Origin of the sequence: Roseivirga sp. BDSF3-8, from assembly GCF_041449215.1 — a bacterium.
Classification (GTDB): Bacteria; Bacteroidota; Bacteroidia; order Cytophagales; family Cyclobacteriaceae; genus JBGNFV01.
In genome coordinates this window covers 115,343-230,685 of the sequence record NZ_JBGNFV010000001.1, presented here as the reverse complement: position 1 = coordinate 230,685, position 115,343 = coordinate 115,343, and the positions used below count along the sequence as shown (strand labels likewise).

The following is a 115,343-nucleotide window of genomic DNA, read 5'->3' as shown; positions in this document are numbered from 1 at the left end:
CCCGGGGTGTTCCCCTGCTTCGATAGCTTTTACGAATTCCTGGAGATCGAATATGCCGACATCCTTAAAAGCGAAGGCGTAAAGGAAAAAGACTTCGACATGGCCAACTTCCTTTATGTGTTGCGGCCATACTATCAGGGAGGGGAATTCGACTTTCTGCTTAATGCCCGCGAAAACCTGGACCTCTTACAGCAACGCTTCATCGTCTTCGAGCTCGATAACATCAAAGACCACCCCATCCTGTTCCCCGTTGTCACCATCATCATCATGGAGATCTTCATCGCTAAGATGCGCCGGCTTAAGGGTGTCCGTAAGATGATCCTCATCGAAGAAGCCTGGAAAGCCATTGCCCGCGAAGGCATGGCCGAATACATCCGCTACCTCTTCAAGACCGTGCGGAAGTTCTACGGCGAGGCAGTCGTAGTCACCCAGGAGGTAGAGGACATCATCAGCAGCCCCGTCGTCAAACAGGCCATCATCAATAACAGCGATACCAAAATCCTATTAGACCAGAGCAAGTACCGCAATAAGTTCGATGACATACAGGCACTACTCGGCCTCACTGACAAGGAAAAGGCCCAGGTGCTGTCCATCAACCGCGCCAATGAGGCCGGGCGCCTCTATAAAGAAGTCTTCATCAGCCTCGGCGGGCAGGAAAGCAAGGTCTACCGCACCGAGGTCTCCTACGAGGAATACCTTACCTACACCACCGAGGAAAGCGAAAAGATGGCCTTACAGCAGCTCACCGACCGCCTCGGGGGAGACCTGCAAAGAGCCATTAGCGCCCTGGCCTCCGAGAGAACCTGATCACCCTTACCACCTGATATCATGAAAAATATCCCCCTAAAGATTGCCCTCTGTTTACTATTGACCCTAAGCGGCCCCTGCCTCACCGTCAATAAGAGTAATGCGGTGGCCCTCCCCACCATAGAAATCATTCGCCAGGGCGTAAAGAAAGCCATCAGGGCCCTTGACCTGAAGGTACAGCGCCTGCAAAACGAACAGATCTGGCTGCAGAATGCACAGAAAATCCTGGAGAATACCCTTTCCAAGCTCCGGCTGGAGGAAATAAGCGACTGGACCCAACGGCAGAAAGCGCTTTACGAAGCATACTTCCAGGAGCTATGGAAGGTAAAACAGGCAATCCGTACCTACCAGCGCGTGCGTGACATTGTGCAAATGCAAAAGGCCTTATATACCGAATACCAAAAGGCATGGCCCCTTATCAAAGCGTCTGAGCGATTCAGTGATCAGGAGATAGCGCAAATGGAAAAGGTCTATGCCGCCATGCTCGAAGACGGCCTCGCCACCCTCAATGACCTGCGCCTGGTGCTGGAAGCATTTACCACCCAAATGAGCGATAGTGAGCGCCTGAAAGTCATCCACCAAACAGAGGCCTCCATCACCCGGGTGCTTAACGACCTGCGCCGCTATAACAGCCGTAACCTCATGCTGGCCCGGCAGAGAGGCTGGGACAGTAATGAGGCTGGTCAGATAGGGAGGTGGTATGAGTAAGCGCTTCTTTGTCCTGATCACCTTGACCAGCCTGGTGCTGTCCACCGAGGCCCAGACCTGGGACGAATGGTTCAACCAGCGCCGCACCCAGGAACGCTACCTGGCCGAACAGATCGCTGCCCTGAAAGTCTATACCGGCTACCTGGAGCAGGGCTACCGCATCGCCCGCGAGGGCTGGCAGACCGTGGCCTCCATAAAAGACGGCACCTTCAGCCTGCATGATGAATTTATCGGCCGCCTGGCAAAGGTCAACCCTGAACTGGAAAAGAGCCACCGCCTGGCACTGGCACTGGAAGACCACTACCAGATGCTTTACACTCTTCAGAAAGCCAGGAAAGAAATAGCGGCCGCCAGCCGGTTTGATCCCGGAGAGAAAGCCTGGCTGCTGGAAGGTATCGGCCGCAGTATCCGTGAAGTAAGCAGGCTCACCGCTCAGTTTCAGGGCCTGCTCACCGATGACCACCTCGACCTGTCCGATAATGAGCGCATGGACCGGCTTATGAGCCTGGTCGACGAGACCGGCCGGCTTCAGGCCTTTGTGCTTTCCTTTCTCAACCGCACCAAAAGCCTCGATGCCCTTCGCCATCACCGGCAAAGGGATACCAGCCTGACCGAACGCTTTTTCTCTACCCAATAACCCGAATACCCATGAAAAAAATACTTTGTACAGGCCTGATGGCCCTCACCTTCAGCCTCACCCTGTTCCCTCAGGCCAAAGCCCAGGAAATAGAAGTAGCCCAGTTGCTCCTCAATGTGGAAAAGCTGGCCCAGCTAAAAGAAATGCTCCAACACATGTACCAGGGCTATCGCACCCTGGAAAACGGCTACCAGACCGTGAAAGGCATAGCCGAGGGAGACTTTAAGCTGCATGACCTTTTTCTTTCCGAATTGCTTAAGGTCAGTTCCACCGTGCGCGATTACCGCCGCGTGGCCGAACTGGTAGCCTATCAAAGAGACCTGGCCGGCGAGTACCGCCGTGCCTTCAAACGATTCACCTCCTCCGGCCACTACACCGAAGCCGAACTCCGCTACCTGGAAAAGGTCTATACCCACCTGCTGCAGCGTAGCCTCAACCACCTGGAAGAGCTCGCCATGATTCTTACCGCCGGGGAGCTGCGCATGAATGACAGTGAACGCCTGGAAGCCATCGACCACCTCCACGCCGATATGGGAAGCATGCTCAGCTTCCTGCGCCAGTTCAATGAGCAGGTAAGTGCGCTGGGACACCAGCGAAAAAAAATCACAGAAGGAGATGAGCGTCTAAACCAGTGGGTCCAATGAAAAAGAAAACCTTATCCCTTCTTATCGCATTGGTATGCCTTTCCCAGGCCTCTTTTGCCCAGGGGCATTATGGAGAACTCACCGGCCTGGACGCTATCCTGGACAGCCTGTATACCGACATGGTGCTGCTGTGCGAAGACCTCATTGGTATTGCCCGGATCATCGGCGGATTTGCCGCCCTTACCTACATCGCCGTCCGGGTATGGAAGCACATTGCCCAGGCCGAGGCCGTTGACATGTTTCCCTTGCTCCGTCCCTTTGGCATTGGCCTTGCCATTCTGCTATTTCCTTCTGTCCTCGCCCTGATGAACGGCATCCTGGAGCCCGTCTCCCGGGCGACCTCTCAGATGATGAAAGACACCGACGATGTAGTAGGCTACTACCTGGCTCAGAAAAAACGGAAAGCATGGGAAACCGACCAGTGGCGTATCTATATCGGTCCGGATGGCCGGGGCAGCCGTGAAGAATGGTACCGCTATACCCATCCCGATGCAGAAGGGGAGGAGGGCCTGTGGGAAGGGATTGGCAACGACCTCGCCTTTGCCATGGAACAAGCTTCTTACAACCTGAGGTTCAGCATCAAGCAATGGATCAGTGAGGTGCTGCAGGTCCTCTTTTTGGCCGCTTACCTATGTATCAATACCATACGCACCTTCTACCTGCTCGTGTTGTCCATACTGGGTCCCATCGTGCTGGCCCTGTCCATCTTCGATGGCTTCCAGCATACCCTTACCACCTGGATCGCCCGCTATGTCAATGTCTTTATGTGGCTGCCGGTGGCCAATATCTTCGGCACCATCATCGCCAAAATACAGGCCCAGATGCTCCTTATCGACATCGGCCAGATCGAAGAAGGTGGGGACACCTTCTTCAGTGCCCATGACACCGCCTACATGGTCTTCATGCTGATCGCCATTGTCGGCTACTTCACCGTGCCCTCCGTGGCAAACTACATTGTCCACCCCGGAGGCCGCTCGGCCCTTATGTCCACCATCAATAAAGCCGTCATGGCCGTTCCCGCCATGCTCACCAAAAAGTAAACGCCCATGTTTGAACAGCTCCGACAGATCGACACCGCCTTCAGGCATATCAAGCGCTTTACCCTGGTCATGGTATCCGCCTGTGTCCTGGTATCCGGCTTCGCCCTCTACCGGGGCTATGCCCTCAGTGAGCAGGCAGCCGACACCATTTACATCCTGCATAATGGCAAAGTACTGGAGGCCAGCCGTAGCAGCCGACGCGAAAATATTCCCGTCGAAGCCCGCGACCATGTGCGCACCTTTCATGACCTGTTCTTTGGCCTGGACCCGGATGAGGAAAGCATCCGTGAGCGCCTGAGCCGGGCCCTGTATCTGGCCGATGCATCAGCTAAACAACACTACGATAATCTAAGGGAAAGCGGCTATTACGCCCGCATGGTCAGCAGCAATATCAGCCAGACCATAGAGGCCGACAGCATCCGGATCGACACCGGCCACTACCCATACCGCTTTACCTATACCGGGACCCAGCACATCACCCGCCGCACCTCCGTAACCATACGCCGGCTGGTGACCCAAGGCACTCTGCGGCATACCGCACGCACCGACCAAAACCCGCACGGCCTGCTGATTGAAGAATGGGCCACCCTTGAAAACCATACCGTTAACACCCTTAAACGTAAATAAACATGACGAACACCATCTCACCCCAACTCATCCGCGAACGTAACGCGGTCTTATTGCTCCCACTCCTCATCGTCCCGCTGCTTACCTGGGCCTTTCATGCCCTGGGCGGAGGCCGTGAGCCCGAACCGCCACGACGCAACAGCCTGATGACCACCCTGCCCGGGCCCATACTGGAAGAGGACTTCAAAGACAAGCTCGCCCTGTATGAGGAGGCCGCAAAGGACTCCCTTGAAAAGGCAGAGGCCATTCGAAAAGACCCCTATGCCCGGCTCATGCAAAAAGAAGGCGTAGACCAGATCGACTTTACCAGTAGCAGCTACCACGTGGAAGATCCCCTTTTTCCGGAGGAAACCCCCAAAGAGCTCGAGGCCACAGAAGAGGCTATCGAAGGCCAGTTAAGTAAACTCCAGCAACTGATCCAAAGCCCGCAAACGGCAGAAATACCCGGGATAAGCGTCACCACAGACCTGGAGGAAGACCGAAAAGCCAGGCGCCCCGTCACCACAGGCCCCCGGAACCCCAAGGCCTCCCCGGAGGTGGAACGGCTGGAAAGCCTGATGGCGCAGATGCAGCGTCCCGCAGGGGAAGACCCCGAGTTAAAGCAGATAGAGGCCATGCTGGATAAAATACTCGACGTGCAACATCCTGAACGCGTAACGCAACGGTTAAAGGAAAGAAAAGAGGAGGGGGAAACGCCCTCTTCTTACTTCCGCCTCGCCGGGGAAAAGCAGGTCAACCAAAAGCTCTCCGCTTCACTACCTGAGACCATGTATGCGTATCCGCAGAATGGTTTTTACGGACTAGAAGAGCCTGGGGCCGAACCAAAGGAAACGAACCCGACAAACATTCAAAACGGTATTCGTGCCACGGTAAGCCACACCCAAAAAGTGAAGCCCGGCAGTACCCTCGAGCTGACCCTTGATGATCCGGCCTACCTGGCCGGCCAGGCCCTGGCAAAAGGCACTTCCCTATATGGTACCTGCACCTACCGGGGCGATCGCCTGGTCATCGATATCAGTAGTGTGCGAATAGTTGATGGGCTGTACCCTGTAAATCTGACCGTCTACGGCATGGATGGCCTTCCCGGAATACACATTCCCGGCAGCATGCTCAGCGAGGTGGCGGAAGAGGAGGCCGGTCGGTCCCTGCAAGGCCTCAGTCTGTCCGGGGGGAATGCCGAAATGGTGGCTGCAGAGGCAGGCATCAACATGGCCTCCAAACTCCTTCGCAAGCAGAAGAAACAGCCCAACGTGACCGTACGCGCCGGCCATCCCGTCCTTCTGGTAAGCCTGTAATCATTTTTATCATATCAAACCTGAATATCTCATGATCAGACAAGTCATCCTATTGCTGTTAGCCGGCCTTTTTCTTCCTCTCATAGCTAAGGCCCAGTTGCCTGACACACTCCACATCACCTGGCACAAAACCACCTGGCTGGTGTTCGATGCACCTATACGAGCCGTGGACCGGGGGGCACCCTACGTGATGGCCCAACGGGAGCCTGAAAACCCTGCCATGCTCAAGGTCAAGGCCGGGCAAAAAGGATTTCCCGAATCAAACCTTACCGTACTTACCAAAAAAGGGCTTCATGCCTTTATTGTTCGCTATAGTGAGGCACCCGCAGACATGCTTTATCAAGCCTCAGAGGCGTCTTTAAATCAGAAACCCACAAAGGACGATACCCTGCAAGCCTACAATAAGGCGGTGAGAACCAAAGCCCCATACCTGACCCGTGGTGACCGCTGCCTGGGGGCAGGCCTCTACCTGCAGGGTATGTATGTAGAGGACAGCCTCATGTTCCTGGACCTGCTGATGGTCAATCAGTCCGCTTTCGATTATACGATCGAGCGGCTTCGCTTTACTGAAGAAGACCGGAAAAGGAGCAAGCGCACCGCCCTTTATGAAAAACACCATACACCGGTCAACATCTATTATGAGCAGGAAGGCCACACATCAGCCGGAGAATGGCAGCGGATAGTCGTGGTATTACCGGCCTTTACACTACCGGAGAAACGTCGCCTGCAGATCCGCATGGCAGAGAAAGGTGGGGGCCGCTCCTTAGCGATCACCCTGCCCGCCCGCCTTTTTAAACGGGCTAAACCCCTTATTACCTCACCCTAACCCCTCATCTGATATGAATATTGAAAATTATAACCATCTCACCGATCAGTTAAAATACTCGGGCTTCGAGGACAAGCTGAATGAGCCGCTAAAGAAAGGTATGGAGGCCGATAAGAAAGCCCTGGTGTTGAACCTTGACCTTAGAATCAATGAAGACCGGGTTGATTTTAAAGTCCACTTCCGTAAGTCGGATAGCGAAGACAAATATTACTTCAATAAGTTCGATGCCACATTGACCAAAGGCAACTCAGACGTTAAAGGCCCCGAACATACCTTTTACCGCAACCAGGGCGTCTCTGCCAAGGAGGCCTATAATATGCTTGAAGGCCGGTCAGCCTTCAAGAACCTGTATAATAAAGAAGGACAGAGCTACCAGGCCTGGATACAGATCGACTTCAGCCAGAAAGACGACAAAGGGCGCCACCCGGTAAACCAGTATCACCAGAATTACGGATTCAACCTGTCTAAGGAACTGGACAAGCTACCGGTTAAGGAAGTAAGCGACCCCCAGCAACGCGAAAAGCTCGAGTACTCATTACGAAAAGGCAACCGCCATACCGTTGAGCATGCCCAGACCGGCGATATCTATCATATCGAGGCCAACCCCCGGTTTAAGTCCGTCAATGTATATGATAAGAATGACGCTAAAATAAAGAAGATCCCTGATATCAGGCTGGAGATCACCAATAAGGAAAAGCTGGCAAAAGAAGAAAAGAAGCCCGAGGATGAAACGCCCGGCCAGAAAGCGAAAGCCCCGTCTAAAGGAAAAGGGGTAGGGGTATAATAAGCCCCAAGAGTTCACATCTATTAACCTAAAACATATATAAACATGAAAAGACCATTGAGTAAACTAAGTCTTTACCGGCTGAGGGTAAGGAGCTTCACTACTGAATTATCCGGTAAGCAAGCCAACCTCAAAGGCGGGTTTTTATCCATTGGCCACAGGTGTAGCCATGAGAACACCTGTGACAGGGTGTGCGGCAATCCACATCCGAGCCACCGGACGCATTGTAAGGTGTGGTAGATATCAATTGAAAAAAAGGAGCCCTTGGGCTCCTTTTTTATTTAATTCATCTCTCAAACATTGTAAGGATCAGTCCAGCATTCATCATTAAATGTACACATGGGAGTTTGACATGGAAAACAGATACTAGGGTGTTGACTACAATCGTTGGAACCGCAACCAGCCTCCTCGCTCCCACAATACTCCGTTTCATTAGTTACTCCACCTTTCACCTTACTAAGGTCTGTTACAAAGCTTTGAACTTGAAGCTGTTTGATAGCAATTTTTTTCTTCATAGTTAGTTTAAATTTTGATGAATAAAGTACCCGAAGATAAGGATAATTATCATTAAGTAGAATTTCTGTATAATAGTATAGTTATATTATATAATAATCATCATTGCTAATTTATACAGCATTTTTTGTTTAATATAATTAAATATTAGGCTTTTCATATCAACAAAAATCTTCCCTCCCTTTTTCCGCTTCGCGAAGGTTTTACCGGGGAGGGCTTTGGGCAAGGCCGGAGCCCTTCGGGTTTTGCCAAAAAATTTCTCGTACCTCTAAATTTTTATGATCAAAAGCCTTGCCCGTATCGCCCTGCCCCGGTAATGATAGCGGGCTAAGAAAAAAGGGGCGAAGCCATGCATTTCAATTTTTTATTAACCCTTAATCCATTGAAATCATGGCACATAAAATCCACTTAAACACCCTTAGCGGACAGCACAGCTTTATGAGCGTAAAACAAATGGCCTGGCATGGCCTGGGGCAGGTCGTAGACCAGTACCCAACCAGCTCCGAAGCCATTAAATACGCCGGCCTTGATTATGAGGTAGCCAAGCGCCCCTTATTTACCCTGAACACAGCCTCAGCGGCTTGTGAGGAGGGTAGCTCCATTCCCGAAGTGCAGGTGCCCGGCTACCAGGCCACTGTTCGTACCGATACAGATCAGGTGCTGGGTATTGTAGGAAGCAAATACGAGGTCGTCCAAAACCGTGACGCCTTTGCGTTTTTCGATTCGATTGTAGAAGGGGAGGGCATACTGTATGAAACCGCCGGGGCACTGGGCAAGGGCGAGCGCATCTTTATTACGGCAAAGCTGCCCGACTATATCCGTATAGGCAACAGCGACGACGTGATTACTAAATACCTGCTATTTACCACCAGCCACGACGGGTCCGGTAGCATTATGGCTTGCTTTACGCCCGTTCGGGTGGTATGTAATAATACCTTAAATGCAGCTATGCGTAATAAGTCTAACTGTATAAGTATACGCCACACCGCCAGTGCAGCCGGGCGCCTCAGTGAGGCCCGCACCCTGCTGGGGCTCACCAACCGCTTTACCAGTGAACTTGATGGGCTTTTGAACCACTGGGCGAAGGTACGCATCACCGATGAGCAGGTAAAAAAGCTGGTCCGTATGGCCCTGGCCCCGGACAATACAGCCGTACGCCATATACAGCAGAATAACCTGGAGGAGCTGAGCACCGTGACCAAAAACCGCTGTGATAAAGCCATTGAGTACGCCTTTAGCCATCCTACCCAATTGCTAAACACCACCAAAGGCACCCTTTACGGGGCCTATAATGCCGTCAGCGGTTATTACCAGAATGTAGCCAATTACAAAGACGACGAAGCGCGGTTTACCTCCATAACCGAGGGTACCGGCCGTAACAAGCTGCAGCGTGCCTTCCAGCTTTGTCAAACTTTTGAACGGTTTGGTACGCTGGAACTTCTTAACAATTGAAAATTTTCCGGGGCTCAGGCCCCGGTTTTACTTTATATTCTAAAAAAGAATAAAAATATTCTCTAATCATGCTATATTTGTCCGTTGACAATTAAAGCAGCTTCAGCGCAATTACCGGCAGGGACACGGAGAAAACTCTTCCTGACGCAGCGCTGACCTGTACACCCTGAAATCAATTAACCCCCTAAAAGACCTATACCTATGTTTCGATTCCTTAACCTCAGCCTTTCCTGTCTCCTTATCTGCCTGCTGGCCGGTTGCCAGTCCGGTGCAGAAGAAAAGGCCACCGACTTTCATACCCTTATCAGTGAGGCCTATAATTATCCACGCCCTATCCTGCATTCGCTTTACCTTACCGATCCGCGCAACGCCAAAAAACTCATGGACGCCGGGCTGGAGGAGCAAGGCTATGTGACCATCAGAAAAAAGCTAACCATGGCCGAGGCAGGCAAGCCCCTGATCACTTTTACGCCGGAGGGAGAAAAATTCATTCACTCCACTGACCAGGCCAACCCCAACCGGGTGGAAGTCATCGCCGCCACCCTGACACTCAAAGAAATAAATGCGTTTGAAATGAATGACAAGCAGGACAGGCTCACCTTTTCCTATACCGTGGAAATTACTGATGAAACCCCTTTTGCCTTCCTTTCAAAGCCCCGGTGGAGTAAGGACATGAACCGTAAAGGCTACTTTGAGAAAGTGGAAGGGAAATGGGTAAAAGCCCCGAAGCCCCCGAAAGATTAAGCTTTCATAATGATATAGGGGCGAATAAAGAGGTGACAATAATTACCGCAAGTTAGCCCCTTTTTCTTCGTGGCGGCCATAAGACTACGGCATAAACACAAGGCCGGCCCGCATCCCATTCTTTTATTCCGTTTCCTTTTGGCCTTGGGCGCTAAAGGGGCTGGAATACCGCCATAATAATTGTTTCACTTAACTATCAATGTTATGGCAACTTCAAAAATATTCACGGTATCCAAATTCGATTTGTCCGGACTGGTCAATGATAAAGCCTGTCATAAGGAAGCCAGCGAGAGAATGATGGACCCCGCCCCTCATTGGATAGGTCATGAGCTCATCAAAAGGCTCAGACTTGATTACCTCACAATCGATGAAACCGGTAAGGTGCTGGAATCGCAAAAGGAAGAAGACCTTTTTAAACTCACCATGGCTTCTATCACCCTGAAGCTGGGAATGCAAATCGCCTTGTTCTCTTATTCTGACATGCTGTTGGAAATCCCCACACAGGCCGCCGGAATCACCATGCCCGGCCAGGACACGGCCTTACTTAGAAAACTTGTTGAATACATCAGCCAGGACATGGAGGTAATTTGGAATAATGCCTCCATCATCCTTCCCCAATACGCCTATGTGTATGGCAAAAACCTGAAACCTGAGTCCTTTTAAAGGCAGATGCACGATAGGTACAGGCCGGATGGGTCGTACCTATCATATTTTAAACAATATAGATTCCTAAAAAGTATATTTTTAAATCAATTTGGCTATATTGTCTCGTATTTCAACCCAAAAGGCTTTCAATATGTCAGACAAACCTACCGGATCGGAATTTTTTAATAAGGCCAAGCTCGCCCGAAAGTTAATAGGCCTTACCCAGAGACAACTGGCCGCTGACCTTAGCCGCGCACAGCGCGACATCAGCTTTATCGAAAACGGGCAGCGGGATAAGCTCGTGCCCCATGATTATATGGCTTACCTCCACCAGAAGGGCATAGACCTTAACTGGCTCTACGAACCGGATCCTGCCGAGGAGGTCAGCCGGGAGGCTTCTTTCCGGAAGGCATTTCGTACCGAACCTGCTACTATGCCATCGCCGCAGGGGGTGGCCACCTATTTTTTGGTACGCTATGATGAGGCCGGAAGGCTGGTGAAAACACCTGAACAGAAACTGGTGGCCGAGTTTGACCGCTTTCCCCTGCCCGGCCTGGCGGCGGGAAAAGAGCCGCTCATCGGTTTCGTGCTGGGCAAAGATACCCCGCCATGGCAGGCAGAGGATATCGTAATCTGCCGTAGCATTGCCTTATCCGCTCTCAGGCGAGGGATAGACTACCTGGTCATTGCTGAAGGGCGTCTGAGCACCAGGCGCATAGAGCAGGAAATAACCTCCGGTAGTGAGCGGTACGTACACTGGATAGATGATAAAATGCCCAAAAAGAATATTCAGCAGGTATGGGAGCCTCTCAGGAGCATTGTAGGCTCTATAGGCAACCCACGGGGCCTGGCCCCCTGGGAGCAGCAGGAAAGGCAAAGGTGGTAGCCACTGGCCACCTTGTTGTTCCTTTTTTCATTTACCTGTTTGCTTATTTATGTCAACCCTATATGTCGTGCTGTTCTGTGCAGCACTGGTCCTTTTCGTGGCTGCCACCATCTTTCTGGCCTACCGTCTTAAAGTCCTCACCGACGCTCACCGCTACACAGGCGGATACCGCAAGGCCGACCTGCTTAAACTGGCCGTCAGGTTTATGCAGCTTGAAGCACAGGCCTACCACCATACGCTACATGAGGCCATACAACTGGTGGATCAGCAGAACCTGCCCAACGTACGATTTGGGGAAATCACCCTGCAGGATATAAAAGACGCGGAAGCAGACCTGAAAACCCGCTTTCTGCCCCCCACGCTGGAAGAGGGGCTGATGGGGGCCCTGGACCGCCTGTGTAAGGATAAGGTAGCGGAACGCGCTAGCCTGGATATGACCGCTGACGCAGAAATGCAACTTTACCTGCCTCCGGAAAAGCTAACCTACCTCTACGGCTTGCTGGCTTTATTGTCAGATGACCTCATATGCCAGGGAAATGCTTCGTGGTGCCATATAACCCTGTATAAGAAAGATCGCCGGATACTGGTCGAGATAGCCACCGACTCATCGTTGGACCTGGACAGGCATCTGGACCATACCCGGGAGGGCTTTGACAGCTCAGAGGTCATGTGCCTCATCTATAAAAACCTCCTGGAGGCACAGTGGGAGTGGCATCGCCGGAAAGGCAACCTGCGATTCGTACTGCAATTTGCCCGACCGGCTTACTGACCCAGCACCCGCGGAGTCTGGTAGGGGATATGGAGGGTAAAGCGGAGGCCATCCGTATAGGTGGTATCCGCTTCGGCATAGCCATGGTATAGCTCCGCAAAGGCAGCCGCATGCCGAAGGGCCCCGGGCCAGTGGATTACGTTAGCCTGGCTTAACTCCAGGCCGTTAGGGGCATCGGGGTCATCATCCACCATGGTAAACGTCACGTGGCTCTCATCGTAGTGTAGTTCCATGCCAACCAGATGGGGTACCCTGTCAAACGTGTAATAGATAAACAGCAGCAGGTAGGTAATCATAAGCTCCTCCTCCAGTGCCTGGGGCAGGCGGTATCCCTCATCGTTGCACGTCAGCGTCAGCCCCTCAAAGTCACTTTCCATCATAGACACGCAATGTACCCGCAGGGCGCCATAGAGGCCAAAGTCTTTCAGGGTATTACTGGTCAGGCATACCTTCAGCAGGCGGCTTATCTTTCCCCCGCGGTCTATTTCACCGATAAGGTCTTCAAAGTACTGTAGCGTTGCCGGCTCGTGATCCTCCATCCGGGTAAACAGGTCGCCCATGAGCATCATCAGGTCACCGTAGCGACGGATCAGGCGCTGCTCCACCAGCTGGCCGAGCTCATTACGGTTGCGCATACGGCCCGTGCTTAGCTGCTGCTCCACATAGGCCTGCTCATATGCCAGGTGCACGGTCTCCATGGTGGCCAGGCTCTTGTTGATCCGGTGGTGGCAGAAAATCATCATGCGCCTGATGTGCACCATGTAGTAGATAAATACCCCACCGCCCAACAGCAGGACGGCTATCATGGAAAAAGTCAGGATGTTTTCACCCGCTATGCTCATGGTTATCTTTGTTCGTTAGTCTTTATCTGTGGTGGGGTCGTCACCCGTGCCCTCATCATCATTTCCCTTTTTGCCGCGGTCGGCACGGCGACCAAACTTCCAGAGGTTATGCAGGTCGCGCTCATCCGGCGGCACCGGACGCTTTATGCTGGGTGGGTTATGGGGGAAAACAGGCCCCTGACCAGCCAGGCGCTTTCTGAAGGATACCTGCAGGTCTTCCATGATATGAACCACGCGCGCGGCACTGCTCATGAAGAATTTGTAAGGCCTGTATATGGCTATCGCTATGATGATAATGAGGATAACCCCGCCCAGGCCCATCAGGTAAAACCTGCCTTGCCGCTCATCTGTGGCTATCTCTTTTTGGATGGACTGGATATAGGCCTCATGGTCGCGGGCATCGAGCTTGTCTTTATACGCAAGCTCGGCTTTGTGTACGTCAGCGTATTCGCTGTGCTTAAGTTCTTCTATCTCAATATCCTTCAACATATTTTGATATTCAAAATATGTGGTGAAATCCCCCGTCTCTTTACTATATAAGCTGTAATTGTTTAACAGGTTTTTTCTCGTTTCTGAGCTGTTTTCCGGACTGATATCAAGTCCCATATAGGCACTTTGGAGTGCTTTTTCGATTTGTCCAACTTCATAAAAGCAATGGGATAGAGCAAGGTAGGCCATTGCCTGGTATTCCTCATTATCTAAATCTATTGAAACAGATTTAGCCTTCTGATTCCATGTTATTGCATCACTAAAGTTTCCGGTTTTTTGATACCTGTATCCTTTTTTTAAATAGAAAAGGCAAAGTGAAGATTGGTCATCAAGACTTTTTGCTAGTGAAATCCCTTGTTCAATAAAGCCGTCAGCAAGGTCTGTTTTATCAAGCATTATACTTACCCGAGCCAGGTCATTCAAAACTTTTAGTTCCTTTGAAGGAAGGTCGAGGGAGGAGACGATTTCAAAAGACTTTTTATAGCTACCTAAAGATTCACTAAGCTCACCGGCTTCCAGATAAAGCTTTCCCTGCAGTTGATAGACAGTCCATAAAAAACGATCGTCTAATACATCAAAAGAAGATTTATTGAGATAGTATAGCCCATCTTCATACTTGCCCACTCTTTCAAATATTTTTGAAATGGCATATAGTGAATACGCTTCCTTCTGTAAATCTCCCTGTGCAAGGTATAAATCCCTTGCTTCAAAAAGGTAGGGGACTGCCTCAGCAAGATTTTGACTTTTGAATAGGGTATATCCTTTTTTATAATTGAGTAGGGCTAAGTCTTTAGTTTCTTTTAGTTCTTGAGTTACTCGCTGATATTCTTCATGATGGTTGCCTGCTTTATCGTAATTTTCAAATTTATTCAGGTAAAGCCAATGCAATACGTTGTGGCTTTTTTGCTCTCCCTTAAGATAAAAAGTGCCTTCTGCTTGCTCAAGAGCAGCATAAGTAAGCTCCAGAGCTTTATCAGGATCTTTGTCGAACTCCTTTTTTGCCTTAGCTAATAGTTGGTCTACTATTATGTATTCATTTTGAGGGGAAGAGCTGGGTAGCTCTTCCTCCAAATTGTCTTTCGTACAGCCTAATGTAATCAGACTGAATAAAATAACTGGTATTAGTTTTTTCATGTGTTTTATCCTGTAATAGGAGTGCTCATGCTAGCACTGGTATTATCGTCAATCCAAATTGGTGGTGGGTCTTCAGTTTCCGATGAACCACCACCTGTTCCACCTGATGAGCCACCTGACCCACCATATAGCATGTTCAAATACTCCTCTTTCAGACTAAATTGCCTGAAACTGTCAAAGGTTTCTTTTCTTGTTTTCATCATATCTATAGTTGATTTAAAGATGTTCAAAAGGGCCGATAAGGGCCATTTTGATGTTTAAACAGTAAGATATGACAAATAATGCGCTTTATCTTTCTATTGAAAGTCTCAATCCTAGGGCGTGGTATGGCTCAAGGAAATTTTTACAAATGTGGGAAAGGAGCCAAAATACTACCCGTCAGGCATTTGACAATTTGATCTGACTGCCTTTTGTACCCTTTGGATCGTACCAAATCGGCGGGGGTTCCGGCGATTCCGGTGGCTGGCCGCCGGTGTTACCACTGCTTTCCCCGGAGCCACCCATCAAACTGGAGGTAGCAGGGGTATCTAACCGATATTCACTCAGGTGATTTAATGTATTATTGGAGTCTTTCATCATCTACAAATTATCTTCTTTTTACCTTTTTTACAAGGCAATACAATGCCTGTGACCCGGTGCCCGGGCGGTTTTCATTTGTAAGACGATGATCGGGACAGGGGGGGCAGAGCCCTCTGCCAAATTAGCAGCTAGCAGTAGCTGGTACACATTTATTCCTGTCTGTGAGGGTGGGGCCGGCCCGCTACCGCTCCCCTGGTGTTTTACCCCACCTGGAATAAGAAGCAAAATATACATTTTTAGTAATGGAACAAAGCCCTACCTTACTTTTCCGCATAGTAGTACGAGCAAAAAAAAGAGGCCTCCGCAGGGAGCACCTCTTCTGTCATCGGCGAAAGTATATTTCCAGGTAAATATAATGGATTTAAGGCAAATCAAGCTATTCCTATCCTTCGGTAATGTACTATTGGGGGCGTTTCCCTACGGGCCGGGCCTTCGCCAGTCGCCGGCTTCCCGCCACCCGGTACGGGCTCCACAGTGGCTCTGTCCCTAACGCAGGGTATTCATTTTTATACATACCTCCCAGTCCACCCTTAGCAGGTGGGTGTGTCGTTAATCACTCGTTAAGTTCCGGTGCCGGGCGGCTGTAGCGGCCATAAGACTACGGCATAAACACCGCCCGGCCCGCATGGCCTTCATTTATTCCGTTTCCTTTTGGCCTTGATTGCCCCTCACCGGTAGAGGTACTCATAATTAACTTCTCAACCCTAAAATCGTACCTATTATGTATAAAACCACCCTGCCCCAGGTCAATCATGTTACTGAAATTCAGGTTACTTATACCCAAAAAGTGAAGGCCAAAGACCGGCCCCTCATAAAGTCACCCTATGCGGCTTATCAGGTGCTCCGGGCCACGTGGGATGATGGACTGATAAACCTGGTAGAACAGTTCAGAATCCTGATGCTCAACACGCGCAAAAGGGTAATAGGCTCACTTTTGATAGGGCAGGGGGACTCCGGTTCTACCCCCGCCGATGCTATCCAGATATTTGCAGGCGCCATTCAGTGTAAGGCCAGGTATATCGTATTAGCTCATAATCACCCTTCCGGATCATTAACGCCCAGCCGGCAGGATATAATCACCACTACCTCACTGGAAATGGGAGCAGCTTACCTGGGCCTGCGTATATATGATCATATCATACTGACTAATGACGCCTACTTTAGCTTCAGGGATAACGGGCATCTCATTAAAAAGTAAAACTCTCATCATAAGGACCCTGTTTACAGCCTGTTGACAGGGTCTTTTGGGCTAATTCATTCTTAATTTCTGCGCTAAGTTAGGCTGTATGGGCGGCTGTAGCGGCCAAAAGACTACGGCATAAACACTGCCCGGCGCGCCCTCCCCTCATTTATTCCGTTTCCTTCCGGCCTTAATTGCCCACAGCCTGGTAGGGCTTCATAATTAATTATTCACCAATAATCATAACATTATGGAAACTACTCAAGGCATACATAGAAACTCAGTATCAGAGGTAAAACTTAGCTACCGGCCAAACTTCCGGCCGCAGGAAAGACCAGCGCTTAGGACTTCGGCAGATTCGTATGAGCATTTTTTGAAAATGGACAACTGGAATTTCAATACGGACAGGCTCAACTGCCTGCTTATGAACCCTGCCATGAAACTCATAGCAAGGCTCTCGTATAGCACAAAGCCTTACTCTATTAAAGATATATATACCACGGCCCTGCTATCCGGAGCTACCCGCATGATTATAGGATTTTACCGTATCACAGCCATGCCTGGTGTGGAGGATAGAGATTTCTTCAGGAAAATGCACGTAGCCTCTAAGCACATAGGCGTACGGCTCGAAGATGGCCTCTACTATCGTACGGTAGGCTATTACTCCCTTCTGGATAATGATGAAAACCTGTATACCGTCTGACGATAAAAAGAAAAGGCCATGCCTTTCCGGTAGGAGAGAGGCATGGCCTTTTTGTAGTGGTAAGGCAAGCTCCTTACCAATTGGCTTTATACTTAATTGGCTCGCGCCCAATTAGCTTTAAGCTCAACTAGGTTGCGCCTAACTAGCTCACGAAGGACAGTAAAGAAGACGCGAAATACACACACGAAACGTTTCAATCCTTATTGTGGTGGAACCGGGCTTGCGCTAAACTGCTCACGAAGAAAGAATTACATCCTCTGGATACTCAGATCACTGAGTTTCAATCCTTATTGTAATGGATCCGGGGTCCATTCAGACCGAGTATGCACTCAACTGTCCACGAAGCTTTCTGCCTAACAACGTATTGTGTAGGACAGAGCTTCGTTTCAATCCTTGTTCTGATGGATCCGGGGTCCATTCAGACCGAGTATGCGCTCAACTGCTCACGAAGCGGCTTGAATTGTTCAAAATTTTCCTAGCAATTGAGTTTCAATCCTTATTGTAATGGATGGTGCTCACGAAGAATACGATGGTCATGACCTACGTAGAACCCGGGGAGTTTCAATCCTTATTGTGGTGGACCGGGGTCGCGTCCGACTAGCTCACGAAGGCTTTTCTTTTGAATTTTTGGGTCTCTGGTAGGTGTGTTTCAATCCTTATTGTAGTGGAACCGGGGTTGCGCTCAACTAGCTCACGAAGTACTCATTGTCGTCCTTCTGTTCAGATTCCTCATTCCGTTTCAATCCTTATTGTAGTGGATGTAGCTCACGAAGTGTGTAGCCTTGCCGCGTTGTCTGCGAAGGAGGGGGGTTTCAATCCTTATTGTAGTGGATGTAGCTCACGAAGAGCCCCACCTTTTGGGAATTCTATATATCCCTCGTAGTTTCAATCCTTATTGTAGTGGATGTAGCTCACGAAGAACTTGAGAAGCAACAAATTGAATGTCCTTTTCCTGTTTCAATCCTTATTGTAGTGGATGTAGCTCACGAAGGGCTGAATACGGTAACAGGCGAAGCCTACATCATGAGTTTCAATCCTTATTGTAGTGGATGTAGCTCACGAAGTTTTTTGATTTATTTGACCTGGTCACAATTAGTAATAGTTTCAATCCTTATTGTAGTGGATGTAGCTCACGAAGTGCGTCCAGCGAATCATACAGCGTATCACCCAGCACGTTTCAATCCTTATTGTAGTGGATGTAGCTCACGAAGCATGATGAAACCAACCATGATGTTAAGGACGATAGATGTTTCAATCCTTATTGTAGTGGATGTAGCTCACGAAGAATAGGCGTAGCCGGTGGTATTGGATTCTACGCTTAGTTTCAATCCTTATTGTAGTGGATGTAGCTCACGAAGTGTCCGTCTTTCAGGTTATGATAGCATACCCATAGAAGTTTCAATCCTTATTGTAGTGGATGTAGCTCACGAAGTCTGCTCACCCTGATTTGAGTGAAATCATTAAGACCGGTTTCAATCCTTATTGTAGTGGATGTAGCTCACGAAGATGTAATAGAACTGCTATAGAGAACCCAATTCCGCAGTTTCAATCCTTATTGTAGTGGATGTAGCTCACGAAGTTCTGACGCAAATTAATAACCTTCATGGGGTTATTATGTTTCAATCCTTATTGTAGTGGATGTAGCTCACGAAGAAAATTGTAACGGTGCTATGATTCTGGACCAATTGGTTTCAATCCTTATTGTAGTGGATGTAGCTCACGAAGACAACAGGGGGGTGAATCTCAAATAACTTATAACCAGTTTCAATCCTTATTGTAGTGGATGTAGCTCACGAAGTACTTCCTGGCGGAAAACATCAATGGTTCTGCTTTCGGTTTCAATCCTTATTGTAGTGGATGTAGCTCACGAAGTCGATTTCGGAGCTAAGTGGCTGTGAGCTAATGAGAAACGTGCTTTTTACTATCGGCCTTTTTCTCGATTTCATCATGTCAAAGAGCGGTATTTTACCTGTTTTTGGTAAATTTGCGTAAGCAAAAGTGGTTGATATTCAGGTTGTTGTACCCTGTTTTTGGCCAACTCCAAATAAATTGCCACCCGGAAGAGCATTTATACTCTCAGTCCTACCAAGATAAGGACTTATAATAAAAAGCCCTAAGTCAATTACTAATTAAAGGCTTATTCCCGGTTCTATTCTCTATCAATTTGACGCTAAGTTCCGGTTAGGTCTCCTGTCTGGCCACGAGACTTCGTTGCAAACACAGTACCCTCAATTATTCCTATACCCTTTGGGTTCTGAGTTCACCGTAACCAGGAAGGCACTAAAGATTTCACTCAGTAATTAGAGAAGAAGAACTGGTATACTGAGCATCCGGCTACTCTATTATCTCATTTTTGATCAGCAGATATGTCAACCTCCCCAATTAATACCCCCTGACCCCAGCCAGGTAAGTAATCCGCTCATATTGTCGTGCATTAGTGTACTAGTGTCGCCTATTTGCGTACTGGTTTTATTGTGCAAAATTATCCGGTGACAGTACCATGGGAGCTATGATGAAAGGGAGGCCGTTTCTACGGCTTTGGGTGAAGGTATGGGTGTGTATGGTGCTCTGCCTGTGGGGGGTATTTGGGCAGGCCGCTGCCCAGTCCGCCGTGCAGGCCAGCCTGCAAATCTTTCCGCCCCACAGCGTCTACCTGAGCCACTACAGCCAGCCCGGCAGCCTGCAGGTGCAGCTCCTGCTGCGTGACCTCACCGAGCCCAGTTACCCCGTGCAGCTCCGCTGGACCATCGAAGGCCCCGGCATACGGCTCAGCACCCGCCAGGGCTATCAAGGCAACGTCATCACCCTGCAGGGCGGCATGCCCCGCCTGCTCTCCGCCCCCGAGCTCGCTGGTGGCCTCTCACCCGACGCACTAGACTTCAGCGGCTACGACCGCGGGCAATTTGCCCAAAGCGGCGGCCAGCTCCCCGAAGGCTTCTACCGCTTCACCGTACAGGCCTACGACTTCAGAAGGCCCGACGTGCCCCTTTCTGCTCCTGCTACCGCCACCGCCTGGCTCGTTCTTGCCGATCCGCCCCTGCTCAACCTGCCTGCCTGCAACAGCCAGCTCACCTGCCCACCCGGCCAGCCTTTGCTCTTCCAGTGGACCCCCATGCACCGGGGCAGCGGCCTTAGCGGCATCGCCTACGAATTCACCCTGGTAGAAGTGCGCGGCGGCCTGCCGCCCGAAGAGGCCATGCGCACCCTGCCACCCCTCTACCAGACCGTCACCCGCCAGACCAGCCTCACCTACGGCCTCGAGCTACCGCCCCTGCAGGAAGGCCTCACCTACGCCTGGCGGGTTAGGGCGCAACTGGACGACCCGTCTCTATCTCGACTTGACGCTCGATCGGAAGAGACCTTCAAAAACCAGGGCTACAGCCGGGTCTGCGCCTTTGTGCCCGGTACCCCCGTGGCCGACCTGCCTCCCCTCAGCGACCTTACTGCCGAGGCCCTCAGCCACGTCCACGCCAAATTCTCCTTTGCCGGCTACCACAGAGACAACCGCCGTAGCCAGGCCACCACCTACCGGCTGCAGTATCGCCCCACCCACCAGCCCGACTGGCCCTGGCGCAGCGTTGATATCACCGACACCGTCTACATCGCCCGGGAGCTCGCCCCCGGCACCCCCTACGAAGTAAAGGCCGGCGTGGTGCGCAACGGCATCGCCAGCCAATGGAGCCAGGTCACCGCCTTTACCACCCAGGCCCCGCCTGAGCAAGCCTGCTATGACGATGAAGGCCCCCTGCCTGAGATCACCAACCGGGAACCCCTGCCCAATGCCCTGGTCGGTGACCAGATCGCCGTGGGCAAGTTCACCATGCGCCTGCAGGAAGTCCGCGGTGGCGACGGGGTGTTCAGCGGAAGAGGCACCATCTACGTCCCCTGGATGGGGCTTACCCTTCCCGTACAGTTCGACCGCATCATCATCAACACCGACTACCGGATGACCGACGGGCTCGTCCATGCCCTCAGCAAGCCCCTAGATGAGTGGCGGGAAGGCATAGAAGAGTTCTGGGAAGACCGCCAGCAACTGGCCGATACCACCATCACCGTCTCCGGCTACCTTGAAGCCGTCACCATCAAGAAACAGGAAGGCCAGGAGGACACAGAGGAAGAAATTACAGAAGGCCCCCGCACCTACGTTGTCACCCTCGCCAGCGGTGAGACCATTGAGATCCAACAGCCCGCCGACCAGAGTGTGGCCGTAACTGACAGCCAGGGCCGCACCATCGTCATCGATGAAGAAGGCCGCATAGGCCCCATAATCGAGCCGGAGGCAGACACACCTGTACTCGCCACTGGCGACCGCATCAGCCAGCCCGTCTACTTCACCGCCTACGAGCACCAACACTACGGCTTTGACACCCAATTGCATGACGCCTACGCTGAGCACTATGAAAGCCTGCCTGTAGAGGCAAGCGAAGCCGGAGAAAACAGCGAATACCCCATCGTCTGGAAAGCCTTAGCCACCGGCCAGACCGACAGAGTAAACCTTCAAGGTGATACAGCTAATCTTAAGCTCTACACAGAAACCGGCCAGCCCGTCCCCATCCTCGAAAAGACCGATGATGAGCACTATACCCTGCTACTCACCGGCCAGGGCGACAAGGAAGAAAGCTACCTGCAGGCCATACGCACCAATGCTGAAGACAGCACTGAGAGCCTCAGCGGCCAACTCAACACCGTTAGCTACGCCCCCGAGCACCTCACCCTGAAGGTAGTGCCCGTCAACGGCGCAGGCTACATGAAGGCCGGCCGTGGGAAAGACATCCTCAAGGCCCTGAAAGCCACCTACGGCCCCGCCGTAGTCAACTGGACCGTCATCTATGATGATGCCTTTACCGCTGACTACGACACCGACGGAGACGGTGCCCTGGACGACGGGGGTACCGGTATGCTCTCCAACTACACCCCTGAGATGAGGAAGCTCATCAGGCGCTATGAGCAGGCGCATAAGACAGCAGACGGCACCTACTACCTCTTCCTGGTCCACATCCCCAAAAGCGCCATAGACGAAGACGGAACGCACAACGCCAGGGCCGGTTTTATGCCCTACAAGCGGCAGTTCGGCTTTATCTTCACCTCCCGCATCGGCAACCCCGACCACTTCGACAAGACCATCGCCCACGAGCTCGGCCATGGCGCCTTCCGCCTCCAGCACACCTTCGTGGAGGCTCCCGCCCTGGAGGAGTGGGCCACCGACAACCTGATGGACTACACCTTTTTCGGCACCCAGCTGCACAAACACCAGTGGGACCTCATCCACAACCCCCGGCCCGTATGGGGCCTGCTGACCGGGGATGAGGAGGTTTCTGCCTTTGGTGAAGGACCGGGAGGCATCTGCCTGGGAGACGAAGAAGCCATCCGGACACTCAACAGCCGGTATACCCATTTCTACCTGCCCGACGGCCGCATCCTCGATACCCGGGGCAGCCTGCAGGTATCAGGCTTCTTCCCTTATAGTGCTGATGAACCTCAAGCCACCAGGGGCACCGTGTTTTCTCTAAGGCCGGAAGCATACGACTACACCCACGTCTACACCTCAGCCGAAGAAAAGAACACCACCTATGGTTTTGGCCTGAAAATCACCCCCACAGGCCTGAGTACCATAAAAGCCGAAAACCTCACCCTGCCGGAAAGCTCAGATAAAGCCGTCAGAGTAAGGATCAATAAAGAAGGCCGTGCCATAGAAGTGCTGGACCAGACAGGCAGCCTTGTAGAAACCATTCCCTTTACCCGGGACTGCGCCTGCAACGAAGTCACCCCCTCTGAAGCGCAAACCTTTGCCTTCGATGATCATACCAGCCACTACGTAGACAAAGCCCGCGATTTAGGGAAACCCGTGACCGGCGCTATCCACCACACTAGCGAAATCATCCATGCCCTTTTAGCCAGTGTCAATGCGCAAAAGCCCACCCATGCAAAAGATGAGGCCTTCCTGGGCCACATCCTTGCCGATAAGCTCCTCACCTACGAAGCATTTAATGAAGGCCGTAAGTTCTATGTCGTCCCGGTTGAGGTAAACACCCTGTCTTTGAGCCAGTCCTCATGGGACCAGGTAGCCCGGACCGTCTTTGAGGAAGCCTCCCTCACCGCCGATGACATACTGATCACCGTCCCCTATGTCCGGTGTAGTGGGATCGGCAATGACCTGGGTGAGTACTTCTTCATGCCAGGCCTCGCCTATGGCGACAATATCCGGATTGACCACAGCCAGCTGAAGAAAGGGCAATACAAAAACACCCAGCGGGTAGCCAGCTTCCAGGCCGGCATCATCAGCCCGGTGGAAGACTTTGTCGTCGATGTATTCCGCCACACCGCCAAGAAGATGCTCCTGTACAAGGCCATCTACAATGCCTCCAATACAGTGGAATGTATTGAGATACGTAAAGACGACGTCTCCGGGCAGGCCTTCAACAAAACCATCCGCCTCTACTACCAGAGCTCCGTAGACGACCTGGCGCAGTTATTAGAAGAACAGAAAGCCGAACTTAAGAAAGCCGAAGATGACCTGAATGAGTTTTTACGTAACCCCCATGCATCGGCCGGACAAAAGCAGGAAGCCCGGAGAGCCACTGCCAGGTTAACAGAAGTTTATAAAATCAGACATGCCGAACAGAAGCTCGTTTTCCTGAGGACCCAGTCACAGAACAAAGTCCTCACCAGCTATCAGTCAAAGTTTTTCGACCTGAAAATCCGAGAGCAGTACCTTGATGTACCCTTTGAGCATAAAAACATCAAGGACGTCGATCTGCCCCATACTTTTGGCCTGGCCTACATTTATACAGATGCTTTTAATGACCTGAGGAAAAGCATTTACTCGTCTCAGGAAGATCTGAGTATTAACTGGGAGAGTGAGTGGGCTTTCACCGACAAGACCGACTATATACTGAAGCAGTACGACCAAACCGTCTATAACTCCATAGACGGAGCTTCAGTAGCGCTGGGGTGCTTCGGACTTGACTTTATCGCTGATGGAGTAGGGCTGGGCTATTCCCTGTTCAGAGGTGATGTAGTCCAGGCAGGGGGCTACTCCGTCGGTGTCCTGGTCATTGGTCCCGAGGGCGTGGTCATTGCCAAAGCCTCGGTATCCGCCCTGGTGGTTCTCATCACCAAAAACGGACTCGAAGAAGGCGGGGAACAACTGGGCAGGAGAGCTCTGCTCAAGCTGGGCCAGAAGTATGCGGACGAAGGCGTGATCAGCCGTGAAGCCTTCGCAGAGCTGCAGAGTCTTGAAGAAAGAGAGCTGGCCGCCGCCCTCAAGGCAGCGCTCAATGGCAGAAGGTTACCCGGTGAGTTGCCCTTCCTGAGCCAACTCCATGAGGAGGCACTAAGCACCGTAAGCCGATGGGACGAAGCTGTCTACCTGAAGCTTGAAGACGACCTGGCCAGTAACCCGGCATTTGCTGAGAAATTTTTCGATCTTGCGAATACCGATCCGGGGGTGGTTGAGACGTGGATACGTTTCGGTGAAAGCCCATTACGAATTAATGTCAAATATTTGGAAGGTATTCGAGAGTTTCCAAGTACTTGGAAGATAAATTACTCTAATAGCACAACCAAAGTATACGACGGCAATGAAAACTTTTTAGCAGAGCTAAAAGAAGATCTAGTAATTGCTCCAGGAGGAAGTTCGGGAAGCTGGAATCAATTGCTTAATAAAATCCCTATACCAAACCATTCATATGAAGTTGATGGCTATATTTTTAAAACGGACAACCTAAGTCGAGTAGGTGAAGTACAAGGACTGTTAAGACCTATTGAAAGGGGGAGAAATACAAATCAACAAGGACTTTCAGTCAGTCTAAAAGATGGAATAGTAGGGCAAGACGATGGTGGACATCTCATAGCGAATATACTGTATGGTCCGGGGGAGCAGATTAATTATCTACCCATGACATCAGCACTTAATCGAGGGGACTGGAAATCTATGGAAAATTCATGGAAAGCAGCACTTAATGAAGGAAAAGATGTTAATATTGAAATAATACCAATATTTGAAGGAGATGTTAAAAGACCTGAAGCATTTCAAGTAGACTATTGGATTAATGGAGTTAGGGAAAGGAAGTTTTTTGAAAATTAATATTTATGAGTCAAGAAGAAATTTTCCAAATATTAGGTAAAGCTGCTTTAAAGTCAGTCGCCAACATTTCTGAATGGAAGGAAGTAATTTTATATATTGAGCGTCAAGAAAAATCCATAGGCTTTAAAAGCTCATATATATCTGTGGACGACCAAGAAATTAGAGTTGATACAGAAGCTGACTATTTTACCTCAAAAGCTGTCAAAAATCTATATGATTTAACTTCAAAGCATCCTATGAAACATAAGAATTGGAATAAAGCAAAATTTATTGTCGACTTGGAAAACCAATTTCACATTGAATACATATGGGATCAGGACTGGGAAAATGAAATAAATAGTTTTTCATGAGAGTCCACGACACTATGTTTTTAAAAAATAATTCGTACGAGGACAGGTACATTAAAACTATAGAAGAGAATAACCTAGAGATATAGTCATCTAATTATAATAGAAAAATTATTACTCAATCCTCACTTCAATGGGGCTTTTTAAAAAGCTTAGGCTTATTTTTCCGTAGTAGCGGATAATGAATCCTTATTCATCGAAAGATTGAGAACTACCCTTATCCCTTAAAAAAGCATCCACAGCAACTGTAATACTCCCCAAAATTTAGGACCATCTGTTAAGATGAAAATTTTTAGATAAGCCGCGAGGTGTTTGACAAGCTTCAAACCTAGAAATGAAACCTGTTTCAATCCTTATTGTAGTGGAAGTAGCTCACGAAGAAAGTTCGGGGCGTTTAAAGAAAAATTTGAAGTCCAGTTTCAATCCTTATTGTAGTGGAAGTAGCTCACGAAGGTTTTAACGCTTGTTGAAAATTCATTTAAGGGGTATTGTTTCAATCCTTATTGTAGTGGAAGTAGCTCACGAAGGGGAAAACAATTGGCATGCCTTCCCGGGCAAAAATAGTTTCAATCCTTATTGTAGTGGAAGTAGCTCACGAAGAACTGGCCATACAGCATAAGAATTTCCCGGCCCTGGGTTTCAATCCTTATTGTAGTGGAAGTAGCTCACGAAGTTTCACCTCCGCAAAGCAGTAGTCCATCCCTTTCCGTTTCAATCCTTATTGTAGTGGAAGTAGCTCACGAAGCCTGAAGATATCGACACAATTGTGTTTCGCATTAAGGTTTCAATCCTTATTGTAGTGGAAGTAGCTCACGAAGGAGCTTTCCAATGAGGACGGACTCGTTTTCTACGATGTTTCAATCCTTATTGTAGTGGAAGTAGCTCACGAAGTCGATTTCTGAGCTAAGTGGCTGTGAGCTAATGAGAAACGTGCTTTTTACTATTGGCCTTTTTCTCGATGTCATCATGTCAAAGAGCTGTATTTTACCTGTTTTTGGTAAATTTGCGTAAGCAAAAGCGGTTGATATTCAGGTTGTTGTAACCAGTTTTTAGCCAACTCCAAATAAATTGCCACCCTGAAGAGCTTTTATACTCTCAGTCCTACCAAGATAAGGACTTATGATAAAAAGCCCTAAGTCATTTACTAATTAAAAGCTTATTCCCGATTCTATTCTCTATCAATTTGGCGCTAAGTTCCGGTTAGGTCTCCTGTCTGGCCAAAAGACTTCGGCATAAACACAGTCCGGCCCGAATGCCCTCATTTATTCCGATTCCTTTCGGCCCTGAGTCCACCGTAACCGGGAGGTCGCACCATAATTAATTTTTCATTTTTCAAACGTATTTAATTATGGAAGTAAATGACCTTTATAATGTCGCTGAAATCAGGCTAACCTACCTTAATCATTTTAGCCCTGATGATCTCCCACAAGTAAGAAACTCCAAAGATGCATACGAAATTCTTTTACAATGCTGGGAGGTAGGAAAGATAGAATTGGTAATGCAATCTAAACTGCTTTTACTAAACCAGAAATGCAAAGTGCTGGGTATAGTAAACATCGCTTCAGGCTCGGTATGCAAAGTGCCTATCGACTTAAAACAGATATTTGCTGCCACACTTAAATCAGGAGCTACCGCTATTATCGCGGCCCATAACCACCCATCAGGAGATATTACGCCAGGTGTGCTCGCTAAAGATTTTGCTCAAAAACTAAAAAGGGGAGCGGATCTACTGGATATCCGGCTACTCGATTATCTCATTATTTCCCCTGAGGATTATTATTCCTTCTGCGATAGGGAGTTGCTTGAAGGTTATAATTCAACTTCCCCCCTTGATAATTGAGGCTGAATAATAATGTAATGGTTCTGCCAGCTTATAAGCTAATACACATGCGTATGGCTGGCAGAAAACACATCACAGCACGGCAGGTACAGAAAGCTTTACATGACCAGGGTATATACCATGATCTGGATACCTGCCGTAATCTTCTTAAATTAATGAAAGAGATAGCCGAAATGGCTGTCATAACTGCACTAAAAAATGAAAACAGCTGATCTATACATACGCGTAAGCACTGATGAACAGGCAGACAAAGGCTACAGCCAACGAAATCAGGAAGAAATGCTATTGAAATACTGTGAGATAAATAACCTTAAGCCCGGAAAGGTAATCTTTGAAGACCACTCAGCTAAAAGCTTTGAACGCCCGGAATGGACACAATACCTAAGCTACCTTAAGACACGAAAGCAACTTACAAGTACAATTTTACTTTTTACTAAGTGGGATAGGTTTAGTCGTAATGCGGGGGATGCCTATATGATGATCAATAAACTCAGAAGATTAGGAGTGGAGCCGCAGGCTATGGAACAGCCCTTGGATTTAAACATTCCGGAAAACAAAATGATGCTGGCATTTTATCTTGCTGCACCTGAGGTTGAAAATGACCGAAGGTCTATCAATATTTTGCAGGGTATGAGAAGGGCCATGAAAGAAGGTCGTTATATAAGATGTGCTCCACGAGGATACAAAAACACAGTAGATGAAAATAATAATAAAATTATAGTCCCAAAGGAGCCGGAGGCAACTACTATCAAATGGATATTTGAAACAATAGCTAAAGGGCTCTATAGCGGAGAGCAGGTTTATCACATGGCCCGAAGAACAAGAGGATTTAAGGTCAGTAGGAATTCTTTTTATCTTATGATCCGTAACCCGATGTACAGTGGTAGAATTTTTGTTCCTGCCTATAAAGACGAGGAGGCCAGGCTAGTAAGAGGTAAGCATGAAGGGATTATTACAGAGGCCTTATTTAATGAAGTGCAAAATGTTTTGGACGGAAGGATAAAACGCCGGAAGACAAAAAAACTCACACCTGACAGGCTTCCACTGGTAGGTTTTTTAGACTGCCCCAAATGTAAACGGAAACTGACAGGTAGCGCCTCGAAAGGAAGAAGTAAATATTACTACTACTATCACTGCCACTCAAAATGTGGTGTGAGATTTAAAGCTGAGAATGTCAATAAGGCTTTTGAAAGAGAGCTGGAAAGCTTCAAAGTTTATCCTGCATTTGCTGAGGTACTGAAAGCTGTGGTAATAGAAACTTATGCAGAAAATATAAAGGCAAGCACTGATGGCAGGAAGGAATTGATTAAAGAAATTGAAGAAGAAAACGAAAGACTGAGTAAAGCTCGCAGGCTGCTGCTTGAAGACGCGATAGATACAGAGGACTATAAGGCCATCAAGTTAGAGAACAATCAAAAAATTTCCGAATTGGAGAGTAGATTAGCCTGTTATAAGATAAAAGAAAAAAGAACGCTCAAGCCACAACTTGAAAAAGCACTTGAGATAGCTATAAGTGTGCAAAAGCAATACAGAGAAGCAGATTTAGAAAACAAACGAAAGTTAATTGGTTCGATCTACCATGAAAACCTGATTTACTCAAAAGAGGGTTTTCGAACCGGCAGAATAAATCAACTGTTTAGCCTTCTATTCTCTTTAAACCGTAATTTTGGGGCAAAAAAAAGCGGTACGAAGCAACAAATTGAAGCATCGTACCGCAAGGCAGAGGAGGAGGGATTCGAACCCCCGGAGCTGTTACACTCAACGGTTTTCAAGACCGCCGCATTCGACCACTCTGCCACTCCTCTGGGTCGTTTGCGTATGGCTGTTTGCCAAACGGATTGCAAACATAAGCATTCAGTCGAATTGCGCCAACATCTGGCCAAAATTTTTTTAAAAATGATCGAATAGACCTTTGAGGCAACCTTCTCTCAATAATTAGCAGGCTACCTTTTAGCGGAAGACTTCTGATAGTAAAGCCGCATTTGCGTAGCCTTGTCGATACTGGCATTGACCTCGAAGCCAAAGAGCAGAATCACCGAAACCATAAATATCCACACCATTACGGCTATCAGGGTACCGATGGACCCATACAGTTTGTTATACGCGCCGAAGTTAGATATGTAGTAGCTGAAGCCGAACGAAATAGCGACGCATAATAGGGTGCTGAGAATAGAGCCCCATGAAAAAAAGGACCACCGGTCGTGCACGGTGGGCGCGAGGTAGTATATGAATGAGATGGCGAACAGAAACAGCGTGAACACCACCAGGAAGCGCAGCATCACAATGAATAAGATCGTTACGTCCTGAATCACCTTCCAGTCATCCACGTAATTCAGCAGGATCTGCCCCACTATAAGCACCCCTACGGAAAAGAATAGCACAAAGGCCAGGATCACCGTCAGGATGGTCGCCACCAGCCTGGTACGCAGAAATGGCCTCGTTTCCCGGGTACGGTAGCAGCGGTTGAAGGCCTTCATAAGCGATAGCATGCCATTTGTAGCCAGGTATAGGGATAGCAGACCACCAAACGTAAGCAGGCCACCCCGCTCTTCGAAAATAATGTCATGAATGGTGGTGTCTGCCGCCTCATAGATACTCTGCGGCAGGAGATCCCTCAGCAGTTCAAATATTTCTGCCTCAAGGTTCGGTATTACCGGATCCAGGTAGGGGATAAGGGCAAACAGAAAGATCAGCCCCGGAAATACGCTCAGTGTAAGGTTGAAGGCCACCCCGTAGGCGCGCTCGATCAGTTCATCTTCCTGCAGTTTTTTCAGCAGCACCACGATCACCTCATACAGGTTGATGTTGCGGCGGCTCCACCGCACCTTCTTCAAAAAGGAGATCAGCTTATTAAATGCCGCAGACTGCCTGATATGGTTAAGTAACCTATCTTTCATCTGAAAAATGAGGCGCCAGGGCTGTTTCCATTTCTTCAGGAATACGGCAGGGCCTGCCCCCGGCATTGTTATTTACAAAGACCAGCTCCGTTTCTCCTTCATGTATGAGAGTCTCCTCATCGTACAGATCATAATGGAAGCGTATTCTCACGCCGGGCATTTCCTTAATAGATGTACGTATGCGTATAAGCCGGTCATAGCGGGCCGGCTTCAGGTAGCGTGATCGGGCCTCTAAAACGGGCATCATGATGCCTCGTTCCTCCAGTTCACGGTAGCTCAGCCCCAGGCTTCGGAAAGCTTCTACACGCCCTATTTCATAGTAGGTAAGGTAATTTCCATAATACACATACCCCATCTGGTCTGTCTCTGCGTAGCGTACCCTTACTTCTGTTTCGTGAACAAACATGCCCTAATTTAACCAAATATTGTTATCCCCTGACTTTCGGGGATCTTTCCTTGCTAGCGGTAAAGCTTCGCCTTATTTAGTGCCCGCTGGTAACGGCTCGCATTACGCAGGTGCTCCGACAAGGTAGAGGCAAATGCATGCTCGCCTGAGAGGTCCTCTTTAGCACAGAAGTATAAGTAATTATGGTCCTCATGATTAAGTACCGAGTTGATGGAGCTAATGCTGGGTAGTTGAATGGGGCCGGGAGGAAGCCCGGCGTATTTGTAGGTATTGTAGGGGCTGTCTATTTCCTTATGCTTGTTAAGTACCCGCCTGATGGTGAAATCGCCTGCAGCATATACCAGAGTAGGGTCTGCTTGCAGAGGGATGCCTCTGTCGAGCCTGTTCAGATACACCCCGGCTATCGTGGGCTTTTCAGAAGCCACGTTTGATTCCGCCTGTACGATACTGGCCAGCGTGGCCACCTCAGCAGGAGTCAGGTTCATTTCCGCAGCCTGTTGCTTACGCTCTGCCGTCCAGAACTTTTTATACTCCTCATGCATACGCTCGAGCACACCTTCTGCATCCGTTGTGTACCAGAACTCATAAGTATTTGGCAGGAACATGCTCATAAAGGTCTCTGGCGTAAACCCATAAGATGCCGCTACCGCAGAGTCCTGCAGTAAGGCAAGTACATCTTCCTTATCTGCTTCTATATTTTGCGTGATCTTTTCCGCCAGCTCCTCCTTGAGGCGCACCAGGTTAAATGTCACATTGACCGGAGTCTGCTCACCAGCTCTGAGCTTTCGTATGGCCTCCAGGTTCGTCATGTCCTTCTTTAACACATATAGTCCCGGCTTTACCTGCTCGTCATAGCCCAAGAGGCGCGCCAGAAAACTAAAAGAAACGGGATCATGTACGATCTTCTTTTTATAAATAAGCTTCTGCACATCTTCAAAATCAGACCCTGTAGGGATCACTAAAGCTGTGGATTCTTTTCCCACCTGTATATTAGGGGTGGTGAGTATCTGATATCCATAAAAAATGAATGAGATTACCAGGATCACCATCAGAAAAAGAACCAGCTTGATGATATTACTTCTTGAGAACATCTTCGTAAATTATCGTTTTTGCCAGGCCATGCAGCCTATAGGGGCCTTTATGCCCGCTCAAAAGCGGTATCCGGCGAGTATAACACCCGGAGGCTCCGTAAAATTCACGTGAAGAAAACAGACAGAGCCAAAAAAGAAAAATTTTATTTTTCATAACCAGCAGCGCCGCTCATCAATTTATATTATAACCAACAGTCAATGACCCCGTTTATCAACGGTACCAAATAAAATAACGCACACATGGCAGCAGAATTGATAAGACTTTACCCGGAAAACCCGGAATTAAAAAAGATCCGGAAAATAGCCGAAGTTCTTAGGGACGGTGGTGTCATCATTTATCCTACGGATACTATTTATGGTATGGGTTGCGATATATTCAACCTAAGGGCTGTAGAGCGCATCGGCCAAATCAAAGGCATCCGTACCGATAAGACCCGCTTCTCTTTTGTCTGTGAAGACCTCAGCCACATCTCTGAATATGCCCGGCAGCTAAGCACGCCTGTGTTCAAAGTGATGAAAAAGACCCTGCCTGGTCCCTACACATTTATATTAGAAGCCAGCAGCAAGGTGCCCAAGATCATGCATGCTAATAAGAAGACAGTGGGTATTCGTGTGCCGGATAACAATATTCCCAGGGAAATAGTCAGAGAGCTGGGGAACCCTATCGTCACCACCAGCATTCATGATGATGATGAAGTTATTGAATACACCACGGATCCTTCACTTATTTACGAGAAGTTTAAAAACCTTGTAGACATAGTGATAGATGGCGGCATGGGTGAAAATATTCCTTCCACAGTGGTGGATTGTACGGGGGATACATTCGAAATAATCAGAGAAGGTAAGGGTGATATTAGCGAGTTTGTTGTCTGATAAGTATATGACAATATGTCCCCGTCCTGCTGCCTGGCACGATCTTGTCTCCTGGCGGAGGACATACGTGATATGATATCAGGAGCCACCGTTTATTTAGACATACAGTACCTGCCCTGCCTCGAATACTTCGTTTGTATGAGGCAGGCTGGAAAAGTTATTCTGGAAAAACAGGAAAATTTTCAAAAGCAAAGCTACCGCAACCGCTGCTACATTCTGACGCCTGAGGGCAAGTTTCCGCTGTCTATACCGGTAAAGGAAGGAAATAGAAATAAGCCTGTCAGTGAAGTGCAGATGGATTTCAGGCAAAAGTGGGTTAAGGATCATTGGCGCGCTATCGTAAGTGCCTATGGCAAAGCACCTTTTTTTGAGCATTATGCCCATGCCTTTGAACCTGTGTATGAAAATCCGCCGGTAAGTCTGTGGGAAATGAACGAGCAACTGCTGACAATATGTCTTAAATTACTTCAATGGGACATCCCATGGCAGGTTTCTTCCGTATATGAAAAGAACATTGCTGAAAATAACGCTTTAGACCTGCGGGCCGCTATTCATCCAAAAAAGTCCTGGCAAACCAATGGGATTTATGAGAGATGTGAGTATACACAGGTTTTTGGCAGTAAGTTTGTAGAAAATTTGAGTATTATTGATCTGTTATTTAACGAAGGGCCAAATGCCGGGCCCCTGTTGCTTTCATCTTACGCTGGTTCGTAAGGGTGAACAATTGCTTAAAAATATGGGTTTGTTTTAAGATAATGTATCAATAAATTACCGGTAACTTTTTAATCTTCAACCGGAAAAAAATAATTGTCTTTTTATCTAATAATTTTCCTTCAGTATGGAAGCAAAGTTTTCGAATAGAGTCAAAGAAGTGATCTCTCTTAGCAGAGAGGAGGCTTTGCGACTTGGACATGACTATATAGGAACGGAACATCTGCTTCTCGGAATGATCAGAGAAGGTGAGGGTGTGGCTGTTAGTCTGCTGAAAAAGCTTGGTGTATCCCTGGAGGAACTTCGGGTTGCCGTAGAGCAGGCAACAAAAGGAACTGCAACGAATAACGTAAAGAATTTAGCTAATATACCTCTGACCCGTCAGTCAGAAAAAGTGCTAAAGATCACGTATCTGGAAGCCAAAATCTTTAAAAGTCAACTGATAGGTACTGAGCATCTTTTGCTTTCTATCCTGCGTGATGAGGATAACATTGCCTCACAGGTTTTGGAGAAATTCGACGTGAACTACGATGTGGTTAAGGAACTGCTCGAATATCAGACTGAGCACCCGATGTCCTCTTCAGATACTGACGATCCTGATGATGATGGCGGACGTATCTTCGGAGGCAGTTCCTCCAGGGGTGAGTCCTCTTCATCCAAATCAACCGAAAAATCGCGCACACCAGTGCTTGATAATTTCGGCCGTGATCTGACCAAGATGGCAGAAGATGATCGTCTTGATCCTATCGTAGGCAGAGAAAAAGAAATTGAGCGCGTAGCCCAGGTACTTAGCCGCCGTAAAAAGAATAACCCTATTCTGATCGGTGAGCCTGGTGTGGGTAAAACCGCTATTGCGGAAGGCCTAGCCCTGCGTATCGTGCAGAAGAAGGTAAGCCGTGTGCTCTTCAACAAACGTGTAGTCACGCTTGATCTTGCCTCACTAGTAGCCGGTACCAAGTACCGTGGTCAGTTTGAGGAGCGCATGAAAGCCGTGATGAATGAATTGGAAAAATCACCTGAAGTTATTCTATTTATAGATGAGCTTCACACCATAGTAGGTGCAGGTGGTGCCAGTGGTTCGCTCGATGCCAGTAACATGTTCAAGCCTGCCCTGGCACGTGGTGAGATACAATGTATCGGTGCCACTACACTGGATGAGTACCGTCAGTACATCGAGAAAGATGGTGCGCTGGCCCGTCGTTTCCAGGTGGTGATGGTGGATGCTACGTCACCTGAGGAGACTGAGCAGATCCTTAAGAATATTAAGGAGCGCTACGAGGACCACCATCATGTAAACTACACTCAGGAGGCCATTGAGGCGTGCGTGAAGCTTTCTGATCGCTATATCAGCGACCGCTTCCTGCCCGATAAGGCCATTGATGTACTGGATGAGGCTGGTGCCCGCGTCCACATTAATAATATTCACGTACCCGACGAGATCGTAAAGCTCGAAGAGGCTATTGAGGATATTAAAAAAGAGAAGAACAGAGTTGTCAAAAGCCAGAAATACGAGGAAGCAGCTCAACTCCGTGATAAGGAGAAGAAGCTTCTTGAGCAGCTTGAGACAGCCAAGAATAAATGGGAAGATGAGACCCGCACCAAGCGTTATACTGTTTCTGAAGACAACGTAGCAGAGGTTATTGGTATGATGACCGGTATACCTACCCAGCGAATTGCTCAGAACGAGAGTGCCAAACTGCTCGGTATGAATGAGAAGCTGCAGGGCCGCGTGATTGGTCAGGATGAAGCTATTAAAAAGCTCGTCAAAGCCATACAGCGTACCAGGGTTGGTCTTAAAGATCCCAAAAAACCTATCGGTTCATTTATTTTCCTCGGTCCTACCGGGGTAGGTAAGACCGAATTAGCCAAAGTACTTGCCACTTACCTGTTCGATAAGGAAGAGTCCCTTATCAGAATTGATATGAGTGAGTACATGGAGAAATTCAGCGTTAGCCGCCTGGTGGGAGCGCCTCCCGGTTACGTAGGATACGAAGAAGGTGGACAGCTTACTGAAAAAGTGCGCCGCAAGCCTTATAGCGTAGTCTTGCTTGATGAGATCGAAAAGGCTCACCCGGACGTATTTAATCTGCTTCTTCAGGTACTTGATGACGGTATTCTTACTGATGGCCTCGGCCGCCGGGTAGACTTCAGAAACACCATCATCATCATGACATCAAATATTGGTGTGCGTGACCTGAAGGACTTCGGTGCCGGTATAGGTTTCTCAACTGCCAGCCGTAATGCCAATGCGGACGAGGTGATGAAATCCACTATCCAGAATGCGCTTAAAAAGGCCTTTAGCCCAGAGTTTCTGAACAGGCTGGATGATGTGATCGTATTTAACTCGTTGGCCAGAGAGGATATTCATAAAATTATTGATATCACCCTGCGCAATCTCTTCTCAAGAATAGAAAGCCTGGGATACAATGTTGAGCTTACCGATAAAGCCAAGGATTTTCTGGCTGAAAAAGGATATGATCCACAGTATGGTGCCCGTCCGCTCAACAGAGCCATCCAGAAGTACTTGGAAGACCCTGTAGCGGAGGAAATCCTCAAGAGTGAGGTGGAACCCGGTGATGTAATCCTTGCGGATTATATAGGAGAGGGTGAAAGCCTTAGTCTGCAGGTCAAAAAAAAGGAAGCCAAGCAGGAAGAGGATAATAAATAATTGATTATTTGTTTAGATAAAGAAGCTGTCTGCTCTCAGTAGACAGCTTTTTTTTATGCCCTTTCACGTGATAGCTTAGGCTTCTTGTCTAAAGCCTAATCTAGCTGGAAGGAAAAATACAGTAGCAGCTTTTACTGATATCCTGCAAACGAAAAAGCCAGGCTGCGATAACCGGCCTGGCTTTTTACTTATTGAATGCTTGGGTTTAAAGCTTACTCGCCCCGGTCTATTTCGATCGGTTCAAACTCCCCGAACGGAGACAGGTTGGCCGCTTTTACGGCGTTCTGGTAATCTTTCCACTCGGTGCTGAAGAACTCATTTATTTTGCTGATCACCTCGGCTGCCTTTTCCTTAGATTGCTCCATAAGCAGTTTTTGGTTCTCATTAGGGCCTTCCAGGCTCGTCATAACGTAGTAGCTCAGAATAGAAAGCTGGGCACTCAGTATATCCGGCCTTCTTACGATGCCCTTCATGTCCTCGGCCGGATTGATAGTTTCCAGCATGGTAGTGAGCGTATCCTTCATCTCCTGGTTACGCTTCTTCAGTTCTTTGATCGCCTCGTCTTCTGTCTCGCCCTCTGGCATCAGGCTGCTTACCATATCGACAGTGTTACGGGCCTCACGGATACGGTCAGAAGCCTCCGTTGCTGCTGCCAGCATGTTGGCCATAGCTTCCAGCGATTGCTGGCGAGCCATCAATGCTTCCCGGTCTACATCCACACGAGGGTCAGACTTCACCGTTACCATCGTGCTGTCCATACTTCCCTGCCATGAAACCCTCACTTTATACTCTCCCGGCAGAACAGGTATGCCTGCTGGCTCGGGGGTATCGGGGTTTTTGGGTTTTGGCTGACTGGGGTAGCGGGTACCTGCCTTATCCATGCCCCATGCCACCTGGTTCATGCCTGTTTCAGGTGTTTGCTTCAGTGTACGGATAAGTTCACCTTCGCTATTAAATACCTCAATGGTCGCTTTGTCCGAGGCAGGAGCCTCTTTCTTGTCCTCGTCTTCTTTCTCTTCTTTACTCTCCTGTTTTTTGGCTTTGGCCATATCTTTCGCTCCCTGCTTGACAGAGTAGGTGATCATAAGTCCGTCGGCCCTGTTCTCACCACTATATATGGCGTCACCGGCAAAGCGCGTGCCTGTGGCTTCTCTTTTCACAGCCTGCACACCCTCTGCTGCAGGGTATACATGCACTGTTTGGGTAAGTAGGGAGCTGCCTTCACCAGCCATCTCTCTCAAAGGACGAATGTTATCCAGAACCCATGCGGCACGGCCAAAGGTACCTATCACCAGGTCATGCTCGGTGGGGTGTATTTTCATATCCATAGTGGATACGCTGGGGTAGTTCTCACTCCACTTGCTCCAGTTTTCGCCTCCGTCTATACTCAGATAGAGCCCGTATTCCGTTCCCAAAAACATCAGTTTTGGTTCCTCCGGATCCTGGATAAAGCTCAGTGTATAGCCGAACACCTGATCTGAGTTAATCATGCGTTCCCAGCTACGCCCATAGTTAGTCGTATGGTACAGGTAAGGAGCGTAGTCATTACGACGGTAGTTATTTACCACAGCCCAGGCTTCTCCCTTATTATACGTACTGGCGTGTATCTGCGGAATCCAGCTACCTGCCGGTACGCCCTTCATACCAGAGGCTGTATTGCTCCATGTGTTACCACCGTCGCGTGTCACCTGTAGGTTGCCGTCATCCGTACCTACGTAGATCACACCCTCCTCTACCGGACTGGGAGCTATAGACACAATGGTGGTGAAGTTCTCAGCATTCGTGGCATCTATAGTCAGACCACCACTTTCAAGTTGCTTTTGCTTTTCCGGGTCATTCGTGGTCAGGTCCGGAGAGATTATTTGCCATGACTCACCCCGGTCCGTACTCTTATGCAGAAATTGGCTGCCATAGAAGATCGTATTTTTGTCGAAGGGGTCCTGGGCGATGGCTGCGTTCCAGTTAAAGCGCAATTCAGTGCCTTCAGGGTGCACAGGGCGTATGAGCTTGGCATTTCCCGTAGCCAGGTTATACCGACCTACAAAACCTCCCTGTGACATGGCATACCCTTTATCCGGCTCGCCAGGTACAGGTACTACATCAAAGCCATCACCGAAAAAGAGCTCTTCCCAGTAACCGTTCCGTATACCTCCTTCACGCCACACATAGGCGGGGCCTCTCCAGGAGCCATTATCCTGCATGCCACCATATACATTGTATGGTGTGGCATCGTCTATATTAATGTGGTAGAACTGGGCCAGTGGCAGGTTCTCAACAAAACGCCAGGATTCTCCGCGATCCCGCGTGATATTAAGTCCTCCGTCGTTACCGTCCATCATGAAGTCCGGATTGTCCGGATGAATATACCACGCATGGTGGTCAGGGTGTATTTCCGAGTAGGGGAGTAGTACAGTAAAGCTTTTGCCAGCGTCTTCACTCATGGTTACCAGCGAGTGGATGCTGTACAGCCTGTTGTCATTCTTTGGGTCTACAAAAATGTCACTGTAGTAGAAGGGGCGGTTGCCTATGCCTTCACTGTCATTAATCATCTGCCAGTTCTTACCGCCGTCATCACTGCGATAAAGCGCATTCGTTTTAGCCTCTACCAGGGCATAAATACGGTCGGGATTGCTTGGTGCTATGGCAAGCCCTATCCGGCCAAGTTCACCTTCAGGAAGGCCGTCTTCGCTGGTTCGCTCTTCCCAGTTTTCGCCCCCGTCCTGTGTGATCCACAGGCCGCTGCCTTCACCACCGGATTCGAAATACCATGGCCACCGGCGGTATTCCCACATGGCTACCACAAGTTTATTAGGGTTAGTGGGGTCCATCACCATATCCGCCACACCCGTCCGGTTATTGGCGTAGAGTATTTTATTCCAGGTCTTACCGCCGTCTGTGGTTTTGTAGACACCTCTGTCTTCAGTATCTCCCCAGGCCGTGCCGATAGCACCTACATATACCACATCAGGATTATCCGGGTGAATGAGCACCCGATGAATATTGCGGGTGTTTTCCAGGCCCATCAATTGCCAGGTATTCCCCCCGTCGAGGCTTTTGTAAACCCCGTAACCATTCGTCTGGCTATTACGCGGGTTGCCTTCACCGGTACCGGCCCATACGATGGAGGGATTCTTTTGGTAAATGGTCACATCCCCAATGGACATCACCCTTTCCTTATCAAATACCGGCTTCCAGCTAATGCCACCGGACTCACTTTTCCAGAGGCCTCCGGAAGCTGTGCCGGCGAAAATGATGTCCGGATTTTCACGAACCACATCGATACTGGTGACACGGCCACTCATTCCTGCCGGTCCGATATTCCTGATATTCAGTCCTTTCAGTTTCTCCATGTCTACTTTTTGTCCTATAGCCTCCAAGGCTGTGCAAAAGGTAGAGAGCAGGACTCCCATGGTTAATAAATACTTGCTAAGGATATGTTTTCGCATATAAAAAAGTTTTCTACAAAGAGTTTACAGGTATGTGCGACACCGGAATAAGGGTACCGCGAAAGCTAAAATAAGCTTCAAAATACAAAATATAGAAAAGGCAGAAGGCGGGTAGGGGGATGAGTAGCCTGTCACGCTGAGCAATGGTTTTTGTTCAGGATAAAAGGCAAACCTTACAATGGAACAATTAGAGTATTCGCTTAAAATAATTCTAAATAGTCAATTTTGTATAAAAAAAATCAAATAATAGGGCCTCGTCCTAAGGTGTTGATACTCATATCATTAAAAAATTCAATTAATATTGCTTTGCCCTTGATTTCATGTATAAATCTATATTTTTGCTAAATGGATTATTCTGCCGGGTGAGAATTTAGCGGGATTTTCTCAAAAAACTAACTACAACCTCAATTTTGACAACCTTGAATCTTTTGCGTAAGCAAGGTGTTCACTGTCAGAGTAATTAAATAAACGGGCAAAAAACATGAATTTACTGGCCTCTCTGGTAATTTCTTTGAGTTCCTTCATTATTTCGTACAATTTCCCCTTTGTGCTGGCCATGACTGCCTTCGGGGAAGATGAAACGGAAGCAGGAAAATCTGAGTCCTTTTACGCAGAGTTTCATCCGGAACCCCTCAAGATAACCAATGACCATACTGCCTACGGCGAAATGGAAGGGTTTGATTATGAGGTGGAGCGGTTTATGAAAAGATGGGGCGTAAAAGGAGCATCCGTAGCTGTGGTGCGGGACAGTGAGTTGCTGTACACCAAAGGTTATGGCTTTGCCAACGAAGAAAACGGGGAAGTTACTCAGCCCAGTCATAAATTCCGCATTGCCAGTGTATCCAAGCTGGTAACGGCAGTAGCGATAATGAAGCTGGTAGAGGATCAAAAGCTACGCCTTGATCAGCAGGTGTTTGGGGCAGATGGGGTGCTGAATGACAGTATATACCTTAATTACCGCGACAATAAGGTAGAGAAAATAACAGTGAGTCACTTGCTCACTCATTCTGCGGGCTGGTCTTCACGTGCCGGTGATCCTATGTTTATGGATCAGGTAGTGGCCCAATGGGCGGATAAGCCCCTTCCCCTTGACGTATCTGACTACATAGAATATGCGTTGAACCGCCGCCTGAGCTTTTACCCGGGCACACGTAGCATTTATAGCAACCTGGGTTTTGTGGTACTTGGTGAAGTGATTGCAAAAGCCTCAGGCATGGACTATGAAACGTACGTACAGACTAACGTGCTCTACCCCCTGGGTATTTATGATATGACACTGGGACATAGCCTGATGGATGAAATACAGGAGGGAGAGGTAACTTACTATGATAAGCAGAATGCAGCCCACAGACTGTCATGCTTTGGCACGGGTGATATGGTGCCTCGTACCTATGGTGGCACGCATATAGAAGCCTTGGGTGCCGCCGGGGGCTGGGTGGCCAGTGTAACCGACCTTATGCGCCTGCTGACTGCCATCGATGGCTGGGACGAGCGGGAGGATATTCTGAGTCCTGAAAGTATTAAGACTATGACCGAGCCTGATCCTACTTACCTTAGCCCCATGGGCTGGAGGTCTGTAAACGGACTGGGTCGCTGGTGGAGAACCGGAACGCTGGCCGGTACATCAGCTATTATGGTGAGAAGAGCTGACGGAATCAGCTACGTGATGATCACCAATACCAGCACATGGAAAGGAAGCCGCTTCAGCCGTGAACTTGACCTTACAGTGACCCGCGCACTGAACAGGGTTAATGAGTGGCCTGAGACAGACCTGTTTGAGCATGAGACTATCCCTTCGCTGATACCTATGCCTATGCAGCCTGTGGCTTCTGCCAACTGATAAATCCTGCTATCAACCTATTCATTTTGCCTCCTGCCGGGGAGGCACCAGGATTTTTATGTGAATTGTTTATGATTGAAATCAAAAGAGCGTCTACTACGCTCAGACCAACGAAAAGGATAGTGGTCTCCTCTACTAATACGGAAGGATACCCTGAAAATCACCACCCGCTGGAAATAACCAATGCTACCTCCAGTGTGGAGTGGGTAGGGGAACAACCCTATTCCACGCTACCCCAGGAGCGCGAGGGCTTATCCTCCAGTGCATCTTCCGGATCGGTTAGGTTTTTGACAGCCGTCAGGTTTGACCTGTTCGAGGAGTTGAACAGAATGTATGATGGGTGGCAGTAAGGCCGGAAGTTAAACGGCCGATTTGCCTTCCTTTAGCCAGTCTCCGCTCTCAAGCGGGGTGTAAGAGTCAGTGTCTTCACTGTCCTTGAGGAGGTAAATCCATACCGGCTCTTTGATGCCGTCAAGTTCGATCTGCTTTCTGGTGAACTCATTGCCTTCATACACATCCAGTTTAGGTACCAGGTCTGTATGAATGCTGATCACATCACCTACCACGCTGTGGTGTGAGTCCGGATCGGAATCCGGCACCACTACCGGATACCAGCCTGCAGAGTACATGCAGTAGTGATCCAGAATGTGCTCCTTTCTGATAGTGGTGGATTCACCAAGCAGATGATGGTGGCTGCCGCCCACCCGCAAGGTGCCGTATACAAAAATCAATATTTCTTCTTTTTCCATACTCTCCCCCTCTGAACTAATCAAGCGGGCTGCTAGTTACTATTTTACCAGATATTATGCATCCTTTCGTAAGAAAATATCAGCTTCAGCCTGCGGATTCTTTAGTTGTTGCCAAAAAGTTTAACCCTCTTATTTCTCATTATGCGGTTTACCTTGGCTGTAATGACGAAGGCACAGCATTGATTATGGAGGCTTATCCCGGTGCCGGGGTGCGACTGATGCCCCTGTCCCGTTTTGCAAAAATCTATCCCCGCATCCGCAGGGTAGAAAGGTTTAGCGGTACTGAACAGGAACGATCGGCACGGTTGAGGCAAGCTATGCGTAAGGTTGGCCGCCCCTATCATTTGCTAAAGAACAATTGTGAGCACCTAGTCACCCAGGTGCAAACCGGTAAGAGCCGAAGCCGGCAGGTACGCCGGGCCATCACTGCTGCCGCAGTGTTTTCTTTGCTCTCACGTTAAGATATCCACCCTTCTTATCCCTTATAATGTCCCCTCGGGACTGCGCTTAGAACTCATCTTCAGCTTTTTGATATAAGGCTCTATAGTTAGCCCCTGCACAATGATACTGAAGAGCACGACTATATAAGTGACTGAGGTAAACATCTCCCGCATCATGCCCTCCTGCAGGGAGAGCGCCAGAGCGATAGAAATGCCTCCTCTGAGCCCGCCCCAGGTCATTATGCGCAGGGTGTTCTCCTGAAAGCTCGGGCGAAGACCCAGCAGCGCAGAGGGCAGATAAAGGGCAATAAAGCGAATGACCAGCACGAGTGGGATAGCGATAATGCCAATCAGTGTATACGTACTGTTGAAGCTGATGACTACAAGCTCCAGGCCTATCATTACGAAAAGTATAGCATTAAGTATCTCATCAATCACTTCCCAGAATTTGGTCAGGTAATCTTTCGTAATATCAGACATGGCTGTTTTCACGCCGTGGTTGCCGATAAACAGCCCGGCCGCTACCATGGCCAGTGGCGCAGAAAAGTGTAGCCAGTGGGCTACGGCATTTCCGCCAAACACCACGGCAAGACTGATAAGTACTTCTGTCTGGTAGTGATCTATTCGCTTCATGAGCTGCCATGCAATCACCCCAAGGATGACGCCCAGTAGTAATCCGCCGGCTATTTCTGCCACCAATAACTCGCCAATATCTCCTGCCGATACATTTTCCAGTCCTTTCTCTGCGATCTGGAACAGGGTAAGAAAAACCACCACGCCTACTCCGTCATTGAAAAGCGATTCGCCGACGATCTTGGTTTCCAGCTGCTCCGGCACCTTAGCCTTTTTAAGGATTCCCAATACAGCAATAGGGTCCGTAGGAGAGATAAGGGCACCGAATATGAGGCAGTAAATAAAATCCACTGGCTGATAGAGCAGGGGAAGCAGCAGGTAGATCGTGCCGCCTATCAGAAAGGTGGACAGTAATACGCCAATGGTGGCAAAGCTAAGGATGGGACCGCGGGCATTTCTAAGCCTGGACATATCAGTATGCAAGGCTCCTGCAAACAGCAGAAAGCTAAGCATGTATTCCAGCAGCACCTCACTGAAGTGGAGCTGCTCCACATAGCCTTCCACCACCACAGGCACTGTTTCATTAAAGACGCCGGCCAACAGGATAATCAGGCTTAGCCCCAGGCCCATGATCATAAGGCTGATAGTGGTCGGTAGCTTTATGTACTGATGATTTATGTAGGCGAAAATGGCCGAAATGGCGATAATGGCGGAAATGATGCTGATAATGTCCACAGTGTAGCTGTTTAATTCAAGGGTAAAGGTAAAAAATTGACCTGTTTAGGTAATAGAATATTCAGCTAATATTCCCATTAATCAGGCCTTTTCCGTCTGGCGGTGCTCCCTTCCGGCCTCATAGATGAGTTCATCGTGCTGGTAAAGGTTTAAATTAAGCTTTCTGGCAATTTCTGTCATGAGTTCGATGGCCTTCTTTTCATCTGGTTCACTGATGAGTTGAATTTTTTCGCCATCGGTAAATCTCAGGTAGCCATCATAAGAAGCAGAGCGTACCGTTGTTGAGGAGGCAAACGAGTTAATTTTTCTAGAGTAGCGCTTTTGGTAAAAGTAAAGCAGGTCTAACGCTGAATAGGGGTGCCAGCTACCGCTCTTGATACCGAAGACAATGGTACCGTCATAGTACTGGTTCTTTTCAGTATCAATAGCGATAAAGTACTGCTGAAATGTGACCACCAGGGCGGCGATGATAAGTAGGGGACCAAACAGGATCAGAAAAAGGATGCTGTTTGCCAGCGCCATAAAAAAGATGACTGCTGAGAGAGTAAATACAACAAACCGGCTGGTTGAGGAAAAATAAGGGCCGGTTTCGAAGGTGTGGATTTTCATGTTTACTAGGTATTAAGGTTCACAGGCATTATACTATTTTAATTTTAATTGGGCAATATATTACGGCAATTCATCCTAGCCTTGTCTCGCAGGCATTTATGTTCAGGGAGACTGGCACGAGCTACTCGTTAGCGCTTTTTACCCCGGGTACGGTGGAGCTCAGCGTCCAGCGCTTCTGCCTCAAATAAGTAAGTGCGGATAAGTGAGGCATCTATCATACCAGGGTGGGTGAAGAGCATACGGCCGAGGACTTTCCGGCCCTGGCGCTCCAGGTGTTCACCATCAGGGTCCAGCAAGTGCCCCTGGCTAAATCCAAGGGCTACCCCCTCTTTCAGGTTGCCCCAGGGAACAGAGGCAGGCCAGATGAAGCAAATGGCCTTATGCCTGTAATAAAAGGGTACACTATAGCTCAGCTTTTCACGGCAGGCGGGCAGCGTGGTATGGATCAGGATACGGAGTATATCTACAATCCTGCGCTCCTGGGTGGGCAGGCTATATAATAACTCGTCCACATGGCTGAAGCTCTCCTTTTGTGGATTTCCCATACTGGTCAGGTCAGTACTTCCTTGAACTCTATATCCTGCGCAGCCAGGACATACACCTTAGTGGGTATGGCATCGGTATTATTCTTTAGGCGGCTGTAGTATTCGGCAAAGTTTTCTTTCGGAGCTGCCAGCCCCAGCATAACCAGGTCAGCACCGGCAGATTCGCGCTGCATGATGGTCCAGAAGGTCTCGTCTTCCTGCACGATGATCTTCTTGCTGAAGCTCATACGCATGTTCGTGATCATCTCAGAAAGGTTTTCGTCAGCATTCTGTGCAGCTTCCTGGCTGCTTACCACCATTTTTATGGTTACGGTGGCATGGCGCCACTGAGGACTGCTTTGTAAGAGGTAGGCCAGTACCATCATTAGTCCGCCATTACCGCGAAGGCCACCCCACCATACGTCTATTTGCTGCTTGTTATTAAAGCCCAGATTGTCATCATCCTGCACGATCAGAATGTTTCTCCGGGACTGGTAAATATGACTGATCATACGCGCATAGGGCACGTGATGACCCTGTTCACGCGTATCACCCAGCAGAATAGTATTAGGTACCAGGGCGCCAAGTCCATATGAATTGATGAGTTGCATGCCCCCGGCAAAGGGGTCGGTAGCCCGGATGATACGGACTAATGCACTGACGTTTTTATTGTACAGGTAATCCATTACCTGGCGTTCATATGTGCTTACCCGGGCCTGGGACACCCCCTCTTCCGGTAATATGGTGGCTACTGTAAAGAGAGCCTTTTCCTGGGTGAGGGCATTAGCAAAGTCTATCAGGTGCCAGCGTTTGGTGGGGGCACCTGAAAGTACCAGCATATGCGGGCGCCAGCTCTTCGGGTTAGCCGTTTTTTTAAGCTGCAGAATACTGTACCGGATTACGGTAGTAAGCACCCCGCTTCGTACATCCCCCCAGGCCGTCTTAAGGCCCCGGCGCTTAAGCCACAGGAAAACCAGGAATATGAGTACCGTGGCAGCGATTGTAGCCAGCGGATTGATAAGGAACATGACCGCTATACAGCCGATAGCTCCCAGAAAAGAGAATGCCCAGTGTACCTTAAACTTAGGCCGGTAAGAGGGGATACGCAAAAAACGCTCCACACCTGCGGTGATATTCAGCACCCCGTAGGTGGTAAGGAAGAACATGGATAGTACCGGCGCGATCAGATCCAGGTTACCCAGATATACACAGGCCAGGGTAATGCCCATGGTAAATACGGTACCTGCCCGTGGGATTTTTTCTTTACCTACCCCCTTGCGAAAAAACCACAGGGAACGCGGGAGTACCTTATCTATAGCCAGCGCCTGCAGTACACGGGGCGCCCCCAGCAAGCTACCCACCGCACTGGAGAGGGTGGCTCCCCAGATACCGAGCAGGATGGCCGGCCCCCAGATGGATATTCGTCTCATAATGAGCGGATCATCAATGAGAGTAGAGGCATCGGCCCGCGAGGCTAGTATAAGTGGCAGGGCCATATAGATGATGTAGCCCGTACCTACCGCTAAAAAGGTGCCCTTAGGTATGCTCTTAGAGGGGTTTTTCAGGTCGCCGGACATGTTTACCCCGGCCATAATGCCTGTCACGGCCGGGAAGAAGATGGCAAACACCTTCCAGAAGTCTTCCGATTTAGCGGCTGGCACCCCCCACATTTCTATTTGTGATTCTTCCAGAGGGCTGCCAAATACCAGCGAAAGGAGGGACGCCCCTATCACTACCAGGATCACATACTGCGACTTAATGGTGGCATCTGTAGAAAAAAGGGCCAGTGCACCCAGCAGCAGCGTAGTCACTATGCCTACCAGCTTTATGTCCATGGCAGGAAATACAGCCACTACACTTTCAGAAAACCCTATTACGTATAAGGCAACGCTAAAGGCCTGGGCCAGGTAAAGCGGTATACCAATGGCGCCGCCAATCTCCACTCCCAGGCTGCGGCTTACCATAAAGTAAGCACCACCTGCCTTGATGGGGGCATTAGTGGCTATGCTTGCAATAGATAAGGCCGTGAGAAAGGTAATGCTGGTAGATAGGGTAACAATGATGAGGGTGCCGATAAGGCCCACATTACCTACTACCCAGCCAAACCTGAGGTACATGATTACCCCAAGGATGGTAAGCAACGAGGGGGTGAATACCCCCCCAAAAGTCCCTAGTTTTTTTACCTGATCGCTGATAATTGGTGCTGTTTTGGCACAGAGAAAGCCCGTAGTTCATGGAAAAATACTGGCTGCCCTGCGTGATTGATCTCAAAAAAGAACTACGAAATAAGGAAATTTCCCGGTAACTCAAAGGCCAAACTTGATTTCAGGAAGCAATTCAGATTCGTTAACAGCGAAGCGGGAGGGGTGTCAACGGAATTTTATGTAAACTATCCTGCCAGGTAAATCCGTGAGGGACATTTATTCAGTATCTTACCTATAGAGAGTGCCGGGAAAAATATTACCCCCGGCCGGTAACTATCTTATGCCACCTCTATTGACTGGGGCTATTCTGTCCTGTTTACAGGCAGTGTTCGCTTTTTTTAGCCTGTCGCGATTGGAATAAAATGAAATAAATAGCCTGAGCCAGTGAAGATATCTATCATCATACCTACTTACAATGAGGAAAAAACCATTGGCCGGTTGCTGCAGGTGATCAAAAACCGGAGCGGCAAAGATGAGGTGAGAGAAGTGATAGTGTGTGACGGAGGTAGTATGGATAACACCCGCAGTATTGCAGATAAACTGGGGGCACGGGTACTTATCTCAACTCAAAAGGGCCGGGCGGCCCAGATGAATCACGGAGCGGCCGTGGCCTGCGGTGAGGTGTTGCATTTCATTCATGCAGATTGTGTGCCGCCCAAAGAGTTTACCAGCCTCATCTTGAAAAAACTACCGCCCGGCACGCAGGCAGGCTGCTTCATGTCTAAGTTTGATATGGGACACTGGTTTTTGCGGCTGGGAAACTACCTGTCTTTTTTACCCTTTTGGTTTTGCAGGGGTGGTGGCCAGACGCTCTGGGTCACACGTGAGCTTTTTCACCGGGTGGGCGGCTATGATGAGCGCATGAAGCTTATGGAAGAGTATGATCTGATAGCCAGGCTAAAGAAGCAAACCCGCTTTCGGGTTATTCGCCGGTTTGTCATCGCTTCGGCCAGAGACTACCGCCGCAATGGCGCCCTTAGGCTTCAGTTTATTTATATGAAGGTATTCCGGATGTATGCACAGGGCGCTACACAGGATGAGCTGCTGGCCTATGTAAAAGAGCGGGTACGTAAGTAAAGGTACCCGCTTTGCAACCCTATCAGCTATTGGGGGCAAATCCCTGTGTGTCTATAATAGGCAGAACCACTTTTTGCAAATAGGTACCCCCAAACGCACCAAACATCAGCCCGCGTGTGGTAGACACACTCACAGAATTAATCGCAGAAATCAATTCTTCGGGCAGCGAAACGCCGCTCTTGTCAGGCTTCTGAAACTGTGCCATGTTGTCGATCTTATACACACAGTTTGCCTTAAAGCGGGCCAGTTCGTGCTCCTTACTTCCCGCATAGGTAGTGATGGTAGTACCGGCAATGAAAATATCGTTGTCCTGCATCACCGCATGGTCCAGGTGGATATCAAAGTTCAGGTTAGGGTTTTTTCCCAGGTTCTGCTGAGGTTGTTTGATAGTCACCTCCTGTACATCAATCGTCTGTATCTGAAACTTTGGTATGTTATTTTGAGTCATCTGCTGCTTCGTTTGAATGTGCACGTAAATAATAGTCGTAAAGTCTGCCAGGGAAACCTGCACCCCTTTCCTTCAGTTCTTCTGTAGTTATGGCGCTTGGCTGTTCCAGTCATTTTGGTAAGGGAGTAGCTTCCCTCCCCTTTTTTTGCTTAGACCTTCCGGCTCTTCTTTATTTCCGCCAATCTAAATTTTCGAAAGAGTAAGAGCCTTTCCCGCTGGATTTAGCCTGATGCTGGTCTCAGGTCTCCCAAATGTACTGTTTTTCTTTTGAGGCACCTCATAGCAGGTGCATTGCAGATGCATAATTACCGGCCAAACTCCTGGTTATTTACTGAAATAAGTAGGGTTATGCGTTGAAATAGAACAGGTTAACCTCTGCTGTCATCTAATAATGACAACTTTTAGGTGAGCTTATGGTTAATGGGGTGACTAGCGTGTCGAACAACAGGTTCATACACAAACAAACTGTTGACCTTAATTAAAATTGATGAAACACATTTTACCTGTCTTTTTATTCATCCTTTGTTCATACCCTGCTTTTTCCCAATATGAGCAGGTAGTATTTAATTACGAAAGCTCCCAGTTTAATAACGGCCAGCCACTTCCGTCAGAAGAACTTTTCGTGCTTACCGGGCAGGTTAGTTCAGATGTAGACATGGTAGAGGCTGTTATAGCCCGCAAAGGCCTGTTAAAGGGGGATGAAAAACCCATTTTTACTGGTCAATGGGTAAGAGATTATGATGACCAATCTAACGACTGGCAGATACCTGTTAACTATAAACTGAAGCAGAACGAGGAGTATGATGTGATGATCAGGTACTTCACCACACTGCAGGGAGACCAGCGCCAGGAGTTGGGCTATACACTCAAAGAACAGTTGCTGAACTACCTGGACCAGGAAATCCTTATCGAAGAGAAAGAAGTAGAGCTGCGTGAGGCTCCGGGCAAAGTTTATAATAATCTCAACCAAATACTTGCTCAGAGTACCGGTAACCTGCGTAACAGGTTGGAAAGCAATGCGCCTGCTTTTTCCGATATAGTCAAAGAGGGTATCCAGAAACTGGATGATCTAGACCTTAAAGATGCCGATGAGTTGCTGGGCGGCGATTCGCTCAATACCGAGGGACAAAAGCGTTATCAGTATGCACGCCAGCAGATAAATACCGTAAAGCGGCAGATCATCAGTGAAACAGACCAGATGTTCTACGGTGATCTCAGTATTCTTACCAGTCGTAAGATCATACGAAACTATCCCACCGAGAAAAAGCGGAGCCATATAAATGTGTTGGTAGGGTATGGTACAGTCTACAATGAGAGAGGAAGCGATGAGGATTTTGGCAGTGGCTGGTACGGCGGCGTATCCATACCCCTTGGTCATCCGGCCCACTCCTCTAAGATATGGAGTAACACCGCACTGAGTGTGGGAGTATTCTTCCAGGATCTTGAATTTGATGACGGTGCCTACACCTATAGCGGTCCTGTGGTAGACCGTCCTTCCTTTGTGGCCCTTGGCTATAAGGTATTTAACTTTCTCAGGATACAGGCCGGTGCCTCATTCCTGCAGTTAGAGTCCGATGACAGCGGATTGCTGGATGTAAGCGATGTGGAAATACGACCTTATGTAGGCCTCAGCGCCGAACTGAAATTGTGGATCGGGACCAATGAGTAAGGAGGCATATATGAAAAGATTATTTCTGCTTTTTACTCTCTGTTTTACTGTGCTTTCCCTCCATGCTCAGGATAAGGGTTTCCTGACCATAGAGGCAGGTACAGGTGTGCTTAACTATAGCGGGGATATCGAGACCCGCTACCTTCAGCCGGATTATGAATTTCCCATATCGGCAGGCCTTTCCCTGGGCCTGGGCAGTGGCTTTGGCGTGAGGCTGCAGGGACTTCATGGCTATATTCTGGCTAATGATCGTGCCCGTAATCTGGATGATGAATTACTGGTGGACTGGGAAAATTTTGACCGTGCCCTCAACGTACGGACCGAAATATGGAACGCTAGTTTTTCATTGCTTTATTACCTCGACAACGGCTATATACTGCCGGAAAACTTTCCTTTGTCTCCCTACCTCTCTGCCGGAGTAGGCTATACCTGGTTCACACCCTATGCAGACCTGCTGCGTGATAAAGAGCCATACTATTACTGGTCAGACAATACCGTACGACTAATACGGGAAGACGCGCCTGATGCGGATATGGCGCAGATCGTAGAGCAGGATGGTGACTATGAGACCAAGCTGCGCCCTTTGCAGACAGAAGGTGTACGCTATGACGACCGCACGCTAAGCATCCCCCTCTCCGTAGGATTAAGCTGGCGCATTAGCGGCAGGCTGAGGCTAAAAGCAGAGGCCACCTGGTTCTTTACCCGCACCGACTACCTTGATGATGTAAGCGGTGACTACGCCACCCCCTATGAGGATCCTTTCGTAATCTATGCCGCAAACCCCGGTCAGGTAAACCGTGAAACAAGGGGTAACCCCAATGGCAGGAATGACCGCTTCTACTATACCAGTGTGTCTCTCGCCTACCGGTTTACATGGGGACTGAAGAAGTTTAAAGCCAATACGATAACCCCTCCTCCATCGGGATACGGTCGTACAAGTGGCCCCTATACTGAAAATCAGCGATTGGTAAGAGGTATGGAGCCTCAGCCGCAAAAATACAGCAGCCGTGAGGCACCCAAAGGCGTGGAGGCAGATATTGAGCCTTTTCTCATACAGCCTATGCCAGCCCCTGCCCGCAGGCCTTATGACAGTGATACTATACAGTCACTGGAATATGAAATAGAAAAACTGGAGCTATATAATACCCTGTACAGGCTAAGGTTAGGGTCACCTGATCCTGCCATTAGCTACGAGGCAGTGGCTGATAGTACCATCAAGGCACGTAGGGCAGATAGCCTCTACAGGGCCGATTTCCCCATTAGGACACTTGGATCTACTGAGCGTACCGTTAAAAAGCGGGCCGATACCAGTAGAAAACCTCTTCGCGATGACTCTGCCAGGGTAAGAATCACCACCCAGGCCCCCAGGGTAACGCAGGAACAGATCAGGACATATGAGGATAGCATCATGCGGGTGGAGCAGGAAATGGCCCGTCTGAAAATGGAAGACAGCCTGCAGAAAGTAACCTATGACATGCAAATGGATAGCCTCAACACCGCTGCCGATAGCCTGCGTGAAGAAAAGGAACAGCGCATAGAACAGCGTGCCCGGGCTGCTGAGCTACAGCAAAGACGGGACTCTCTCCAGGCAAGCTACCAGGAACTGGTAGAGGACTATGATGCCGGTGGGGGTTCCACCGATTCATTGCAAATGCGTATCGATAGCCTTCAGGCCGAACTGGCCCGCAGCCGGGAACAACTGGATGATAGCGAAAGCAATACCAGGGAAAATGAAATGCTGGCCGATAGCCTGCAGGCTGAACTGGAAAAGCGTGATCGCAGGCTGGATGCCTCAGATGAAGACTCTGCACGACTGGCACGCTATCGTGAGGAGATACGCGAGCTGAACCAGCAGCTTTCTCAAAGCGAAGAAGAAGAGGGCGAACTGGAAAGGCAGATTGCCGACCTGGAAGATGAGATAGAGGAGATGCGAAACCGGGCGCCGGACTCACGTAATGAGGAGGAACTGGACGACCTGGAAGAGGAGTTACGGCGTCTGCGCAGAGACATGCGCGATGAGCGACAGGACCTTCAGCGGGATATACGGGATGAACGCCGTGCCCGCAGAACCCGGGTTAACCCTACCGTACAGCCTACCATTACCCTGGAAGGGGGTGAAGGACGCGAAGACAGGCGCACCCGCCGTGAGGTAGAGAAACTGGAAGATAAGATTGACTCCCTGAACCGACAGGTAGCCCTCATCAATGCGGCTCCTGCCGATTCAGCAGCAGCGGAGCCAACAGTGGATAGTACCACGATCAGGCAACTCGGTCAGCTTCAGCAGCAGATCGACAGCCTGCAGGCCAGTATCGCCAGGCAGGCTGAGCAGGCCGCAGCCGCTCAGGAGGCCGGGGAAGAGCCAGAGGAGCCGGCTGAAGAGCCAGCCCCCGCCGCCAAGGAGCTACCTTCCACCGCCGTATTTTTCAATAGCGGCTCTTTTGCCCTGTCCTCCGGAGATAAGCAGCGGATAAAGCAACTGGCAGATTATGGCAAGCGTAACGAGGACATAAACTTCAAACTGCATGGCTATACCGATGCTACCGGCAATGCCCAGCAAAACCTGGTGCTGAGCCAGCGCCGGGCCAATGCCGTGCAGGCCGAGCTGGTGAAAGAAGGTATTACCTTGGACCGTATTAGTGTGGAGTACTTTGGCGTATCACCTAATCTCGACAGCCAGTCAAGTGCCTATGGCCGCCGCGTGGAGATATTAATGCAATATTAATCAGACATATTCTAAGAAAATGAAAGAGGCTGCCTCAAAAGGGCAGCCTCTTTTTTATGAAGGGATCAGAGTTCCGGCGATAGTAATACTATTCCGCTTGTGTAAATCTCCCGCCCTCCCCCTTGTTGATCCGTATATACTAACAGAACCTAAATAATATGAACTATGGGATACATGGGATTCGGCATGCGAAGGATAGATTATACCCGCAAGCCTAAAAAATTATTCGCCGCCTACAAAGAGGTATATGGAGAACATATTGAAGCGGTAAGTAAGTCAGCCGCACCAGCAATGGCCACGGTACCAGGCCGGTCCTGGGAGAGGCATTCCTATAAGCCGTTTGATGAGTACAAAGGCTATGTCATTTTCCGGAGAATACTCTATTTCGGGCCTCTCCTTTTTCTTATCAGTATGATCCTCTTCAATACCCTATCATAAGCTATCACCGATGGTTCAGGGTGATACAGTCAGTTCCTGACAATGATTGCAGGCCGCAAGCAGTATTTTCTGTTTCCGGCCTGTTTTTTTTAATTAATCCGGTATGGAAATCACGTCACGGCCGCATCCTATCCTAAAGAGTAAATATGTGGAGACTACTACTTATTATTCCCATACTGGCCGTAAGCAATGTATATGCATCCGGCCCTTTTTCCATACCAAAAGACTGCCTTCAACACTACATCTTATCAGGTAACCTGGAAACCGGAACTCCGGACTCCTTAGTTCTATACGTCATCAATGGCATACCCTACGAAAGCGAAGCCCCAGCCATAAATGAGGCTGTGGCAGCCAACCGTTTCAATCCTACTCTTGCCATCCAGATACTCAAAGACCTGGAAGGCATTGGCTGCCGCCGGGTGGATGCCGTGGTATTGATTACGTATACTGAGACTAACGAACAAAGTAGATCAGGTAAAAAGGCCATGCTGGATGAAGTACGAAAGCTATACCGGCAGGCGACTGATTCCTACCCCGCTTTATATATAAACGACCACCCCATCGCCATAGGGAAGGTACTGACCGAAATAAACCTGCTCAACCCCCGGAAGGTAACGGCTATCCGCGGTCAGGTGTGCAAAGATAATAGTGGTTCTGTATTCATCACTTACAATGAATAGTACTGAACCGGCCAAATGCCCTTGCCTCATTAAATAAAGATCAGTGAATTCCAGAAAGATTTTACCCCGGGTAGAGCCCCTGTAAAGCAGGCATAGCGTCACTGTATCCGCTATAAGATGTACTTTTTCAAGAGTAATTGCTGATAATTACCTCTAACATATCCGGTTTTCAAGCCATAAAGTCCCCGGCTGGCACACAGCCGCAATCCATTTCAATTTAATAAAAACTAGACTATGGCTAACAGTAATCAAAAGCCGGTAAAACTATCAAACCCACCTAAAAACCCGAATAACGTTCAGGGTACCAAATATTACGTGTTTAATGAAACGGGTAACATCATGATGTCCTCCACGGATCAGAACTCCGCCGTGATCTCCGATTCCGTAAGGGACGTCTTTGCAGAGGTCAGCGTAGTGTTTGCCGCTATGACCAAAGCGATGACCACCTCCATTGACCCAGCCACTAAGAAGCCGTATCAGCTTTATGACTACGAGCCGCTGAGGCAGATCATTGACGGTTCGGGTATGTTTGTGCAGGTAACAGAGGAAAGTGTACAATATAGCTCTGAGAGCGTGGGCGTTCAGTTCAGCAAAGAACTGATCGAGGCCCTGCTGGGGCTAGCCACCGGCACAGGCGAGCTGGCCTTTGCTTCTGCCATGGTACAGTCTATGGGTAATGCCGGACTGAATATCAGCCAAAACAGCAGCAAGACAAACGCTGAGATTGGCAATATCATTTTCGTATGCGAATACCTGCTCGGTATGCCTGTTATCAGTGCTTTAGTGGTACACCTGGATACCAAAAAGAATCAGCAGACACTAAGTGTGGGGCCCTGCGTAAAAGAGTCCTCTACAAGTACCACCCTCACCATGCAAAAGGACACCTACCTTTTCGTGACGCCTAAGTTCATAAAAGAGTACGCCAGTGACCTCATGTCAGTGGAGACCAGTGCAGAGTACAGCCAGTTCATAGATTACCTCAAAGGCATTATTTCCGGTAAGTCCATCATCACCGCCGTAACCCTGTCAGATGGTGCCACCAATGCCCCGCAGGCGCTCGTATCAGGCACCACATACATTATGGTGGGTGAAAACTTTGGTGGCGACACCGGCACTCTGGAGCTGGGAGGCACCAGCCTCAGCGTTAACAGCTGGTCAGATAATGCCATCGAGTTTGTGCCAAGAACAGCTGTGACCACTTCCGCGGTCATACAGCTCACCAAGGCCAATGGCAAAGACGTATCAGCCACTACCAGCAGTGCCTATACTGTCAATGCACAACCCTCATAACACCTGAGACCAATAAAAAACGCTCCCGGCCGTGGGGCGTTTTTTTAATTTTAATTGATGAGAGCCATGCTGCTACATTAGCAAAAGGCGGGATTTACACGCCATATAGCTGTCCGCCTTCCGGTTAAGTCACGCATTATGAAAGGGAAACTGGCTTTTTTGGTGGTAAGTAACTGTTTTGCAGTATCATAGTTATATACACGGGCCTTGTTATGGGCCTTAAGAATAGTGTATATTCTGATTTTTTAAACAAACATTTTTTTATGAAAACTAATAAACTGACGCTTACCGACCTAAAAGTAGAAAGCTTCACCACCGATAGCAAGAAACGCCTTACCGGTGGTACCAAACTGATAAAAACAGTATATGAAGTAACCCCATACTGTTCTGTAGACTGCCCTACCGATGGCACCGAGTGCATCGTGTAACGGGAAGAAGCAACCCTTATGAAGAGGCCCTCTGCCGAAGTTTCGGGAGAGGGTTTTTTACGTTTAAGGCAACCCAGCCTTAAGGGGCCACAGCCATCATCTGGGTTATTTTCCGTTCATTCATAGCGTTATGTAAGTTGCCGCCCTCTATTAGCAGAATGTGCACCTACAGATGGCTTATATTTGAGATAATATTAACCCCTGAATGAATCCGTCCATGAAACGATTAATTCTCCTGACGGCATCGCTGTTCATTACCATCCTGACCATGGGACAGGATGGTGCGGTCGATCTTGATAAGATATCCCTGCAGGCAGAGGCAAATGCGATAGCTCTGCGAAAGCAACTGGAAGCCGCCCCCGAATATGAGTCAAGCGAGGCCTACCGCCTCAGTGTAGAGTACAGGGTAGACACCTTCAGGGTCGTGGAAGAAGCCAGGCTTTTCAATGAGATAAACTACTCCACCAGTGGCTACCACAAGTCATACCAGATGGCTACGGAAGACTTCGATGCCCTGCTGAATAAATACTACCGCAGGCTCATGCAGAAGATGCACACCGATGAAGAGAAGCAGGCCCTAAAGGAAATGCAACGGGCCTGGATTGCACTGCGGGATAAAGAAAAGGCCTTCAATGCCGTGCTATGGAATCCGGAGCGCTTTGGCGGCGGCACCATGTGGGGGCTGGTCGCAGCATCTGAAAATATGCAGATCACACGCCGCCGGGTAGATACCCTCTACGCCTATCTCCACACCTACCTCAGTAGCACCGAGGGGTAAAAGCTAGCTATTAAATAAATTATGAACGGGCAGAAACAGCCCCTTTAAGTTATCATGGCCGCTTTATGCATAGCAGCCAGTCCTGGCACCCTTCGGGAAGTAAAGATACTCCGCAAGTGTACGGCTAAGGTATTACTACTGGCCGCCCCGGTGTGCATCCTTATCTTTCTGTATCTATGCATACACCAGCAGTGGAGCACGCTACTCATCGCCACAGCCACCATGCTTATGGCCCTGGCGTTTACCTCTACAGGTTTGGGAATCTACGTCACCACCAAAGTGGTGCAAAGCACCTATACCATCAATGAGGCAGGCATTACGCGCCATGCTTTCTCCGACCTGTACCTGTCATGGCCTGGTATTAAGATCAAAAGCCTTAAGAACGGCGACCTTTCCCTTTCCAAGCCAAAAATATACCCCCTTCACAAACCCATGTATAGAAAGAACGAGATCATTATCTACCAGGAGCTCAGAGATTTTGATCAGGCCCTTGCCCTTATCAGGCAATTTAGCGGAGGGGGTAGATGAAAAAGGTACTCTTTAGCAGGATTGTAGGCTTGTTTCAGGACAGTTATCAAAGTCATAAGTCTGCCAGCAGCCGTCTTCAGACATGGGGTCACACATCGCACAGCCGGAATCCTTACAATATGAAGCATCACTTTGGTAGGTAGCACCGCCTTTTATCTCTTTAGGAGCAGTGGTAAAACTGCTTACCTGCAGTGCTGAAAGGCTTAATTTTGTCTTTTTCATAAATCGAATAGTTAATTATGGTTAATAGATTTGTAAAAAATACTAATAAAATTCGACTTTTTATGGCTGTAAGGCCTGATTTTTTATGATAATACTAACTATAGTAGATAATCTTATAGAAAGACTTACGTCTAAAGCAGTTTTTTTCATTTGCCAGCGACTAATTATCTGAAGATAGCCTTCACATAAAATCTCACCATTTTCATTTCTCCATCGCTTTTAAATACAATTCTGACCTGTTTGTTTTTAGGATCTAATACAAAATAATAGTCATTACCAGTATCGCTGGTAGCGTTAAACGTCCATACATCATATTGTACATCCCGCTTACTGCTGCTTATGTAGTAAGTTGTTTCCCGATCTTCGATCACGTGAGTGAGCATGGTTTCATTGTCATTTAACTTAAAGAGTGATGCTTCTTCATACCCATCACAATCTTCAAATTTTTTCGTGTAGTTGTTCCAGTTGCAATACTCCCGGTAATAACAGCTCATTGAGGTTTGAGCTATTGAGGGTGCTGTGCATATTATGAAGGTTGAGGCAAATATTATTAAAGCTTTCATGTTAAGAGATTTATATGGTTTTGCGATAAGTTTTATGTCAAAACAGAGCGTAGATAAATAATACCACAAAAGGCAAAGACAGGATTACGGGTACCAGTTTTTCCACCCGGCTAAGTTGCAGGTATTTTTTCCGGTCTTTACCTTCTCCAAGTAGTTGCCATTCTTTTGCGAATAAAGGGTAGGGGAGGTGCTTCTCCATATCGTGGATTACCTGAAACTTCTGGCTGTTAAGCTGCCGGTAGCTACTGATATTGAGTTGCCACACCAGGCATAAGATGATACCCAGCAGGCCCACGCTGAACACAATATAGGGCTGATACCGGCTCAGGGTGGCCTGCTGGTCTTTGTGTAATACGAAGGACAGGACCACCAGCAGACCGGAAAGTAGGGTTATAAAATACTGGTTTGTTTTTATCCTTCTGTCGCTCACCCGGTCCGCCAGCTCCACATACAGTTTGTACTGCTCCAGTAGTTGGTCAGATGCCATTACAGTCTGTCTCTTTTTACCATTTCCCAGTACATACGGCCCTGGGGGGTGAGTTCACAGCCTTTGCTGTTCATGGCGGCAAAGTACATATGCTCTTCTCCTACAGGGCGTACCAGGCCAGCCTGTACATACTTCTGAAGTTTAGCAAATATTCCTTCATTTTCCGGATTCTTAGGATCCGCAGTAGGCTCATAACTAGGGTCTAAAGGAAAATAGTGGTCCTTCACAGGAAAGAACGAGGTGATCTTTCTCATAAGCGCGAAAGATACCATAGGCTTGCACTTCCGGATGGAAATCATTTTGTTTACATGCGACTTAAAAACCGGGCGCTGTTCCCAAGGTCCCAGCATGCTGTCCACATAGCTATATAAGCTTGCCGCCGTCACCCTACCCAGCACATCGGCAGCCCCGCCGGTAAGGCCATTAAGTATAGAACTGGTGAACAGGCCATGGCCATTTACCTCCATAGAAAGCTCATCTCCCTGGCTGGAGGTCAGAATTGAAATATTCTTTCTAAGGTAAGCCGAGTAGCCATTGCTCATAGGCGGGTTGCCCATATGGCCGGAGTGGCAGCAGTCCAGTATAATGAATATCTGCTTGATGCGATCGGCCCTGTTAGCAATGGTAAGTACATCATCCAGGTGAACGCCGTCTGCGTGCTGCTGTGCCTCCTGGGTTACCAGTAGTCCCCCCAGCTTATCATCATAGCCATGCCCTGAGAAGTACAGCAGTGCCAGGTCTGCTTCGGCAGAGAAGAGCTTATCTATTTTAGAAAGAAGGGCATGCCTGCTTATCTTATCCTTATCGGATGTCATAAGCATACAGCTGAAGTTCAGGCTCTCATCATCATTTCTGCATAAGGCTTCACTCATGCTTCTGGCATCATTGATGCATCCGTTTAGCGGAGATGTTTTGTAGTGGTCTATGCCTACTAATAGTGCACGATTCATATTATATGTATTAAGGTTGATTCTATGGTCTTATGTTATTTATTAATCGCTATAGCCATTTTTGATGGCGTAGCGAACCAGTCCCTTTGAGTTAGGCACACCTATTTTATCTATCAGGTTACGGCGATGGGTCTCTACCGTGCTTGGGGCTATAAACAGCACTTCTGCTATCTGGGGAGAGGTAAGCCCCCTGGATATATGCTTCAGTACCTCTTTTTCACGGCGGGTCAGCTGGATCATGTTGTTCTTTTTTTTCGCAGCCTCCCCATTTTTAATGTCGGCTATAAGGGTTTGCGTGACAGACTCACTGAAAAACTGCCCCCCGGCTGCCACTTTATGTATCGCATCCACCAGCTCTTCCTTCCCTCTGTTTTTGAGTATATATCCGGAAGCACCTGTTTTTATTAGTTCTGTAATGTAACCGCCCTCATTATGCATGGTCAGAATGAGTACTGCGGTCTCCGGGTATTTTTCTTTTATAGCCTTTGTGGTTTCCACACCATCCAGTCCGGGCATGCTGATATCGATGACGGCTACATCTACTTTTTCATATTCCATCACCTTCAGTGCCAGGCTACCATCTGCCACCACATCTACTATATGTATATCTTCTTCATTCTGCAGAAGCAAGGTAAGGCCATCAAGCACTATCTGGTGGTCATCTGCTATGAGTACATTTATCTTTTTCATTATCTATTGGTCTAAGGGTATGTCAATGGTAGTAGTGGTGCCTGATCCTTTTCCGCTGTCTATTTCAAGGGTGCCGTTCAGGCTTTCGACTCGCGTTTGTATGTTTTTAAGCCCCATTCCCTCTGGTTTCATTTTTCCGGGGTTAAAGCCTGTCCCGTCATCTTCTACCAGTATATTGAGGTTTTGGTCTTTGCGTATAAGCTGGATGGTCATCTCCTTTGCATGCGCATGCTTAAGTGTATTGCTCAGCAGCTCCTGTATGATCCGGTAGATGTTAATTTCCTTCCGGTAGTCCAGCCTTTCGTCTTCCATTCCAAAGGTGAGCAGGTTGATCTTTAACTGGCCCGTTTCATTTACTGAACCCTTCAGATTGTTTAGTGCTGTGGTAAGGCCAAACTTTTGCAATACGCCCGAGGCCATGTCATGGGAGATTTTCCGTACCTCTTCGCAGGCTTCATCCAGTAGTGAATTGGCCTTTTGATACTGTCTTTTGTTCTCTTCCTTGATGGTTTCCAGGTTATCTTCCACGGTTTTAAAGTGGATCTTCACCATGGCCAGCATACTGCCGAGGCGGTCGTGCAGGTCCTGTGCGATACGCTTACGTTCTGTCTCCTGGCCGCGTAGTATGGCAGACATTTCTTTGTTCTCTACTGTTTTTAGTAGCTGGTCTACCTTCTGCTTATTTATTTCGGCATCCTTAGCGGCTATCTGCGCTCTTTTACGTTGCTGATAGTATTTTAGTACGGCAAAAAAAATCACCGCCAGCAGGAGCAGGCTGATGATGAGTATTGTTACTGTCATGCTCTTATTTAGGTTCTCGTTCTCACTTCGCAGTAAGTCAGCCTGCATAGAAGCGGATCTTAGTTTTTCTCTTTCGTAGTTATCCCTGAGGCGTACGGCCTCGCGGGCTATGTGGTCCAGGCTATCGCGTACGGCTATGTGTCTATTGTGGTATAGGTTGGCACTGTCATACTGGCCAAACTCAAAATACACTTCATACAGATTATAGTAGGTGTCCATTAGCAGAATAGTGCTAGGCGTTAGTTTCTCAGCCCTTCTATAATAGACTTTGGCCGAGTCGTACTGCTCCTGGTCTTTAAAGTTGTTGCCCAGGTTATAGTAAGTTCTTGCCAGTTCGTCGGCATTTCCCGTTTCTGTATTTATGGCTATACTTTTACGGTAGTAGTAGTCAGCGGAGTCAAACTGAAGTTGCCTGTTATACACTGCTGCCAGGTTATTATAGTTTTCTGCAAAAGTGTGAGGCGGGTTGTGCTTTTGTTTTATTGATAAAGAGAGTAGAAAGTAATAAGTGGCTGAGTCCTGTTTGTTGAGGTCGTAGTAAATATTACCAATATTTACATATATCCCGCCTATTTTTGAGCTGTCACCCTTATTCAACCAGGCCTGAAGTGCGCTGTAGTAATTTGATAATGCCACATCGTAGCTACCCATCCTTCTATATATCTGACCAAAAGACTCCATAGTGCCCAGCATGCTTTCACTTATACCATGCAGTGAGTCGATGCCCAGTTTTTGATTAAGTGTTTCCAGGGCTTTTTGCAAGTCACCGCTTTGTTTGTATACATTAAATAAGTCCTGGTAGCTCCCACTTACATATTGATACTTATGTAATGATTTAAATACTCTAATGCTTTCTTCACATGCAGAAATAGCCTCGGCTGTCATGCCCAGGTTATTGTATACTTTACACAAAAATGCAGAAGCCCGGGCGATACCGTACTCATGGTCCAGGTCAGTCTCTAACTGCAGGGCCCGCTCCAGGTAGTCGGCTGCTACCACATTATCTCCGGTATATTCTTTGATTGTTCCCATTCTTACCAGGGCTGTGGCTGCTGTACTATCATTATTTATATCTTCTGATAAGGTTAGTGCTTCCTCTGCATAACTAAAGGCTTCATCCGGCAAACTGTCAGACAGTTCATAGGCCAGGTCGTTCAATACATTTATCCGCTCTGTAGTGGATAGGTTTTTGGAAAGTTCAGCTTGTAGACTATCAACCGTAGCGCTACTTGCCACTACTGGAGAGTATAGCCCGGAATGAAAGCATAGGATGAACCAAATCTTTATGAGCATTCGTATTGAAGTAGGCATTACAGGCAATAGGTTGATTGTTTTTCCAATTTAACCTATTGCCTGAGAAAACTAAACTAATTCATGAGTAAGTCATTGATGGTGAATTACCTTGCCTCAGTTGCCATATGGAGGTGAACCTTCCGGCTTAAAAGGTTTCGGCTCCTCTTCCTTGGAGGTTTCTACAGGAGGTTCTTCCGGATGGTTTTCACCGGTATCGCCACTCCTGGCTTGTGGGCCTTCTGAGTCCCAGGGTCTAGGGTTGGTTGTTTTCGGAGGCTTCACAGTCGATTCCTGGACTACGGTACCCCCGCTTTCATTATTATCATCAGCGCTTAAGTAAAACTCTTCAGATTCGAGGAAGTTGTGTTGGTTTGTTTGTTTCATGATGTTAATATTTGTTGTTTAGTTGATTGACATATAATGATATAGTTTCAATTATTCCGATTAAATAGGTTGTAATTAACCCTATAAAAGCGGCTAAATCCCCAATAAAACTTATGAGTGGGATGTCGAATGGGATGAGGAATATGCCCAATATGGCTGCTATAAATAGCCTAAAATATATTCTTTTTTTATTTGGCGTTTTATTCTTATAATCAAGGTAGTATATTCCTCTTCCAATCAGTTGATATAACAATGCTATAAATAAGTACTTTTTAACCTTTTTTGGATGAGGAACAGGAGCAGGTGCAGGATTGCTAACAGAAGTTTCTATGTGTATCCTACCAGTATGCGTAGGTATTGGCTTCATTCCTTTAATGCTATTCTGTTCAACTTCCGCGTACAGAGTCTTTCCCCATTCTTCTGTATCAGGTCTGCTTGTAGGATTTACATGGCCGTATTCGAAAGCTCTGATAAACAAGTGCTTTAAGCTTGGGGGTAAATACTCATAATTGTTATGGGGTGGCGGCAAAGTGTTTATAAAACTCTTTTGCCTTCCGTGAACGAATAGGCCCTCGCTAATTTTAGACTGGATCGTGTTAGAGTTTTCATATTTACCTGTAAATGAAGCTGTGTATGGGTGAATTCCCAGAAAGACCTGATAATACATTACAGCCATAGAAAAGAAATCCCAGTATGAAGGTATGCTTTCATTCTGCAAGTCAATTTTTGTGCTTTCGGGTGGCATGTAATCCGGAGTGGCTACTCGGGCAGGAAATAATAAATTGTTATTACTGGATATTTGAATAGAGTCACAATCGATTATTGATACCTTTCCGTTTAATGTGATCATTACATTTTGTGGCTTTAGATCAGCAATCACATAGCTATTCATTCTTTGGATGATGTAAAGTGCTGCTGATATATTGACACATAGCTTGACCCTATTTGTCATGCCAGAATTGCTGTATCTGTCAAATTTATTTTTCCAATTATCTGGTAATTTGTTGTTATTTCCCTGACATAAATTATAAAGTGTCTGGGAACCTGTGAAGGCTAACGGCATGGTGTAGCCTACAAATTTATTATTGTCATATAATATGTCTTTTGGCCAACATACTTTATAATTATTTGCAATAGCATTGGTGGGCACATTGTAAGCCATATACTTTATCTTTCTTTCAATAGCCTCCAGGTTCTTATTGGAATGAAAGATTTTTGCACAGACATTTGGTGGACCCGATGTAGTGATTCTATGTACAGACCCTTCTCCTCCTTTATCGAATGATTGTGCTTCTATTGTTACTTCTGTCCCCCTGTTCGTTGTTAAAATCCTTCTCATTTTTTTCCTTTATCAGCGTTCCTATTATTAAGGTTTTATCATCAGGCTCATTTTTAAAAAGCTCATGATGCTGTAAAAAGTCTGACCATCTTTCATTCAGGTCGTTATCGGTAAGGTTTTGTGCCTTTCTTTTTTCCTTTGTACTCTTAACTATACCATCGAAGAATTTAGGATATGGCAAATTTTGAGGGATAAACTTTTCCTTTTCCTCATCCATATAACCTGTTTGAAAAGATTGCCTTTCGCACCCATCAGACATGAGGGTAAAGGCTTCTACCGGCTCTTCTATTATACTGGATTCCGGGACAGAAACATTATTTAGATTTAAGTCATCATCTATCCATAGTTCGGAAGAAATAAAAATGGTCTGATTTGCTTCCTCCCCTTTATGAGGTTCTATGAGAGGTCTCCAGTTACCGTCTTTGTCTTTATACCCTGCTCTTCCATCTCCAATGTGTGTGGTAAGGAGGCCGTGGGGAGAATAAACAACTACTATTATCGTACAGGCTAATTCATTTAACTTAAATTGAAGGCTTTTTGCATAGTCATTTAGCTCGCTTCGAACCTCCAATAGTAAGTCAAAAGAGATTCTGCGCCATTCTTTCTTACAAGGAAGTTTTTTATTCTCAATCCATCTTTTCTCTATAATAGTTTTTTTAAATAATTCAATGGCCTTCTTTGAGGCAAAACTTGATCCCCTGTGAGAATTATTAGCTGACCCTGCTCCGTCACATACTACAGCTATACCCCAGTTATTATTTAATTGGAAAACTGAGTGGCTATCCTGACATGGAACTGGTGGATCACTATTTAAATGGCTAACCCCTGGCACTGACGATCTAAGTATTAACCATTCTGTCTTTTGCTTATTATCCAGACTTATTTCTCTCTCATCTCCGGAAGATTTCTTTTTACTGACTTTTTCATCTTCTTCTGTATAAGTTTTCTTCTTTGTAGAAGCTTTATCTGTGTAGTTTTTATTCTTGATTGTTACTGATTTATTCCTAGTATCTGATTGATTTTTTCTTCGGCCATAGACATTTCGTTCAGGAAAAAATTTTGGACTTTTAAATATCAATAATCCCAAAATAACACCGGTTAATATATATAATACATTGCTAAATATGGAATTAGCATTGTTAATAATACCGGTGATTCTCCTGAAATCATTTTCTTTAAGCACGTATTCAGAAGGTTGATTCCTTGATTGCTGTCCAGGAACGCTTCTTGGCTGGCTGGTAGTATTTATTTCATTATGTGGAAGTACATAATAGGCTATGGATGCTGAAAAAATCAGCAGTACTATTAATACCCCTATTAGTTTAATATATCTTTTCATATCTCTAAAGTGTCTAGCCAGTCACCGGTCGAGGGAATAGTTACTTTATCACCTTCCTGTGACCCAGCTACTATTGACATACTTGCACTTACCCATTTAAAGAAATCGCTAAATTTAAGCCCCTGAAGCTTCATTGCTGATGTCTTTTTCCACCCGCCTGATCCGTCAGAGGTATATCCGGCCAGGGTGTTGAGAACATTCATGTCCGCACCTTCAACACCGATCGGCAGGAATAAAAAATTCTTACTTTTTGTACTTATCTCTATTCTACTTGCCAAGCCATTGATATCCTGTCCAGAATCTGGCGCACCATCTGTTATTAGTATAATCCAAGGCCTCAAATAGGGCTGACCAGTATCTTTATACCATTTTTTGCGTGATTCAACCAAGTCAATAGCTGCATTTACTCCGTCTACTAACTTTGTAGAACCCTTAACATTTAGGGTTGGCATGGAAAAGCTATCTACTAATGAAGGAGGGACTACTGTTTCAACACTACTGCTAAATTCCACTATTGCAATTTCTAATCTATTAGAAGTTGTTGAATCATTTAAGATTTCCTGGTGAAATTCCTGAAGTCCTATATTTAGCTGGTTTATAGGAGTACCACCCATTGAACCTGAAACATCAACTACGAAACAGCATATACTTTTTTGCTCATAATTTTCAGGTGATTCTGCTGAAAAAAAATCTGTTTGTGCCATAAGATTTAATTTTGAATATTAAGGATGTATTGATTTTTTACTGTCTATCATAGCCTCTACAGCAGCAATTGCTTTGTCGGCTTTACTACGTGGTAAGGTTCCTGTTACTCCGTAATCTATGAGATTGATATCAGGTAACTGTATCTTGACACTATTTCCACCTCTGGTTAATAGTAAGAAGTACTCTGATGAATTAAGTTGAATTTTCTTATTTGATATATGTTTTTTAAGTGTAGGCATATATCTAAAAACTTTTGACTTAATATTATCTTCATCTATTGTTATTGACTCAGATGCTGTTTCCACAGCAACAATCTCATCGTAAAAATATTTTTTTGTACTCGTATTTAATGGGTTCTTAGTTGTAAGATCAAGTGCACATTGATAAATGCATAATTTATGTTCCGTGAAGTATAATAGGGCTACGTGAACTGGTGTATATCTTATCTTCTTATCTCTCCCTTTTTTTATGCCAAAATCAGCTTTACCAATATTCCAGTATGTCGGACTTAATATCAACTCCGGGGTACTTACAAGTTCACTTTCTGATACCCTCAGTTTTTGTAGAGCAATTTGATGTAAGCGTCTCAGATCCTCTCTTAATATTTCATCAAATTTTTCGTCTGAAATTTTATATGAGTATAAAAGAGCCAAGCCAATAAGCAATAATAGGAAGCAGATGAATCCAATAGATGGATCTATAAAAACTAATAAAACACAGACTGCAAGATAAATTAGTATCCATTTTTTAGGTGGCTTGGCAAAGTAACCTTTTATCTTATTGCCGCTATTTGACTTCATACAATTGTGATTAATGGACTTATAAGCCCGTGTTTACTATAAAAATTTTGATTTATTAGTGAGGCCCAGTTATAATATTCGATATTGTTTGGCTGCATAGCTATAGCCCTTATTAGAATTCCTACCGGATCCTTTATTTGACTATATTTGATCCTATCAATGCCCACAGCCTGAATTTTTGCCCTTGAATAGAAATACATAGCCTGGTGAAAGGAAGGATTGAGACTAAATGCTTTGTGAAAATTCTTGGCAGCTTTTATCTGATCATCAGGCGATAAGTTCAAATAATAGTAATGTAAACCTAAGCTATAATAAAAATCCGCACTGTTCGAATTAATTGATGAGTATCGGCTGATGGCATTTAAAAGTGATTGTTTATCTTTTAAAGCAATTCTTTTAGCATCGCTTTCAAGGAATGTTGTAGACTTTTTATTCAGCCTCTGCCTGGCAATCTGCGCTATGGCTTTTGGATCCTTATTCCAATCAAAGTACGTTACCCCATTAAAGACCTCCGGAAGTTTTATGTTATTGGTTCGGACTGGGAACATATAGTCCGGCTCTGCTTTACTTCGATCCAAAACAGCCTTAAGCTCTACCAGCGTGTATTCTTTTTTGAAGTAGTCCTCAGAGAATATACAAATTGCCAAATGGCCTGAGTTTCTATACACATTGTATAAATTTTGCTTTAGATTTATCCCCAGGTTTACCTCCGGGTCATAACAGTAGTAATAGGCAGAAATATTTATTGCATCCAGTGCCAGCTTTATTCCCACGGCTATATCTCTCTGGTCTTCAGAAAATGAAATGACAATATCGTATTCGGTAGATTGCATCCGGTCTATTAATTGACTGATGTAAACCTACAAAGCCCACAGGCTCCATACTTACCAGCAAACAGGCAATTGTGTATATCCTCTTTATCAGGTAGAAATTCCCTGAATTAGGGGAGGAGTCCTTACTGATCGCATTAAGGACCTATTCGCTTTGCCCCGGGACTGCTGACTTTTGCATGTTTGCCACGATGAGCCAGGCTGAAATGATGGTGCAGTTTGCTTAAGGGAAAAGTACAACTATCGATATGCACCTGCCAGGTAGGCGGAAGGTATAAGAGAGGCGAAAGATACCCCTACTCAGGATGGTTTAAAGACGGTTAAGAAACGGTTCAGCTACGGGCCAGTGAGAGGAGGAAAATTACAATGTGACGCGCAACGTTGGGGCAGGATGGTAATAGTAAAAGTACAATTTTATGAGGAGGTAGGAAAGGACTGAACTCAAATATGAGCTTTTTTTGAATAGTTAGGTAGGGATCTGATCCGGGTAATACCAGGTGTTTTTTTGGTGGTCGTGGTAGAGCGCTACCTGTAAGATGAATATCTCTTCAGCTTGGTCTCTCGCCCCCTTCAGTCCCTATTTTATCGTATATTGTCGCTTAAAAGTAATGCTGTGACGGGCTGTGGTGGCTATTGGTTTGAAAGTCAAGGGCTTACTGTGCGTACAGTGAAAACACAGATCAGACAACAGGAAGGGAACACATGGCGGCACCGGCTTTTAATGAAGACTCGCGGGTAAAAATTCCGGCTATACTGCACCTTACGCGCCTGGGCTACCAGTACCTGTCGCTGAAAAGGGGTGCGCAGTGGGACAGGGACACCAACATCTTTACGGATATATTCCGGGAGGGTATAGCCAGGATAAATCCCGGCATGGAGCAGGCCGACATCAGCAGGCTGTATACGGATATAGCCCTGATGCTGCAAAACGAAGACCTGGGGCGGCAGTTTTACGAGAAGCTTATCAGCGGATCCGGTGAGCGCCTTATCGACTGGGACAACTTTGGGAACAACAGCTTCCATGTAGTGACCGAGCTGCCCTGCGAGAAGGACGAGGAGAGCTTCCGGCCGGACATTACCGTGCTCATCAACGGCATGCCCCTCTCTTTTATAGAAGTAAAGAAGCCGAACAACCAGGACGGGCTGGAAGATGAATACCGGCGGATGGAGCGGCGCATGCAGAACCGTAAGCTGCGCAAGTACATCAACTCCATACAGTTTATGGTCTTTTCTAATAACATGGAGTATGTAGACGGCGCCACCCACGCCGTACACGGTGCCTACTACGCCAGCCCCTCATACGAACGGCCCGTGCCCAACTACTTTCGCGAAGAGGAAGCCCCCGATACGGACAGCCTGCCAAGCCCCCCTGACGATGCGCTGGAAAATGAGATCCTGCGGGACACTAACCTGGTAGCCATAAAGAACAGCCCTGAGTTTCAGGAAAATAAAAAGCCCGGCAGCCCCACCAACCGCATCCTTACCAGCCTGTACCGCAAAGAGCGGCTCGCCTTTATACTGCGCTACGCCATCGCCTACGTAAAAAAGGAAGACGGCCCGCTGCAGAAACACATTATGCGCTACCCCCAGCTATTTGCCACCCAGGCCATAGTGCAGGAGCTGGACAAGGGGCGTAAAAAGGGCATCATCTGGCACACGCAGGGCAGCGGCAAGACGGCCCTGGCCTACTACAATGTGCGCTACCTCACCGCCTACTACCGGCGGCAGGGCGTGGTGCCCAAGTTTTACTTTATAGTAGACCGCATAGACCTGGCCACCCAGGCCACCAAAGAGTTTGTGGCCCGGGGCCTGGCTGTGCACACTATAGACTCACGCGAGGCCTTTGCCGAAGAGATTAAGTCTATAAAGGCCGTGCACAATGCCGAAGGCAGGGATGAGATTACCGTAGTAAACATACAGAAGTTTGATGAGGACCCTACCAAAATTGCCAACGAGGACTACGCCGTAAACATGCAGCGGGTGTACTTTCTGGATGAGGTGCACCGCAGCTACAACCCCGAGGGCAGCTTTCTGGCCAACCTGAAGCAGTCAGACCCCGAGGCCATCAAGATAGGCCTGACGGGCACGCCGCTACTGGGCAGCGACTACAACTCTAAGGACCTCTTTGGGGGCTACATACACAAGTACTACTACAACAGCAGCATAGCCGATGGCTACACGCTGCGGCTGATACGCGAAGAGATAGAGACCAGCTATAAAATGACGCTGAAGGAGGCGCTGGAAAGCATAGAGATACTGCGGGGTGATGCCGACCGCAGGCTCATATATGCGAACCCCCGCTTTGTGCGGCCTATGCTGGACTACATACTGCAAAACCTGCAGCAGGCACGCACCACACTTGCTGACCACAGCATAGGGGCCATGGTTATCTGCGACAGCTCCGAGCAGGCCAAGGCGATGTATGCGCTCTTTTGCGAAGATCATAAGGGGGCCGAAGCGGACATTACGCTGAATATGGCGGCAGAACCCCGCGCGCCCTACGGCAAAACCGCCACCATGCCCCCAAAGAAGCTGAAAGGCGCGCTGATTCTGCATGATGTGGGCACCAAAACCGACCGCGAAAAGTGGGTGACGGGCTTTAAGAAAGGCGCGCTCGATATCCTTTTTGTGTATAATATGCTGCTTACGGGCTTTGATGCGCCGCGCCTGAAAAAGCTGTACCTGGGCCGCGTGATCAAAGCCCACAACCTGCTGCAGGCCCTTACCCGCGTAAACCGTACCTACCAGGACCACCGCTACGGCTACGTGGTAGACTTTGCGGACATCAGCAAGGAGTTTGAGAAGACCAACCAGGACTACTTCAGGGAGCTGCAGGACGAACTGGGCGATGAGATGGAGCATTACTCGCACCTCTTTAAAAGCCGGGAAGAGATCAGCAGCGAGATAGAAGACATACAGGAGCAGCTCTGGAAATTTGACACCGTCAACGCGGAGGTATTCCGGCAGCAGGTAGACCAGATCAACGACCGCACCGAGATGCGCGACATTGTTAAGGCCCTGCAGAATGCCCGCAGCCTCTATAACCTGATCCGGCTGGGCCAGCATGATGAACTGCTGGACAGGCTGGACTTTGCCAAGCTGGCCCAGCTCATGCGCGAAGCGGAACGCCGCCTGGCCGCCATAAACCTGATGGCGAGGCTGGACAGCGGCACTGATACGAACAACATACTCAATGAAGCCCTGGAAGACATCATCTTCGCCTTTACCAAAATAAGCGAAGAGGAAATGAAGCTGGCCGATGAGCTGAAAGACGTGCTGCGGCGCACCCGCGAAAGCCTGGCCGGTAACTTTGACCCCGCAGACCCGGAGTTCATCTCCCTGAAAGAAGAACTGGAGCGCCTCTTTAAAAATAAAAACCTGAGCGAGGTAGGCCGGGAGGCCATGGAGGCCAACATGAAGGAGCTGAACAGCATCTATGAACGCGCCAAAGAAAAGAACCGCCAAAACGAATTACTAAAGGCCAAATACGAGCAGGACGAAAAATACGCCCGCCTGCACAAGCGCCTGGTAGAAAAGTACCCCCTAACGGACCGCGAATACAAGTTGGTGGAGGCACTGAAAGACCTGAAAACCGAGATAGACGACAAGGTGCTGCGCAATGCCCATATGCTGAACAATGAGAGCTACGTGGAGAAAGAGGTGATGGCCCTGCTGGTGGCACAATTTAAAAAGAAGCATAACTTGCAGCTCGATGCGCAAACTGCACAGAAGATAAACACGCTGATAGTAAAAGAATACCTGAACGAATATAAGGGCACCGCCGCATGAAGAGGATAGAGTTTGAGAGCCGGACCAAGGAGCTGATAGACGACCTGAAGAACGTATGCGCCAGCTACGGCCTGGGCAACGACGGCAACGAGTTTAAGATCATTACCCAGTGCTTTCTGTATAAATTCCTGAACGATAAGTTTGTATACGAAATCAAAAAGGAGAGCGAAGCCCTGAAGGCCGCCGGGGCAGACTGGGAGGCCGTACTGGCCGCCATGCCCGAAGAGGAGCGGGACTTTCTGCTGATGGGGCTGCCTGCCACCACCGCCGTCATACGTGAAGACCACTACATCAGCAGCCTGTACCAGAAGCAGAACCAGGACGACTTTGCGGAGATATTCGACAATACGCTTACCGACATTGCCAGCGACAACAGCGACCTCTTCTCCGTAGTCACCAACGGCGGCGAGAAGGTGGTGCTCTTTGAGCGCCTGAGCCGCTATGTGACGGACGACCGCGACGGCTTCTGCCGTGCCATCATCAACAAGCTCGCCGGGGCCTTCAGCTTCGAGCACATCTTCGGCGAGGGCTACGACTTCTACGCCACCATATTTGAGTACCTCATAAAGGACTATAACACCAACAGCGGCGGCAAGTACGCCGAGTACTTTACGCCCTACGCCGTATCCAAAATTATGGCCCGCTGCCTGGTGCAGGGAGAGAACGTACGCAACGTAACCTGCTACGACCCCAGCGCCGGATCCGGCACGCTGCTCATGAACCTGGCCCACCAGATAGGCGAGGACAACTGCAGCATCTACTCACAGGACATCAGCCAGAAGTCCTCTAACCTGCTGCGCCTGAACCTGATCCTGAATAACCTGGTCCACTCCATACCCAACATTGTAAAAGGCAACACGCTCAAAGACCCCTACCACAAAGAGGGCACCCGCCTGCGCAAGTTTGACTTCATTGTCTCCAACCCGCCCTTTAAGCTGGACTTTAGCGATGACCATGAGGCACTGAGTGCCGAAACGCATCACCAGCGCTTCTTTGCGGGCATACCCAATATTCCGAAGAGCAAAAAAGAGTCTATGGCCATTTACCAGCTCTTTTTGCAGCATATTATTTACACACTTGGCCCCACCGGCAAGGCGGCCATAGTGGTGCCCACCGGCTTCATTACCGCCCAGAGTGGTATAGACAAAAAGATCCGCCAGCGGCTGGTAAAAGACAAAATGCTCGCCGGGGTAGTGAGTATGCCCAGCAACATCTTCGCGGCTACGGGCACCAACGTCTCTATCCTTTTTTTGAATAAGGAAAACAAAGAAGAGGTAGTGCTGATAGATGCCTCTAACCTGGGCACCAAGCTAAAGGTAGACGGCAACCAGAAGACGGTACTGAGCCACGAAGAAGAAGAACGCATCATCCACACCTTTATCCAAAAAGAAGCCGTAGACGACTTCTCGGTAGTGGTAAGCTACAAAGACATTGCGGACAAAAACTACAGCCTCAGCGCGGGGCAGTACTTCGAGGTGAAGATTGAATACACTGACATTACCCACGAAGAATTTGAGGCCCAAATGGCCGCCCACAAGCAAACGCTCAATGGTCTCTTCGCTGACTCAAGAGATCTTGAAGAGGAGATAGAAAAACAGTTGGAGGGGCTGAGGTATGAGTGAGTGGAGGAGGGTAACTATTGGAGATGTTATTGAAGGCTTATACGATGGGCCACATGCTACCCCCAAACCATCGTTATCAGGGCCCATCTTCTTGGGTATTAAGAATATCACCGAAGATGGAAAATTTGATCTTTCGGGCATTCGTCATATATCTAATGAAGACTTTCCTAGATGGACTAAGAGAATTCTTCCAAGTGAAGGTGATATTGTATTTACATATGAAGCTACACTTAACCGGTATGCCATAATACCAAAAAACATGCAATGCTGTCTTGGTAGAAGAATGGCACTATTGAGAATTGATAGTAATAAGGTTAATCGTGAGTTTTTATTTTATTATTTTTTTAGTGAAGAATGGCGTAAGGTAATTGATCAGAATATCATTGTTGGGGCAACTGTAAATAGAATTCCTTTATCCGAATTTGAATCTTTTCCTTTAAGATTACCGGATATTGGAATTCAGGAAAAGATAGCATCTGTATTAAGTGCGATAGATCAAAAAATAGACATCAACAACCAGATCAATCAGGAGTTGGAAGCGATGGCTAAGCTCATCTACGATTACTGGTTTGTGCAGTTTGATTTCCCCATCAGCAAAGCCCTGGCCGCGCAACTCGGGAACCCCGCCCTCGAAGGCAAACCCTACAAAACCTCCGGCGGCCCCATGACCTACAACCCCCAACTAAAACGCGAAATTCCCGAGGGGTGGGGGGATGGTACTTTTGATACTATTGGAACAATTATAGGTGGGTCAACCCCTTCTAAAAAAGAAGTTGACAACTTTTGTAAGGGAAATGGGATGCCATGGATTACCCCAAATGACTTATCTCACAATACAGGTAATAAGTTTATAACCAGAGGGGAATACGATGTAACAGAGAAAGGCATGAAGAGTGCTTCATTAAAGGTAATGCCTACTGGCACAGTTCTTCTCACTTCCAGGGCTCCAATTGGTTATGTCGCAATTGCAAGAGAAGATGTCACAACTAATCAAGGATTTAAATCAATTGTGCCAGACAAAGACTGTTCTACAGAATATGTTTATTTTACTGTTAAATCATATATAAGTGTGATGATTCAATATGCTTCAGGATCAACCTTCAAAGAAATATCTGGGAGTACATTGAAGATGATAAAAATCGCAATACCTCCGACTACATTAGTTGAGCAATTCACAAAAACAGTTCAGTCTACATTTGAAAAACAAAACAACCTGGAATTACAAAGCCAAAAGCTCACAGAACTGCGCGACTGGCTGCTCCCGATGCTGATGAACGGGCAGGTCACTGTGGGTTAATTGATAATTGATAATTAAAAATTGTAGAGACGACGATTTATCGCGTCTCCACGTTGGATGTAACGAGAAAGGGTTTTGATTGATATGCGTGGTGCAGCCATGATAATTATGGCTTAGGAAATTTTAGTGAGATTTGTAGGTATAGGGGTCATAAGAGGTGTTTTTAAAAATTAAATAAGGTTTTTTCACAAATAGATAGGTTGTTTTGAGATTTCGAGAGTAGTTATAAGTAACGGAGGCATTACTAAAGGGAACATGTGCTGAGGTACGACACCCAATGAAGTGAACCTAGGTAATGAGATGAATAAATTGTTTTGAAATTAAATAAATATATAATTATGGAAATTACAATAGAGAAGAGAATAAGGTTAATAAAGGCCATAAAGCTTAATAATAATGGGCAGCCTATTACCGAAGAGATGCAAGAAGAAATTATCAATGGCTTCAATCAGGTAAAACAAAGTGAAGATACAGAAGCAATACAGCAATGGATGCAGCAAGAACCAGTAGTGACAGAAAGGGAAATTCAGGAATTACGTAGAAATCAAATAGAAGCTCTTCTACGAGCAACTAGCACGATGCATCAATAGAGTTTGCGCAGAGGCGAAAGAAGTAAAGAAAGAAAAAAATGACAGTCTGAGATAGTGTAGTATCCCGGACTGCCATTTTAGTAAGGGCGAGCACAGGGTATCGACTACTTTCTGCTGAACTTGTAATCAACTACTAGTCCGCCTGGCTCTTTCATTTGGAAGCCATCACTATTTGCAGACCCTTCTACAAAATAATTTTTCTGTCCGGCAATCGTCACCTGTATCTTATTATCTGCTTCTCTTACATCAAATGAATAAGATTCAGAAACTCTATCATTTTTAGTAAGTTGAATACCAATAGGGCCTGTGTAAAGGTATTTTATTTTACCTATAGCAGTTTCAATATAGAACTCCCTTCCTCTAATAAAATCAAGAAACTCTGTTCTTGTCATAAAATTCTTCATTGTCTGATACCACTTACGAAGTCTCCTTCCAAATGGTTTACTGGATTCAAGACACTGCTCCTTTTGTCTTGACCATGATTAAAGGATTTTCTTGATTGGCATGATTTCAATTTTGGCAGGGGTAAAATCAGTCATCATTTCACTGAAAGTGAAATCTAAAAATAATCAAGGCCATTAGGGTAATCCCATGGCATGGCGCTTACGAATCATGGTTGAGACTATAATTTGCCTAGTGCCACATCCTCCACCATCTGTACAAGTTGTTTACCGTTGTAGTGGTTAACATGTTCCCGGGGCTTCTTACTTTGAATAGGATGAAACCTCAATACGCGATAGCCATGAGTCTGAGCCATTTCTTCTATAAAATCCGCAACGTTATTTCGAATACGACTCGCTACAACTATTACGTCGCAGGCGCTATAGTCATTTCTCACCTCTTCATTTTCTATTTGTGCTATTTCTTCTTCTTTCAGATCACCTACCAGATATCTCATACTATAGTGTGCATGTCCTTTTGCAGCCCACAGATCGTCCCCTGAACCAAAGAAGGCTATCTTTAGGTTTGCAAATTTTTCTATTTCCTCAAAGTCAGGCCCTTTCGAATGAAAATCAGCAGGATCGAATATATAGCTAGAGTCTAACTTCTTGAGTAATTCCTGATGAGCCATACGAATAGAGGAAGATTTACCAGAATTAGAAGCTCCCCATACATTGATAATTGTCCTTTCTTTTAAATTCATTTTGCTGGATTATTTAAATTAAATATATCCTTAATGTAATAATTTTAATTAATATTGTAGTGTGCTTCGGAAGTGCTATTTCCATTTAAATAGGTATAAGATTAGTATTTATAGTATAAAAATTTATCAAAAAATCTAAAAAAAACACCGACATATGGTAGGTAAGCGGCTATGCCCGCACCCATAGGGTCTATTATCTTACTCATCAGCTCTTGGTGTTCCATCTTTATCACTCTATTGTCTTGACCTTGATGTATTGGATTTACTTGATTACCCTGATTTCATTTTGCCAGGGGTAAAATTAGTCATCGTTTTACCGGAGGTAAAAAGGAATCAAGGCCAACAGGCCAATCCACCAAATCACGGTTAAGACATTATTTCTCCACCCCGCGGATTGTGATGATGGCTTTGATGAACTGAAGGCTGAAAATATCCCCGGCGTAAACCGCATTTACCGGCTGGGGTTGAAACTGCCTGCCCTGTAGAGACGCGATTAATCGCGTCTCTACAGGGGGTGCTTCTTGATAAATTTATCTTCATCGTTCCTGTTTTATCCATTTATAGTGTATATCATGGTGATCAATACCTCCGTTTGATTGTACTATAGGTGTAGTAATTTATTTCTTTTTTAATAACCTGTCTGCTAATTTGTTCTTACAATAGAAATGGACAAATAAAACAGCTCCCTTCGCCGGAGGGTATTTATGAAATCAGCTATAATCATCTCCTTTGACTTAATCAGGCCGGGAGAGCTTACAACATCATTGGCAATAGGTTCTTTGCTGGCATACGCCAAAAGCCAGCCTGAGTATGGAGAGGTATTTACCCTGCAGAATATTTCTATCAATGCCTTTGATGTACCTTTATTTGCCGGTACTTCTTATTTCCATACATGTCTGGGACATTTGAATTTGACCGATCCCGACACCATAGCTATATCAGCTTATGTATGGAGCGAGCAGCATGTACACACACTCTGTGCCTACTTAAGGCAGCAAGGCTTTGGAGGTAAGATTGTGTTAGGTGGCTACCAGGTTACTTATGGCAATGATGCACAGCTAGCTACAGAGTACCCGGAGTGCGATATCTTTATATCCGGCTATGCTGAGAAAGCCCTGGTGCAAGCCATTCTCGCCGATAAGCCGGATAGTCCGATGTTCTTATCAGATCCTGTTAACTTCGCAAAACTACCTTCACCGTACCTTACCGGTGAGCTGGATATCCCCATGGAGCAGCCAATGCTACGCATGGAGACCAAGCGCGGTTGCCCTTACCGTTGCACCTTCTGCGCCCACCGTGACCTGAAAGACAACCAGGTGCATAAAAACGACCTGGATAAGGTATTTGCAGAACTGGCCCTGTTTAAAGAGCGAAAGGTAAAAAGAGTAAACGTTTTGGATCCCGTATTTAATATGGGCTCAGAATACCTGGAAGTCCTTGAGGAAGTAAAAAGACTGGGTATGCCCGATACTACCTTTACCTTTCAGGCCAGATTTGAATCTATTCATGGCATTAATGGTGACCGCTTTTTGGGTTTGGCAGAAGACATCAGGGCACATCTTGAATTTGGCGTTCAGACGATCATAGAAGAGGAATTTAAGGTAGTGGGCAGGCCAAATAAGCCTGATCATATCACCCGTGTATTTGCTGAGCTAAACCGCAGAAGCATAAGCTATGAAGTAAGCCTGATTTACGGTCTGCCTAACCAAACACCGGATACTTTCAGGAGGAGCATTGCTTTTCTGCAGGATAACGGCTGTACCACCATCAAGGCCTTTCCGCTTATGCTCCTGAAAGGCACAGAGCTTTATGATCAGAAGCAACAGTATGCATTACATGAAGAAGTAGTGGGGGAGTTCGGCATACAAGTAGTGACCTCCGGCAATAGCTTCACTAAAGATGACTGGCTGGAAATGAAAGAACTGGCCCAGAACCTATCAGCTATTCCCGAAAGACTATAGGCATGTATCCACCTGCTGTACTATCTCAAGCCTTCATCATGATGTTTCCGGGTCTACCAAGCCGCTAGTACGATGCGATGATTGCGTCTCTACATCACCATTCAATCCCATCCTCGCCGCAGACGAAATCAAAAAAATCAAGGTTTAGACAGTTAGCAGCATGCCCACCAACCAAAAAGGGACGCACGGTGAGTGTGTCCCTGTTGGTGTATCTGTATATGTTCTTAGTTTCCTACATTAACACCAGCAAAGTTGTAGGTGATAGACATAAAATACCCCCGGTTCGTTTTTTCTTTAGTCAACTGACTCTCATCTACCCCCTCAAATACAGAAGCGTCCACTACTTCATTGAGTTGGTATTTGGAACTAAGCCGTTGTGCTTTGCCAAATATAAAGCCTCCTGATAATATAAATCTGGACTTTCGGCCAAGCAGTACACTCCCGCCTACCGGAAACTGTACCGCCAGGTCTTCTTCTACCATAAACCCGGCTGTAAGTGATAAATTTACATATGTGCTGATTCTGGGGTATATATGACTGAGTACACCAAACCCGATTTTAAAGTCATCATCTTCTTCTTTAATCACCTTTTTCTGTTCTATTTCCTCCATTCCCGTAAAGCTCCCATCGTCTGCAAACACACTGTCCATTCTACTGCCTGCATTGACGATTAGGAAATTTTCATCTACCATGCCTGATCCGATAACCCCTGTACTAAAGTCCAGTTTCATGCCGCCCAGAATAGGTATTTCGTACGTACGTTTATATTTCGGGTTTTCGTCATCTACATTTTCGTAGTAGTCAAGCTCTATAATAAGCTCATCTACGTTTTTTACCTGGAATCCCGGTATCAATAAGTTAGAGTAGTTCTCTATCCATTGTAATATGGCCAGTGCTTCATTTGCCAGTTCCTCATCCCCTCCATTTGTCTTTATATGCTTCAGAAAGTTATTGTAGCTAAATTCTCCATCCATGTCAAAGCAGGACTTGATACTGCTCTTGATATCTGCTACGATATTTTTCTTTTCTATTGAGCCAATATTGTATGCTTTAAGATCATCCTGGAATTGGGTAAGGTCTTTGATTAGTTTATCAAGAGCTGGGTTTATATCATCATTACTGGTTAGATTAACGGTATCCCCCTCACCTTCAGTGTCATCACCAGAATCATCCTCTGCTTCTTTTGCCTCTTTTTTTCCGAGGTTGATCAGAGATTTAAATGTCTCGCCATCTTCCAGATGGTAGTCTTTGAAAGTGAGCGTATGTTCAATCTTCTCGAAGTTTTGAGCGAAATTTACGAAGGTAAGGTTGCCGGTAGTGTTTACCTTTAATCTTTTCTTTATAGAATCCTTGTGATAAATTACTGGCCCTCTGTTTTCTGAGTTTAAATCATGATATATGTTATGGAAATTTTTATCTTCTGTTAAGCTTATAGGTGTACTTAGCCTTTGTTGAGAAGTGTAAAATGAGGGGTCGTCGCAGATTTTTATTTCCTCAGATCCAGAAGTATTTGTGTTATTACCTATGTTGCCAATTTTAAATTCAATTTCTGGTTCTACTAATAATGTAATGCGATATGTCTTATTATTATCATAGGTAGTTACCTGAGTGTCTATTAAATCTTTAAAATAATAAGTGCTATCAAGTGGCTGATTATTTTTTAAACACGATTCTGAGGATTCGCCTTTAAATACCTGTAAGTTCTTTGGATCTACCCCGTTTGTTTGTGAAAAGTCAACGACTAATGAATCTAAATTAAGTAGTATAGGGCTTTCTTGGTCTAAATTAGCTGTTGAATCTTTTTGGTTTACAAACAGGTTGTCTACAGCCAAACTTCCACCTTTATCAGTTATAACCAATAAGTTTTTATTCTCTTGATTGCCATCCTGGGAATGCCCTATGAATGGTAAAAACAATAATATTGATAATAGTAAATGTTTCATGATTACATAAGTTTTAAGTTTTTGTTTTGGAACAAGTCCATTACATATCTGATATTTACCGCGTAGGAGTATTTGCCTTTCTTTCCTATAATTAAGCCTAATATGTTATTTTGATCGTCAAGTAGAGCATTGCCTGAATCTCCTTTTCTTTGAGGTTGCTCGTCGAACTCAATTTTAATAAGCTCATACATTTTAAATGGCGTTCTTCCATATTTTACAGCCCCTGAAAATCGATCTGTTTTTATGGTCCCTATTAATTCCTTCCCTAATTGTCTGCTATACATTTTAACCCTGCGATCTTTTAGGCTTGAGGTATCTGTATTTATACTTTTAAAAGCTTGTTTGTGACTAGGATTAGGATATAATGGGTCAATATTTTGACTGGCATCTACCCTGATTAGAGCACCTTCGGCAAAATGATCTCTTTTTCCATCTACAAGCTTTCCAATGGTGTTTTTATCAATCATTATTTCCTCTTGAAGAGCTGTGCCGAAGAATTCCCATCTATGCTCAGGGTGCTTTACTACATGATAGCAGGTTATTAAGTATTTGTCTGTATTATCTTCTACTGCAAAGCCAATACTACCTGTTAGTTTAGTGCTTTTATTTTTGATCTCATCAGACAGGCTTACGCTAGTCGTGTCAATTGGTCCGTCCTGATATCTAACCTCATGAGGAATCTTGTATATTTTGTTATTTAATTTGTAATTAAAGATATCTCTATTGATCTTATCCAGGCTTGTATACAATACGACGCCTTTTTCCATTCCACCTTTATGGTGTACTTCTTCTATACTAAAACCATATACATTTGGATCTTCAAGGAGTTTTTCTCTATAGTCTTCATAGAACTCATCTATCTCATAGTCTCGGACAAATCTAGCCACCTCAGCCGCACTGCCCTGTTTATAGATTTCCGGGTCTGTGAGTGCCTGTTTAGCTTTTTTTGCATAGTATAGCCTGTCAAGTAAATCATGAAAAAACCGGCTGCCAAAAGACAGGAAAAAGGCAGTGAGCAGTAAGCCAAAGCCGAATGTTGGATCAAAATCGTATGATTCAAAGTTTAATAATTCTCCATCCTTAGCAGTCATTTTGGTTTGGGAAATTTTTGCCTGAATTGAATCTCGCTTATTAGGTAGAGCTTCATATAGCGCGTTGTATAAAACGTCTAGTTCAGCTAAAGATGTAGAATCCATTTGTAATTCAAACGGAAACTCACCTTCCGGCCAGCCTAACTTTGGAGGTGGGCTTTCAGTGCCTTATTCGGGTCCTTCACCTACTGCTTCTATTATATTAAAGAAACTGGCATGAAATAAGTAAGCTATTATAAATCCCAGTAAAAAGCTTAAAAAGGTAATTTCTCTGCGCTTTTCGTCTTTTTCTGGTGTTAGGAGGCCTTTTTCTATATTCTTAAAGAACTTTAAGGAGAAGCTTAAATTCTTGAATTTAATAATGAGTTTATCACGCCGCGTATTGACAATGCCTAAAACAATCAATGCTCCTCCGATAAAGGGATAAGAAAGGGCTTGATTAACAAATAGTATAGACAAGAGCCAAATAGCGATAGATATTATAATATGAAAAAATGCCCGTGAGCTTCTATTTTGTGGTTTAAAGTATCTTCCGATTAATAATATTATTGGAAGTAATATTAACAGTGAGGAGGGGAATAACCAACCAGTTTCATTATGGCCTGGTACACCTGCAATTGTTTTACATGTAAAGATATTAGTATCGTGATAATGCCGATACAATAAATAATAGAACCGGCACAAAGCGAGTAAGCCAACCCCACTTACCAGTAAGGCAATCCTTCTAGGGTACTTCCTCACCAGCTCTGTAAACTTCTCCGTCATGATACTCAGTACAAAGAGTATCACCACCACCGCTATGGCAAAGTCCAGGGCATCCGTTTGGTTTATGACAGTATTAGCTTCCATCTACCGAAATTCAGTAGATTCCTACTCCATTACCTCCCTGGTTATAGGTATAAATAATCTACCTATAACTTGGTAACATGGCTATTAATAAATTAACCGATTAGGGGGGCGTACTCTACCCTTAGGAATCAAGGTTTAGACAATTGCTTATCTGCCCCAGTAGAGTGCAGGTGTCAACCTACCTCCCAGGAATCAGAAAGTTTTCCATTCTTTAGTCAAACTGTGACCTCGTCCACGCGGGACGAAGCTATGGCCATCCTCATGTGGAGTTACGGTTTATCAGTGGTTTCTGAGTGTTATCTAATAAAGGATTAAAGTATATCAAGAATATTATTCCAAAAAAGGATGTTCTTTTGATTAATAACGATATTTGTTTTTCTATTTAACTGTGAGTGAGTTACTGCCGGTAAAAACAATTAAAATTTTTGATGAGAAAACTGAACTTATTTGTTATTCTTTTTACACTTATTGGCTTTTCCTGCCAACAGGATCAGGAGAGCCTTACCCCAACCCCGGAGGAACCTGGAAAGGCCACTAAACCTGAGCAGGCTTTCGCTGGTGTGAAAGGTGAGATAGAGCAGATTGAAACAGGAGACGGCTCTACCCTCATGCTGAAAAACGTGGATGGTACATATATACTCGGCGGTGATATGATCCTTACCCAGGAGCAGGTGGACAGGCTCCGTACCAGGCAGGCTGACGGTGCACGTACCGGCCTGGCAGACCTGGCCGCCAGATGGCCCGACTGTGAAGTGTTCTATACCATAAATTCCAGCCTGCCAAACCAGAGCCGTGTAACCGATGCTATTGCGCACTGGGAAGCCGAGCATCCCTGGCTCAAGTTCACGCAGCGTACTACTGAGGCCGACTACATCGAGTTTATTCCTGTAGCTACCGATGGTGGGTGCTTTTCACAGGTAGGTATGATCGGTGGTCGCCAGACCATAGGTCTTGAAAGTGCCTGTAGTACGGGTAATACGATTCATGAAATAGGGCACGCCTTAGGCCTTTTCCATGAGCAGATGCGTGCTGACCGCGGTAACTGGGTGACGGTAAACTGGGCGAATATAAGACCTGGTTTTGAAATTAACTTTCAGACGTATGACGCCCTCAACATGAATGGATTTGAGATAGGTAGTTTTGATTTTAACTCCATCATGCTCTACGGCTCATATGACTTTTCAGTTAATGGACTGCCTACCCTGACTCGCCTGGATGGATCCGTATTTTCCGCACAGAGAACAGCCCTCTCTGCCGGTGACCTGGAAGTAACAGAGCTCATGTATGACTGTGAGCCTATGAGTGCGACCATATCCGGACCTGCTAAGGGTGATAACTCGGGTACTTATACATGGTCAGCCTCCGTGCGTAAAGGCACAGCTCCATTTACCTACCTTTGGAAGTATAGCTATGACGGCATTTCGTATAATACGACATGGTCTACTTCAGCTTCCAATACCACAAACCTGCCGCTAGACAGGGACTTATACCTAAAGCTTACCGTTACCGATGCAAACGGTGAGGTAGCTACCACCTATCACATGACGCTTAACATGGATGCCGGTGGAGGTATCAAGCCATAAAGATTGACCCTCTGAGTACATAAGCATGAAAGCCCGCTACCTGGCGGGCTTTTTTATGCATACCGAAACATAGAGTGCCTTTAGACTTCTTATGAATGAAACTGTATCTTATATAATTTAATGCTATGAAACGAAAGAAATTATTGATCTCTGAACTGAAAGTAAAAAGCTTTAAGACCCAACTTGTGAAAGCCACGAGAGGTGGTAAACCTAAGATTCTGTCAGATGAGCTTGAGGGAGAATGCACCTACCCTAATTATACATGCGAAGGGTGTGCATGAGAAACGAGCGTATCCATTAGTACGATCACTTTATTCTTAGTATCCTTATCCCTACGGTTTTATCACCATCCTGTGCTGATAAGTCGTACCACGCAGGCTCATGTGGAGAATGTACTGGCCAGGAGTCAGATGATCCGTCCGTGTCCACCGGAAGGCGCTGGGCAGCCTCAGTTATATTCACTGATTCCCGGTGCACTGTCTGCTCTAGGCTATTGTATATGGCCAGATTGGCTGTGCCCGACACACCGTTTTCCAATATCAGGGTGCCTGTCGCTTTTTCCGGGTCACGGTAAAAGACTGTCGCTGTGGGATCCAAGAAGTTATGGTAGTCGTCTGCGTCGTCAATTTCAAACCAGTTAGGAGTGTAATCCTTATCAAGGTCACTGGTGCCATATATAAACCCCGATTGCTGTGGGCTGCTTCTCAGTTAGCTGGCCGGACTATGTAGTCTTCCAGTGACTCCCAGTTTAGGTTATCATCGACGGCTTCCAAATAAGGTATACTCTCCGTCATTGTCTAAGTCTGGGTCCCATACATGAAGGTTGCAGCCGGTATCAGAATGCGGCATTTCCGGAGGTGTACCTGCTTTGTCAGGCTCCACGGGGTGTGCCAGCCCGTCTCCGTGAGAGTCGTAGTTGTACACAAAGGCCACTGAGTACACCCCTTGGCAGGTCATATTGGCCAGGGTGTAGAAAGTGACCATAATACTGATGAGGCCGGGAGATACACTCCGCAGGGATGCTATAGGTTTGCAATAACAGGGGAGATTTGTATTCTTCTCCTCCCGCTACCAGCATGGCAGTCTTTCTCCTTAGTAGTATGCCACTAAAAAGCCGGCAGAAGGGATTATCTACCGGCTTTAGTGTTGCTCAATTAGTGTGTTACGCGTTCCTGATTTATTATTTTGAGTAGGCTCTAATTATGAAGAAACCGCCTCTTTTTTCGATATGGGTTCCTTACTGAAAATATAATCGTTCATAACTAATACATCCAGAGCACACTCATTGAAGAATTTGATGGCATCACCTGGTGTTTCCACTATCGGCATGCCCCTTCTGTTAAAGGAGGTATTTAGTAAGACTGATACACCTGTGATTTTCTTAAACTCTTGTAGTAGCTTATAATATTCAGGGTTCCAGTCAGGGGTTACGGTTTGTATCCGGCAGCTATTGTTTACGTGTACAATACTGCTTAGCTTTTCTTTCCATTCCGGCTTGATCTGGTCTACCAGTATCATATAGGGGCTTTCGCGGTTCTCCTGGAAGTAAACGTCTACATCTTCACGCAGTACGGAAGGCGCAAAAGGCCTGAAGTCTTCACGGAATTTCACCTTCGCATTGATGAATTTCTGCATTTCAGGGTTTCTGGGATCGGCCAGTATGCTGCGGTGCCCGAGTGCACGGGGGCCAAATTCTGACCCTCCCTGGAACCATCCCATAGTTTTACCTTCTGCCAGAAGCTCAGCAGCACGGGTAATGGCATCCGCAGATTTAATGGCATGCAGGTTGCTGGTATCATCACTTGCATCTTGTGAATTAAGAATATAACTAACCACTCCCTGCAGGTCTACTATCTTGAAGAATAGCTCGAAATCGGCCATGTTAGATACCGAAACCTCATCCTTGCCAAAGCGCTTGCCAGGCTGGTAAATTCCCTGCAGGAAGGTATTCATGGAAGTCTTAATCATACAGGTAGGATTTGCCACCAGGGTGTTATAACACCTTAGTTTACCTTCGGCTAGTTGTACCTGATATATGCCCAGATCCTCTATATCGAATTGTATACAGAAGTTGAGACTGCTGTTGGTCCCATCCACATACAGTTCTTCTGCCTTGGTGAAGAAGGTATCCACGATTTTTTTAGCCTGAACCGGCGTCTTTTGGGTGGCGTGGGTTCTGTAAGCCTGCTCTACCTGTTTGTTAGAGTAAGTCTTACCGAAGAATGTTGACTGATCGTGTATAATACGATCCATCTTCATAACCTCCAGGTAGCCATAGTAGGCACATCCGATGGCAAGGCCGTTATCACCTGAGGCAGGCTCTATGTACAGGTTTTCTACGTCCGTTTCTTTAAATATGCGGTCATTGGCCACGGCATTTAGAGCCGTACCACCGGCCAGACACAGGTTTTTAGTATGAGAGACTTTGAGTCTTTCATTTACCATATACAAAATGGCTCTTTCTACCTCCTTCTGAATGCCATAGGCGATATCCGCGTAGTATTGGAAGTTTTGCTTAAACTCGTCATACCCTCTGGCTGGGTTACGATAGTTGTTCATCCAATCGTATTTGACGAAGACTCTGCCGTCTCTGCACTCAAACACCTCTTCCTGAAACTTTCCTTCACGGCCAAAGGGAGCGAGTCCCATGAGCTTACCGGAATCCGACATATTGCCAAAGCAATAGATACTTACTCCGGCGTATAAGCCCCCTATGGAATGTTTGGTAGTAACAGGGTATATCGGGTACCGGTGAAGATAGCCCCACTCTGAAAAATCTTTTACCAAAGAAGTAAGGCCTTCTTTGCCGTATGAGTAGTAGCTATCCTTCTCCAGGAAAAGGTGGGGCATTTTCTCTATCAGCGCTTTGTCTGCGATCCGGGCGCCGTCTACATCTATACAGTCTTCGTAGGCATTTCCGCATCCATCGTAAATGAGCATGTTAAATTCCTCGTAAGGGCAGGTGCCAATAGTGCTGTAGGCATGGGCGAGGTGATGAGATATGGTTTTGATCTTCGAGTCGGGGACATTGGCAAACAGTGGCCTGGGGCCCTCGAAATAGTCATTGCCGAACTTGAAGTCTGAGTAGTTATCGTTTTGTACGATCAGATCGACATCGTCTATTGTGATGCCGGCAGCATCAAGACAGTATTGAATGGCCGTTTGGTCATTTCCTCCGTCTTTTTTGCGTCGCGTTATCCTTTCTTTTTCAATCGCCACCAAAATTTTCCCGTCCTTCAATAGACAAGCAGAACCCTGATGTGATACAGCGGTGCCCAGTACATAAACTGATTTCATAGGTTTATTAACTATAAGCTTTTTACTTTTTCAACTGGTCCGAAGATAATCTAATTAACTTTACTTTGCAATTTCCCATGATTTATATTTGGTCTGATATAGTGGACCAAGGGCCTCCTTTTTTCAGGCGAATGTATTACCGTGTTATATCACTATAGTGTACCGCATAAAATTTAGAGTCTATTATGCTGGCTATGGTAATGTATCATGGTGCATCGATATGTAAAGATTATATTTATGAATAATGAATTTTTTATTGTGATTTATTCCAATTAAATACAGTTTTATGAAATTAATTATGTCAATTATTGTTGTTCGATTAACCAATTTTATTGGTCCTGTTTACTGTTTGTATATTTCTTAAATTAGAAATTGATTTTAGAGGGGCGCTTCACTATTAATACATTAAAGTGGTAGTCATGGAGGAAGAACCTCCCCGGGGTTTCAGGGGTAATTAAATTTAACTAACTAGCAAGCTGGCATCTAATCTTGTCGTCCAGAATATGGGGATTATTTGTTTGGGTTATCATTACCTTTTTGGCAATAAAAAAGCACCCCACCTGGTACCACCCGGTGGGGTGCTTTAGCATTAATTAGGAATACAGTTTAATAGATAGAGCAGGGCTGAATCGTTTGCCACCCGACTATCACCCAGTCAGTGCCCACCTGTTGCAGTTGGAAATTATAGTACCCGCCGGTATAGGGGAAGTCCCCTTTAAGCACCGCTTCCGCATCACCGGAGTTGCATATGTTAATGAAACATCTTTCTGAAAAGCAATTACCTACCTGCCCGTTAATGTACCGGTAGCTTGCTTCATAGCGTGCATTTTCCTTTGCAGTAGTCGTTTTCGTTTCGGAGACAAACATCAGCGAAAACATGACTAACGTTATCCCGGAGATTAATAATTTAAGTTTATTCATTACTAGCTTGGTTACATCCCAAAAAATCTATAAAAATAGCCTGCCTGTGCAACGCAATGCGTTATCATGGTGTATCATGATCAATAGATTGCCCTCCCATAGTAGCTACTGGTCCAGCTAAACCGAACTTATGTGCTTTACCCGCAGGCCTCGAAGTCCGTGTTTTTGGCTATGGAAAAGTTAAGTAAACAAATAATGTACCGAATAATTCAGTTTTATGCCAATAATCCATAAACAATCTATTCATTTTGTCTACTGGATGGCTCGGGAAATAAAGTACAGGAAGGATCGCTAAAAGGCAGTTGGTTATTGTGGCTATTTTGTATAGCCTGTAACGAAGTGTCCGTTGAGATAATTGGAGATACGTACATAAAAGATTGTCTGAGACAGTTTTTCAGGTTATAGAGTACTTACCAAAAAAGCAATGGGTATATCAAAACCCGATTGCCTGCGTATACTTAATTTTGCATGTGAAATACAGCGCCATGAATAATAAGACAGATAAAAAAACGCCGTCTACCTCTCTTGCCGAAGAAATAGCTAACAGCGTGACTCATGGCATAGGAGCAGGCCTGAGTATTGCCGGCCTGGTTGTACTGGTGGTGCTGGCTGTTATCAACGGTGATGCCTGGCACGTAGTCAGCGTGAGTATATATGGCACTTCCCTGGTGTTACTCTATCTTGCATCCACCTTATATCACAGTGTATTAAAACCAAAAGCAAAACGCCAGCTTAAAATCCTCGATCATGCAGCCATCTACCTGCTCATAGCGGGTACCTATACCCCCTTCATGCTGGTAAACCTGCGCGGACCATGGGGCTGGTCACTACTAGGTACCGTCTGGGGTCTGGCCATTGCAGGTATCGTTTTTAAGATATTCTTCATTGGCCGTTTTGAGCGGCTTTCTCTGGCTATCTATCTGCTTATGGGGTGGCTCTGTGTAATAGCCGCCCGCCCCATGATTACGGAAATCCCCACCGGGGGGCTTATCTGGCTTGCGCTGGGAGGTGTTTTCTATTCACTGGGCGTGATCTTTTATCGCTGGGAAATGCTCCGGTTCAATCACGCCATCTGGCACCTGTTCGTTCTGGCAGGTAGTATCTGCCATTATTTTGCCATCCTGCTCTTTGTGCTGCCCCAGATGTAAGTAACCATGGCAATGGGCTTATAATGTAATAATCCCCTGGCAAGGCCGTTTTCCTCAGTTACCAATCAAAGGCCATGTATAGTCTGCCAGCGGTCACAAGAGTTGGCCGCAACCGTATGGCTGAGAGCTTATGTTTATGTAAGCTTTTGGTATGTTGGTGTAAAAAGCCTTTTTTAGATAATTATAACTCCCCATTTAGGAGCATAAAGAATTAATCACTGAGCCTGCATGCCTCTACCTGTAGTTAGGATTTTTTTGATTTGGGCGCTAGTATTTTTTTGCCTGTTTAGCAGCTACACCTCCTATGGGCAGGCGGTGGATGAGCGTGCAGTACGCCGGTGGTACGTAGTGCTTCATGATTTCTCCTCCCCATTCGAATACAGGTCCCCATCAGCCAATACCAGGTTATACCGCACCCTTTACCGGCTTTTCGAAAATGAGGTCACCGTTAACCGCAGTGCCAATACCTTGCTCCTTGAGGACGAACAACTGAGAGAAATCCCCTTTTTTGATTCTGAGAAAGACAATATTTCCCTCTTCTACTTTGGTATCCGCATGCAGGATCTGCGAAAAGTAAGACAGCCCTATAGTGCCACGGATATGGAGCAGTATGAGGCTTTCGCCGGCCAGTTCCTGCACCAGGTCACCCCCGATTGGGTCACGTTTCACCAGAATAATCCTGAAGGAACCTTTGAGGATATGTTTCAGCGTTTTAAAAACAAGCGGCCTGCCTGGAGGGATGGCTACTCCTTGTCCTCATACGCATATCCCGCCGTCATTACAGCGTTAGAGGATCACTATTTTGATGAACTCATCATCATCGTTCTCAGCGACTACCTGGCAGGCAGTACCTTTGGAAACAAACAGGATGGTGAGATAGTCCGGCAGGGAGTCTTCGGAGGTAACAGCACCCTCGCCAGTAAGGTAAATACGGCCCACGATCAGCTCAATGCGCGCTTCTATAAAATTGATTACTTCGACTATGCGGTAAATACCGGCAAGTATGACAACGCCCGCAACCGTATTTTTCATGGCATTAAAGCCTACAAAGTGAAGCCTCATGCCGGGCTCACTGCTGCCAACAATGCTGTCATGAAAATAGACAGTGACCTTTCACTGGACCAGGACGGGTACCGGAGCACTGATTTTGAGACCTCGCCAATCACCATAAACTTTGAACATAACCGGCGCCTGCAGGTAGAAAAGATAGGTGTGCAGGTCGAGATTGGAGGCGAGGTTCTGCATTCCCGCCTGCTGGCCAGGTCTTCTGAAGATGAGGAAGGGGCCCTGGTAGATCATGACGATGACCCTATAGAGGTAGATTCCGTGAGCGGTAACTACTTTCTGCCATCCACATACCTGTCACTGGGGGGGATAAACACCCGTGCGGGGCTGGAAGAGGCATTACCGCTGTTAACTTATGTGTTTTACACCCGTTACCGTACAGAAGCCGGCAATATTCCCCTTATGTACCAGGTAAGCAGGCCCCTGAATAACCAGAATGTTGATTTTGATAAAAACTACTCCATACTCATGACCACGGTTCTGCCCACCCTTATCTTTTTAGGTCTTGCTCTTTGGCTTTTATATAAGAGGCGTCCCGGAAACATACGCTACCAGATGAGCGCTTTCGGAGATAGTTATGAGAAAATCGACTACCGCAGTATTGGCAGACTGAAAACGCCATACCGGGCATTTACCGGTGATACTGCCCGCATACCCTTTCGCATTTTCTTTACCTATGACCTTCGCTACCTGCGCGGCTCCGTTCCGCTCAATCTACGGCTGGATAGGGTAGAGGCCCCGCGGGGCTTTGATATGCACCTGCTCATACAGGAAGAAGAAGATCAGTACCAGTCAGTATTCAGAGGAGATACCTGGCGTACACTTCCCATCAGGCCGGATGTAAATAAGCCATTCGAGTTCTTTGTAGTAATAAAAAAGACCGATCCACAGGCTACACTGGACCAGCCAATGCAGTGCGCCTTTCAGTTAAGTATATGGGCGGACCACCGTTTTGTATGGCGTACCGATCTTTCGGCCACCATAAGCGAGGCCTTTCATATAGGCCCTGCAATGGGAGATGCCTGGATCGGGCTTGACCCCGGTACTACAGGTACCTGCATAGCCGCAGGCACACACTTTTCTAATGTAGCGGTAAGACAGGATACCGAAGGCCGTGACCTGATCGAATCTTCCCTGATCGTTTTTGACCCCTCTGAAAGCCCCGACGTAACAGACTGGCGCAGTCTGGGCGGGGCCGTGGTCAAAGTAGGGCGCGAGGCCGACCCTTTCGAAACCATACTGGCCCGCGATAGCTTTCGATCTGTTAAAAAACTACTGGGGTTTACCGATAAAAAAACCATATCCTTTGAAAATGGGGATGAGCTGAGGCTCGACGGCACCCAAATTACCTACCTGATGGTGAAAAAGCTGTTGGCAGGGTTCAGAAAAACTGTTGAGGCACAGCCTGATACGTATTCTTATTTGCTGCAGGATGGTCTTCTTAATGCCTCCCGCGTAGCGCTGGCTATACCCAATAACTTTACCGCTACCAAGACACAGGCATTTGTAGACAGCGTGGGGTATCTGAATGCCTATAGCGAGGTGCGTGTGATCCCTGAAGCTGAGGCTGTTATGGTCTATTACATATTTAATCGCCTCCGGCTCACCAGAAGAGCCGAAACCTTCGACCAAGAGAAAGTCCTCATTTTTGACATGGGAGGGGCCACTATTAACGCATCCCTGATAGATGGCTATGCCTATGAGGAGCAGGGAGACCGGAAATACCACCTTACCGTGGAAGGAAAGTTAGGGTATGGAATAGGAGGAGATACGATAGACTATTGCATACTGAATATCCTGTATGAATGGGTTCGCAGGTATCGCGAACTACCATCCGAAACCATCGACTTCGATACCGTTTCTAAGGAAAGCCTTATCGGCTTATTAAAACTGGCTCAACGCCTCAAAATACAGTTGATCCGGATACATAATCAGAACCGGCCTTACTTTGTAAGTCAGGAGGTAAGTGATTTTCTGGAAGAGTTCTACCACCTGTACACCGGCCAGCGGGCAGATATCCTTGTGGATTCCGATGATGAGGTGATGGACTTTTTTAATAAAGAGTTCTATAATCACCCCCTTTTGGATCAGTTAATCTATAAGAATGTAAAAGCCTCTGTAATAGATATACTTCAGGTAGAAGGGTATGATAATGAACCCCTCACCGTACTATATAGCGGCCGCAGCACGCTGTTTCCATATATCAAAACAAAGGTAGCCTCCGTTCTTAAGAGCAAAGGCATCTCATACCAGGAGGTGTTTTTGCGGGAAGATGAACTCAAAAGTGCAGTGGCAAGGGGCGCGTGTCTGTACGGGGTTAGTAATAATGCCATTACCATAGATAGCAGCCGTATACATAGCCATTTTGGTATAGTACATTCACGTAATGCGGGCGTGCAGGGCTTTAAAAACCTTGTGCCAATGGGCAGCGAGTTTAACGGAGAAAGCGGCATACGAAATGTGGAAGAGTTACAGAGTTCTTTTGATCTCGATGGGAAACAGGTGCGATTTGTGCAGGTAATGGGACAGAATGCTGACGAGATCATCAATAATAACGAAAAGCATAAATACTCCCCGATTGCCAAAGTGCGTGTCCATACAAGGACCAAACGTATTGGAATGGTAATTGCAGAAAATGACCAGGTCAGGTGCCGGGTAGAAGAGACAGACGGGGAGCTGCATGATGCACTCGCCCTGATCTCGGACCAGGAGATTGCCGACACAAACGAAAAACACTATACATGGCTTTTAGGATGAAAGTAAATACCAGCCTTATCAGGATAGCTTGCCTTTTGGGATTGCTCTTTATAGCCATGACGGCTCATGCACAGAGTGATAATTTTATCCGGGTAAATGAGGAAAAAACCATCGACTTTGGTGACTCGATAGGTGAAATACACTTTTTTGCCGGTGAGGTTTTCCGCGAAATGGGAGACAACCCACAAGGGAAATATATTGACTACCGCGGTGAAACCTTGCTACTGAGATACGGTAGTGTGGGAAACATACAGCCAGGCACGATCAATTACACCAAACTTTACGAAAGCGATACCGCCGCTAACCAACGCATAGTGAACAGGATGGCTGACCTGAAGGAGGCCATCAAGCAAAGCCTGAAAGTAAGAAAGCCGGCTTCGCCAGATCAGGGAATGTTGGTGGTAGACCTGCAGCCGCTGGATAGCCGCTTTGATGATCAGATCAAAGTTCAGATAGCTAATGATGCCACTGTTCGGTTTACGAACGACTCCATCAGGCAAGGGCAGGTAACCCTTAATAAACTTCAGTTTCCTCTCAGAATTATTCCGGAGGGGTTTCCTACCTTTTGGTTAGCAGAAAGCGACCTTTCTGAAGCTAACCCTCCTGTGGCCGAAGATATGCCTGCGGCCAGGCAGGAAGAAACCCTTGATGAACAGCCTGCGGATACAAGTGAGGCTAATACCGCTTCACCTGGCTGGCTGCTTTGGGTTATTGCCCTGCTTGCCTTGCTGGCAGCCGTTTTTGCAGCGCTTGTATTTACCAAAAAGCAGAAAAGCAGTGATAATGAGACTCTTGTTAGCACCCAAAAGGAAATCTTAAAAAGGCTAACCTCACTGGAAGCCGGATCAGTGCCTGCAAGTGCAGCCCCTGACCCGGGAATAAGCGAAAAGAAACTAAAGAAACTGGAGGAAGAGAATAACCGGTTGCAAAAAGAGCTGAGCACACTGAAAGAAGGAAAAGCACGACAGGAGAGTGAACTGGCGGCTGCTACCGGTCACCTGAGTGATTCCGGCAGGAAAGCACTTCTTTTTAAAGAAGACGCTAAAGCGTTTGCCGAACACCGGATGGAAATCATTAGTCAGGGATTAGCCCTTTACCACAGCCTCCTTCATCTCGCATCAGTAAGCACCACTGACCCTGAAACGTTAAGGGAACAAAGCATTCTTGCGAGCATTATTTTAGATAATGAACTCTTAGAACAAGTTAATAAAGTAAGAGTATATGGCGTTGAACTGGATAGGCTTGCGACTTCAGGGGTTTGGACGGACCCCGCGCATGTCCGAAAGCTTAAGGATGAAACAAATGAAAACAAGAAGCTGGCCTATATCGATAAAGACCGGTTTAAAGCCATACTGGGCCCTTTCCTGAATCGTCTGGCCGTGGCTTTGGAAGAAGTGCGTAATCTTGCTGAGATAAGCGGCACCTCCTCCGGACTTAGCAAACAGGCAGCCTCCATAGGTGAAAAAGCCCATGACCTGAGAAAGTCCGCCCGGCAGCTACTGGGAGTAGAGATGGATTACGTACCCCTCTTCGTTGCGGTTAGCGAATATCCGCATGTCACTGCAGTACCCGGTCAGCCGCTTGACCGGTACGCTGGTGTGGATGTCGCAAAAAACCATATTTTACAGATAAAAGATTACGGTATTGTCTATAAAGACAGTAAATCAGGAACCGAAGTAATACTGAAAAGATGATGGAGTATTTATCCGATTTATCAGATGCCATTGCCAGTTACTTCCGGCATTTTGTGCAGAGCAATTTCCAGGCACTGTGGGTTGTACTCGCCGCACTTGCAGGTATCTATTTGCTTACCGTACTCCTTTCACGCATAGGTAGTCCTGAACGGCCCTACACCCGTGAGCATCATATCAGACGCAGCAGCCTCATAGCCTCTGTCACCGTCATCGGTCTGCTCATAGCTATCTTCAGCTACCTCTGGGCTGATACCGATTTTTATGTGCGCCAGCCTGTCCACTTCACTCACTGGCTTGCACTCGTGGTTTGTATGGTCATCACCATCATCGTGCTTGCCGGCATGCGCACGCGCTATTACCGCGGGCGTATCAGCAGCCTGGTCACCCCGGCCTTTACCCCGGGAGAGGGGCGCAGGTTCGGCAGGAATGCACGAAGCCTGTTTCAAAAAAGTAAACTATGGATCATAGCCCCTGCTGCCGGTTTTTTATTGCTCCTTTTTGCCTTGCATAAGCCTGACTACCTGGTTGCAGTGCTTATTGATAACTCTACCAGCATGGAGACCAATATTGAAAATGGCAAGCTGGCCCTTGGGGAGACCATCACTGACCTGGATGATAATACCGACGTCATCATCAGTTGGTTTACAGATAGCTCAGGTACCAGTGTCCCCAAAACTACCGCCGCGCAGATACAGGCAGTAAGTGACGCCCGTCAACTTAATGGCCGCCATGCTTTTTTTGAAGACCACAATCAGGCCATACAGTATCTCGAATCCATAGAGCTGACTGCCAAGACTCCGCTTTATGAAACCATTCAATCGCAGTTTCTCTTTGCTCAGAATCAGACCATGAATCGTGAGTATTCAAGGCGTATTCTCATCATCGTTACAGATGGTGCTGAATCCTATATGGATACCCGGGAGGTAGAAAATATGCTGTGTGCTGATGAGTCTTTTGATCTTTTCTGGGATGATATCGGTATCATGAACCTGGGCGGTGATCTTAACTGGGACTTCTTCGACATGGCCATGAATGTCTGTAATTACTATGTGGAACAGGACGCCACCTACCTCTCATCCTATCAGTCCGGTGTGCAGGAAATGATCAGGGAAATACTTAAAAAATGGTACTTTCCTGTTTTTTTGGCCATAACCTATATCGTGTGGGCTGTAGTCTGTTTATTAATACGCCCAAAAGCTTACTGAAATGATCAGAAAATACTTTTTATCACTCGTTGGCTTGCTCCTTCTTAGCCTTCCACTTCTCGCGCAGGATAATGTGTTTGTATTGGTTGATGTATCCGGCAACCCCCGGGGCCTTTCCAGTGAAAACCGCATCACTCCGGCAATGAGAGACCAGGCAGGCGAACTGGTACGCCAGCTTGTAGGCGGACAGTTTAACAAGGACCGGTTCATGCAGGACTGGCGACTGTCCGGCAATACAGACCCCGTCATAGAGAATATCGTCAACGGCGGAGGTCAGCCACTAATCAACCAGGGAGGCTACCTGCTTATCATGCCCTTTGGCGACAAGGATACCTATGAGCAGTTCAGGCTAAACAGGGTGAATAATGTACCCTCTGATGTGGATGCTGCCTGGCGTATGCCGGGCCGCTATACCGATCAGAATACCTTTGGGGAAATAGCCCGTGCCAAAGCTGCGGATGTGGCTATTGATGCAAACCTGAGCAGTTATTACCTGGTCGTGATATCCGGACTTGGAGAAGACACCAATAGTAAAAATCTCTATACCACACAGGAGCAGAACTATATGGATAACTACCGAAGTGCCGTCAGAAAGGACGCACTAGGTATATTCCGCTACCGTGACGACCGCAAGGATTACAAAATAGAGATATCTAAAATAGACCTCACCCGCATGCGTGGGGCAGGCAATACCGCAGGTACTAAGCAGATTATAGATTCTACCCACATAGACGAACCGATTCTGGAAATAGTCACCCCCAAAGGATCCAGGCAAAAACCTTACGAACTTAAAGGGGATAAAATGCTTGTGAGCTGGTCTTGCGTAGGGTGTAAAAAAGATGCCGAGTATACCGTGAAGCTTTTGCACATGGAAGACCGCGGCAGCTCGCAGACCAAAAAAGTAAAGGGGCGTACTAATTACAATTTTGCCCTGCAAAATGAAGGCCCCTACCGTGTCGTCGTTTCTAACGAAGGCAGTGCCACCAGTACCGAATACTTCACCTACCAGGCCGAAGGGGGAGGAGGCAGCTTTCTGCTTTGGCTTTTGATTCTCGCTGTTTTGGGTGGTATTGCCTGGTTTCTGTACAAGCAATTTATAGCGCCTAAGCCTAAAGTAGCAGGAGTAGTAGATAATGACGATGATTTTTTCTCCGACCGGAAAAGAAAGAAAAAGAGCCGCCCGGCACAAGAAGATGACTTTTACGACGATAGTAATAAAGGCAGCGGTGATAGCGGCTATTTTTAATGATGCGTGATAATGAATGATATAATTCAGTTTCTATTTTCTGTAAATAACCGTGAGCCCCTGGATATTCTTCTGCAGACCCTGGCGCTGGCGGCTATAGCTGTAATAGTCATATGGCTGGCCCAGTTGGTTTGGTTTCGGACATTGAGAAATAGCCATCCCGGTGAGCCAGTGGACGTGCTTTATAACCTGGCCCTGCTAAGGAGCCTGGTCTCCTACATGATCCTGCTGGCGGTGTTTTTCTTTTTCATGATAAAAATAAACGGGCTACATGCCTTCAGGTGGTCAGAGCCTGCCTTTTACCTGGCCATGCTTCCCCTTCTCATAGTTTTTTTAATTCCCCTGCTCGTTTACCTGATCAGATACAGCAGGCTTATGAACCTTATTAAATAACGCGACATGGATAAACCTACCTTACTTATCGGGATCGGTACCAGCGGACTACGGGTGCTCGAGCATGTGCAGAACTTCTTTTACGAAAGTACGGGCAAAAACAGGCCTGAAAATGTCCAGTACCTGTATCTGGAAACAGATGAGAATGCCCATCCCGGTGTAACAGCACTTAAAAACGAAATCACCCGTGTGCATATCAGTCTCAATGAGAAGGAAACCATGATCAATGCACTGAAAAAGGATGATCTCCTGGATGCCTGGTGGCTGCCACCTGCGAACCAGATCATGGATAGTGGCTTCGGAGCAGGCGGCCTGCCTGCATTTGGCCGTGTAGCCCTGTGGGGAAGGGATAACTTTGAGCGCGTTAGCAGCCACATTAAAAATGCCTTCGAGCGTGTAGGAAGCCATACAGTAGAAGGGGCGGATGACAGCAAACCTGCCGTATTTGTTACCGGGTCTCTGACAGGAGGTACCGGCACGGGGGTGTTTATCGATATCGCTTATCTCATACGGGATATTCTCAGAGGGATCGAAGACCTGTATGGTCTGTTCCTTATCCCCGGCAGGCAGGGGTTTGCCGGTAAGGAAGTGATCTATGCCAACACATTCGCTGGCCTGAAAATGCTCGACCATTACAATAAGCCTGATAATGCCTATAGCATGCGATGGCCAAACGGGCATTCCGTATCATATGACCAGCCCCCTTATGAATACTCGCAGTTCATATCTCAGGATTATAATGGCAATGTTCCCTCTATCAGCAGCCTTGGAGGCCTCTACAAAATGGCAGGTCTTTATCTTTTCCTCAATGCCTTTGGCCTGAGGAAAAAACGGTTGGTACGCTTTGGTGATGCAAAAGGCAACCTGCACCTGGATAAGTATGGCACTTTTGGCCTGAGCGCCATCCAATACCCCAAATCACAACTTGAAGAACACCTGGCCATACAGCTTAGTGAAGAGCTGCTGGGCCGCTGGACAGACCCGGAGTTTTACTATCGACAGGGCACTAAAACACCCGTAAGCCGTACACACAATGCCATCGTGAACGGCACAAAGAAAAACTTTGAGCGATTTCTGCGGGAAGCCTTTGAGGAGCTTAACGGGACGGAAGTGGAAGCCGGCCGTAAGGTACTTGCCGATGTGGAGTTGCAGACACAGAATATCCGCAATAAAAACTATGATGCCGCCAGTGATGTAGAGCACATTCAGTCGCGTTTTTCAAGCAACGGTACGGCCAACTACTATACAGCCATCAAAAACAACCTTAGGGTGGCAGAGGATGTACTGATAGAGCGAATAGCCGAATTGGTAACCGGTGCCACGGAGCGTTATGAAAACCTCTATGTGGTCAGGGAGCATCTTAATGCGGTAGTCGACGCTATCAATGATACCGTTCAGTACTGGCAGACACTCAAGATATCCGGCAAACCGGACCGATGGGAGGTGATGCTTACTAATCAGACCCGCTGGATGCTGAAGAACCGGTACAAGCTCCTCCTGCAATCAGACCCGGTACTGGCAGACCGTATGCGCACCACGCTGGAGTATATGAAAATGCACCTGTTTGCTAATAAGCTGGTAGATATACGCAATAGCATTACCAAAGGTGAACTGGCCTTAAAGTCTATAAGCGATGTGGAACTGCCCAGACTTAAACAGATAGACAGTATGATCCGGGTCATACGTGAGACACTGGGGCGTCAGCAGGATAATAAATTACCCCGTGACTTTAAGACGCTAAAGGGTAGGAGAGAGGAGATAGAGCAGGACATTAAGGATACCACCATACCTATCCTGCGAATCTTCCCTTCCGGAAGTATGGAAGAAGAGCTAAAGCGCAGTATGGAACGCTATCGCCGGGCGTCTAATAACAGTATTGCAGGCAAGTCTGCAATGATTGGCAAAGAAGACCTTTGGGAGTACCTGAACCAGCATAGCGAAGGAATGCATGCCCGGCTGTATCGCGACGGTATTCGCAACTTTGAGAGGCAGGCGCGAAAGCATAATGCCGTGCCAGACATGGACGTTAGCGAGTTCATACGTAAGGAGCCTACCGAGTCCATCAAGATCGCCCGACGGGCCACCTTCCCCCTCGTTAAGATCAATAGCGATAAACAGACCCTCTTCGGGCAGTCAATGTATGTGCCCAAAATGGTCATAGGGCAGAATATGGCTATGATCAATAAAGCCCTTGATCACTTTAAAGAAGAGAAGTTTCTGGAGTATCAGGGAGATGAAGACGGCACGTGGGTAAATGAAGACCTTAAAAACATGCTCGTGTTTTACGAAGAGAAAGGCTACATGCAGGATAAAACCAACTTTGAGCCCCTGAGACATCTGCAGTTCATCGATGAGGTCAGAAAACTATACCACGAATATCCGGCTTATAAGTCGATTGCACCGGAGGAATGGCACAGGCTACGGGTACCCTACTACAGGTTTACGAAACAAATTGAAAACGTTTAAAAAACTGGCTGTCAGATGATACTATTAGGCTTAAGCCCGGGCGAGACCAGGATATATAAAGATAAGGTCAGAAAGCGCGGACGTACGTTAATGATCCTCTTTTTAGCTTCTCTTCTGCTCTTTCCGCTGGTATACCTCCTTTTCGGGGCAGGATGGGTGCCTGCCCGGCCGCGCTACAACCGTGACCTGGAGATGCCGGTAGCTATGGTACAAACGGCCGGGGGTATAGGGACAGCTTTTTTGTATAACGAAACAGAACTGCTGACTGCCCGCCATGTAGTGGAAGACATGGAAGTAGGGGAGGAGGTAACCCTGACATTTTCAAACGCTGACCCACCCATTACCACCACGGCCCGTATCGTATGGAAGGATCCCGATACAAGCCCTCCAGGTGATATTAATTATTACCTCAACGACGTAGCCAGGTTAGAGCTTATACAGCCTACCGATCTGCCGGAAGACTTTCCCCGGCTTTACCTTGGGGACAGTGATGGCATTACGGCACGTACTCCCGTGGTGCTTATAGGTTATCCCGATGGAAACTCTTCTACCACCACCGGTACCATCAGTAATGAAGAGGCCATGGGAGCGGACATTTTCCAGTTAGACGTTTCAGCTTACCCCGGAAACAGCGGCGGCCCACTCATTACCGAGGATACCGAAGAGGTTATTGGGATACTTATTGCCGGTAGAACTGAGGAGTTTCAGGGAATAAACTTTGCGATAAAAGTTAATAATATTGACTAATGAATTTTTGGGCATAAATAATATTATTAGACTGGAGATTTGTAATAATTAGTATTTCCCTGTCCTGATAATCTCTTATGGTAATTAAGTTTTTCAGCTTTATTAATTATATTCGTGCAAAGCCGAATATCGATCCTGCTTAAGGAAAGGCGGTTGCTGGCTGAACAACCTGATTCACCTGACCAGTGAAAACCGAAAAAGAAAAAACCATAGGTATAGTGGGTGGTATGGGCCCGCAGGCCGGTGCTGATCTGCTACATGAAGTAACAAGGTTAACCCCTGCCTCTAAAGACCAGGACCACCGGGATGTTATCCTGATGTCTTTTCCAAGTCATATCACTGACCGTACAGCATACTTTGAAGGCTACTCGGCGGTCAATCCTGCTTATGCTATATCGGAAATACTCCTTCGTCTTGAAAAGGCAGGTGCAGGCGTAGCGGGCCTGGCTTGTAATAGTTCTCATATTCCGGCTATTTTTGAGGTGATCCTGGATCAATTACAAAAACACAGATCGTCACTAAAGCTGTTGAACATGCCCGATGAGACCTGCCGGCATATTCGCGAACAGTTTCCACACATTACTAAAGTAGGTGTATTATCCACCACAGGCACATATAAGGCAGGTACTTATTACCGGCAACTGGAAGGATGCGGCCTGCAGCCTATTTTGCCCTCTCTAACCTTCCAGCAAGAGGTCGTTCACAGGATGATATATGATGAGACTTATGGTATAAAAGCCTGTGCCACTGGGATTACTGACAAGGTGTACAACTGGCTGGATGAAGCTCTGACTTACTTTAAAGATGCCGGAGCTGAAGCAATCATTCTCGGCTGCACCGAATTTAACCTGGTGCTTAAAGACCCTGAGGTAATGGGAATGAAAGTAATCAATAGTAATGCGGCACTTGCCAGGGCTCTTGTTCGTGAAACAGAGACTATAGAAGAACCAGCCCATAAAAATCTTAAAAGCGGCTTTTCTATTGGCCTTTAAGATTAGCATCTACCATCGGAATCTTAATAATTACTAGAGTCCCCTTCCCGATATCCGATTGAAGTGAAATATGTCCTTTAAGCTTATACAAAGCCTCTCTGGCTATGTATAGCCCCAGACCAGATCCTGTACTTAGTTCAGTAGCCCGAAAAAACATATTGAAAACCTTCTCCTGGTAAGCTGGCTTGATGCCGATGCCATTGTCCTCTATCTTAATGACCTGGGTGCCGTTAATGCATCGGTCTTCCGCAGTGACCAGGATTTGATCGCAATGTTTATCAGTGTAGTGAAAGCAGTTGTCCAAAATATTTTGAAAAATCAGGTTTAGGCGGTATGGGTCGGAAACTACTTTACCACTAACCTTATTTTCAAAAACGACTCCCTTCTCCGGTTTATGCTTTGTCAGCATACTTTCAAAAGCCTCGTCGACTAACCCGTGAAGGTCAACTTCCACATTTTGTACCTTAAACCGCGAGTTTTTAGAGTATTCGATTATGTCATAAATAGTCTTATCCTGCTTATTCAGGCTATTTTCCAGCAGGGTGAGCATTCTGTTTATTTCCTCTATATTATCCAGGTGGCGAACGACATCGATCAGTCCGAGGCTGGAAGCCAGAGGTGCTCTCAGGTCATGTGATAACCTGTATACAAAATTGTCCAGTTCAAAATGAGCTTTTTTCAAAGCGACATTCCTGCTCTCCAGGTTCATCTCTACCTTTTTTTGCTCACTAACATCTGTCATGGTACCCATCAGACGTATAGCATTGCCCTCATCATCACGTGAAAGTACCTTGCCCCTGATTCTTACCCATTTGTAGAAGCCTTCTTTATGTTTTAACCGGTGCTCATTTACATTGGGTTCTTCCCCTACATTACTCATACATTTTTTCAGGCAGTGGCTGAAATTTTGTATGTCATCCGGATGCACCCTATTCATCCATTCGTCCGGCTGGTTTTTTATTTCATCGTCCCGGTATCCTATGATCAGTTTCCACTGAGCACTAAAGAATATTTCTGACGTATCAAGGTTCCAGTCCCAGACACCTTCTTTTGCGCCCTCCAGTGCCAGTTTCCAGCGCTTCTCATTATCAATTAATTTCTGCTCGTAAGTTTTCTGCTCAGTAATATCATGGTTCACTCCCAGTATATTGCAAGGGTTTCCAGCGTCATTGTAAAGCACCTCTGCCCGGGTATTCATGTATATTATCTCGCCTGTATCCTCTCTCACGCAGCGGTAAGTGGCTTCCAGGAAAGCGTTACCTCTCCTTGCGTCATTTACCATGTTTAAGAAAATGTGCCGGTCTTCTCTGATAATAAACTCCAGGTAGCTGGAGACTGCAAGCTGGCGTGAATCATTTATGCCTATCAGTGAAGCAAAACAGGGACTATAGATCACGTTATCATTGCATAGATCGATATCAAATATTGCTACACTTGCCGCCTTCTGAGCCCTGTTAAGTACGGCTTCCCGGCTGGCCACTGATTTTTTTGTAAGAGATAGTTCTTTTTCTGACACCGCCAGTTCCTTTTCTTTTTTGCGCAATTCTAGGTATTGCACAACCTGCCTGGCTTGAACCTTCATGAGCTTTTCCTGGGATTCTGACAGACACCTGGGCTGAAAGTCTGCGATGCACAGTGTGCCAATGTTAAAACCTGCCGGGGTGGTCAGTGGCATGCCTGCATAAAACCGGATATGGGGAGGGTTTTTTACCAGTGGATTATCTTTTAGCCTTTCATCCTCTTGTGTGTCCGGGATCACTAGCAGTTCATTATTCCTGATGGTAATGTCGCAAAAGGCTATTTCCCTGGGAGTATCTTTTATGTCAATACCTGTACAGGCCTTGAATTTCTGGCAGTCTTTATCAATGAAAGAAATAAAGGCAATTGGCGTATGGCATATGTCTGCCAATAGGTTTATCAGCTCATTAAGCTCAGGTTCCTGCTCTATATCAAATACAGCATATGTATGAAGATTTTGCAGGCGTTTTTCTTCTTGATCTTTAATAGTATTTAGAGGGATATCTTTTAATGTATCCATTTAAATAATTTTTCAGGGTAACATCAGGTTTATCTCATCGTTTGGTGTGATTACTCTATGTAATAAAATAATAAAAAAACAGTGATTTTAAGAATGTTTTGATTTAAAAACTAACCCTATATCATCGTTTTGAGTTGTGAATTAGTGAGTTAGAAAAATCACCCTAAAAGAGAGTGTGTAATAAAAAGAAGCGTAATTACAGGTCTAGCGTAGAGGCGAAACGGCCATTTGTTACTTTAAGAGTGTCACAGCTATTAGTGAAAGATTTAAATTTAAAAGTACCTCTGCATACCTGTAAGACTGTGTCAAACTCTGTAATGTGAACGGACCCATCCACCAGATTAGAAAAGCTGTATGAGCAACTCCCACCATCCAGTGAATAATTAATGACAGCACTTGCAGAGCCATCAGTGGATGAGGGTCCCAGCTGGTATACCTGTTCCCTGATGGGGTCCTCATTAATAATCATTACCATATTCAGGTCAGGAGCGTTCGTGTCGAAATAAAGCGCTAAAAAATACCGTCCTGTGTAGTCCGCTCTTACCTCTAGTGAGGGGGTGGTCAGCCAAGGCTTGCCGTTTAGGGCCAGACTAAATGTTTCCTGGCTTTCGCTCAGACCGGTAGGCGGTCTGTCATCATCACTAGCAGATGGTAGCGGAGCCGGATCGGTTTCCTGCTTGCAGCCCGTCATAGCTCCAGACACCAGCAGAATCAAAAAAGTGATAAGTAGGGGCCTTCTCATATGCAATTATTGATGAATTTACGAAATTTTAAGCTTGATAAGAAGGTGTGTATTGTTTATTCACTTATCGGAAAGAGACCTCCACCAGTACAGTACTACGTAGGACTGCCAGCCAGGAAAGTGACTTAGGTAGGTGATTATTTCTTGGTTATCGGGTTTTTGGCTAAGGCCAAATATTTTTTTGTAGGCATTAATCATTCCTGCATCGCCATGAGGTATGACATTCGTACACCCTATGGCTCTCATCAGCACATAATTTGCCGACCAGGGTCCTATGCCACGATAGCTTATAAGTGTATTGCATTTAGCCTCCACGCTTTTCAGTTTCATTAGTTTTTCACGTGATAGTTGGCCCGTTGCCATTGCGTTGGCGATACCTATCAGATATTCTGCTTTCCTCTGGCTAAACTGTAGCTTTTTAAGTTCAGCAGGTTGCAATTCAGCTATTGTGCCAGGGTCAGGAAAAATATAGACTCCGTTATCTGCCTGGAAGCCATATTTACTTACCAGCCGGCTTTTTAACTGATAAGCAAAATTTAAATTTATTTGCTGGCCGATGATGCTCCAGGCCAGTGCTTCAAATAGGTCAGGAATACGAATGAGCCGTAGGCCGCGGTAGGCTTTATACAAAGCCATGAATTTGGGTTCCTCTGATGCCAGGCTCTCAAAAGAACCCATCTCTCTGTTCAGGTCAAGCCAGATACTCACATAGTCAAGCACCTCTTGCCGGTATTCCGGTTCACATATAATGGACAAGTGGTTTCCATGGCCTTCAAGTGTGAAAGTAGTGCTTCTTCCATCATCAGTTGATATGGCCTTTTCTATCGCATTACCCGTGCGGATGTGGAGGCAGTCATAAAATCCTCTATCAATATACCAGATACATTCTTCGAAAGAGAAAAGAGGAATATTCAGGTCAGTGATTAATGGCTTACTCATATATCGCTTATGCACTCAGGAAAGTAATTTGCTGTTTAGGCCAAATGTTTGTAGAGAAATAATAATACGGCATAAAATCCTTCAGAAAACTGAAAGGGTTGCCTTTTCGTCTGTTGGCAGGATAAGGGGGTAGGGAGTAAAATGTTCTGCTGCCAACTGATTTGATAAGGCATAAAAAAACCGCTTCAGAAAACTGAAGCGGTTGCCTTTTCGTCGGGGTGGCAGGATTCGAACCTGCGACCCCCTGCTCCCAAAGCAGGTACGCTAACCGGACTGCGCTACACCCCGAAAAGGTAAAAAAAGCCCGTCCAAAAGAAGGGCCGTTTGCGGAGAGAGGGGGATTCGAACCCCCGGTACCCTTACGGGTACGGCAGTTTAGCAAACTGCTGGTTTCAGCCACTCACCCACCTCTCCGGATGATACTTTAGCGGTTTTTTAGAAGCTGGAAGGCTGTTTTTTGTTCCTGCTTCCCGCAAAAGTGATGCAAATATAGCATAACAATTTTTATAAATCCAAACCAATACACATGAAAAAGGGCGGGTTTTTTCCTGCCCTTCTTATTTGTACTTAAATTTTTAAAATTAATAGGGTAAAGGAGGTACGCAGGGAGCATATTTAGTGCATGTACCTGAGTTACACACCCACTCATTATCAGTATAACAAACATCTCCGGTAACCCCACCCTTATTCAGGGCCATTTCACTTTTGGTTACCATGCTCTGAACTTTCAGGTCAGTCAATTTTAGTTTTTTCATAATTATATGCGTATAAGTGAATCCTTAAAATAGGAATTGGCTACCAGTAGATGAAAAATTTGTGGAGGGAAATTTTATCTGGGGCCCTTTTTTGTTATAAAACCTCAATTAAATGATTGAATGCTTAATTAATAGTATGGAGAGGTGGGGTATTTTGCTCCGGAAGTGGCGGTGAATGCGTAACGTATTCCTATCTCATGTCGGCTCGCCTGGTTTATTGAGGCATTGCTCTTGCCAAACTCATAAGCGTAGCCGAACCTGAGGTTTTCACTCACTCCCAGGGCCAGGAATACCGTCCATTGAGTATCCTTGTTCATTGAAAGCCCGCCCAGAAAAGTATTGCTTATCTCCCCTAATAAGGATACTACAAAATCCGATGTTTGGTCTTCCGTATAGGAAAAGTAAGCATATGGTATAAGTGTTAACTGAGGGGAGATCGTCCAGTGGTATAACGTGTAAAAGTTGACCGACCTGTTTTCCAGATACTCAGACGAAAGTCCCTGGTCTTGAAATGAATGCTGAATGAGTCGAGGTGTAGCTATTGAAAGTACATATTTTGATGTCGCATACTTTATCCCTACCCCGGTATTAGCCAGGATGCCAGTGTTAAAGTCATTGCCAAAGGCCGGATCATCAGGATCGAGTAGCTCAACATCAGAAAAACTGAAGTTATATTGGGTAAATCCTGCCTGAAGACCCAGGCTTAAAAGGTATTCGTCATTCCGTATGTGGTAGGCGTAAGAGGCAAACAGATTTGTTTGGCTGGTGACAAAGTAGGAAGCATGGGAAACCCAAAGGCCAAGACCAATATTCCGGTCGCTTAGTGGGGCATGGAATCCTGCGTACTGACTGGACTGGGCGCCTGGGTGAGAGCTGAATTGCCTGTTATAAGCTGCATTAAATACCGGTTGGCCCAGGGTCCCGGTCTCGGCAGGATTTAGTGCAGGATACTGAAAAAAATGCTGACTCAGTTCCGGGGTCTGTGCTCCGGCCAATGAGCAGGTAAATAATAGTCCCACCAGCAAGCCCACCTTCATCGTGCGAGAATTACAGAGCCGCTTCTGGACTTATGACCATTAAGATGAATTACATATGAGTATGAGCCCTCGGGAAGAGGCTGGCCACTGTATTGGCCATAGTTCCCATGTCCTTGCCATACCACCTCTGAATTGTCATAGTTTACACCCTGAAATACCAGGTCTCCCTCGTTGTTATATACACTCACTTTGTTTTCCTGATACCATTGAATGCCACTGATCTGCCAGGTCTCATTGTAGGAGTCAGAATTGGGTGAAAACCCACCGTACACTTTAAGCTCAGGGACAATTTCGAGTTCTACAGCCAGCGTTTTACAGTTATCTCCCTGCTCACAAATAGAAAGCAATATTTCATCCATAAGGATATCGTGCTCTCTGTTTTGAGGATAATACACGGCACATGCATCCGTTTCTTCAAGCTTTCCAGCCCTTGGCTCTATATAAATGTGATTTACATAGATGCCATTTTGTGCACCCAGCGATAAACTCTGACAAAGGTTGACCTCGTCTCCCGATCTTACCGTCAGGCTCATGGTCTCAGGAGGAAATACATCGATTATTACACTTCCCTGCACTTCATTATGACCGTCTGAGACTGTATAAACAGCCTCTACCCGGCCACTGAACAGATAGTGTGGTGCAAAGGTGAAATCTCCCCGATCGTTCCATGTAATTGATCCGGCGGAAGGATCAGTAAGGGTGAGATCCGCTACATATAGTGAAGCAGCCTCGGGGTCTACATCATTTTCCAGGACATTAAGTGAGATGGCCTGACCTGCCTGAAGGGATAGAGGACCTTCATTTTCCACTATAGGGGGGCGGTTTTCCGGAGTAATCGTAATGGCTACGATAGCATCATTACTTTGGCGGCCCTGATCGGTCAGGCGATAAGTAAATAGTTCGGTGCCAGCCAGATCAGATGTAGTCGTATAGCGGAACGAGCCATCACTATTAAGGGTAAGATTGCCGAATATGGGTTGTCTGGTTATTTCAATGCGCGGTACTTTTTCTCCTACTGTATCATTGGCCAGGAGGCCTTGCTCTTTAGTAATAGTGAGTGTATTGCCTGCAGTTACTTCATATTGATCATCCATAGCAATAAGGGGAGAGTTAATCCCGGGACTCAGAATTACCGCTACCTTCTGGCTGTAATTCATTCCATCGAATGCACGGTAGGTGAATGTCTGAGTTGTTGTAACCGCTGAATTACCCTGAAAAGTAAATGCTCCGCTGGCTTCCATCTGAACACGTCCGTTTAAAGGCTGATCTACCAGAATAGCTACAAGGTTATTCCCTTCAATATCTCGGTCATTGGCCAATACACCCATTTGGGCATCTACGGAAAGGTTAAGGCCGTCACCGGGTATTTGATAGGTGTCTGGCACAGCTACCGGAGGATCATTCACATTTTCTATCTGTAAATGCACTGTTTCATGACCGGAGTGCTTCCCTTCTGTGGCTAAGCGGTATGTGAATGAGTCTTTGCGCTCTTCAGACCCGTTATGCGTATACTGAAAGCTGCCATCTTGGGCAAGGATTAACGTACCGAATTTTGTGGCCTGACCCAAAATCACAGTGGTTTCTTGCCGGTTATCAACGCGGTCATTTTTCATTACTCCTTCTTCTGGGGTAACGCTGAGCCGGCCGCCTTCCGTAAGGGAATAATAGTCAGGTGAGGTTTGGAAGGGTGTTTCCGGCTCGAGAAGGTTAATAGTAACCTCTGCCACGTCCGATGTGCCTTGATCATTAAGTAACTCATACGCAAAACTGTCCTCACCTCTTGCCTCCTGATCAGGTGAATATGTAAAGGATCCGTTTGCACGAAATTGAAGGGTTCCCTTAGAAGCGTATCGCGTAAGTCTTGTTCTTACACCCGTACTCCCGTTGAGTAGGTCATTGTCTAATACTCCTGGAGCGACAACTTCCAGTATGTCCCCTGCCTGGACAGTATAATTGTCATTTTTAGCAATAGGCGCAGGGCTCAGATCACATACGTGTACATAAGCAAATGCCGGTCTGCAGCTTCTCTTATTGTCTATTATCTGACAAACCTCATATTGAATCTTAGCAAGACCTGAGAAGCCCTCTGCAGGGTTAAATAAAATATCATTGTTTCTCACCTCAGCCGTACCATTTTGAACAGCCTTAATATTTACATGGGTGCTGAAAAGGCGAGGCCGGTCATTTGTAAGTACAGGGATAACTACGCTCTTCTGGGGGCTTGTAAGCACCTGCTCAGATGCGGTCCAGATTTGTCTGTTTCGTACTTTTCTGACAAAAATCAAAGCAGTAGCCTCAGAGCAGTTTCCGCCGTCCGTGCATATTCTGTACCTGATAAATAGGCGCTCGTTTGCCTTAGTGCCGCTTTTTACGTTCAGGCATATGCCTTCCCTTATTATCTCTGTTTCAGCGTTATCCTCATCTTTGTCTTCCTCATCATCATTCTCGCCCATGTGCCTGCCATCGTCAGGATCGTCTCTTTCATTTGACCGTGATATTTCCAAAATGGTAAAGGAGGGGGTCTTCGCATCAGGAAGGTAATCGTTCGAAACAGGGCAGAATCGAGCCTCCTCCTCTGTTTCAATGATATATACGTCATCTAAAGCCAGTGGAGTAGACCTGGTAGGCGGACAGGCTACTTGATGAACCCTAATATCGTTACCACTTATCTGCGAAAATGCAATAAAAGGTACGCAGGTGAATATGGTCGAAAGCAATAGAAGAAAGAATCCCCAAACTATCGGTTTATGAAGCATAAGACGGTCTATATTAGGCTCAAAGAGGGATTTTACTATTTTACGAATTTACCTATTTCTTTCGTGAATTTGATGTTTATTGGCTTTTTTGATTAAAAAACCTACTACTATATTTCATGGTTCCGAAAAGTTCTTACCTTTGCAGTCACAAAAAAAATCGGGCGCTGCCTGATATATCGGTCCATTAGCTCAACTGGATAGAGCAACTGCCTTCTAAGCAGTAGGTTTCAGGTTCGAGTCCTGAATGGATCACGGAACAGAAAGCAGACTTTGGTAACAAGGTTTGCTTTCTTAGTTTAAGATCATTTTACTTCAATTACCAAGCTGGAGCGAGGAGTTTCCGACTTATTAGCGGAATACCCGCTTGACCATCCCGCAACTCAGACATGCCGTTTTTCCTAGAGTCGGGTATTGCTCACACCCAACTGCTTTGAAATTGTTTGGTAGTTCTTTTTCCGGCAGGTTTGCGTTCTAGGGAGTACGGTTCAAGCCCTACAGGAAAAATAAAAGGGTAAGGACGGACGGTTACATCAAAGTTGGCTGTTTATTATATAAGCCTATAATATAATAAAGTTGCTATTAAAATTTAATCCAGCCCAGAGGCCCGAGGCCATGGAATAAGCGAGGCTTATGAACTCTCATAAAAGAGGGAACAGGAACACCCCAATATCCCTCTTATATCAGTTTTTCCGCGAGACTTTTGCTTGAATGACTCGTAATCGAAATCTTCTTTCTTATCCTTCATCGTGTCTTTAAGTTAGTTACTTTACTGCTTAATGACTCACTTTATGCACCAGTCTCTATACATCCGGCAGAGGATGGACTAACCCAATTCAAGGGGATTAATAAGTTTATCAAAAAAGAAGGCATTAGGATATTGGCAGAATAAAACCTGTCGAGTTGTTCAGACTGGCGGCCTAATTTAACTAAGACTAACCAAGTAAATGGGGAGTGCTAACCAAGTTCCTTGAGGCGCATCAATTCCCGGCCAATCAAGTCAGCGTAGCATTCCGCCACTTATAAAAAGTAGGCTTACTTACTCCAAAGGCTCGACTAGTCTCCTCCACACTTTTTCCTTGGTCAAACTCCTCTAGAATATTGGCGGACCTCTGCGGTGAAAACTTGCTTTTTCTCATAATGGACTGCTCAAAATAAACACTATTTCTCTACTATTAAACAGTTTGATTTCTGGAGAAGCCTACAACTCGTGCTCAAGGAAAGCATAATCTAATTAATTTCGACTTCCCAGCTATTCCTCAAATCTACCGAGTAAAAAAAGAGCCTTTTAAGGTTAAATACAAAAATTTACAATTTTATCAATGTGTGAATAAGGTTACATTGACTTTTTATCATTTAATAAAATGATAAAAAGTCTAATTTTGCAAAATGCATCAATAGTTGATTTACTGAGTGTTTTACCTGTCCTTTTAGATGTTTTTATTTTGAACATGCGGCTAATTTAATATATTTATTTGTGGAAAATCATTTTCAAATAAGTGAGGCTTTTCCAGGGTTTTTATTCGATGTAAAGTGTAGGATGCACCCTCGCTATGAATAGGAAAGTCTAATAGAATCACACCAAAAAAATTGGTTTTCACCAATGATGGTCTTAGCTTTAAAGCGATTAGTGGTTGAGTAATATTCACCTGTGACTCTGCTTAGCGAAGCTGTATCTAGTTCACAGATTTAATCCAAAATAACCTTACTACAGAACTGGCTGGCAGGTAAGTTTTTCCCCGAAACAGACCTTTCTGTACGTTCCTGATAGGAGAATTGGAACAGGGAGCCTCACGGCTGGCAGGTTTTATATTTATCCCCTTATTAAGGCCTCTGCAGACTGCTAAAAATCAAGTTAGTTTTTCTATTTCAATAAGCCGTACGTGTTATTGTACCAATTCTACCATTATCCGGCTTAATGTGTTCCGATATGTCCGATAGTGAAGATAAGATCATTTCCTATTACTGGAAGGAGAAAGTTAGGGATAAAGAAGTATATGAATTCGACCTAACCGTACCCCGTATTGACAAAAGGCTGCTGGTTAAAGGTGAGGACTGCGCCTCCTTCAATAACGTCACTTCCGGAAAGGACATCGTAATTTATACAGTATGCATGGCAATCTATAATGCCCTTCTGCAGCGATACTTCGAGGGACCGGAAGCGATATTTTCATCGTGCTCAGCTATTAAGGATGGCAAGCCTTTGCTGATTAATACGCACAGCTTGTCAGATCACACGCTTAAAGACAGCCTGCAGACTACCAAGGCCGAAATACAGGAAGTATACAGGCACGCAAACTACGATGATGAAGAACTTAAGAGATTAAACCTGGAGTCCTTTAACTATTATACCCCCTACGCCCTCATATTTAGCCAGGATCTGCTTAAAAGCATAAACCCTTTTGCACTTGCGGTCTGTAAATCAGGGGAAAATGGCATATATCTTCAATTGTCCTATTCGTCGTATTTTGTAGATAAATTTAAAGCTGAGCACTTCTTACTTATGTTTTCGCGTATGATCCGTAATTTGGATTCATACCTTAACTCACTCCTTGCAACCGCCTCATTACTTACTGAACGTGAGTTTGACACTGTTGTGGAGCATTTTAATCAGCATGCGCCTCTAACTGGATCAGTCCCTTCCGGCACTATAATTCAACTGTTCGAAAAGCAGGCAACTGACGCCCCTGCAGTAACGGCCATCGTATTCGGCGAGCAAAGATTTACCTACAAAGAAATAAATCACCAAGCTAATCAGCTTGCCACTTGCCTTATTCATAAATACCAGGTTCAGCCTGGTGACTTTGTGGGAGTGAAGCTGGACCGGAGCCAGCATCTCATCATTTCCCTACTGGCCGTGCTGAAAGCAGGGGCTGCCTATGTCCCCATAGATACTGCATATCCCCAGGAGCGGGTAGCCTATCTGGAAGAAGACAGTCAGAGCAAGGTTATTATAGATCAACCGTTTATTGATCACTTCCTGTCAGTCCGGGATACTTATGATAAGCATAATCCTACTATTTACAGGGCGGGAGATGACATCGCTTACCTGATATATACATCCGGTACAACTGGTCAGCCTAAAGGAGTAATGATCACTCATAGCAATGCAATGGCTTTCATGCAGTGGGCTTGGGAAGAGTTTGACAACGCCTCATTTAAAACCGTTTATGCTGCTACCTCTCATTGTTTTGACCTTTCTGTTTTTGAGATATTTTATACCCTTTCTGTAGGATCCACTATCCGCGTACTAAAAAATGCCTTGGATATTCCTATCTACATGAAGAGTGATAGCCACATCCTGCTGAATACGGTGCCTTCTGTTATAAGAAAGCTTATCACTGATAAGGGTGAAGCTATCCTAAGTAATGTAAATGTACTTAACCTTGCGGGTGAGCCGTTTCCTGCCGATCTGGCAGCCAGGCTGGTAGCCAATATACCCCAGGTCAGAAACCTGTACGGCCCATCTGAGGACACTACGTACAGCACAGTATACCGTGTATCCGGGCAGACTTATATCAATGTGCCCATTGGCCGGCCCATACGCGGCACCCGTGCTTATATCCTGGATGATAACCTCCAGCCCATTCCTCCGGGGATGCCTGGTAAACTTTACCTGGCCGGAGCCGGTGTGGCAGCCGGGTACCTGAATAAACCGGAGCTTACTGCTGAAAAATTCCTGGAAAATCCCTTCCGTAAAGGTGAACGTATGTATGACACCGGTGATCTTGCCCTTTGGATGCCGGACGGCAATATCACCTTCCTGGGTAGAAAAGATAATCAGGTAAAGCTCAGAGGCTACCGGATTGAATTAGGGGAAATAGAAAATGCCATTTCCGGCTTTTCAGAAGCTATCAACGAAGTCGTCGTCGAAATTATAGAAAAAAATACCGGCCCTGCTCTCACAGCCTTTTACGTAAGTCGTAAGGATATTGAGCATGAGGCTTTAAGGGTATTTGTAGCAGGTAAGTTACCTGCTTATATGCTACCTAACGCCTTCCTGAAGCTGGAAAGTATTCCGCTCACGCCCAATGGTAAGGTCGACCGTAAGGCTCTGTCAGTGATGGCCGGCAAAAAAACAGGCACCGGCGAAATCGTCGCTCCCGTAAACGAAGTGGAACGGGGGATTCATGCCATTTGGCAGGAGGTGCTTGGTACGGACCGTTTTGGTACCACTGATAACTTCTTTGAATTAGGCGGTCATAGTCTGATGATTCGCCAGGTGATCAATAGTATGCAGCGTCAGTTGGGAATAAGTATTTCCTTCAATGCATTTTATGTAAATCCTACCATCAGATACTTCTCGAATAAGGCTGATAAAGATGTATTTAGTGCCATCCCAATTCTATCCGATCAAGCAACCTACCCTGTCACGCCGGGTCAGCGGAGACTATATGCCCTGAGTCAATTAGGCGATAGCAGTAAAGCCTATCACATTTCCGGAGCTCTGAGCCTGGAGGGTAACCTTAATATCGAACAACTGGAAGCGGCACTTCGTCATGTGATAGCCCGGCATGAGATACTGCGTACAGGGTTCAGACTTGACGCTGACAATCAGTTGAGACAGTACGTCGTGCCTGCAGAAAAATTTGAGACCAGTCTGAAGGTACTGGACTTTTCTACCACCCAATACCCTTATAAAACAGCCAGTGACTTCATCACTACAGCCCGCCAGGAAGCATTTGACCTTTCTGCGGCTGCCGGCCTGTTCCGGGTGTATATCATAAAAGCAGAAGATGACAAACACCTCCTGGCCCTGATCATGCACCATATTATCGGTGACGGATGGTCTTTGGAAGTATTTATCAAAGAAGTGTTTTCGGCTTACGGGCAGCTTCAGCAGACAAAGAAAATCTCCCTTCCGGAGTTACCCATACAGTATAAAGACTATACCGCCTGGCTGGACAACCAAAACCAGTCAGATACCCAGAAAGAAGCAAGGTCATACTGGCTTAACCAATTTAATGATGAAGTACCCGTTCTGGAATTGCCGGGTAAGAATAAAAGGCCAACCGTCAGAACAAGTGCGGGAAAAGAGATAGTCTTTCATTATTCCCAGGCCTTTTTGTCGCAATTAAAAGGCTTTGCAAAAAAAAACCAGGTCACCTTGTTCACGGTGCTGATGTCAGGTATCAATGCCCTGCTCTCCAGGTATAGCAACCAGAATGATATTGTACTGGGTACACCCATAGCCGGCAGAGAACATCCCGACCTTGAAAATCAGATCGGACTTTACCTCAATACCCTGGCTGTTCGTACCCGAATCCAGGAAAGAGAAACCTTTTCAAGCCTTATTGAAAAGGAGAAGAAGGTCCTGTTTGATGCATATGCTTATCAGCGGTACCCTTTTGACCAATTGGTAGATGAGTTGTCTATTGTACGGGATACTTCCCGGTCACCTTTATTCGATGTTTTGGTCGTACTGCATAATCAGCAACAGCTTAATGCATTTGATTACGAGAGAGCCGGAGCAGT

The 115,343-nt window shown here is 46.6% G+C and carries 93 protein-coding genes, 4 tRNA genes, 2 pseudogenes and 2 CRISPR repeat arrays (2 of these 101 running past the window's edge); of the genes and pseudogenes, 53 read left to right on the top strand and 46 right to left on the bottom strand.

Translation table 11 applies throughout. The annotated features are described in order from the left end of the window. The 9 genes in view from AB9P05_RS00700 to AB9P05_RS00660 are tightly spaced (at most 31 nt apart) and all read left to right on the top strand, a layout consistent with a single transcriptional unit that may run on beyond the window. On the top strand, positions 1-807 hold the 3' portion of the coding sequence (locus AB9P05_RS00700; protein ID WP_371906894.1) for a TraG family conjugative transposon ATPase. It extends 1,635 nt beyond the left edge of the window; only the last 807 of its 2,442 coding nucleotides appear in the window; its start codon lies off the left edge, out of view; it ends in the stop codon at positions 805-807. A gap of 21 nt (positions 808-828) precedes the next feature. After that, a complete protein-coding gene (locus tag AB9P05_RS00695; protein WP_371906893.1) occupies positions 829-1,515 on the top strand; it encodes a conjugal transfer protein TraI in 687 nt (228 codons plus the stop codon). Then, positions 1,508-2,152 carry a hypothetical protein gene (locus AB9P05_RS00690; RefSeq protein WP_371906892.1) on the top strand — a complete coding sequence of 215 codons (645 nt, stop codon included), beginning with the start codon at positions 1,508-1,510 and terminating at the stop codon, positions 2,150-2,152. The genes AB9P05_RS00695 and AB9P05_RS00690 overlap by 8 nt, the downstream gene beginning before the upstream one ends. Before the next feature lie 11 nt (positions 2,153-2,163). Further along, entirely contained in the window at positions 2,164-2,796 is a 633-nt protein-coding gene (locus AB9P05_RS00685) for a TerB family tellurite resistance protein (RefSeq protein WP_371906891.1), read from the top strand. Next, complete coding sequence (traJ, locus tag AB9P05_RS00680) at positions 2,793-3,836, top strand: conjugative transposon protein TraJ (RefSeq protein ID WP_371906890.1); 1,044 nt, start codon at positions 2,793-2,795, stop codon at positions 3,834-3,836. Before AB9P05_RS00685 ends, traJ begins: the two co-directional genes overlap by 4 nt. A 6-nt stretch (positions 3,837-3,842) precedes the next feature. After that, positions 3,843-4,463 (top strand): conjugative transposon protein TraK, encoded by a 621-nt coding sequence (traK, locus tag AB9P05_RS00675; protein WP_371906889.1) that lies wholly within the window; start codon positions 3,843-3,845, stop codon positions 4,461-4,463. Between the two features lie 2 nt (positions 4,464-4,465). After that, complete coding sequence (gene traM, locus AB9P05_RS00670; RefSeq protein ID WP_371906888.1) at positions 4,466-5,758, top strand: conjugative transposon protein TraM; 1,293 nt, start codon at positions 4,466-4,468, stop codon at positions 5,756-5,758. Positions 5,759-5,789: 31 nt separating this feature from the next. Beyond that, a complete protein-coding gene (locus AB9P05_RS00665) occupies positions 5,790-6,584 on the top strand; it encodes a DUF4138 domain-containing protein (RefSeq protein WP_371906887.1) in 795 nt (264 codons plus the stop codon). Between the two features lie 13 nt (positions 6,585-6,597). Beyond that, a complete protein-coding gene (locus AB9P05_RS00660) occupies positions 6,598-7,368 on the top strand; it encodes a hypothetical protein (RefSeq protein ID WP_371906886.1) in 771 nt (256 codons plus the stop codon). 293 nt (positions 7,369-7,661) lie between these two features. Here AB9P05_RS00660 and AB9P05_RS00655 read toward each other — a convergent pair whose 3' ends face one another. Further along, the gene (locus AB9P05_RS00655) at positions 7,662-7,883 is read right to left on the bottom strand and encodes a pinensin family lanthipeptide (RefSeq protein WP_371906885.1); all 222 of its coding nucleotides are present in this window, start codon (positions 7,881-7,883) and stop codon (positions 7,662-7,664) included. Between the two features lie 388 nt (positions 7,884-8,271). On the opposite strand from AB9P05_RS00655, the gene AB9P05_RS00650 reads away from it, so the two are divergent. From AB9P05_RS00650 to AB9P05_RS00630, 5 genes are all read left to right on the top strand, one after another. Further along, positions 8,272-9,333, top strand: a complete 1,062-nt coding sequence (locus AB9P05_RS00650; RefSeq protein WP_371906884.1) for a DUF932 domain-containing protein — start codon at positions 8,272-8,274, stop codon at positions 9,331-9,333. A gap of 201 nt (positions 9,334-9,534) precedes the next feature. Then, entirely contained in the window at positions 9,535-10,077 is a 543-nt protein-coding gene (locus AB9P05_RS00645; RefSeq protein WP_371906883.1) for a hypothetical protein, read from the top strand. A gap of 204 nt (positions 10,078-10,281) precedes the next feature. Beyond that, the gene (locus AB9P05_RS00640) at positions 10,282-10,740 is read left to right on the top strand and encodes a hypothetical protein (protein ID WP_371906882.1); all 459 of its coding nucleotides are present in this window, start codon (positions 10,282-10,284) and stop codon (positions 10,738-10,740) included. Between the two features lie 133 nt (positions 10,741-10,873). Continuing rightward, a complete protein-coding gene (locus tag AB9P05_RS00635) occupies positions 10,874-11,608 on the top strand; it encodes a helix-turn-helix transcriptional regulator (protein ID WP_371906881.1) in 735 nt (244 codons plus the stop codon). A gap of 49 nt (positions 11,609-11,657) precedes the next feature. Beyond that, positions 11,658-12,377, top strand: a complete 720-nt coding sequence (locus AB9P05_RS00630) for a hypothetical protein (protein WP_371906880.1) — start codon at positions 11,658-11,660, stop codon at positions 12,375-12,377. Here the strand turns inward: AB9P05_RS00630 and AB9P05_RS00625 are convergent. From AB9P05_RS00625 to AB9P05_RS00615, 3 genes are read right to left on the bottom strand one after another with little or no spacing between them, the layout of a single operon-like run. Next, complete coding sequence (locus AB9P05_RS00625; RefSeq protein ID WP_371906879.1) at positions 12,371-13,219, bottom strand: hypothetical protein; 849 nt, start codon at positions 13,217-13,219, stop codon at positions 12,371-12,373. The genes AB9P05_RS00630 and AB9P05_RS00625 overlap by 7 nt on opposite strands. A 15-nt stretch (positions 13,220-13,234) precedes the next feature. Continuing rightward, complete coding sequence (locus AB9P05_RS00620) at positions 13,235-14,842, bottom strand: tetratricopeptide repeat protein (RefSeq protein ID WP_371906878.1); 1,608 nt, start codon at positions 14,840-14,842, stop codon at positions 13,235-13,237. A 5-nt stretch (positions 14,843-14,847) separates the two neighbouring features. Then, entirely contained in the window at positions 14,848-15,045 is a 198-nt protein-coding gene (locus AB9P05_RS00615; protein WP_371906877.1) for a hypothetical protein, read from the bottom strand. Between the two features lie 1,097 nt (positions 15,046-16,142). Here AB9P05_RS00615 and AB9P05_RS00610 point away from each other — a divergent pair. The 7 genes and pseudogenes from AB9P05_RS00610 to AB9P05_RS00580 form a co-directional block, all read left to right on the top strand. Then, positions 16,143-16,619 (top strand): JAB domain-containing protein, encoded by a 477-nt coding sequence (locus tag AB9P05_RS00610; protein WP_371906876.1) that lies wholly within the window; start codon positions 16,143-16,145, stop codon positions 16,617-16,619. Positions 16,620-16,851: 232 nt separating this feature from the next. Further along, a complete protein-coding gene (locus tag AB9P05_RS00605; protein WP_371906875.1) occupies positions 16,852-17,304 on the top strand; it encodes a hypothetical protein in 453 nt (150 codons plus the stop codon). A 486-nt stretch (positions 17,305-17,790) separates the two neighbouring features. Further along, a CRISPR array of direct repeats spans positions 17,791-19,176; the repeat unit is 37 nt; unit sequence GTTTCAATCCTTATTGTAGTGGATGTAGCTCACGAAG. A gap of 637 nt (positions 19,177-19,813) precedes the next feature. Further along, positions 19,814-25,390 carry a DNA/RNA non-specific endonuclease gene (locus AB9P05_RS00600; RefSeq protein WP_371906874.1) on the top strand — a complete coding sequence of 1,859 codons (5,577 nt, stop codon included), beginning with the start codon at positions 19,814-19,816 and terminating at the stop codon, positions 25,388-25,390. A 5-nt stretch (positions 25,391-25,395) separates the two neighbouring features. After that, a complete protein-coding gene (locus tag AB9P05_RS00595) occupies positions 25,396-25,740 on the top strand; it encodes a hypothetical protein (RefSeq protein ID WP_371906873.1) in 345 nt (114 codons plus the stop codon). 340 nt (positions 25,741-26,080) lie between these two features. Next, a CRISPR array of direct repeats spans positions 26,081-26,628; the repeat unit is 37 nt; unit sequence GTTTCAATCCTTATTGTAGTGGAAGTAGCTCACGAAG. A gap of 457 nt (positions 26,629-27,085) precedes the next feature. After that, on the top strand, positions 27,086-27,577 hold the full coding sequence (locus tag AB9P05_RS00590) for a JAB domain-containing protein (protein ID WP_371906872.1): 492 nt from the start codon (positions 27,086-27,088) through the stop codon (positions 27,575-27,577). A 53-nt stretch (positions 27,578-27,630) separates the two neighbouring features. Then, entirely contained in the window at positions 27,631-27,789 is a 159-nt protein-coding gene (locus AB9P05_RS00585; RefSeq protein ID WP_371906871.1) for a hypothetical protein, read from the top strand. Continuing rightward, positions 27,776-28,564: pseudogene (locus AB9P05_RS00580) on the top strand (recombinase family protein); the annotation flags it as partial. The gene AB9P05_RS00585 and the pseudogene AB9P05_RS00580, both read left to right, overlap by 14 nt. 733 nt (positions 28,565-29,297) lie before the next feature. Here AB9P05_RS00580 and AB9P05_RS00575 read toward each other — a convergent pair. The 4 genes from AB9P05_RS00575 to mltG form a co-directional block, all read right to left on the bottom strand. Next, a tRNA-Ser gene (locus AB9P05_RS00575) sits at positions 29,298-29,382 on the bottom strand. A gap of 138 nt (positions 29,383-29,520) precedes the next feature. Beyond that, positions 29,521-30,474 (bottom strand): YihY/virulence factor BrkB family protein, encoded by a 954-nt coding sequence (locus tag AB9P05_RS00570; protein ID WP_371906870.1) that lies wholly within the window; start codon positions 30,472-30,474, stop codon positions 29,521-29,523. After that, positions 30,464-30,880, bottom strand: coding sequence for an acyl-CoA thioesterase (locus AB9P05_RS00565; RefSeq protein ID WP_371906869.1), 417 nt, complete (start codon positions 30,878-30,880; stop codon positions 30,464-30,466). The genes AB9P05_RS00570 and AB9P05_RS00565 overlap by 11 nt, the downstream gene beginning before the upstream one ends. Before the next feature lie 53 nt (positions 30,881-30,933). Further along, entirely contained in the window at positions 30,934-31,971 is a 1,038-nt protein-coding gene (mltG, locus tag AB9P05_RS00560) for an endolytic transglycosylase MltG (RefSeq protein ID WP_371906868.1), read from the bottom strand. A 240-nt stretch (positions 31,972-32,211) separates the two neighbouring features. Between mltG and AB9P05_RS00555 the strand changes: the two genes are divergently transcribed. The 3 genes from AB9P05_RS00555 (at position 32,212) to AB9P05_RS00545 (ending at position 36,223) form a co-directional block, all read left to right on the top strand. Next, complete coding sequence (locus AB9P05_RS00555) at positions 32,212-32,844, top strand: L-threonylcarbamoyladenylate synthase (RefSeq protein ID WP_371906867.1); 633 nt, start codon at positions 32,212-32,214, stop codon at positions 32,842-32,844. Between the two features lie 72 nt (positions 32,845-32,916). Further along, positions 32,917-33,558 carry a WbqC family protein gene (locus tag AB9P05_RS00550; protein ID WP_371906866.1) on the top strand — a complete coding sequence of 214 codons (642 nt, stop codon included), beginning with the start codon at positions 32,917-32,919 and terminating at the stop codon, positions 33,556-33,558. Positions 33,559-33,682: 124 nt separating this feature from the next. Next, entirely contained in the window at positions 33,683-36,223 is a 2,541-nt protein-coding gene (locus AB9P05_RS00545; protein ID WP_371906865.1) for an ATP-dependent Clp protease ATP-binding subunit, read from the top strand. A 212-nt stretch (positions 36,224-36,435) separates the two neighbouring features. Here the strand turns inward: AB9P05_RS00545 and AB9P05_RS00540 are convergent, their stop codons facing one another. Continuing rightward, positions 36,436-39,669 carry a hypothetical protein gene (locus AB9P05_RS00540; protein ID WP_371906864.1) on the bottom strand — a complete coding sequence of 1,078 codons (3,234 nt, stop codon included), beginning with the start codon at positions 39,667-39,669 and terminating at the stop codon, positions 36,436-36,438. Between the two features lie 481 nt (positions 39,670-40,150). Here AB9P05_RS00540 and AB9P05_RS00535 point away from each other — a divergent pair, with 481 nt between their 5' ends. Further along, positions 40,151-41,509: a serine hydrolase domain-containing protein gene (locus AB9P05_RS00535; RefSeq protein WP_371906863.1), complete on the top strand. Its 1,359-nt coding sequence runs from the start codon at positions 40,151-40,153 to the stop codon at positions 41,507-41,509. Between the two features lie 71 nt (positions 41,510-41,580). Continuing rightward, positions 41,581-41,859: a hypothetical protein gene (locus AB9P05_RS00530; RefSeq protein WP_371906862.1), complete on the top strand. Its 279-nt coding sequence runs from the start codon at positions 41,581-41,583 to the stop codon at positions 41,857-41,859. Between the two features lie 9 nt (positions 41,860-41,868). On the opposite strand, the gene AB9P05_RS00525 is transcribed toward AB9P05_RS00530, so the two are convergent. After that, the gene (locus AB9P05_RS00525; protein ID WP_371906861.1) at positions 41,869-42,258 is read right to left on the bottom strand and encodes a gamma-glutamylcyclotransferase; all 390 of its coding nucleotides are present in this window, start codon (positions 42,256-42,258) and stop codon (positions 41,869-41,871) included. A gap of 56 nt (positions 42,259-42,314) precedes the next feature. On the opposite strand from AB9P05_RS00525, the gene AB9P05_RS00520 reads away from it, so the two are divergent. Then, complete coding sequence (locus tag AB9P05_RS00520) at positions 42,315-42,719, top strand: lecithin retinol acyltransferase family protein (protein ID WP_371906860.1); 405 nt, start codon at positions 42,315-42,317, stop codon at positions 42,717-42,719. A 21-nt stretch (positions 42,720-42,740) separates the two neighbouring features. On the opposite strand, the gene AB9P05_RS00515 is transcribed toward AB9P05_RS00520, so the two are convergent. From AB9P05_RS00515 to AB9P05_RS00500, 4 genes are all read right to left on the bottom strand, one after another. Next, positions 42,741-44,006 (bottom strand): cation:proton antiporter, encoded by a 1,266-nt coding sequence (locus AB9P05_RS00515; RefSeq protein WP_371906859.1) that lies wholly within the window; start codon positions 44,004-44,006, stop codon positions 42,741-42,743. Between the two features lie 81 nt (positions 44,007-44,087). Then, positions 44,088-44,615 (bottom strand): hypothetical protein, encoded by a 528-nt coding sequence (locus AB9P05_RS00510; RefSeq protein ID WP_371906858.1) that lies wholly within the window; start codon positions 44,613-44,615, stop codon positions 44,088-44,090. A gap of 128 nt (positions 44,616-44,743) precedes the next feature. Further along, the gene (locus AB9P05_RS00505) at positions 44,744-45,160 is read right to left on the bottom strand and encodes a DUF1801 domain-containing protein (RefSeq protein WP_371906857.1); all 417 of its coding nucleotides are present in this window, start codon (positions 45,158-45,160) and stop codon (positions 44,744-44,746) included. Between the two features lie 5 nt (positions 45,161-45,165). After that, a complete protein-coding gene (locus tag AB9P05_RS00500; protein ID WP_371911321.1) occupies positions 45,166-47,334 on the bottom strand; it encodes a Na-K-Cl cotransporter in 2,169 nt (722 codons plus the stop codon). A gap of 393 nt (positions 47,335-47,727) precedes the next feature. Between AB9P05_RS00500 and AB9P05_RS00495 the strand changes: the two genes are divergently transcribed. After that, positions 47,728-48,420: a TIGR04283 family arsenosugar biosynthesis glycosyltransferase gene (locus AB9P05_RS00495; protein WP_371906856.1), complete on the top strand. Its 693-nt coding sequence runs from the start codon at positions 47,728-47,730 to the stop codon at positions 48,418-48,420. 22 nt (positions 48,421-48,442) lie between these two features. Here the strand turns inward: AB9P05_RS00495 and AB9P05_RS00490 are convergent, their stop codons facing one another. Continuing rightward, positions 48,443-48,868 (bottom strand): hypothetical protein, encoded by a 426-nt coding sequence (locus tag AB9P05_RS00490; protein WP_371906855.1) that lies wholly within the window; start codon positions 48,866-48,868, stop codon positions 48,443-48,445. A 487-nt stretch (positions 48,869-49,355) separates the two neighbouring features. On the opposite strand from AB9P05_RS00490, the gene AB9P05_RS00485 reads away from it, so the two are divergent. From AB9P05_RS00485 to AB9P05_RS00450, 8 genes are all read left to right on the top strand, one after another. Next, positions 49,356-50,537, top strand: coding sequence for a hypothetical protein (locus tag AB9P05_RS00485; RefSeq protein ID WP_371906854.1), 1,182 nt, complete (start codon positions 49,356-49,358; stop codon positions 50,535-50,537). A 10-nt stretch (positions 50,538-50,547) separates the two neighbouring features. After that, the gene (locus tag AB9P05_RS00480; RefSeq protein WP_371906853.1) at positions 50,548-53,259 is read left to right on the top strand and encodes an OmpA family protein; all 2,712 of its coding nucleotides are present in this window, start codon (positions 50,548-50,550) and stop codon (positions 53,257-53,259) included. A 165-nt stretch (positions 53,260-53,424) separates the two neighbouring features. Continuing rightward, entirely contained in the window at positions 53,425-53,697 is a 273-nt protein-coding gene (locus tag AB9P05_RS00475; RefSeq protein ID WP_371906852.1) for a hypothetical protein, read from the top strand. 146 nt (positions 53,698-53,843) lie between these two features. Then, positions 53,844-54,377 (top strand): hypothetical protein, encoded by a 534-nt coding sequence (locus AB9P05_RS00470; protein WP_371906851.1) that lies wholly within the window; start codon positions 53,844-53,846, stop codon positions 54,375-54,377. A 234-nt stretch (positions 54,378-54,611) separates the two neighbouring features. Next, positions 54,612-55,667 (top strand): hypothetical protein, encoded by a 1,056-nt coding sequence (locus AB9P05_RS00465; RefSeq protein WP_371906850.1) that lies wholly within the window; start codon positions 54,612-54,614, stop codon positions 55,665-55,667. A gap of 263 nt (positions 55,668-55,930) precedes the next feature. Continuing rightward, complete coding sequence (locus AB9P05_RS00460) at positions 55,931-56,095, top strand: pinensin family lanthipeptide (RefSeq protein WP_371906849.1); 165 nt, start codon at positions 55,931-55,933, stop codon at positions 56,093-56,095. A gap of 217 nt (positions 56,096-56,312) precedes the next feature. Beyond that, positions 56,313-56,873 carry a lysozyme inhibitor LprI family protein gene (locus tag AB9P05_RS00455; protein WP_371906848.1) on the top strand — a complete coding sequence of 187 codons (561 nt, stop codon included), beginning with the start codon at positions 56,313-56,315 and terminating at the stop codon, positions 56,871-56,873. 54 nt (positions 56,874-56,927) lie between these two features. Then, positions 56,928-57,401 carry a hypothetical protein gene (locus AB9P05_RS00450; RefSeq protein ID WP_371906847.1) on the top strand — a complete coding sequence of 158 codons (474 nt, stop codon included), beginning with the start codon at positions 56,928-56,930 and terminating at the stop codon, positions 57,399-57,401. Positions 57,402-57,413: 12 nt separating this feature from the next. On the opposite strand, the gene AB9P05_RS00445 is transcribed toward AB9P05_RS00450, so the two are convergent. The 12 genes from AB9P05_RS00445 to AB9P05_RS00390 all read right to left on the bottom strand — a co-directional run bounded on the left by AB9P05_RS00445 (position 57,414) and on the right by AB9P05_RS00390 (position 67,807). Beyond that, positions 57,414-57,623: a hypothetical protein gene (locus tag AB9P05_RS00445; RefSeq protein WP_371906846.1), complete on the bottom strand. Its 210-nt coding sequence runs from the start codon at positions 57,621-57,623 to the stop codon at positions 57,414-57,416. Positions 57,624-57,787: 164 nt separating this feature from the next. Further along, positions 57,788-58,117, bottom strand: coding sequence for a hypothetical protein (locus tag AB9P05_RS00440; RefSeq protein WP_371906845.1), 330 nt, complete (start codon positions 58,115-58,117; stop codon positions 57,788-57,790). Between the two features lie 106 nt (positions 58,118-58,223). Then, on the bottom strand, positions 58,224-58,673 hold the full coding sequence (locus AB9P05_RS00435; RefSeq protein WP_371906844.1) for a hypothetical protein: 450 nt from the start codon (positions 58,671-58,673) through the stop codon (positions 58,224-58,226). Continuing rightward, positions 58,673-59,623 carry a caspase domain-containing protein gene (locus AB9P05_RS00430; protein ID WP_371906843.1) on the bottom strand — a complete coding sequence of 317 codons (951 nt, stop codon included), beginning with the start codon at positions 59,621-59,623 and terminating at the stop codon, positions 58,673-58,675. The genes AB9P05_RS00435 and AB9P05_RS00430 overlap by 1 nt, the downstream gene beginning before the upstream one ends. Before the next feature lie 42 nt (positions 59,624-59,665). Beyond that, on the bottom strand, positions 59,666-60,313 hold the full coding sequence (locus AB9P05_RS00425) for a response regulator (RefSeq protein WP_371906842.1): 648 nt from the start codon (positions 60,311-60,313) through the stop codon (positions 59,666-59,668). A 3-nt stretch (positions 60,314-60,316) separates the two neighbouring features. After that, on the bottom strand, positions 60,317-62,425 hold the full coding sequence (locus tag AB9P05_RS00420; protein WP_371906841.1) for a tetratricopeptide repeat protein: 2,109 nt from the start codon (positions 62,423-62,425) through the stop codon (positions 60,317-60,319). 96 nt (positions 62,426-62,521) lie between these two features. Further along, complete coding sequence (locus AB9P05_RS00415) at positions 62,522-62,791, bottom strand: hypothetical protein (protein ID WP_371906840.1); 270 nt, start codon at positions 62,789-62,791, stop codon at positions 62,522-62,524. Between the two features lie 4 nt (positions 62,792-62,795). Beyond that, positions 62,796-64,130 carry a hypothetical protein gene (locus AB9P05_RS00410; RefSeq protein WP_371906839.1) on the bottom strand — a complete coding sequence of 445 codons (1,335 nt, stop codon included), beginning with the start codon at positions 64,128-64,130 and terminating at the stop codon, positions 62,796-62,798. Next, entirely contained in the window at positions 64,066-65,469 is a 1,404-nt protein-coding gene (locus AB9P05_RS00405; protein WP_371906838.1) for a PP2C family serine/threonine-protein phosphatase, read from the bottom strand. Before AB9P05_RS00405 ends, AB9P05_RS00410 begins: the two co-directional genes overlap by 65 nt. Further along, positions 65,466-66,173, bottom strand: coding sequence for a VWA domain-containing protein (locus AB9P05_RS00400; RefSeq protein WP_371906837.1), 708 nt, complete (start codon positions 66,171-66,173; stop codon positions 65,466-65,468). The genes AB9P05_RS00405 and AB9P05_RS00400 overlap by 4 nt, the downstream gene beginning before the upstream one ends. A gap of 18 nt (positions 66,174-66,191) precedes the next feature. Beyond that, positions 66,192-66,974, bottom strand: coding sequence for a hypothetical protein (locus AB9P05_RS00395; protein WP_371906836.1), 783 nt, complete (start codon positions 66,972-66,974; stop codon positions 66,192-66,194). Next, positions 66,971-67,807, bottom strand: a complete 837-nt coding sequence (locus tag AB9P05_RS00390) for a TIR domain-containing protein (RefSeq protein ID WP_371906835.1) — start codon at positions 67,805-67,807, stop codon at positions 66,971-66,973. The genes AB9P05_RS00395 and AB9P05_RS00390 overlap by 4 nt, the downstream gene beginning before the upstream one ends. A gap of 699 nt (positions 67,808-68,506) precedes the next feature. Here AB9P05_RS00390 and AB9P05_RS00385 point away from each other — a divergent pair. From AB9P05_RS00385 to AB9P05_RS00375, 3 genes are read left to right on the top strand one after another with little or no spacing between them, the layout of a single operon-like run. Next, positions 68,507-71,593: a type I restriction endonuclease subunit R gene (locus AB9P05_RS00385; RefSeq protein WP_371906834.1), complete on the top strand. Its 3,087-nt coding sequence runs from the start codon at positions 68,507-68,509 to the stop codon at positions 71,591-71,593. Continuing rightward, positions 71,590-73,215: a class I SAM-dependent DNA methyltransferase gene (locus AB9P05_RS00380; protein ID WP_371906833.1), complete on the top strand. Its 1,626-nt coding sequence runs from the start codon at positions 71,590-71,592 to the stop codon at positions 73,213-73,215. Before AB9P05_RS00385 ends, AB9P05_RS00380 begins: the two co-directional genes overlap by 4 nt. Then, positions 73,208-74,512 carry a restriction endonuclease subunit S gene (locus AB9P05_RS00375; RefSeq protein ID WP_371906832.1) on the top strand — a complete coding sequence of 435 codons (1,305 nt, stop codon included), beginning with the start codon at positions 73,208-73,210 and terminating at the stop codon, positions 74,510-74,512. Before AB9P05_RS00380 ends, AB9P05_RS00375 begins: the two co-directional genes overlap by 8 nt. 444 nt (positions 74,513-74,956) lie before the next feature. On the opposite strand, the gene AB9P05_RS00370 is transcribed toward AB9P05_RS00375, so the two are convergent. The 3 genes from AB9P05_RS00370 to AB9P05_RS00360 all read right to left on the bottom strand — a co-directional run bounded on the left by AB9P05_RS00370 (position 74,957) and on the right by AB9P05_RS00360 (position 76,246). Continuing rightward, on the bottom strand, positions 74,957-75,082 hold the full coding sequence (locus tag AB9P05_RS00370; protein WP_371906831.1) for a PEFG-CTERM sorting domain-containing protein: 126 nt from the start codon (positions 75,080-75,082) through the stop codon (positions 74,957-74,959). A gap of 124 nt (positions 75,083-75,206) precedes the next feature. Then, a complete protein-coding gene (locus AB9P05_RS00365; RefSeq protein WP_371906830.1) occupies positions 75,207-75,494 on the bottom strand; it encodes a hypothetical protein in 288 nt (95 codons plus the stop codon). A 230-nt stretch (positions 75,495-75,724) separates the two neighbouring features. Further along, the gene (locus AB9P05_RS00360; protein ID WP_371906829.1) at positions 75,725-76,246 is read right to left on the bottom strand and encodes a hypothetical protein; all 522 of its coding nucleotides are present in this window, start codon (positions 76,244-76,246) and stop codon (positions 75,725-75,727) included. Positions 76,247-76,950: 704 nt separating this feature from the next. On the opposite strand from AB9P05_RS00360, the gene AB9P05_RS00355 reads away from it, so the two are divergent. Beyond that, a complete protein-coding gene (locus tag AB9P05_RS00355) occupies positions 76,951-78,207 on the top strand; it encodes a radical SAM protein (protein WP_371906828.1) in 1,257 nt (418 codons plus the stop codon). A gap of 224 nt (positions 78,208-78,431) precedes the next feature. On the opposite strand, the gene AB9P05_RS00350 is transcribed toward AB9P05_RS00355, so the two are convergent. The 3 genes from AB9P05_RS00350 to AB9P05_RS00340 form a co-directional block, all read right to left on the bottom strand. After that, positions 78,432-80,150 carry a hypothetical protein gene (locus tag AB9P05_RS00350; RefSeq protein WP_371906827.1) on the bottom strand — a complete coding sequence of 573 codons (1,719 nt, stop codon included), beginning with the start codon at positions 80,148-80,150 and terminating at the stop codon, positions 78,432-78,434. A 2-nt stretch (positions 80,151-80,152) separates the two neighbouring features. Beyond that, the gene (locus AB9P05_RS00345; RefSeq protein ID WP_371906826.1) at positions 80,153-81,241 is read right to left on the bottom strand and encodes a hypothetical protein; all 1,089 of its coding nucleotides are present in this window, start codon (positions 81,239-81,241) and stop codon (positions 80,153-80,155) included. A gap of 168 nt (positions 81,242-81,409) precedes the next feature. Next, on the bottom strand, positions 81,410-82,090 hold the full coding sequence (locus AB9P05_RS00340; RefSeq protein ID WP_371906825.1) for a hypothetical protein: 681 nt from the start codon (positions 82,088-82,090) through the stop codon (positions 81,410-81,412). A 428-nt stretch (positions 82,091-82,518) separates the two neighbouring features. On the opposite strand from AB9P05_RS00340, the gene AB9P05_RS00335 reads away from it, so the two are divergent. Together AB9P05_RS00335 and AB9P05_RS00330 are read left to right on the top strand one after the other, a co-directional pair. Continuing rightward, positions 82,519-83,673: a M12 family metallopeptidase gene (locus AB9P05_RS00335; RefSeq protein ID WP_371906824.1), complete on the top strand. Its 1,155-nt coding sequence runs from the start codon at positions 82,519-82,521 to the stop codon at positions 83,671-83,673. Positions 83,674-83,798: 125 nt separating this feature from the next. Continuing rightward, the gene (locus AB9P05_RS00330) at positions 83,799-83,954 is read left to right on the top strand and encodes a hypothetical protein (protein WP_371906823.1); all 156 of its coding nucleotides are present in this window, start codon (positions 83,799-83,801) and stop codon (positions 83,952-83,954) included. 25 nt (positions 83,955-83,979) lie between these two features. Here the strand turns inward: AB9P05_RS00330 and AB9P05_RS00325 are convergent, their stop codons facing one another. From AB9P05_RS00325 to AB9P05_RS00310, 4 genes are all read right to left on the bottom strand, one after another. After that, positions 83,980-84,270: a hypothetical protein gene (locus AB9P05_RS00325; protein WP_371906822.1), complete on the bottom strand. Its 291-nt coding sequence runs from the start codon at positions 84,268-84,270 to the stop codon at positions 83,980-83,982. A gap of 159 nt (positions 84,271-84,429) precedes the next feature. After that, positions 84,430-84,657, bottom strand: a complete 228-nt coding sequence (locus tag AB9P05_RS00320; protein ID WP_371906821.1) for a hypothetical protein — start codon at positions 84,655-84,657, stop codon at positions 84,430-84,432. A 216-nt stretch (positions 84,658-84,873) separates the two neighbouring features. Continuing rightward, on the bottom strand, positions 84,874-86,970 hold the full coding sequence (locus tag AB9P05_RS00315) for a carbamoyltransferase (protein WP_371906820.1): 2,097 nt from the start codon (positions 86,968-86,970) through the stop codon (positions 84,874-84,876). A 606-nt stretch (positions 86,971-87,576) separates the two neighbouring features. Then, the gene (locus tag AB9P05_RS00310) at positions 87,577-87,891 is read right to left on the bottom strand and encodes a hypothetical protein (protein WP_371906819.1); all 315 of its coding nucleotides are present in this window, start codon (positions 87,889-87,891) and stop codon (positions 87,577-87,579) included. Between the two features lie 485 nt (positions 87,892-88,376). Between AB9P05_RS00310 and AB9P05_RS00305 the strand changes: the two genes are divergently transcribed. The 9 genes from AB9P05_RS00305 to AB9P05_RS00265 all read left to right on the top strand — a co-directional run bounded on the left by AB9P05_RS00305 (position 88,377) and on the right by AB9P05_RS00265 (position 101,604). Further along, the gene (locus AB9P05_RS00305) at positions 88,377-89,039 is read left to right on the top strand and encodes a hemolysin III family protein (RefSeq protein WP_371906818.1); all 663 of its coding nucleotides are present in this window, start codon (positions 88,377-88,379) and stop codon (positions 89,037-89,039) included. A gap of 255 nt (positions 89,040-89,294) precedes the next feature. Next, a complete protein-coding gene (locus AB9P05_RS00300) occupies positions 89,295-92,861 on the top strand; it encodes a hypothetical protein (RefSeq protein ID WP_371906817.1) in 3,567 nt (1,188 codons plus the stop codon). Beyond that, positions 92,846-94,555, top strand: coding sequence for a hypothetical protein (locus AB9P05_RS00295; protein WP_371906816.1), 1,710 nt, complete (start codon positions 92,846-92,848; stop codon positions 94,553-94,555). The genes AB9P05_RS00300 and AB9P05_RS00295 overlap by 16 nt, the downstream gene beginning before the upstream one ends. Continuing rightward, the gene (locus AB9P05_RS00290; RefSeq protein WP_371906815.1) at positions 94,552-95,760 is read left to right on the top strand and encodes a hypothetical protein; all 1,209 of its coding nucleotides are present in this window, start codon (positions 94,552-94,554) and stop codon (positions 95,758-95,760) included. The genes AB9P05_RS00295 and AB9P05_RS00290 overlap by 4 nt, the downstream gene beginning before the upstream one ends. 1 nt (position 95,761) lies before the next feature. Continuing rightward, entirely contained in the window at positions 95,762-97,006 is a 1,245-nt protein-coding gene (locus AB9P05_RS00285) for a hypothetical protein (protein WP_371906814.1), read from the top strand. Positions 97,007-97,018: 12 nt separating this feature from the next. Beyond that, on the top strand, positions 97,019-97,399 hold the full coding sequence (locus tag AB9P05_RS00280; protein ID WP_371906813.1) for a hypothetical protein: 381 nt from the start codon (positions 97,019-97,021) through the stop codon (positions 97,397-97,399). A gap of 6 nt (positions 97,400-97,405) precedes the next feature. Further along, positions 97,406-99,865, top strand: coding sequence for a tubulin-like doman-containing protein (locus AB9P05_RS00275; RefSeq protein WP_371906812.1), 2,460 nt, complete (start codon positions 97,406-97,408; stop codon positions 99,863-99,865). 15 nt (positions 99,866-99,880) lie between these two features. Continuing rightward, positions 99,881-100,612, top strand: a complete 732-nt coding sequence (locus tag AB9P05_RS00270; RefSeq protein WP_371906811.1) for a S1C family serine protease — start codon at positions 99,881-99,883, stop codon at positions 100,610-100,612. A gap of 185 nt (positions 100,613-100,797) precedes the next feature. Beyond that, on the top strand, positions 100,798-101,604 hold the full coding sequence (locus AB9P05_RS00265) for an aspartate/glutamate racemase family protein (protein WP_371906810.1): 807 nt from the start codon (positions 100,798-100,800) through the stop codon (positions 101,602-101,604). Here AB9P05_RS00265 and AB9P05_RS00260 read toward each other — a convergent pair. From AB9P05_RS00260 to AB9P05_RS00225, 8 genes are all read right to left on the bottom strand, one after another. After that, the gene (locus AB9P05_RS00260; protein ID WP_371906809.1) at positions 101,591-103,642 is read right to left on the bottom strand and encodes a PAS domain-containing protein; all 2,052 of its coding nucleotides are present in this window, start codon (positions 103,640-103,642) and stop codon (positions 101,591-101,593) included. The two genes, AB9P05_RS00265 and AB9P05_RS00260, sit on opposite strands and share 14 nt — an antisense overlap. Before the next feature lie 196 nt (positions 103,643-103,838). Continuing rightward, positions 103,839-104,384: a hypothetical protein gene (locus AB9P05_RS00255; RefSeq protein WP_371906808.1), complete on the bottom strand. Its 546-nt coding sequence runs from the start codon at positions 104,382-104,384 to the stop codon at positions 103,839-103,841. Between the two features lie 60 nt (positions 104,385-104,444). Then, positions 104,445-105,323 carry a DNA-3-methyladenine glycosylase gene (locus tag AB9P05_RS00250; protein WP_371906807.1) on the bottom strand — a complete coding sequence of 293 codons (879 nt, stop codon included), beginning with the start codon at positions 105,321-105,323 and terminating at the stop codon, positions 104,445-104,447. A gap of 213 nt (positions 105,324-105,536) precedes the next feature. Continuing rightward, positions 105,537-105,611: transfer RNA gene (locus AB9P05_RS00245), tRNA-Pro, on the bottom strand. 39 nt (positions 105,612-105,650) lie between these two features. Further along, positions 105,651-105,737: transfer RNA gene (locus AB9P05_RS00240), tRNA-Ser, on the bottom strand. Between the two features lie 167 nt (positions 105,738-105,904). After that, positions 105,905-106,078, bottom strand: a complete 174-nt coding sequence (locus tag AB9P05_RS00235; protein ID WP_371906806.1) for a hypothetical protein — start codon at positions 106,076-106,078, stop codon at positions 105,905-105,907. A 128-nt stretch (positions 106,079-106,206) separates the two neighbouring features. Further along, positions 106,207-107,115 carry a PorP/SprF family type IX secretion system membrane protein gene (locus tag AB9P05_RS00230; RefSeq protein ID WP_371906805.1) on the bottom strand — a complete coding sequence of 303 codons (909 nt, stop codon included), beginning with the start codon at positions 107,113-107,115 and terminating at the stop codon, positions 106,207-106,209. Then, complete coding sequence (locus AB9P05_RS00225) at positions 107,112-109,871, bottom strand: Ig-like domain-containing protein (RefSeq protein ID WP_371906804.1); 2,760 nt, start codon at positions 109,869-109,871, stop codon at positions 107,112-107,114. Before AB9P05_RS00225 ends, AB9P05_RS00230 begins: the two co-directional genes overlap by 4 nt. Before the next feature lie 178 nt (positions 109,872-110,049). On the opposite strand from AB9P05_RS00225, the gene AB9P05_RS00220 reads away from it, so the two are divergent. Further along, positions 110,050-110,123, top strand: a tRNA-Arg gene (locus tag AB9P05_RS00220). 708 nt (positions 110,124-110,831) lie between these two features. Here the strand turns inward: AB9P05_RS00220 and AB9P05_RS00215 are convergent. Continuing rightward, positions 110,832-111,007, bottom strand: a pseudogene (locus AB9P05_RS00215) (helix-turn-helix domain-containing protein); the annotation flags it as partial. A 791-nt stretch (positions 111,008-111,798) separates the two neighbouring features. On the opposite strand from AB9P05_RS00215, the gene AB9P05_RS00210 reads away from it, so the two are divergent. After that, a protein-coding gene (locus tag AB9P05_RS00210; RefSeq protein ID WP_371906803.1) for an amino acid adenylation domain-containing protein crosses the window boundary here: on the top strand, positions 111,799-115,343 show its beginning. Its footprint extends 5,122 nt past the window's final position; only the first 3,545 of its 8,667 coding nucleotides appear in the window; it begins with the start codon at positions 111,799-111,801; its stop codon lies beyond the right edge, outside the window.

Coding starts and splice junctions, on each gene's coding strand:
- AB9P05_RS00695 (WP_371906893.1), top strand. CDS start 829: ATGAAAAATATCCCCCTAAAGATTGCCCTCTGTTTACTATTGACCCTA.
- AB9P05_RS00690 (WP_371906892.1), top strand. CDS start 1,508: ATGAGTAAGCGCTTCTTTGTCCTGATCACCTTGACCAGCCTGGTGCTG.
- AB9P05_RS00685 (WP_371906891.1), top strand. CDS start 2,164: ATGAAAAAAATACTTTGTACAGGCCTGATGGCCCTCACCTTCAGCCTC.
- traJ (WP_371906890.1), top strand. CDS start 2,793: ATGAAAAAGAAAACCTTATCCCTTCTTATCGCATTGGTATGCCTTTCC.
- traK (WP_371906889.1), top strand. CDS start 3,843: ATGTTTGAACAGCTCCGACAGATCGACACCGCCTTCAGGCATATCAAG.
- traM (WP_371906888.1), top strand. CDS start 4,466: ATGACGAACACCATCTCACCCCAACTCATCCGCGAACGTAACGCGGTC.
- AB9P05_RS00665 (WP_371906887.1), top strand. CDS start 5,790: ATGATCAGACAAGTCATCCTATTGCTGTTAGCCGGCCTTTTTCTTCCT.
- AB9P05_RS00660 (WP_371906886.1), top strand. CDS start 6,598: ATGAATATTGAAAATTATAACCATCTCACCGATCAGTTAAAATACTCG.
- AB9P05_RS00655 (WP_371906885.1), bottom strand. CDS start 7,883: ATGAAGAAAAAAATTGCTATCAAACAGCTTCAAGTTCAAAGCTTTGTA.
- AB9P05_RS00650 (WP_371906884.1), top strand. CDS start 8,272: ATGGCACATAAAATCCACTTAAACACCCTTAGCGGACAGCACAGCTTT.
- AB9P05_RS00645 (WP_371906883.1), top strand. CDS start 9,535: ATGTTTCGATTCCTTAACCTCAGCCTTTCCTGTCTCCTTATCTGCCTG.
- AB9P05_RS00640 (WP_371906882.1), top strand. CDS start 10,282: ATGGCAACTTCAAAAATATTCACGGTATCCAAATTCGATTTGTCCGGA.
- AB9P05_RS00635 (WP_371906881.1), top strand. CDS start 10,874: ATGTCAGACAAACCTACCGGATCGGAATTTTTTAATAAGGCCAAGCTC.
- AB9P05_RS00630 (WP_371906880.1), top strand. CDS start 11,658: ATGTCAACCCTATATGTCGTGCTGTTCTGTGCAGCACTGGTCCTTTTC.
- AB9P05_RS00625 (WP_371906879.1), bottom strand. CDS start 13,219: ATGAGCATAGCGGGTGAAAACATCCTGACTTTTTCCATGATAGCCGTC.
- AB9P05_RS00620 (WP_371906878.1), bottom strand. CDS start 14,842: ATGAAAAAACTAATACCAGTTATTTTATTCAGTCTGATTACATTAGGC.
- AB9P05_RS00615 (WP_371906877.1), bottom strand. CDS start 15,045: ATGATGAAAACAAGAAAAGAAACCTTTGACAGTTTCAGGCAATTTAGT.
- AB9P05_RS00610 (WP_371906876.1), top strand. CDS start 16,143: ATGTATAAAACCACCCTGCCCCAGGTCAATCATGTTACTGAAATTCAG.
- AB9P05_RS00605 (WP_371906875.1), top strand. CDS start 16,852: ATGGAAACTACTCAAGGCATACATAGAAACTCAGTATCAGAGGTAAAA.
- AB9P05_RS00600 (WP_371906874.1), top strand. CDS start 19,814: ATGATGAAAGGGAGGCCGTTTCTACGGCTTTGGGTGAAGGTATGGGTG.
- AB9P05_RS00595 (WP_371906873.1), top strand. CDS start 25,396: ATGAGTCAAGAAGAAATTTTCCAAATATTAGGTAAAGCTGCTTTAAAG.
- AB9P05_RS00590 (WP_371906872.1), top strand. CDS start 27,086: ATGGAAGTAAATGACCTTTATAATGTCGCTGAAATCAGGCTAACCTAC.
- AB9P05_RS00585 (WP_371906871.1), top strand. CDS start 27,631: ATGGCTGGCAGAAAACACATCACAGCACGGCAGGTACAGAAAGCTTTA.
- AB9P05_RS00570 (WP_371906870.1), bottom strand. CDS start 30,474: ATGAAAGATAGGTTACTTAACCATATCAGGCAGTCTGCGGCATTTAAT.
- AB9P05_RS00565 (WP_371906869.1), bottom strand. CDS start 30,880: ATGTTTGTTCACGAAACAGAAGTAAGGGTACGCTACGCAGAGACAGAC.
- mltG (WP_371906868.1), bottom strand. CDS start 31,971: ATGTTCTCAAGAAGTAATATCATCAAGCTGGTTCTTTTTCTGATGGTG.
- AB9P05_RS00555 (WP_371906867.1), top strand. CDS start 32,212: ATGGCAGCAGAATTGATAAGACTTTACCCGGAAAACCCGGAATTAAAA.
- AB9P05_RS00550 (WP_371906866.1), top strand. CDS start 32,917: ATGATATCAGGAGCCACCGTTTATTTAGACATACAGTACCTGCCCTGC.
- AB9P05_RS00545 (WP_371906865.1), top strand. CDS start 33,683: ATGGAAGCAAAGTTTTCGAATAGAGTCAAAGAAGTGATCTCTCTTAGC.
- AB9P05_RS00540 (WP_371906864.1), bottom strand. CDS start 39,669: ATGCGAAAACATATCCTTAGCAAGTATTTATTAACCATGGGAGTCCTG.
- AB9P05_RS00535 (WP_371906863.1), top strand. CDS start 40,151: ATGAATTTACTGGCCTCTCTGGTAATTTCTTTGAGTTCCTTCATTATT.
- AB9P05_RS00530 (WP_371906862.1), top strand. CDS start 41,581: ATGATTGAAATCAAAAGAGCGTCTACTACGCTCAGACCAACGAAAAGG.
- AB9P05_RS00525 (WP_371906861.1), bottom strand. CDS start 42,258: ATGGAAAAAGAAGAAATATTGATTTTTGTATACGGCACCTTGCGGGTG.
- AB9P05_RS00520 (WP_371906860.1), top strand. CDS start 42,315: ATGCATCCTTTCGTAAGAAAATATCAGCTTCAGCCTGCGGATTCTTTA.
- AB9P05_RS00510 (WP_371906858.1), bottom strand. CDS start 44,615: ATGAAAATCCACACCTTCGAAACCGGCCCTTATTTTTCCTCAACCAGC.
- AB9P05_RS00505 (WP_371906857.1), bottom strand. CDS start 45,160: ATGGGAAATCCACAAAAGGAGAGCTTCAGCCATGTGGACGAGTTATTA.
- AB9P05_RS00490 (WP_371906855.1), bottom strand. CDS start 48,868: ATGACTCAAAATAACATACCAAAGTTTCAGATACAGACGATTGATGTA.
- AB9P05_RS00485 (WP_371906854.1), top strand. CDS start 49,356: ATGAAACACATTTTACCTGTCTTTTTATTCATCCTTTGTTCATACCCT.
- AB9P05_RS00480 (WP_371906853.1), top strand. CDS start 50,548: ATGAAAAGATTATTTCTGCTTTTTACTCTCTGTTTTACTGTGCTTTCC.
- AB9P05_RS00475 (WP_371906852.1), top strand. CDS start 53,425: ATGGGATACATGGGATTCGGCATGCGAAGGATAGATTATACCCGCAAG.
- AB9P05_RS00470 (WP_371906851.1), top strand. CDS start 53,844: ATGTGGAGACTACTACTTATTATTCCCATACTGGCCGTAAGCAATGTA.
- AB9P05_RS00465 (WP_371906850.1), top strand. CDS start 54,612: ATGGCTAACAGTAATCAAAAGCCGGTAAAACTATCAAACCCACCTAAA.
- AB9P05_RS00460 (WP_371906849.1), top strand. CDS start 55,931: ATGAAAACTAATAAACTGACGCTTACCGACCTAAAAGTAGAAAGCTTC.
- AB9P05_RS00455 (WP_371906848.1), top strand. CDS start 56,313: ATGAAACGATTAATTCTCCTGACGGCATCGCTGTTCATTACCATCCTG.
- AB9P05_RS00450 (WP_371906847.1), top strand. CDS start 56,928: ATGGCCGCTTTATGCATAGCAGCCAGTCCTGGCACCCTTCGGGAAGTA.
- AB9P05_RS00445 (WP_371906846.1), bottom strand. CDS start 57,623: ATGAAAAAGACAAAATTAAGCCTTTCAGCACTGCAGGTAAGCAGTTTT.
- AB9P05_RS00440 (WP_371906845.1), bottom strand. CDS start 58,117: ATGAGCTGTTATTACCGGGAGTATTGCAACTGGAACAACTACACGAAA.
- AB9P05_RS00435 (WP_371906844.1), bottom strand. CDS start 58,673: ATGGCATCTGACCAACTACTGGAGCAGTACAAACTGTATGTGGAGCTG.
- AB9P05_RS00430 (WP_371906843.1), bottom strand. CDS start 59,623: ATGAATCGTGCACTATTAGTAGGCATAGACCACTACAAAACATCTCCG.
- AB9P05_RS00425 (WP_371906842.1), bottom strand. CDS start 60,313: ATGAAAAAGATAAATGTACTCATAGCAGATGACCACCAGATAGTGCTT.
- AB9P05_RS00420 (WP_371906841.1), bottom strand. CDS start 62,425: ATGCCTACTTCAATACGAATGCTCATAAAGATTTGGTTCATCCTATGC.
- AB9P05_RS00415 (WP_371906840.1), bottom strand. CDS start 62,791: ATGAAACAAACAAACCAACACAACTTCCTCGAATCTGAAGAGTTTTAC.
- AB9P05_RS00410 (WP_371906839.1), bottom strand. CDS start 64,130: ATGAGAAGGATTTTAACAACGAACAGGGGGACAGAAGTAACAATAGAA.
- AB9P05_RS00405 (WP_371906838.1), bottom strand. CDS start 65,469: ATGAAAAGATATATTAAACTAATAGGGGTATTAATAGTACTGCTGATT.
- AB9P05_RS00400 (WP_371906837.1), bottom strand. CDS start 66,173: ATGGCACAAACAGATTTTTTTTCAGCAGAATCACCTGAAAATTATGAG.
- AB9P05_RS00395 (WP_371906836.1), bottom strand. CDS start 66,974: ATGAAGTCAAATAGCGGCAATAAGATAAAAGGTTACTTTGCCAAGCCA.
- AB9P05_RS00390 (WP_371906835.1), bottom strand. CDS start 67,807: ATGCAATCTACCGAATACGATATTGTCATTTCATTTTCTGAAGACCAG.
- AB9P05_RS00385 (WP_371906834.1), top strand. CDS start 68,507: ATGGCGGCACCGGCTTTTAATGAAGACTCGCGGGTAAAAATTCCGGCT.
- AB9P05_RS00380 (WP_371906833.1), top strand. CDS start 71,590: ATGAAGAGGATAGAGTTTGAGAGCCGGACCAAGGAGCTGATAGACGAC.
- AB9P05_RS00375 (WP_371906832.1), top strand. CDS start 73,208: ATGAGTGAGTGGAGGAGGGTAACTATTGGAGATGTTATTGAAGGCTTA.
- AB9P05_RS00365 (WP_371906830.1), bottom strand. CDS start 75,494: ATGACAAGAACAGAGTTTCTTGATTTTATTAGAGGAAGGGAGTTCTAT.
- AB9P05_RS00360 (WP_371906829.1), bottom strand. CDS start 76,246: ATGAATTTAAAAGAAAGGACAATTATCAATGTATGGGGAGCTTCTAAT.
- AB9P05_RS00355 (WP_371906828.1), top strand. CDS start 76,951: ATGAAATCAGCTATAATCATCTCCTTTGACTTAATCAGGCCGGGAGAG.
- AB9P05_RS00350 (WP_371906827.1), bottom strand. CDS start 80,150: ATGAAACATTTACTATTATCAATATTATTGTTTTTACCATTCATAGGG.
- AB9P05_RS00345 (WP_371906826.1), bottom strand. CDS start 81,241: ATGACTGCTAAGGATGGAGAATTATTAAACTTTGAATCATACGATTTT.
- AB9P05_RS00340 (WP_371906825.1), bottom strand. CDS start 82,090: ATGGAAGCTAATACTGTCATAAACCAAACGGATGCCCTGGACTTTGCC.
- AB9P05_RS00335 (WP_371906824.1), top strand. CDS start 82,519: ATGAGAAAACTGAACTTATTTGTTATTCTTTTTACACTTATTGGCTTT.
- AB9P05_RS00330 (WP_371906823.1), top strand. CDS start 83,799: ATGAAACGAAAGAAATTATTGATCTCTGAACTGAAAGTAAAAAGCTTT.
- AB9P05_RS00320 (WP_371906821.1), bottom strand. CDS start 84,657: ATGGTCACTTTCTACACCCTGGCCAATATGACCTGCCAAGGGGTGTAC.
- AB9P05_RS00315 (WP_371906820.1), bottom strand. CDS start 86,970: ATGAAATCAGTTTATGTACTGGGCACCGCTGTATCACATCAGGGTTCT.
- AB9P05_RS00310 (WP_371906819.1), bottom strand. CDS start 87,891: ATGAATAAACTTAAATTATTAATCTCCGGGATAACGTTAGTCATGTTT.
- AB9P05_RS00305 (WP_371906818.1), top strand. CDS start 88,377: ATGAATAATAAGACAGATAAAAAAACGCCGTCTACCTCTCTTGCCGAA.
- AB9P05_RS00295 (WP_371906816.1), top strand. CDS start 92,846: ATGGCTTTTAGGATGAAAGTAAATACCAGCCTTATCAGGATAGCTTGC.
- AB9P05_RS00290 (WP_371906815.1), top strand. CDS start 94,552: ATGATGGAGTATTTATCCGATTTATCAGATGCCATTGCCAGTTACTTC.
- AB9P05_RS00285 (WP_371906814.1), top strand. CDS start 95,762: ATGATCAGAAAATACTTTTTATCACTCGTTGGCTTGCTCCTTCTTAGC.
- AB9P05_RS00280 (WP_371906813.1), top strand. CDS start 97,019: ATGAATGATATAATTCAGTTTCTATTTTCTGTAAATAACCGTGAGCCC.
- AB9P05_RS00275 (WP_371906812.1), top strand. CDS start 97,406: ATGGATAAACCTACCTTACTTATCGGGATCGGTACCAGCGGACTACGG.
- AB9P05_RS00270 (WP_371906811.1), top strand. CDS start 99,881: ATGATACTATTAGGCTTAAGCCCGGGCGAGACCAGGATATATAAAGAT.
- AB9P05_RS00260 (WP_371906809.1), bottom strand. CDS start 103,642: ATGGATACATTAAAAGATATCCCTCTAAATACTATTAAAGATCAAGAA.
- AB9P05_RS00255 (WP_371906808.1), bottom strand. CDS start 104,384: ATGAGAAGGCCCCTACTTATCACTTTTTTGATTCTGCTGGTGTCTGGA.
- AB9P05_RS00250 (WP_371906807.1), bottom strand. CDS start 105,323: ATGAGTAAGCCATTAATCACTGACCTGAATATTCCTCTTTTCTCTTTC.
- AB9P05_RS00235 (WP_371906806.1), bottom strand. CDS start 106,078: ATGAAAAAACTAAAATTGACTGACCTGAAAGTTCAGAGCATGGTAACC.
- AB9P05_RS00230 (WP_371906805.1), bottom strand. CDS start 107,115: ATGAAGGTGGGCTTGCTGGTGGGACTATTATTTACCTGCTCATTGGCC.
- AB9P05_RS00225 (WP_371906804.1), bottom strand. CDS start 109,871: ATGCTTCATAAACCGATAGTTTGGGGATTCTTTCTTCTATTGCTTTCG.